General features: G+C 72.6%; 113 protein-coding genes, 2 tRNA genes and 3 pseudogenes (2 of these 118 running past the window's edge). 42 read left to right on the top strand and 76 right to left on the bottom strand.

Annotation, left to right across the window (positions count from 1 at the left end; genetic code table 11):
• The 3 genes from ggt to miaA all read right to left on the bottom strand — a co-directional run.
• Nucleotides 1-180 carry the 5' end (the start) of a gamma-glutamyltransferase gene (ggt, locus tag KG111_RS03170; RefSeq protein ID WP_249666274.1) on the bottom strand. It extends 1,743 nt beyond the left edge of the window, so 180 of the gene's 1,923 nt are visible here — the first part of the coding sequence; it begins with the start codon at nt 178-180; its stop codon lies beyond the left edge, outside the window.
• An 87-nt stretch (nt 181-267) separates the two neighbouring features.
• Nucleotides 268-834, bottom strand: a complete 567-nt coding sequence (locus KG111_RS03165; RefSeq protein ID WP_205292745.1) for a dihydrofolate reductase family protein — start codon at nt 832-834, stop codon at nt 268-270.
• Between the two features lie 163 nt (nt 835-997).
• Complete coding sequence (miaA, locus tag KG111_RS03160) at nt 998-1,936, bottom strand: tRNA (adenosine(37)-N6)-dimethylallyltransferase MiaA (protein WP_205292746.1); 939 nt, start codon at nt 1,934-1,936, stop codon at nt 998-1,000.
• Between the two features lie 81 nt (nt 1,937-2,017).
• On the opposite strand from miaA, the gene KG111_RS03155 reads away from it, so the two are divergent.
• Nucleotides 2,018-2,299: an antitoxin gene (locus tag KG111_RS03155; protein ID WP_205292747.1), complete on the top strand. Its 282-nt coding sequence runs from the start codon at nt 2,018-2,020 to the stop codon at nt 2,297-2,299.
• A 4-nt stretch (nt 2,300-2,303) separates the two neighbouring features.
• A complete protein-coding gene (locus tag KG111_RS03150; protein WP_205292748.1) occupies nt 2,304-2,789 on the top strand; it encodes an NUDIX domain-containing protein in 486 nt (161 codons plus the stop codon).
• A 52-nt stretch (nt 2,790-2,841) separates the two neighbouring features.
• Here the strand turns inward: KG111_RS03150 and KG111_RS03145 are convergent, their stop codons facing one another.
• Both KG111_RS03145 and KG111_RS03140 read right to left on the bottom strand, forming a co-directional pair.
• Nucleotides 2,842-3,816, bottom strand: a complete 975-nt coding sequence (locus tag KG111_RS03145) for a glycoside hydrolase family 6 protein (RefSeq protein ID WP_205292749.1) — start codon at nt 3,814-3,816, stop codon at nt 2,842-2,844.
• Between the two features lie 6 nt (nt 3,817-3,822).
• Nucleotides 3,823-5,328, bottom strand: coding sequence for an MSCRAMM family protein (locus KG111_RS03140; RefSeq protein WP_205292750.1), 1,506 nt, complete (start codon nt 5,326-5,328; stop codon nt 3,823-3,825).
• Nucleotides 5,329-5,494: 166 nt separating this feature from the next.
• On the opposite strand from KG111_RS03140, the gene KG111_RS03135 reads away from it, so the two are divergent.
• Nucleotides 5,495-6,568 carry a glycoside hydrolase family 6 protein gene (locus KG111_RS03135; RefSeq protein WP_205292751.1) on the top strand — a complete coding sequence of 358 codons (1,074 nt, stop codon included), beginning with the start codon at nt 5,495-5,497 and terminating at the stop codon, nt 6,566-6,568.
• Between the two features lie 55 nt (nt 6,569-6,623).
• Nucleotides 6,624-7,778, top strand: a complete 1,155-nt coding sequence (locus KG111_RS03130) for a winged helix-turn-helix transcriptional regulator (protein WP_205292752.1) — start codon at nt 6,624-6,626, stop codon at nt 7,776-7,778.
• Nucleotides 7,779-7,784: 6 nt separating this feature from the next.
• Here the strand turns inward: KG111_RS03130 and KG111_RS03125 are convergent, their stop codons facing one another.
• From KG111_RS03125 to KG111_RS03085, 9 genes are all read right to left on the bottom strand, one after another.
• A complete protein-coding gene (locus tag KG111_RS03125) occupies nt 7,785-8,252 on the bottom strand; it encodes a hypothetical protein (protein ID WP_205292753.1) in 468 nt (155 codons plus the stop codon).
• Nucleotides 8,253-8,284: 32 nt separating this feature from the next.
• Nucleotides 8,285-8,998 carry a hypothetical protein gene (locus KG111_RS03120; protein WP_205292754.1) on the bottom strand — a complete coding sequence of 238 codons (714 nt, stop codon included), beginning with the start codon at nt 8,996-8,998 and terminating at the stop codon, nt 8,285-8,287.
• 62 nt (nt 8,999-9,060) lie between these two features.
• The gene (locus tag KG111_RS03115; protein WP_240196104.1) at nt 9,061-10,557 is read right to left on the bottom strand and encodes a glycosyltransferase family 2 protein; all 1,497 of its coding nucleotides are present in this window, start codon (nt 10,555-10,557) and stop codon (nt 9,061-9,063) included.
• Nucleotides 10,558-10,692: 135 nt separating this feature from the next.
• Nucleotides 10,693-11,832 (bottom strand): diguanylate cyclase domain-containing protein, encoded by a 1,140-nt coding sequence (locus KG111_RS03110; RefSeq protein ID WP_205292755.1) that lies wholly within the window; start codon nt 11,830-11,832, stop codon nt 10,693-10,695.
• A complete protein-coding gene (locus KG111_RS03105; RefSeq protein WP_205292756.1) occupies nt 11,829-13,694 on the bottom strand; it encodes a sensor histidine kinase in 1,866 nt (621 codons plus the stop codon). Before KG111_RS03105 ends, KG111_RS03110 begins: the two co-directional genes overlap by 4 nt.
• Before the next feature lie 82 nt (nt 13,695-13,776).
• Nucleotides 13,777-14,469, bottom strand: a complete 693-nt coding sequence (locus KG111_RS03100; protein WP_205292757.1) for a class I SAM-dependent methyltransferase — start codon at nt 14,467-14,469, stop codon at nt 13,777-13,779.
• 37 nt (nt 14,470-14,506) lie between these two features.
• Nucleotides 14,507-15,994, bottom strand: coding sequence for a winged helix-turn-helix transcriptional regulator (locus KG111_RS03095; RefSeq protein WP_205292758.1), 1,488 nt, complete (start codon nt 15,992-15,994; stop codon nt 14,507-14,509).
• A gap of 69 nt (nt 15,995-16,063) precedes the next feature.
• The gene (locus KG111_RS03090; protein WP_205292759.1) at nt 16,064-17,113 is read right to left on the bottom strand and encodes a glycoside hydrolase family 6 protein; all 1,050 of its coding nucleotides are present in this window, start codon (nt 17,111-17,113) and stop codon (nt 16,064-16,066) included.
• Nucleotides 17,091-18,419, bottom strand: a complete 1,329-nt coding sequence (locus tag KG111_RS03085) for an O-antigen ligase family protein (RefSeq protein WP_205292760.1) — start codon at nt 18,417-18,419, stop codon at nt 17,091-17,093. The genes KG111_RS03090 and KG111_RS03085 overlap by 23 nt, the downstream gene beginning before the upstream one ends.
• A 43-nt stretch (nt 18,420-18,462) precedes the next feature.
• On the opposite strand from KG111_RS03085, the gene KG111_RS03080 reads away from it, so the two are divergent.
• Nucleotides 18,463-19,911, top strand: coding sequence for a lipopolysaccharide biosynthesis protein (locus tag KG111_RS03080; RefSeq protein ID WP_205292761.1), 1,449 nt, complete (start codon nt 18,463-18,465; stop codon nt 19,909-19,911).
• On the top strand, nt 19,908-21,029 hold the full coding sequence (locus tag KG111_RS03075; protein ID WP_205292762.1) for a glycosyltransferase family protein: 1,122 nt from the start codon (nt 19,908-19,910) through the stop codon (nt 21,027-21,029). The genes KG111_RS03080 and KG111_RS03075 overlap by 4 nt, the downstream gene beginning before the upstream one ends.
• Nucleotides 21,030-21,065: 36 nt before the next feature.
• Here KG111_RS03075 and KG111_RS03070 read toward each other — a convergent pair whose 3' ends face one another.
• The 5 genes from KG111_RS03070 to miaB all read right to left on the bottom strand — a co-directional run bounded on the left by KG111_RS03070 (nt 21,066) and on the right by miaB (nt 28,957).
• Nucleotides 21,066-21,929: a glycosyltransferase family 2 protein gene (locus tag KG111_RS03070; RefSeq protein ID WP_205292763.1), complete on the bottom strand. Its 864-nt coding sequence runs from the start codon at nt 21,927-21,929 to the stop codon at nt 21,066-21,068.
• A gap of 1 nt (nt 21,930) precedes the next feature.
• Nucleotides 21,931-23,322, bottom strand: coding sequence for a tyrosine-protein kinase domain-containing protein (locus KG111_RS03065; RefSeq protein ID WP_205292764.1), 1,392 nt, complete (start codon nt 23,320-23,322; stop codon nt 21,931-21,933).
• 82 nt (nt 23,323-23,404) lie between these two features.
• Nucleotides 23,405-24,976: a sugar transferase gene (locus KG111_RS03060; protein WP_205292765.1), complete on the bottom strand. Its 1,572-nt coding sequence runs from the start codon at nt 24,974-24,976 to the stop codon at nt 23,405-23,407.
• On the bottom strand, nt 24,969-27,284 hold the full coding sequence (locus KG111_RS03055; protein WP_205292766.1) for a WecB/TagA/CpsF family glycosyltransferase: 2,316 nt from the start codon (nt 27,282-27,284) through the stop codon (nt 24,969-24,971). Before KG111_RS03055 ends, KG111_RS03060 begins: the two co-directional genes overlap by 8 nt.
• A gap of 182 nt (nt 27,285-27,466) precedes the next feature.
• Nucleotides 27,467-28,957, bottom strand: a complete 1,491-nt coding sequence (miaB, locus tag KG111_RS03050) for a tRNA (N6-isopentenyl adenosine(37)-C2)-methylthiotransferase MiaB (RefSeq protein WP_205292767.1) — start codon at nt 28,955-28,957, stop codon at nt 27,467-27,469.
• Nucleotides 28,958-29,029: 72 nt separating this feature from the next.
• Here miaB and KG111_RS03045 point away from each other — a divergent pair, with 72 nt between their 5' ends.
• The 6 genes from KG111_RS03045 (at nt 29,030) to KG111_RS03020 (ending at nt 33,284) form a co-directional block, all read left to right on the top strand.
• Nucleotides 29,030-29,428, top strand: a complete 399-nt coding sequence (locus KG111_RS03045; protein ID WP_205292768.1) for a hypothetical protein — start codon at nt 29,030-29,032, stop codon at nt 29,426-29,428.
• Nucleotides 29,429-29,549: 121 nt separating this feature from the next.
• Nucleotides 29,550-30,326, top strand: coding sequence for an amino acid ABC transporter ATP-binding protein (locus tag KG111_RS03040; protein WP_275890232.1), 777 nt, complete (start codon nt 29,550-29,552; stop codon nt 30,324-30,326).
• Nucleotides 30,327-30,363: 37 nt separating this feature from the next.
• Nucleotides 30,364-31,248, top strand: coding sequence for a glutamate ABC transporter substrate-binding protein (locus KG111_RS03035; protein ID WP_205292769.1), 885 nt, complete (start codon nt 30,364-30,366; stop codon nt 31,246-31,248).
• Between the two features lie 109 nt (nt 31,249-31,357).
• Nucleotides 31,358-32,011, top strand: coding sequence for an amino acid ABC transporter permease (locus tag KG111_RS03030; RefSeq protein ID WP_205292770.1), 654 nt, complete (start codon nt 31,358-31,360; stop codon nt 32,009-32,011).
• Nucleotides 32,011-32,868 carry an amino acid ABC transporter permease gene (locus KG111_RS03025; protein ID WP_205292771.1) on the top strand — a complete coding sequence of 286 codons (858 nt, stop codon included), beginning with the start codon at nt 32,011-32,013 and terminating at the stop codon, nt 32,866-32,868. The genes KG111_RS03030 and KG111_RS03025 overlap by 1 nt, the downstream gene beginning before the upstream one ends.
• A 98-nt stretch (nt 32,869-32,966) precedes the next feature.
• Nucleotides 32,967-33,284: a hypothetical protein gene (locus KG111_RS03020; protein ID WP_205292772.1), complete on the top strand. Its 318-nt coding sequence runs from the start codon at nt 32,967-32,969 to the stop codon at nt 33,282-33,284.
• Between the two features lie 3 nt (nt 33,285-33,287).
• Here KG111_RS03020 and KG111_RS03015 read toward each other — a convergent pair whose 3' ends face one another.
• Both KG111_RS03015 and KG111_RS03010 read right to left on the bottom strand, forming a co-directional pair.
• The gene (locus KG111_RS03015) at nt 33,288-33,764 is read right to left on the bottom strand and encodes a hotdog fold domain-containing protein (protein WP_205292773.1); all 477 of its coding nucleotides are present in this window, start codon (nt 33,762-33,764) and stop codon (nt 33,288-33,290) included.
• A 17-nt stretch (nt 33,765-33,781) separates the two neighbouring features.
• A complete protein-coding gene (locus tag KG111_RS03010) occupies nt 33,782-34,705 on the bottom strand; it encodes an alpha/beta fold hydrolase (RefSeq protein WP_205292774.1) in 924 nt (307 codons plus the stop codon).
• 68 nt (nt 34,706-34,773) lie between these two features.
• Between KG111_RS03010 and KG111_RS03005 the strand changes: the two genes are divergently transcribed.
• Nucleotides 34,774-35,262: a MarR family winged helix-turn-helix transcriptional regulator gene (locus KG111_RS03005; RefSeq protein WP_205292775.1), complete on the top strand. Its 489-nt coding sequence runs from the start codon at nt 34,774-34,776 to the stop codon at nt 35,260-35,262.
• A 26-nt stretch (nt 35,263-35,288) separates the two neighbouring features.
• On the opposite strand, the gene KG111_RS03000 is transcribed toward KG111_RS03005, so the two are convergent.
• From KG111_RS03000 to rsmI, 7 genes are all read right to left on the bottom strand, one after another.
• The gene (locus KG111_RS03000; protein WP_205292776.1) at nt 35,289-37,118 is read right to left on the bottom strand and encodes an ABC-F family ATP-binding cassette domain-containing protein; all 1,830 of its coding nucleotides are present in this window, start codon (nt 37,116-37,118) and stop codon (nt 35,289-35,291) included.
• Nucleotides 37,111-38,028 (bottom strand): 4-(cytidine 5'-diphospho)-2-C-methyl-D-erythritol kinase, encoded by a 918-nt coding sequence (locus KG111_RS02995; RefSeq protein ID WP_205292777.1) that lies wholly within the window; start codon nt 38,026-38,028, stop codon nt 37,111-37,113. Before KG111_RS02995 ends, KG111_RS03000 begins: the two co-directional genes overlap by 8 nt.
• Complete coding sequence (gene rsmA, locus KG111_RS02990; protein ID WP_205292778.1) at nt 38,029-39,060, bottom strand: 16S rRNA (adenine(1518)-N(6)/adenine(1519)-N(6))-dimethyltransferase RsmA; 1,032 nt, start codon at nt 39,058-39,060, stop codon at nt 38,029-38,031.
• A 17-nt stretch (nt 39,061-39,077) separates the two neighbouring features.
• Entirely contained in the window at nt 39,078-40,208 is a 1,131-nt protein-coding gene (locus tag KG111_RS18435) for a resuscitation-promoting factor (protein ID WP_205292779.1), read from the bottom strand.
• 270 nt (nt 40,209-40,478) lie between these two features.
• Nucleotides 40,479-41,342, bottom strand: coding sequence for a TatD family hydrolase (locus tag KG111_RS02980; protein ID WP_205292780.1), 864 nt, complete (start codon nt 41,340-41,342; stop codon nt 40,479-40,481).
• On the bottom strand, nt 41,339-42,238 hold the full coding sequence (locus KG111_RS02975) for an alpha/beta fold hydrolase (RefSeq protein ID WP_205292781.1): 900 nt from the start codon (nt 42,236-42,238) through the stop codon (nt 41,339-41,341). The genes KG111_RS02980 and KG111_RS02975 overlap by 4 nt, the downstream gene beginning before the upstream one ends.
• A complete protein-coding gene (rsmI, locus tag KG111_RS02970) occupies nt 42,231-43,079 on the bottom strand; it encodes a 16S rRNA (cytidine(1402)-2'-O)-methyltransferase (RefSeq protein ID WP_205292782.1) in 849 nt (282 codons plus the stop codon). The genes KG111_RS02975 and rsmI overlap by 8 nt, the downstream gene beginning before the upstream one ends.
• A 56-nt stretch (nt 43,080-43,135) precedes the next feature.
• On the opposite strand from rsmI, the gene KG111_RS02965 reads away from it, so the two are divergent.
• Nucleotides 43,136-44,917: a dolichyl-phosphate-mannose--protein mannosyltransferase gene (locus KG111_RS02965; protein WP_249666273.1), complete on the top strand. Its 1,782-nt coding sequence runs from the start codon at nt 43,136-43,138 to the stop codon at nt 44,915-44,917.
• Between the two features lie 38 nt (nt 44,918-44,955).
• On the opposite strand, the gene KG111_RS02960 is transcribed toward KG111_RS02965, so the two are convergent.
• The 5 genes from KG111_RS02960 to KG111_RS02940 form a co-directional block, all read right to left on the bottom strand.
• On the bottom strand, nt 44,956-45,225 hold the full coding sequence (locus tag KG111_RS02960) for a DUF7218 family protein (protein WP_205292783.1): 270 nt from the start codon (nt 45,223-45,225) through the stop codon (nt 44,956-44,958).
• A gap of 280 nt (nt 45,226-45,505) precedes the next feature.
• Entirely contained in the window at nt 45,506-45,766 is a 261-nt protein-coding gene (locus tag KG111_RS02955; RefSeq protein ID WP_205292784.1) for a hypothetical protein, read from the bottom strand.
• Complete coding sequence (locus KG111_RS02950) at nt 45,763-46,629, bottom strand: methyltransferase (RefSeq protein WP_205292785.1); 867 nt, start codon at nt 46,627-46,629, stop codon at nt 45,763-45,765. Before KG111_RS02950 ends, KG111_RS02955 begins: the two co-directional genes overlap by 4 nt.
• A 67-nt stretch (nt 46,630-46,696) precedes the next feature.
• Nucleotides 46,697-47,560, bottom strand: coding sequence for an SDR family oxidoreductase (locus KG111_RS02945; protein WP_205292786.1), 864 nt, complete (start codon nt 47,558-47,560; stop codon nt 46,697-46,699).
• Nucleotides 47,561-47,665: 105 nt separating this feature from the next.
• The gene (locus KG111_RS02940) at nt 47,666-48,364 is read right to left on the bottom strand and encodes a PAS and ANTAR domain-containing protein (RefSeq protein ID WP_205292787.1); all 699 of its coding nucleotides are present in this window, start codon (nt 48,362-48,364) and stop codon (nt 47,666-47,668) included.
• Between the two features lie 255 nt (nt 48,365-48,619).
• Between KG111_RS02940 and KG111_RS02935 the strand changes: the two genes are divergently transcribed.
• The gene (locus KG111_RS02935; RefSeq protein WP_205292788.1) at nt 48,620-49,597 is read left to right on the top strand and encodes an iron-containing redox enzyme family protein; all 978 of its coding nucleotides are present in this window, start codon (nt 48,620-48,622) and stop codon (nt 49,595-49,597) included.
• Complete coding sequence (locus KG111_RS02930) at nt 49,594-49,908, top strand: CDGSH iron-sulfur domain-containing protein (RefSeq protein ID WP_205292789.1); 315 nt, start codon at nt 49,594-49,596, stop codon at nt 49,906-49,908. Before KG111_RS02935 ends, KG111_RS02930 begins: the two co-directional genes overlap by 4 nt.
• Nucleotides 49,909-49,926: 18 nt before the next feature.
• Here KG111_RS02930 and KG111_RS02925 read toward each other — a convergent pair whose 3' ends face one another.
• Entirely contained in the window at nt 49,927-50,817 is an 891-nt protein-coding gene (locus KG111_RS02925; RefSeq protein WP_205292790.1) for a sigma-70 family RNA polymerase sigma factor, read from the bottom strand.
• Nucleotides 50,818-51,090: 273 nt separating this feature from the next.
• Here KG111_RS02925 and KG111_RS02920 point away from each other — a divergent pair, with 273 nt between their 5' ends.
• Entirely contained in the window at nt 51,091-51,459 is a 369-nt protein-coding gene (locus KG111_RS02920; protein WP_205292791.1) for a hypothetical protein, read from the top strand.
• A 152-nt stretch (nt 51,460-51,611) separates the two neighbouring features.
• Nucleotides 51,612-52,325, top strand: a complete 714-nt coding sequence (locus KG111_RS02915; protein ID WP_249666272.1) for a response regulator — start codon at nt 51,612-51,614, stop codon at nt 52,323-52,325.
• Nucleotides 52,326-52,414: 89 nt separating this feature from the next.
• Here KG111_RS02915 and KG111_RS02910 read toward each other — a convergent pair whose 3' ends face one another.
• Nucleotides 52,415-53,983, bottom strand: a complete 1,569-nt coding sequence (locus KG111_RS02910; RefSeq protein WP_205292793.1) for a GAF domain-containing sensor histidine kinase — start codon at nt 53,981-53,983, stop codon at nt 52,415-52,417.
• A 143-nt stretch (nt 53,984-54,126) separates the two neighbouring features.
• Nucleotides 54,127-54,567 carry a YiiD C-terminal domain-containing protein gene (locus KG111_RS02905; protein WP_205292794.1) on the bottom strand — a complete coding sequence of 147 codons (441 nt, stop codon included), beginning with the start codon at nt 54,565-54,567 and terminating at the stop codon, nt 54,127-54,129.
• Between the two features lie 80 nt (nt 54,568-54,647).
• Between KG111_RS02905 and KG111_RS02900 the strand changes: the two genes are divergently transcribed.
• Both KG111_RS02900 and KG111_RS02895 read left to right on the top strand, forming a co-directional pair.
• Nucleotides 54,648-55,196: a hemerythrin domain-containing protein gene (locus KG111_RS02900; RefSeq protein WP_205292795.1), complete on the top strand. Its 549-nt coding sequence runs from the start codon at nt 54,648-54,650 to the stop codon at nt 55,194-55,196.
• A 2-nt stretch (nt 55,197-55,198) separates the two neighbouring features.
• The gene (locus KG111_RS02895) at nt 55,199-55,336 is read left to right on the top strand and encodes a hypothetical protein (RefSeq protein WP_205292796.1); all 138 of its coding nucleotides are present in this window, start codon (nt 55,199-55,201) and stop codon (nt 55,334-55,336) included.
• Nucleotides 55,337-55,443: 107 nt separating this feature from the next.
• On the opposite strand, the gene KG111_RS02890 is transcribed toward KG111_RS02895, so the two are convergent.
• Nucleotides 55,444-56,073: a CoA transferase subunit B gene (locus tag KG111_RS02890; protein WP_205292797.1), complete on the bottom strand. Its 630-nt coding sequence runs from the start codon at nt 56,071-56,073 to the stop codon at nt 55,444-55,446.
• Between the two features lies 1 nt (nt 56,074).
• Nucleotides 56,075-56,869 (bottom strand): CoA transferase subunit A, encoded by a 795-nt coding sequence (locus tag KG111_RS02885; protein ID WP_205292798.1) that lies wholly within the window; start codon nt 56,867-56,869, stop codon nt 56,075-56,077.
• A gap of 122 nt (nt 56,870-56,991) precedes the next feature.
• Between KG111_RS02885 and KG111_RS02880 the strand changes: the two genes are divergently transcribed.
• Nucleotides 56,992-57,762 (top strand): IclR family transcriptional regulator, encoded by a 771-nt coding sequence (locus KG111_RS02880; protein ID WP_205292799.1) that lies wholly within the window; start codon nt 56,992-56,994, stop codon nt 57,760-57,762.
• A gap of 27 nt (nt 57,763-57,789) precedes the next feature.
• Here KG111_RS02880 and KG111_RS02875 read toward each other — a convergent pair whose 3' ends face one another.
• The 3 genes from KG111_RS02875 to KG111_RS02870 all read right to left on the bottom strand — a co-directional run bounded on the left by KG111_RS02875 (nt 57,790) and on the right by KG111_RS02870 (nt 58,484).
• Complete coding sequence (locus tag KG111_RS02875) at nt 57,790-57,939, bottom strand: hypothetical protein (protein ID WP_205292800.1); 150 nt, start codon at nt 57,937-57,939, stop codon at nt 57,790-57,792.
• Nucleotides 57,936-58,067 (bottom strand): hypothetical protein, encoded by a 132-nt coding sequence (locus KG111_RS18430; RefSeq protein ID WP_275890233.1) that lies wholly within the window; start codon nt 58,065-58,067, stop codon nt 57,936-57,938. Before KG111_RS18430 ends, KG111_RS02875 begins: the two co-directional genes overlap by 4 nt.
• Before the next feature lie 111 nt (nt 58,068-58,178).
• Nucleotides 58,179-58,484, bottom strand: a complete 306-nt coding sequence (locus KG111_RS02870; protein ID WP_205292801.1) for a DUF1360 domain-containing protein — start codon at nt 58,482-58,484, stop codon at nt 58,179-58,181.
• Between the two features lie 174 nt (nt 58,485-58,658).
• On the opposite strand from KG111_RS02870, the gene KG111_RS02865 reads away from it, so the two are divergent.
• The 5 genes from KG111_RS02865 (at nt 58,659) to KG111_RS02845 (ending at nt 62,614) form a co-directional block, all read left to right on the top strand.
• Nucleotides 58,659-59,795: a zinc-dependent alcohol dehydrogenase gene (locus tag KG111_RS02865; protein ID WP_240196125.1), complete on the top strand. Its 1,137-nt coding sequence runs from the start codon at nt 58,659-58,661 to the stop codon at nt 59,793-59,795.
• Nucleotides 59,796-59,832: 37 nt separating this feature from the next.
• Entirely contained in the window at nt 59,833-60,429 is a 597-nt protein-coding gene (locus tag KG111_RS02860) for a hypothetical protein (RefSeq protein ID WP_205292803.1), read from the top strand.
• A 12-nt stretch (nt 60,430-60,441) separates the two neighbouring features.
• On the top strand, nt 60,442-61,281 hold the full coding sequence (locus tag KG111_RS02855; RefSeq protein WP_205292804.1) for an MBL fold metallo-hydrolase: 840 nt from the start codon (nt 60,442-60,444) through the stop codon (nt 61,279-61,281).
• Nucleotides 61,282-61,371: 90 nt separating this feature from the next.
• A complete protein-coding gene (locus tag KG111_RS02850) occupies nt 61,372-62,088 on the top strand; it encodes a GAF and ANTAR domain-containing protein (RefSeq protein ID WP_205292805.1) in 717 nt (238 codons plus the stop codon).
• Nucleotides 62,089-62,095: 7 nt separating this feature from the next.
• Nucleotides 62,096-62,614, top strand: coding sequence for a metallophosphoesterase family protein (locus KG111_RS02845; RefSeq protein ID WP_205292806.1), 519 nt, complete (start codon nt 62,096-62,098; stop codon nt 62,612-62,614).
• A gap of 51 nt (nt 62,615-62,665) precedes the next feature.
• Here KG111_RS02845 and KG111_RS02840 read toward each other — a convergent pair whose 3' ends face one another.
• Entirely contained in the window at nt 62,666-63,814 is a 1,149-nt protein-coding gene (locus KG111_RS02840) for a hypothetical protein (RefSeq protein WP_205292807.1), read from the bottom strand.
• Nucleotides 63,815-63,978: 164 nt separating this feature from the next.
• Between KG111_RS02840 and KG111_RS02835 the strand changes: the two genes are divergently transcribed.
• Both KG111_RS02835 and KG111_RS02830 read left to right on the top strand, forming a co-directional pair.
• Entirely contained in the window at nt 63,979-66,138 is a 2,160-nt protein-coding gene (locus KG111_RS02835) for an acyltransferase family protein (RefSeq protein WP_205292808.1), read from the top strand.
• A gap of 54 nt (nt 66,139-66,192) precedes the next feature.
• Complete coding sequence (locus KG111_RS02830) at nt 66,193-66,558, top strand: hypothetical protein (protein ID WP_205292809.1); 366 nt, start codon at nt 66,193-66,195, stop codon at nt 66,556-66,558.
• Nucleotides 66,559-66,652: 94 nt separating this feature from the next.
• Here the strand turns inward: KG111_RS02830 and KG111_RS02825 are convergent, their stop codons facing one another.
• Complete coding sequence (locus tag KG111_RS02825; RefSeq protein WP_205292810.1) at nt 66,653-67,849, bottom strand: hypothetical protein; 1,197 nt, start codon at nt 67,847-67,849, stop codon at nt 66,653-66,655.
• A gap of 377 nt (nt 67,850-68,226) precedes the next feature.
• Between KG111_RS02825 and KG111_RS02820 the strand changes: the two genes are divergently transcribed.
• Complete coding sequence (locus KG111_RS02820) at nt 68,227-69,474, top strand: IS256 family transposase (RefSeq protein ID WP_205293124.1); 1,248 nt, start codon at nt 68,227-68,229, stop codon at nt 69,472-69,474.
• Between the two features lie 3 nt (nt 69,475-69,477).
• Nucleotides 69,478-69,699, top strand: coding sequence for a helix-turn-helix domain-containing protein (locus tag KG111_RS18540; RefSeq protein WP_372440182.1), 222 nt, complete (start codon nt 69,478-69,480; stop codon nt 69,697-69,699).
• 677 nt (nt 69,700-70,376) lie between these two features.
• On the opposite strand, the pseudogene KG111_RS18205 reads toward KG111_RS18540, so the two are convergent.
• The 3 genes and pseudogenes from KG111_RS18205 to KG111_RS02795 all read right to left on the bottom strand — a co-directional run.
• Nucleotides 70,377-70,900: pseudogene (locus tag KG111_RS18205) on the bottom strand (IS3 family transposase); the annotation flags it as partial.
• A 504-nt stretch (nt 70,901-71,404) separates the two neighbouring features.
• Nucleotides 71,405-72,271 (bottom strand): hypothetical protein, encoded by an 867-nt coding sequence (locus KG111_RS02800; RefSeq protein WP_205293117.1) that lies wholly within the window; start codon nt 72,269-72,271, stop codon nt 71,405-71,407.
• Between the two features lie 14 nt (nt 72,272-72,285).
• Nucleotides 72,286-72,786: a hypothetical protein gene (locus KG111_RS02795; protein ID WP_205293118.1), complete on the bottom strand. Its 501-nt coding sequence runs from the start codon at nt 72,784-72,786 to the stop codon at nt 72,286-72,288.
• 398 nt (nt 72,787-73,184) lie between these two features.
• Here KG111_RS02795 and KG111_RS02790 point away from each other — a divergent pair.
• Both KG111_RS02790 and KG111_RS18535 read left to right on the top strand, forming a co-directional pair.
• Nucleotides 73,185-74,517: pseudogene (locus tag KG111_RS02790) on the top strand (ISL3 family transposase).
• A gap of 130 nt (nt 74,518-74,647) precedes the next feature.
• Nucleotides 74,648-75,679: pseudogene (locus KG111_RS18535) on the top strand (recombinase family protein); the annotation flags it as partial.
• A 174-nt stretch (nt 75,680-75,853) separates the two neighbouring features.
• Here KG111_RS18535 and KG111_RS02775 read toward each other — a convergent pair.
• From KG111_RS02775 to KG111_RS02735, 9 genes are all read right to left on the bottom strand, one after another.
• On the bottom strand, nt 75,854-76,015 hold the full coding sequence (locus tag KG111_RS02775; RefSeq protein ID WP_205292173.1) for a hypothetical protein: 162 nt from the start codon (nt 76,013-76,015) through the stop codon (nt 75,854-75,856).
• Between the two features lie 328 nt (nt 76,016-76,343).
• Nucleotides 76,344-76,419 (bottom strand) — tRNA-Ala (locus KG111_RS02770).
• A gap of 80 nt (nt 76,420-76,499) precedes the next feature.
• Nucleotides 76,500-76,799 carry a hypothetical protein gene (locus KG111_RS02765; RefSeq protein WP_205292174.1) on the bottom strand — a complete coding sequence of 100 codons (300 nt, stop codon included), beginning with the start codon at nt 76,797-76,799 and terminating at the stop codon, nt 76,500-76,502.
• 161 nt (nt 76,800-76,960) lie between these two features.
• Nucleotides 76,961-77,947 carry a divisome protein SepX/GlpR gene (gene sepX / locus KG111_RS02760; RefSeq protein ID WP_205292175.1) on the bottom strand — a complete coding sequence of 329 codons (987 nt, stop codon included), beginning with the start codon at nt 77,945-77,947 and terminating at the stop codon, nt 76,961-76,963.
• 121 nt (nt 77,948-78,068) lie between these two features.
• Nucleotides 78,069-78,731 (bottom strand): GNAT family N-acetyltransferase, encoded by a 663-nt coding sequence (locus tag KG111_RS02755; protein ID WP_249666271.1) that lies wholly within the window; start codon nt 78,729-78,731, stop codon nt 78,069-78,071.
• Nucleotides 78,732-78,764: 33 nt separating this feature from the next.
• Nucleotides 78,765-79,286, bottom strand: coding sequence for a MogA/MoaB family molybdenum cofactor biosynthesis protein (locus KG111_RS02750; protein WP_372440171.1), 522 nt, complete (start codon nt 79,284-79,286; stop codon nt 78,765-78,767).
• Nucleotides 79,283-79,789 (bottom strand): cyclic pyranopterin monophosphate synthase MoaC, encoded by a 507-nt coding sequence (gene moaC, locus KG111_RS02745; protein WP_205292176.1) that lies wholly within the window; start codon nt 79,787-79,789, stop codon nt 79,283-79,285. Before moaC ends, KG111_RS02750 begins: the two co-directional genes overlap by 4 nt.
• On the bottom strand, nt 79,779-81,041 hold the full coding sequence (locus KG111_RS02740) for a molybdopterin molybdotransferase MoeA (protein ID WP_205292177.1): 1,263 nt from the start codon (nt 81,039-81,041) through the stop codon (nt 79,779-79,781). Before KG111_RS02740 ends, moaC begins: the two co-directional genes overlap by 11 nt.
• Complete coding sequence (locus KG111_RS02735) at nt 81,034-82,425, bottom strand: UTP--glucose-1-phosphate uridylyltransferase (protein WP_205292298.1); 1,392 nt, start codon at nt 82,423-82,425, stop codon at nt 81,034-81,036. Before KG111_RS02735 ends, KG111_RS02740 begins: the two co-directional genes overlap by 8 nt.
• 29 nt (nt 82,426-82,454) lie before the next feature.
• Here KG111_RS02735 and KG111_RS02730 point away from each other — a divergent pair, with 29 nt between their 5' ends.
• Entirely contained in the window at nt 82,455-83,051 is a 597-nt protein-coding gene (locus tag KG111_RS02730; protein ID WP_249666270.1) for a 5-formyltetrahydrofolate cyclo-ligase, read from the top strand.
• Between the two features lie 5 nt (nt 83,052-83,056).
• Here KG111_RS02730 and KG111_RS02725 read toward each other — a convergent pair whose 3' ends face one another.
• A complete protein-coding gene (locus KG111_RS02725) occupies nt 83,057-85,717 on the bottom strand; it encodes a penicillin acylase family protein (protein ID WP_205292178.1) in 2,661 nt (886 codons plus the stop codon).
• 86 nt (nt 85,718-85,803) lie between these two features.
• Here KG111_RS02725 and KG111_RS18530 point away from each other — a divergent pair, with 86 nt between their 5' ends.
• From KG111_RS18530 to KG111_RS02710, 3 genes are all read left to right on the top strand, one after another.
• Nucleotides 85,804-86,145, top strand: coding sequence for an FmdB family zinc ribbon protein (locus tag KG111_RS18530; RefSeq protein WP_205292179.1), 342 nt, complete (start codon nt 85,804-85,806; stop codon nt 86,143-86,145).
• A gap of 93 nt (nt 86,146-86,238) precedes the next feature.
• Nucleotides 86,239-86,889, top strand: a complete 651-nt coding sequence (locus KG111_RS02715) for an SAF domain-containing protein (RefSeq protein ID WP_205292180.1) — start codon at nt 86,239-86,241, stop codon at nt 86,887-86,889.
• Nucleotides 86,890-86,941: 52 nt separating this feature from the next.
• Nucleotides 86,942-87,349, top strand: coding sequence for an MscL family protein (locus KG111_RS02710; protein ID WP_205292181.1), 408 nt, complete (start codon nt 86,942-86,944; stop codon nt 87,347-87,349).
• Between the two features lie 48 nt (nt 87,350-87,397).
• On the opposite strand, the gene KG111_RS02705 is transcribed toward KG111_RS02710, so the two are convergent.
• The 3 genes from KG111_RS02705 to KG111_RS02695 form a co-directional block, all read right to left on the bottom strand.
• Nucleotides 87,398-87,631, bottom strand: coding sequence for a hypothetical protein (locus KG111_RS02705; RefSeq protein WP_205292182.1), 234 nt, complete (start codon nt 87,629-87,631; stop codon nt 87,398-87,400).
• Between the two features lie 13 nt (nt 87,632-87,644).
• A complete protein-coding gene (locus KG111_RS02700) occupies nt 87,645-88,805 on the bottom strand; it encodes an LCP family protein (protein WP_205292183.1) in 1,161 nt (386 codons plus the stop codon).
• A gap of 423 nt (nt 88,806-89,228) precedes the next feature.
• Nucleotides 89,229-89,963 (bottom strand): maleate cis-trans isomerase family protein, encoded by a 735-nt coding sequence (locus tag KG111_RS02695; protein WP_205292184.1) that lies wholly within the window; start codon nt 89,961-89,963, stop codon nt 89,229-89,231.
• Between the two features lie 184 nt (nt 89,964-90,147).
• Here KG111_RS02695 and KG111_RS02690 point away from each other — a divergent pair.
• Nucleotides 90,148-90,220, top strand: a tRNA-Arg gene (locus KG111_RS02690).
• A 31-nt stretch (nt 90,221-90,251) separates the two neighbouring features.
• On the opposite strand, the gene arr is transcribed toward KG111_RS02690, so the two are convergent.
• The 4 genes from arr to KG111_RS02670 form a co-directional block, all read right to left on the bottom strand.
• Nucleotides 90,252-90,662, bottom strand: coding sequence for an NAD(+)--rifampin ADP-ribosyltransferase (gene arr / locus KG111_RS02685; RefSeq protein ID WP_205292185.1), 411 nt, complete (start codon nt 90,660-90,662; stop codon nt 90,252-90,254).
• A 64-nt stretch (nt 90,663-90,726) separates the two neighbouring features.
• A complete protein-coding gene (locus tag KG111_RS02680; RefSeq protein WP_205292186.1) occupies nt 90,727-91,476 on the bottom strand; it encodes a 4'-phosphopantetheinyl transferase family protein in 750 nt (249 codons plus the stop codon).
• Nucleotides 91,477-91,602: 126 nt separating this feature from the next.
• On the bottom strand, nt 91,603-93,807 hold the full coding sequence (locus tag KG111_RS02675) for an acyl-CoA dehydrogenase family protein (protein ID WP_205292187.1): 2,205 nt from the start codon (nt 93,805-93,807) through the stop codon (nt 91,603-91,605).
• Between the two features lie 196 nt (nt 93,808-94,003).
• Nucleotides 94,004-94,330, bottom strand: a complete 327-nt coding sequence (locus KG111_RS02670) for a hypothetical protein (RefSeq protein WP_205292188.1) — start codon at nt 94,328-94,330, stop codon at nt 94,004-94,006.
• Nucleotides 94,331-94,422: 92 nt separating this feature from the next.
• Here KG111_RS02670 and KG111_RS02665 point away from each other — a divergent pair, with 92 nt between their 5' ends.
• On the top strand, nt 94,423-94,893 hold the full coding sequence (locus tag KG111_RS02665) for a tRNA (cytidine(34)-2'-O)-methyltransferase (protein ID WP_205292189.1): 471 nt from the start codon (nt 94,423-94,425) through the stop codon (nt 94,891-94,893).
• A gap of 35 nt (nt 94,894-94,928) precedes the next feature.
• Here the strand turns inward: KG111_RS02665 and KG111_RS02660 are convergent, their stop codons facing one another.
• The 11 genes from KG111_RS02660 to KG111_RS02610 form a co-directional block, all read right to left on the bottom strand.
• Nucleotides 94,929-95,516, bottom strand: a complete 588-nt coding sequence (locus KG111_RS02660) for a GNAT family N-acetyltransferase (RefSeq protein ID WP_205292190.1) — start codon at nt 95,514-95,516, stop codon at nt 94,929-94,931.
• Between the two features lie 59 nt (nt 95,517-95,575).
• A complete protein-coding gene (locus KG111_RS02655; RefSeq protein ID WP_205292191.1) occupies nt 95,576-95,980 on the bottom strand; it encodes a carboxymuconolactone decarboxylase family protein in 405 nt (134 codons plus the stop codon).
• On the bottom strand, nt 95,980-96,888 hold the full coding sequence (locus KG111_RS02650; protein WP_205292192.1) for an NAD(P)-dependent oxidoreductase: 909 nt from the start codon (nt 96,886-96,888) through the stop codon (nt 95,980-95,982). Before KG111_RS02650 ends, KG111_RS02655 begins: the two co-directional genes overlap by 1 nt.
• A gap of 10 nt (nt 96,889-96,898) precedes the next feature.
• Complete coding sequence (locus KG111_RS02645) at nt 96,899-97,648, bottom strand: SDR family oxidoreductase (RefSeq protein WP_205292193.1); 750 nt, start codon at nt 97,646-97,648, stop codon at nt 96,899-96,901.
• A 128-nt stretch (nt 97,649-97,776) separates the two neighbouring features.
• Nucleotides 97,777-99,237: an aldehyde dehydrogenase gene (locus KG111_RS02640; protein ID WP_205292194.1), complete on the bottom strand. Its 1,461-nt coding sequence runs from the start codon at nt 99,235-99,237 to the stop codon at nt 97,777-97,779.
• Nucleotides 99,234-99,905, bottom strand: coding sequence for a nuclear transport factor 2 family protein (locus KG111_RS02635; RefSeq protein ID WP_205292195.1), 672 nt, complete (start codon nt 99,903-99,905; stop codon nt 99,234-99,236). Before KG111_RS02635 ends, KG111_RS02640 begins: the two co-directional genes overlap by 4 nt.
• Nucleotides 99,905-100,123, bottom strand: a complete 219-nt coding sequence (locus tag KG111_RS02630) for a ferredoxin (protein ID WP_205292196.1) — start codon at nt 100,121-100,123, stop codon at nt 99,905-99,907. The genes KG111_RS02635 and KG111_RS02630 overlap by 1 nt, the downstream gene beginning before the upstream one ends.
• Nucleotides 100,120-101,532 carry a cytochrome P450 gene (locus tag KG111_RS02625; RefSeq protein WP_205292197.1) on the bottom strand — a complete coding sequence of 471 codons (1,413 nt, stop codon included), beginning with the start codon at nt 101,530-101,532 and terminating at the stop codon, nt 100,120-100,122. The genes KG111_RS02630 and KG111_RS02625 overlap by 4 nt, the downstream gene beginning before the upstream one ends.
• Complete coding sequence (locus KG111_RS02620; RefSeq protein ID WP_205292198.1) at nt 101,529-102,320, bottom strand: SDR family oxidoreductase; 792 nt, start codon at nt 102,318-102,320, stop codon at nt 101,529-101,531. The genes KG111_RS02625 and KG111_RS02620 overlap by 4 nt, the downstream gene beginning before the upstream one ends.
• A complete protein-coding gene (locus KG111_RS02615) occupies nt 102,320-103,591 on the bottom strand; it encodes a cytochrome P450 (protein ID WP_205292199.1) in 1,272 nt (423 codons plus the stop codon). Before KG111_RS02615 ends, KG111_RS02620 begins: the two co-directional genes overlap by 1 nt.
• On the bottom strand, nt 103,591-104,181 hold the full coding sequence (locus KG111_RS02610) for a TetR/AcrR family transcriptional regulator (protein ID WP_205292200.1): 591 nt from the start codon (nt 104,179-104,181) through the stop codon (nt 103,591-103,593). Before KG111_RS02610 ends, KG111_RS02615 begins: the two co-directional genes overlap by 1 nt.
• A 69-nt stretch (nt 104,182-104,250) precedes the next feature.
• On the opposite strand from KG111_RS02610, the gene KG111_RS02605 reads away from it, so the two are divergent.
• The 3 genes from KG111_RS02605 to KG111_RS02595 all read left to right on the top strand — a co-directional run bounded on the left by KG111_RS02605 (nt 104,251) and on the right by KG111_RS02595 (nt 108,275).
• Nucleotides 104,251-105,099, top strand: coding sequence for an LLM class F420-dependent oxidoreductase (locus KG111_RS02605; protein WP_205292201.1), 849 nt, complete (start codon nt 104,251-104,253; stop codon nt 105,097-105,099).
• Nucleotides 105,100-105,110: 11 nt separating this feature from the next.
• Complete coding sequence (locus tag KG111_RS02600) at nt 105,111-106,388, top strand: hypothetical protein (protein WP_240195944.1); 1,278 nt, start codon at nt 105,111-105,113, stop codon at nt 106,386-106,388.
• A gap of 87 nt (nt 106,389-106,475) precedes the next feature.
• Complete coding sequence (locus tag KG111_RS02595; RefSeq protein ID WP_205292202.1) at nt 106,476-108,275, top strand: N-acyl-D-amino-acid deacylase family protein; 1,800 nt, start codon at nt 106,476-106,478, stop codon at nt 108,273-108,275.
• A gap of 79 nt (nt 108,276-108,354) precedes the next feature.
• Here KG111_RS02595 and KG111_RS02590 read toward each other — a convergent pair whose 3' ends face one another.
• Nucleotides 108,355-110,112 carry a Tad domain-containing protein gene (locus KG111_RS02590; protein WP_205292203.1) on the bottom strand — a complete coding sequence of 586 codons (1,758 nt, stop codon included), beginning with the start codon at nt 110,110-110,112 and terminating at the stop codon, nt 108,355-108,357.
• 173 nt (nt 110,113-110,285) lie between these two features.
• Nucleotides 110,286-111,485: a saccharopine dehydrogenase family protein gene (locus KG111_RS02585; protein WP_205292204.1), complete on the bottom strand. Its 1,200-nt coding sequence runs from the start codon at nt 111,483-111,485 to the stop codon at nt 110,286-110,288.
• Between the two features lie 93 nt (nt 111,486-111,578).
• Here KG111_RS02585 and KG111_RS02580 point away from each other — a divergent pair, with 93 nt between their 5' ends.
• Nucleotides 111,579-111,704 carry the 5' end (the start) of a sigma-70 family RNA polymerase sigma factor gene (locus KG111_RS02580; protein WP_205292205.1) on the top strand. Its footprint extends 453 nt past the window's final position, so the window shows 126 of its 579 coding nt (coding positions 1-126); the start codon lies at nt 111,579-111,581; the stop codon falls past the right edge of the window.

Below are 111,704 nucleotides of genomic sequence, written 5' to 3'. Positions count from 1 at the left end.
CGGTGGCTTGCCGGGCTTCTTCCCTGGCTTTCCGGGCTTGCCGGGCTTCTTGCCGTGGCTCGTGCCGTGCTTGGCCGGCTCCCCGGCCGAGCCGCCGGGCGGCGCGCCGACTGCGGCGGTGCCCGCGAGCGGCAGGGCGAGGCTGAGGGTGCTGACGGCGGCGACGAGGGTACGGCGCACGGCTTCCTCCCGAGATCGAGGTCCGGTCACACCCACCCTCGGTGCCGGTGGCGGGCGACGTCAACACCCTCCCTGCCGCGCCCGGCCTCAGGACCCGGGCTGTGCGCGGTCCTCCAGCAGCGGCCCGAGGACGGCGTAGCGGGCGGTGACGAACACGCCGTTGGCCGCGGTCTCCTCCAGCCTCAGGTCCAACCGGCGCGGCAGCAGCGGCCTGCCGGCGCCGAGGGTCACCGGGGCGATGGAGACGACCACCTCGTCGAGGAGTCCGGCCTCGGCGAGCTGCCCGGCGAGGTCTCCCCCACCGACGACCCACACGTCGAGGTCGCCGGCGGCGGCGAGCAGCTGGGCGTGCACCGCGTCGACGGCGCCGGCGGCGAACCGGACGTCGGCGCCCACGGGCACGGTCAGCTCCCGGGTGGTCATCACCCAGGCCGGCTGCGCGTACGGCCAGGCCTCCCCGGTCACCTCGAGGTGGGCGAGCACCCACTCGTAGGTGGTGGAGCCCATCACGATCGCGCCGACGCCCTGCATGAACCGCGCGTGGTCCTGCGCCCCGCCCTCCTCCAGCGGCTGGCGCAGCAGCCAGTCCAGGGAGTCCTCGGGATCGGCCAGGAAGCCGTCGAGGGTGGTCGCGGTGTGGTACGTCGTGCTCATCGCTCTCCTCCAGGTGCGGCCGGGTGCACGGCCTGGGTCGTGGCCGGGGCCCGGCATCCTGCGGCGGGTCATGGCAGCAGTCTGGCCGCCCCCGGGCCGTCGGCGCCCGACCGATCCTGGGCATCCTTGACGGGCCCCTGTCGGCCCGCTGCAGGGCGTGGCGTCAGCGCAGGGCGCGCACCACGTCGACGGCCTTGGCGAGCAGGTCCGGGTCGTCGTGGTCGAGCCAGGTGATCCGCGGGTCGTTGCGCCACCACGCCATCTGCCGGCGGGCGAACTTGCGGGTGGCGACGATCGTCGACTCGATCGCCTCCTCGCGGGTCATCTCCCCGGCCAGCACGGCCATCGCCTGCCGGTAGCCGATCGCCAGCCCGGCGGTGCGCGAGGTCGCCAGCCCCAGCGACAGCAGCCGCTCGACCTCCTCGACCAGGCCGTCGTCGAACATCCGCCGCACCCGGATCGCGATGCGCTCGTGCAGCAGCTCCTTGTCGATGGCCACACCGAGCTGCACGGTGTGCGGGTCGACGTACTCGGCCTCCGGCAGGCGGGCGCTGAAGGGCGTGCCGGTGATCTCGATGACCTCCAGCGCGCGGACCACCCGGCGCCCGTTCTCGACCTCGATCCGCTCGGCGGCGACCGGGTCCAGCTCGCGCAGCCGTGCGTGCAGCACGGCGCTGCCGACCTCGGCCAGCTCGGCCTCGAGCCGCTCGCGCACGGCCGGGTCGGTGCCGGGGAAGTCGAACCGGTCGAGGATCGCGCGGGTGTACAGCGCCGAGCCCCCGACCAGCACCGGCGTCGCGCCGCGGGCACGCAGCTCGGCGATCGCGGCGCGCGCCCAGCCCTGGAACTCCGCGACCGTCGCCGGCTCGCTCACCTCCAGGGTGTCGAGGAGGTGGTGCGGGATGCCGCGGCGCTCGGCGAGCGGCAGCTTCGCCGTACCGATGTCCATGCCGCGGTAGACCTGCATCGCGTCGGTGTTGACCACCTCGCCGCCGAGCGCCTCGGCGAGGTCCAGCGACAGCGCCGTCTTCCCGCTGGCGGTCGGCCCGACGATGGCGACGATCGGCACCGGGGCGGAGGCGGTGGTCGCGTCGGAGGCCATGTCGCTAGTGTGGCAAGGGCCGGAGCGCGCCCGCCGTGCGGCTGCGCGGAAGGCCGGCCGCACGCTTCGAGGGAGGACGAGATGGGTCTCGCGGACAAGCTCCGGGGCGCCAAGGACAAGGCGACCCACCTGCTGGCGGAGAACAGCGACAAGATCGGGGCCGGCTTGGACAAGGCCGCCGACCTGGCCAACGACAAGACCGGCGGCAAGCACGCCGACAAGATCGCGAACGCCAAGGCGAAGGCGAAGGACGCGCTCGACAAGGTCACCGACGACGGCCGGGGCGACCAGGGCACCGAGGGCGACCAGGGCGACCAGGGCGACGGCACCACCCCGCCGGCCCCGCCGGCCCCGCCGGCCTGATCCGATGACGGTCGTCGACCCCGCCACCGGGCGGTCCCGGTTCGTCATCGTCCCCGCGGCCTACGTGTTCCTGCTGCGCGAGGCGCCCGGCGGTGCCACCGAGGTGCTGCTGCAGCTGCGCCGAGGCACCGGCTTCATGGACGAGCACTGGGCGGCCGCGGCCGCCGGGCACGTGGAGCGCGGCGAGACCGCCGAGGCCGCGGCGCGACGTGAGGCTGCCGAGGAGCTCGACGTGGTCGACCTCGACCTCCGCTTCGCCACCGCGATGCAGCGCACCGCCCACGACCTGCCGATCGACGAGCGGGTGGACTTCTTCTTCACCGCCCGCTCGTGGCGCGGCACGCCGCGGATCGTGGAGCCCACCAAGTGCGCCGACCTGCGCTGGTACGCACTCGACGCGCTGCCCGATCCCGTCGTCCCGCACGAGCGGTCCGTGCTGGAGGGGCTGCGGCGCGGCGACCTGCCCGCGCTGAGCCACTTCGGCTTCTGAGGCACCCGGCTTCTGAGGCAGCTGTCCCCAGCGGGCGAGCAGCCGGGTGGCCTCAGGTGGCCAGGCCGAGCAGCCGCAGCGCGGCGACGGAGGACCACTGCCCGCCCGGCACGTCCCCGGGGGCGCACACGCCGTCGGACTCCCCGGGCGGCTTCACCCACAGCCGCGCGTCCAGGCCGCCGCGTCCGATCACCTTCGGCGCCGGGCCCACGCGGGCGCCGCGCGGGTTGCACCACTCGCCCGGTCGTACGGCGCTCGGGCTGCCGTTGCGTGAGGTGTCGATGACGAAGCGGGCGCGCTTCACCTTCAGCCGGCGCAGCTCCTTGCGCACCGCGACCCCGTAGGCCTGCTCGGCGGAGGTGGCGCGGAAGTTGGCGACGTTGGTGGAGAAGCCGCGCGCGTGCTTGGCACCTGCGCGCACCAGCCGCTTCGCCATGGCGCGCGGGGTGTGCCAGCTGCTGTGCCCGGCGTCGAGGTAGACCCGTGCCCCCGCACGGGCGAGCACCTTGGCCGCGAACCGGAGCGACCCGAGCCGGTCACCCTGCCCGGCACACGCCCCGAGCATGGGCAGCGCGTCCGGCTCGACGATGATCCACGGGGTGGCGCCGCGGGCGGTCCGGACCGCCTTCGCGACCTGTCGCACCCAGGCACGGTAGGTACCGTGGTTGCGCAGCCCGCCGCCGGAGCAGTCGCGCTGCGGCACCGCGTAGAGCACCAGCACGGCGGGGCGGCGCTGGGCGGCGGCGCGCGCCAGGTGGGCGGCCGTCACCGTGCGCACGTTGCGGTACGGGTCCGGGTCGCCCACGACGTACCCGTCGGTGAGCCAGACCGCGGTGGGCTGGGCCGCCAGCATGGCGAAGCGGGGGTCGGTGCGCGCCGCGCTCACCGCGGAGGCGGCAGGGTCTCGGTAGAACGGCGCCGTGCTACGCGGCGCCGCCTCCGCCGGCTCCGCGAGGGAGCCGACCGGGGCGAGGAGGGCGAGCAGCACGGCCAGGACCGCCGCCGGGGCGGCGAGGACGCGGGTCATCGGCAGCTACGGCGCCCCGGTCACCGTGACGGTCACGGTGGCGGTCGGCGGCACACTCGTCGGAGGCGCCGTGGTCGGCGGTGCGGTGGTCGGCGGCGCCGTCGTCGGCGGCACCGTGACGGTCACCGTGACGGTCGGCGTCGACGGCCCCGTCGTGGGCGGCGTGCTGGTCGGCGGCGCGCTCGTGGGAGGTGCCGTCGTGGGTGGCGCAGTCGTCGGGGCGGTGCTGGTCGGGGTGGGCTTCGGCGGCAGGGGCTGCGGGGTGAAGGCGAGGGTGCCCAGGTTCGTGGCGCGGCCGCGGACCACGCTCAGGCCGCTGCGCACGTAGCGCTGCTTGTAGGTGCGTCCTGCGATGGTCGAGTACGCCTCGACCACCACGGTCAGCCCGCCTTGGTCCCAGATCGTGCCCCCGGCGCGGAACACGCCGTTGCGGTCGGTGCGGACCTGGGTGAGCAGCTTGCCGTAGCGGTCGTAGACCGAGACGTGCATGCCGGACAGCGGGCCGCCGCCCTCGCTGCTGACGGCACGGCCCGAGAACCAGCCGCCGAGCGTGGTCAGCCGGATGTTGATGGCCCGGCTGCGCTTGGCCCGCACCGGCACCCGGATGTGGAAGGTGCCTCCCAGGTAGCGGCCGGCGCCGGGCACCTCGATCCGGTAGCTGCCCGGCATCAGGCCGCGCACCGAGAGGTCGCCGTTGCGGATCGGGAACGGCCACCACTGTCCGGTCTTCTTGCTGACCGCCGTGGCCCACACGGTGCCGCGGACCGGGTTCGGCCCCGCGAAGAGGAACCCGTGGTACCCGCCGGCCCGCTTGCGCAGCTTCACCCGTACGTCGCGTCCGGAGCCGTGCTTGACCTTGGCGACGTTGATCGGCCGGTCCACCCACTGCTTCTTGGCGTCCCACGCCCACAGCGTGAAGCTGCCCGAGGGCAGCCCGCCGAGCGCGAACTCGCCGCGGGAGTTGGCCTGGACCTCGTAGCTGCGCCCGTTGCGGTCGGCGACCGCGACCTTGGCGTTGCGCCCGGCCTTCGTGCCGCGCTTGCCCACGGTGACCTTGCCGGTGATGAATGCGCCGCGCCGCATGGTGACGTTCTTGGCCGAGGCACGGCCCGGGTAGACCCGGACGCTGACGTCGGAGCTGGCGAACGACTTCACGTCGTACCGGGGCCGCCGGTCCACCAGCTGCAGCCGGTACAGGCCGGCAGGCAGGTTGCGGAACTCGAACTTCCCGCTGCGGGTCACGCTCCCGGCGCGCAGGTAGGTCCAGGAGCTGTCGAACAGCATCACCTTGATCCGGGACACGCCCATGCCGTCGGAGCCCACGGCCCGGCCCACGATGGTGCCGTTGGCGGCGGCCGCGGCGGCGGCCGGCGCGAGGGTCGGCGAGGAGCCGACCGATCCGATCACCGGCGGCACGAGGAGCACCGCACCGACGAGGAGGGCACAGAGGAGCGTGGTGGCCAGGGAGCGTCGGGCCGAGTGCGTGGACCGGTGCGCGCGGCCTGCAGACATCAGAGGGGACCTTTCGGGGGAGACGGGGCTGAGCGTATCGCTGCCACCGGGGTCTGCGAGGCGGTTCCGCGGACCCGCTCAGAGCCACTCAGGGCGCGCACAGGACCATGTCCTGACCGCGCCTTGGTTTTCGCGGGCCTTGGTCGCGGCTGCCTACGATGCGCGCATGCCTGGCGCCCCCTCCTCCGCTCCGCGGGCGCCCCGCCGGCGACTGCGCTGGACCCTGGTCGGGATCGCCGTCTTCGCGCTGGCGCTGGCCGCCGCGCGGCTCTCCCACACCTTCTACGACGAGCCCGATACCGTCGTCGTGGTGGAGACTCCCGGCCCGGTCGCACCCACCTGGGTCGCCGACGGCTCCGCGCAGCTGAGCAACCCGTTCGCGGGCAAGCAGCTCTACGTCTGGCCGCGCTCGCCGGCCGCCGGAGCCGCCACGTCGGCCACCGCGGTCCCGGGCTCCGCGCGCACCCGCCGGGTCCTGGAACGGCTCGCCTCCGTCCCGACCGGCGTCTGGCTCGTCCCCGAGCGCAACCCCCTGGGCAGCATCGGCACCTTCGTGCAGGAGATCGTCCGGGAGGCCGAGCAGGGCGGGCGGGTGCCGGTGTTCGTGCTGTACGGGATCCCGCAACGCGACTGCACCGGCCTGGAGTCGGCGGGCGGGCTCGACGAGGGGCAGTACCTGGACTGGGTGCGGGAGTTCACCGCCGCCGCCGGCCCCGGTTCCGTCGTCGTCCTCGAGCCCGACGCGATCGCGTCGGCGACGGAGTGCGGCCTGCGCGAGCAGCGCGAGCGGATCCTCTCCGCGGCCCTCGACATCCTCACCCCGGGACCGGCGACCTACGTGGAGGCCGGCCACTCGAACTGGCGCGACCCGCAGGAGATGGCCGACATCCTGCGTGCGATCCGGGTCGACCGGGCGCGCGGCATCGCGGTGAACGTCTCCGCCTACCAGCCCGAGGAGGACGAGCGCAGGTACGCCGAGCAGATCCTCGACTCCCTCGGCGGCGGTGCCTACGTCGTCGACACCGGCCGCAACGGCGCCGGCGCGACGGGCGAGTGGTGCAACCCGGAGGGCCGCGCCTTCGGACCGGAGCCCCAAGCGGTCGACGACGGTTCCCGGCTCGACGCACGCCTGTGGATCAAGCCGCCCGGGGAGAGCGACGGCACCTGCGGCGGCGGGCCGCCGGCGGGTCAGTACTGGGTCGAGCGGGCACTGCAGATGGCCGCGGTCTCCGGCTGGTGAGGTCGGGACCTCCCAAGGCACGGACCTGGGAGGCCCGTCTCGCTAGGATGCGGCCATGGACAGTACCGGCGCTCCTCCGATGCCTCTGGTCGTCATCGTCGATGACGACGCGGACGTGCGTCACCTGCTGAACGCCGTGCTCACCCAGAGCGGGTTCGAGACCGTCCTCACCGCCAACGCCACCGACGGCGTGGAGGCGGTCCGCGAGTTCAACCCGATCGTCACGCTGCTCGACGTCTCGATGCCCGGCATGGACGGGTTCGCCGCCGCGCGGCGCATCCGGGAGTTCAGCGGGACGTACATCATGATGCTCACCGCGCTCGCCGACGAGATCGACGTGATCCAGGGACTCGGCGCCGGCGCCGACGACTACCTGCTCAAGCCGGTCCGCCCCCGCGAGCTGCGCGCACGCATCGAGACCCTGCTCCGGCGCCCCCGCGAGCGCTGGGTCGACGCCCAGCTGCAGGCCCCCGACCATCAGGCGCCGGTCACGAAGGACCTGTGGACCGCCGGCCAGGTGCGCACCCGCGGCACAGCCGTCAGCGGCGCCCCGACCGGCACGCCGGCTCCCCAGGCACCGGCTCCCCAGGCACCCGCACCCCAGGCCCCGGCTCCGCAGGCACCCGCCCCGCAGCAGCAGCCGGTCATCGCGCAGCCGGCTTACGCCCAGGCGCCGTACCAGCCTGCTGCCGCCCAGCCGGCGGCTCCCACGCAGCAGGCTCCCGTGCCGCAGCAGGCTCCCGTGCAGCAGCAGGCGTCGTACCCGGCTCCCCCGCCGGCGCCGACGCAGCCGGGCCAGTCCCGCGCCCCGCAGCCGGGCGCCGAGGAGCCCGACTACGTCGAGCTGCCCGTGCAGCGCAGCCTCAACCAGCCGCAGCGCGTCGACGCGTGGGTCAACCAGAGCGGGTTGGCGCTCAACACCGCCACCGGCGAGGTCACCGTGGACGGCCGCCCCGTCACCCTCAACCCCAGCGAGTTCGCCCTGCTGGCCACGTTGATCGACTCGGGCCGCCGCGTGCGCAGCACCGCGAACCTGGTGCTCACCCTGCGCGGTGAGAGCTATGTGACGACGTACTACGTCAACGACGGCGACAAGCGGGCCGTGAAGGCCCACATGACCAGCCTGCGCCGCAAGATCGGCGACACCGGTCTGACCCCGCGCTGGATCGAGAGCGTGCGCGGGGTCGGCTACCGGATGACCGGCGACTGACGCCGCTCACTGCGGCGGGAACGGCCTCCGCTTGCAGGACGTCAGTGCCGCGAGGTAGCGGGGGTCGCTGGTGATCACGCCGGAGGCGGCCTCGATCTGGCGGCCCGGGATCGCGTAGAACTGGTTGTTGTAGGTGACGACCTCGCACGAGCCGATCCGCACCCCGGCGACCGGGTTGCCCTCCGCGTCGGCGCACCACTCGTAGTCCTGCGGCAGCAACGAGCCGATCCGCCAGATCGAGTCGCAGGCCGGGGCGTTGGAGTCGACGTAGAGCAGGTCGAAGTCGAAGCCCGCGGAGGCCGTGGCGGACGGGGCCGGCGCGGCGGGGGCAGCGGTCGTCGGCGTGGCCGGGTCCGCCTGCACGGTGACGGTCTCGGTGGCCGACGGCTTGCTCAGGCCGAGGTTGCTGCAGGCGCTCAACGCGCCGACGGCGGCTACCGCGGCCGCGGCGCGGACGAACGTCGTGGGCCTCATGGGCTTGGCTCCTGGGGGCTGCGTGGTCACGGTCAGGTGGCGTTGTAGGGCACCGGCTGCGGCCGGGTCGCGAACTCGGACTCGAAGATGGCGATCGGGAGCACCTGGGTGACCTCCCGGGCCGTGTACTTCTTGGAGCGCGCCTGCTCCTGGATGTGCACCGTGGCGCGGAAGGTCAACGTGATGCCCTCCGTGTCGTCGGCCATGTCCTTGATCGCCTGGTTGCGCAGCTCGAACGCGCCCTTCGGCGAGGTGATGAGCATGCCCTTGCCCTTGCGGGTGCGGGCCTCGGGGTCGAAGGTGATGTCGGGGGCGTACTCGTCGATGTTGTACGGCGACTCGCTCCCACCCGACTTCGTCGTGGTCTGCGAGCTGATCTGGACCCGCTCGAGCCACACCCGGCGCTTGGTCCGGAACGGGTCGCGCAGCCGCTGCCGGGTGTCGTAGGCCTGGAAGGTGAACGAGAAGTACTTGTCGCCCTTGGCGTACCACTCCTGCATCCGCGGCGTCGTCTTCGCCGACCAGATCGTGAAGACGAAGTCGACCCCGTCCATCTCGATGTGGGACTGGAAGGTGCCGTCGCGGGAGAACTCCGAGTTGAACTTCACCGGGGCCGGGGCGGGCGCCACGGCACCGGTCTCGGAGGGCGCAGCCCCCGGCTCGGCCTCCTGCGCGGTGCAGGCGGCGAGGCCGAGGGCCAGCACCACAGCGAGGGCGGCGGCGCCGAAGGCGCGTACGACGGTCACAGCGATCTCCTTGGTGGGGGCATAGGTGGGCGGCGGTGCGTGGATGGCTCGCGGGGCGCCGTTCACACCTTGTAGCCGCGGAACCGGCGCAGGCACTTCAAGAGGAGCCAGGCGGTCTGCAGGAGCGTCATGATGGCCAGCGAGGTCCACCCGACGTAGAGCGTGTCGGACTTGAGCTGCTCGGGCAGCTGCTGGAACACCGCGACGGCGGCCCCCCACAGCACGGTGGCCACGACGAACGGGGCGAGGAAGGCGCGGCTTCCGCCGCCGCTCTCGGCGCGCGACTGCAGCGCCCAGTTGTCGGACTCGGTGCGGGAGAAGAACTTCGTCCAGGCGCGCGCGAAGTGACCCATGCGCGTCCAGATGTAGATCTCCGAGGGCAGCCACAGCAACGCGAAGAGGTAGTCCCGGCGGTTGGCGTTCTTCATGGCGCGGACGATGCGGAAGTTCAGCAGCGTCGCGACGAGGGGCGGGATCAGCCACAGCGCGTTGAACACGAAGGCGCTGAAGAGCAACGAGCAGGTCAGCAGCACGAAGAACGAGAAGCGCGTGTAGGCGTTGAGGACCATCGAGCCCATCTCGAACCAGCGCAGCCGCAGGTTCGGGTGGAAGGGCTGGCCCTTGGTGTCGCCCCGCTGCCCCGGCCACATCAGGTCGATGGCACCCGCGAGCCACTTCACCTGCTGGGCGTCGATCGACCTCAAGGTGGTCATGCCGCCCACGTTGGCCCGGGCGTCGGCGCTGATCTTGGTGAGGTAGCCGGCGCTACGGATCTGCAGCGACAGCAGGGAGTCCTCGATCTCGCTGTCCCGGACCCAGGGGAAGTCCTGGTGGTTGTCCTCCACCACGCGGGCCAGGGCCGACATCCGGAAGATGGAGAACTGGCCGCCGAGCACCGCCATCTGGCGTCCGCGCAGCAGGTTCTGCAGGTTGAACGAGGCGAACTGCTGACGCTGGCCGGCGATCAGGAACCGCTCGACCACGCCGTGCATGTCGGTGTCGTCGATGCTGTAGATCGCGGAGATGCCGCCGATGCGCTGGTCGTGCTCGATCTCGCTCAGCAGCCTCTCGACGGCCTGCGGGTCCGCGGTGGTGTCGCCGTCGACGCCGAGGAAGAAGTCCATGCCCTCGACCAGGGAGTACCCGTAGTTGAGGGCGCCGACCTTCTTGTCCTTGTTCTCACCGATGTCGTGGACGAAGATCTCGGTGAACTCGTCCACGCTGTCGCGGTTGACCCTCGTGTGCAGACCGGCGTAGTGGGTCGCGATCTCGATCGTGTTGTCGGTCGAGTTGTTGACCACGACGTGGATCGCGTCGGGCAGCCGCGTCTGGCACAGCAGGGAGTCCAGCACGCCCGCCAGGGTCTCCGCCTCGTTGTAGGCGGGGATGACGCAGCCGACCGTGGAGCGGTAGACGGGGAGGGCGTCGAGCTCGCCGACGGCCTCGTCGACCGTCCCGCCGGCGTCGGCAGCGAGGTTGACGTAGTAGTCCTGGTGCGCCGCGATGTGCTGCGCCGGATTCATCGGGGGCACTGGGCGGGTCTGGTACAGGTCGGCCATGTCGTTCCCCCTCCTCTCGCTCTGGTGTTCCGCGGGATCGATCCCGCATCGTCCGAGCACGAGGGCTTTCGGGCGCGGGCAGAACCGCAGTCATTATCACGGCGGCGCCGCCGTTTCATCGCGAATTGGGGGAAATCAGTCCTCCGGGCCGGCCGTGATAGCCGACACGCCCTCGCTCGTCTCGTCCCCGCTCGCCGAAGGCCCGAGCAGCGACTGCGCCTCGCGCAACAGGTCGACGGCGAGGTCGTCGGGGCTCGAGACGACCTCGACGAAGGAGACCTCGACCCGGGTGGGCAGCGAGTCCGGCACCGGGTCGTGCAGCAGTCCCATGCGCACGGCCGCCTCGATCGAGGTGGGGTCCACCGGGGACAGGACGGCGAAGACGCCGCCACCGAGGTGCCCGAGCAGCGACCAGGGCCGGGTGTGCCGGCGCAGGACGCCGGCGACGTGGGCGAGAGCGGCGTCGCCGGCCTCGCGGCCGAAAGCCAGGTTGATCTCGGCGAGCTCGTCGACCCGCACCAGCGTCAGGGCCGAGTCGACCCCGAGGTGCGCCGAGCGCTCCAGCCGGTCGTCGGCGTCCTGCACGAACGCCTGCCGGCCGAGCACGCCGATCAGGTCGCGCCGCAGCGACTCGTCCCGCATCGACCACCAGTTGGCCCGCCGCTCGACCCGCAGCGCGGTGAGGTTGGGCGTGATCGACACCGCCAGCAGCCCGCAGACGACGAGGGTGGCGAGCAGGACCTCCTCGCCGGCGACGAGCCCGTAGACCGCGCACCCGACGAAGCCGAGCCCGGCGGCTCCCGTGGCGACCTGCAGCACCAGGGCGTTGAGGTTCGGGCCCATCGCCCCCCGGCCGAACAGCACCGCGGCCACCGCACACAGGGCGGCACACAGCAGGGTGGTCAGCGCCCAGGCCGGTGCCTCGAGGCTGCTGCCCTCGGCAAGGCCGGTCAGGAGGCCGGTCGCCACCGCGGCCGCGGCACCCACCGCCGGCACCACCGGACGGAGCCCGTTGAGCAGCGCGGCCCCCCAACCCAGAGTGGCCATCGCGAAGGGCACGGCGAACGCGACCGCCCCCGCGGACACACCCGCGGCCTCCTCCGGCCGGTATGCGGCCACTCCGGCACTCGACAGTGCCAGGACCGAGATCCCCGCCGCCCAGATCCGGTTCGGCCCGTCGTTGTGCCGCAGCACCACCACGATCACGAAGGTCGCAGCCACCGCCGTGACGGCGGCTGCCGCCGCCAGCAGCACCACGTGGTCCGCGTCCGTCACTCGTCCTCGCCCCCGCTCGACACCATGGTGGCCTCCGCCTTCTCCCGGGGGTACGCGCCCCCGTCGTCGTCCAGATCGCCGGTCGTGTCGCCGGTCTCGTGACCAGTCTCGTCGCCGGTCTCGCCGTACCCCCGGGCGGCGGTCCACGTCGGGGCGTAGGCCGAGGCGGAACGGTCCTCCTCGCGCAGCTCGTCCGGCTCGTCTTCCAGGCCCTCGAGCTCGTCCTGCTCGACGGGCAGGACGACCGTCAGCGTGGTGGTGTCGCCGTCCGGGTAGCTCTCGACGTCGATCGATCCGCCGTGCAGCACGACGATCTCCCGGGCGATGCTGAGACCGACCCCGGTGCCGTGCACGGTGGAGCCTCGGGCGGAGTCACCGCGGTAGAACCGTTCGAACAGCCGGGCCTGTTCCTCCGCGCTCAGCGCGTGGCCGGTGTTGGAGACGCTGAGGGTCACGAAGCCGGCCGGCTCGGGGGCCAGCGTGATGTCGATCCATCCGCCCGGCTCGTTGTACTTGACCGCGTTGGAGAGCAGGTTGTCGACGACGTGGCGCAGCCGGAAGGGGTCGCCTTCGATGACCAGCGCCTCGGGTGCGTCCACGGAGACCGCGATCAGGCGGTCCGCCGCCAGGGGCCGCACGCTCTCGAGGCTCTCGTCGAGCATCCGGACCAGGTCGCACGAGGTGACCGTGATCGACAACCCGGCGCTCGCGGAGTCGGAGCGGGCGTGCAGCAGGTCCGAGACCAGGCTGAGCATCCGCTTGGCGTTGCGCAGCGCGATCTCGAGCATCTCGCGGTGCGACGGGTCCAACCGGGTGTCCTCGGTGACCAGGTCGAGGTAGCCCAGGATCGAGCTCAACGGGGTCCGCAGCTCATGGGACAGCGAGGTCACCATGTCGTCGCGGGCCTCGATCGCCCGCCGCTCCCGGGTGATGTCGCGGGCAGCGACGACGACCTGCACACGCCCGGACGCCGGGTCCTTCCGACGCGTGGTGCTGGCCGTGACGCTGAGCGCGACCCGTTTGCCACCGGGGTGGCCGAGCCAGCACTCGACCGCGTCGACGCGGCCGGCACCCAGCTCCTCCCAGGGCTCACGACCGAGCGGGGTGGTGCCGTCCATGGCGTAGACGGGCAGCTGGTCCACCGCGATGTCCGGGGGGAACCCGAGCTGGCTCAGCAGGGAGCGCCCGGTCTCGTTGAGCCGTGCCCCGGCGATGTCGTCACCGTAGGTGACCACGGCGAAGTCGACGGTGTCGAGGATCTCCTGCACCCGCGAGCCGTCGGAGCGAGCCTGCTCCAGCGCAGCCTCCAGCATCACCGCCTGGCGCTGCAGCAGCGTCGCCTGGGCCAGCAGCGTGCGCCGCGAGGAGCCCAGGTGCGCGGAGGCGACGCCACCGACGACGACGGCGGCGATACCCACCGCCGCGATCCGGACCGGGTCGACGTCGAGCGCCAGGTGCGCCCACACGCCGCCGACGGCGATCGCGGCCACGCTCAGCAGAGAGCCGGCGAGCGCGGCCCGTCCGCCGATCCCCCGGGCCAGGCAGATCACCGGGACCGCGGTGGCGAACCATGCGGTGAGTGCCGGGTCGGCGGCGCCGATCGCCACCAGCGCGACGATGTCGACCAGCAGCGGGATCTGGACCGTGCGTGAGGCGAGGAACCACCTCGGTGCGATCGCGGTGCCGACCAGCATCCCGGCCAGCAGCATCCAGCCCAGGATGAAGGGCGGCTGGCGCACCGCGTCGTCGAAGACGGCCGGCACCGCGCAGGTGGCGACCGCGACGGCGGCCACGAGCGCCTGCTGCTGGAACACCTTCGGGGCGTCCGTCCCGTCGCCGCGAGGGGCGGGTGGCGCCGTCATGTCCGGCATCGTAGCCAGTGTCCGCTCTCCTGGTGGTGGGTTGGCGAACCCGCCGCGGAGCCTGGCTCGCAGGTCCCGGAGGTCACCGACGTTGGGCGCGAAGCTGGGCCGCCCGGCGCAGGCGGTCGCGAAGACCCGCGAGGTCGCCCTGGGCGAGACGTCCCAGCCCGTTGGCCGTCTGCCGCGTGGCCCGCGTGATGCGGCTCTTCGCGACCACCGCGGGCTGGTCGCACCACTCACGTGCGACGTAGGGGGCGACCTTCCGGAAGACCGCGGTGCGTCGGGCCAGCCGGCCGCCGTACTCCCACTCCGGCTCCTGCTTCAGCACGGAGACGATCATCGCGCCCGTCCAGATGTCCACGTCGTCGATCAGCAGGTGGCCGCCGACCTTGAGCCGCGGAGCGAGGTACATGAAGTCGACGGCGGGGACCGGGAAGCCGTGCCCGCCGTCGATGAGCGCCAGGTCGACCTCGGCCAGGTCCAGGCCCGGCAGCACATCCTGGGAGTAGCCAAAGAGGAAGCGCACGCTGTCGGTGGGGATCTGGTGCTCGACGCAGTACGCCGTGATCGCGTCGGCCTCCTCCTCTGCGGGCGTCACGCTCGTGTGGTGCGCACCGAGCGCGGCCAGCACGATGGTGGAGTACCCGGCGCCCGTCTCGACCGTCATGTCACCGGCGGACACGTGCGCCTCGAGGAAGGCCAGGACGTCCTCGCTGATCATCCAGTTGCCGGCACCCTCGCGGTGCAGCGTCAGGCCGGAGGTGCTGAGGTTCATCGTGGTTCTCTTTTCGGGAGACGGGCCAGAGAAGGTCTCACCGAGCGGTACGGCGGTAGCCGACCCCGGGGACGGCCTCGATCCACCGAGCGGCGTCCGCGTTCTCGCCGAGCTTGGCAAGCAGGCTCCCCATGACCGCGTCGGCGCGACGCCGGGCGGTGTCGTCGAGGTGCGCACCCCGGTCGCCTCCCCCGATCAGGATGGCGAGCTCGGCGCGGCTGCGGATCCGCCGGCCGGAGGTGAGCATCGAGGCCAACAGGTCGAACTCGGTGTGGGAGAGCTCGACGGGCACACCGTCCACCTGGACCTGGCGCTGCGCCCGGCTCACCGAGAGGCCCTGGAAGTGCTCCCACTCCTCGGGTCGGCCAGCGGCCGCCGGCGCGGGCTGGGAGGTCGGCTGGGAGGTGGGCTGGGGCACCTGCTCCGCCACCTCGTCGACGAGCGGCGGCGCGGACGTCGGCGCCGGCGCCGCGGCAACGAGCGCGACCGGCTCGGGCAGGGGCTCCGGCTGCACGGCTGCGGCATCGGGCTCGGGCTCAGCCGGGAGCGTCGGCCCCGACTCCACGAGCGGCTCCACGAGCGGCTCGACGGGCGACTCCACCGCCGGCGGCGCCTCGTAGCGCCCCGCCTCGACCACGGGATCCACGGGCGGCGCGACCACCGGCGGGGGCTCATACGACACCGGCGCCGGGGCGACGGGCGGCTGGAAGGACGGCTGGAAGGGCGCCTGGGCAGACGGCTCGACAGGCCGCACGTCGTACCGGACCGGCTCGACCACGGGATCGACGGGCGGCGGCACCTCGTAGGGCACCGGCACCGGCACCATCATCGAGTCAAGGGGCGGCTCGACGGGCGGTGCGACCGGTTCGGGCTCGTTGACGGCGGCAGGCTGGGTGCGGGCGCGCTCCGGTGCGGTCCAGACGTCCGGTGCGGCAGCCGGGTGCTGGCGGGGGCGGGTCCGTCGCAGGGTGCTCGACCGCCGGGGCGCCAGGGGACGGTGGCCGCGGCCGGTCGCGTGCGGGTCGTCGAGGCGACCGTCCGCGAGACGCTGGTCGGTGCCGGAGGGCGCCTGCGACGGGGCGTCGAGCTGCGCCGCGTCCAGGGACTCGGCGCGGGCGGCGGCGGCCTGCGCGGCGGACTCCAGGAACGAGGCGTCGGCGCGGCGGAGGATCGCCTCGAGCCGCGCACGGAACTCACGCAGGCCGAACGGACGGGCGATGTAGGCGTCCGCGCCGGCGTTGAGCGCCTGGACCAGGTCCACCTCGTCGTCGGAGTGGGTGACCATCACGATGAAGGTCGGGCTGAACGAGCGGATCCGCTTGACGACCTCGATGCCGTCGATCCCGCCCGCAGCAAGGTCGACGGTCGTCACCAGCGGTGCGTTCTGCCGGACCGCCTCGACGCCGGCGAAACCGTCCGCCACGGCCACGACGTCGAAGCCCGCCTGGGTCAGCAGCTCCTTGAGCTGTGCCCGAGCACCGTCGTCGGCCTCGACGGCGACGGCTACACCCCGGCTCGTGGTCACCGGGTCAGGCTAGCAACGACGCGCCGTGAGCGGAGCAGGTCGTCCGCACTCCATGCAGCGCGACCTGATTCACCCCTTGCGGCGGCTCGCTCGGCGTTCGATCGCATTCGGCTCTCCCATCAGCATCAGGGCGAGCTGGTCGTAGAACCCGGTGCGGGGTCCGCCGTGACAGGTCCCGTCCGACTCGGCAGGACTCTTGATCCACAGCGCGGCGTCCCAGGCACCGTCGAACAGCAGGGCAGGTGCGCGCCCCAGCCGGGCTCCGGGCGGGTTGCACCACTCGTCGTCGCTGACCTCTCCGCCGTTGCGGCCGGTGTCGATCACGAAGCGCTTCTCCTCGATGCCGAGCCGGGTCAGCTCGGCGACCACCTGCTCGCCGTACTCGCGCTCGTCCTCGGTGGCACGGAAGTTGGCGACGTTGGTGGTGAAGCCACGCAGGTGCTCGATGCCGACCTGCTGCAGTCGCTCGGCCATCTCGTCCGGCTCGACCCAGCGGGAGTGGCCGCCGTCGATGTATACCCAGGCGCCGGTGGAGCCGAGGCGGTCGCTGGCGTAGCGGAGCAGCTCGGCGCGGCCGGTGGTGCACTTGTCCAGCTGTCCGACGGCGTCGGGCTCCAGCACCACGATGGCCTGCTGGCCCTCGAGCGCCCGCGCGGCGCCGTCGATCCAGGCGCGGTACTCGTCGTGGTCCGCGGCCCCGCCTGCCGCGTGCGATCCACAGTCCCGTTCCGGGATCCGGTAGAGGACCGCCACCGCGAGCTCCTGGCGGGCGCCGGCCCCGGCGAGGTAGGTGCCGAGCTCGGCCTCGATGGTCTCGGCGGTGGTCCAGTCGGTGAACCACTTCGCCTGCGGCGTCGCCGCCAGGGCGACGAAGCGGTCGTCGTCCATCGCCGCCCGCGCCGTCTGCGAGCTGGGGTCCACGTGCAGCGGCCGGTCGGTGTAGGGATCGTCGGCGACCTCGACGATCGGGGCAGGACGACGGAAGGCACCGCCGACGTCGAGGGTGTCGGTGAGCCCGCTGACGGCGAGCAGCATCGCCGCCACGACGACGAGGGCGAGACTGACCGCGACCGCGATCGGCCGGCGCCGGGTGCGATCAGCCCTGCGATTGCGGTTCACGGCGCTCCGTCGGGTCGGGACGCGCGGGCCGGCCGGCGTCGAAGAGCAGGATGGTCAGCGGGACCAGGCCCACCAGCCAGAACGGCGAGCGGTCCACCTGCCCGAGCGGCACCTCGAGGAAGCCGCCCACGACCAGCGCAGCGGCGAGCAGCCCCGCGGTGACGAACGAGTCGCGACGGGGGTGCACGGTGGCGGCCACCTGGACGCCGAACCACAGCGCGGTGGCGACGACCAGGAGCACCCCACCGGTGACGCCGAGGTGCACGAGCTCGTTGTGGCCGTGGTAGGTCCCGCCGTTGAAGGGTGTGGTCGCGGTGCGCGCCACACGCTCGTACCAGTCGGACCCGAGACCGAGCAGCTCCGCCTGGCCCAGCCACGTGTCCAGGGAGCCGCGCCAGATGCCGCCCCGGGTGGTGAACGCCTCTTCCTTCCATGGCTGCAGCGGCAACCAGGCGCCGACGACGAGCAGGCCCGTCACGGCGCCCAGCAGCACCAGGCTCAGCGCTCGGTCGAGCGCGCGACTGCGCAGCAGCGCGCACACGCCGGCCAGGCCGAGCACCACGCTCAAGGTGAGCAGGCCGCTGCGGCTCGAGGACCACAGCACCGCCAAGCAGAGGGCGACGACGAACGACACCGCCAGCCACCGGGGGCGGACCAGGAACACCATGGCGAGGCCCAGCGTCAGGAACAGGGCGAGGCTGTTCTCCGACCCGAACATCCCTTGCAGCAGACCCGCTGCGGGTACCAGCGCCTTGTCGGCCGCCCGGTACTCCCCCGACGCCTCCCGCACGATGCCGCCCTCGGGCACCAGCAGGCCGAGCACCAACGACCCGACGGCGGTGAGACCGACCATGACCCCGACCCAGCGCAGCACGTCCGCGCTGGGACGAAGGGCGGCCAGGGCGAGCACCAGCAGCGGCAGCATCAACGTCTCGGGCCGGACCAGTCCGTTGGCGGCGTCGCGGACCGCGATCACCGCCCAGGGCGCGAGCACGACGGCGATCCTGCCCAGCCCGGCCCGCGGGATCTCGTTCATCCGGAAGAGCACCGCGGCCGCGCAGGCGGCCAGCAGCAGGAGCAGGAAGACCCGGCCGGCGCCCTCGGCCACCGGATGCACCACGGCGGTCTCCCCGATCGGGACGAACCGCTTGTCACCGAGAAGCGAGTTGAGGACGTAGTTCCCCATCCAGCGCAGCCACAGCAGGGCCAGGATCAACCCGGCGAACCCGTCGGCGCTGAACCGCAGCCAGGCGCGGCGCGCAGGCGCCCCTACGATGGGCCCGGCTCGGACCGTCGCGACCGGCACCGGCACTGAGGCTGCTCCTGTGGGCTGACAGAAAGGCGATCGTGTGAGTTCTCGCTCGGCCGGTTGGCACGCGATGGTCACCCTGGCCGGGCAGTGGACGAAGTACGGCGTGCAGATCCTAGCCCTGGTCGTCTTCTCCCGGCTGCTCGATCCGCAGGACTTCGGGATCGTGGCGATGGTGACCGCGGTGGTCGGCGTCGCCTACGTGCTGGGCGACTTCGGCCTCTCCCTGGCGGCGCTGCAGGCGGGAGAGCTGACCCACGGGCAGCGCTCGAACCTGTTCTGGCTCACCTCCGGCATCGGCGTGCTGACCGGGCTCGTCGTGGTCGCGCTCGCCCCCCTGTTCGTGCACCTGTACGACGAGCCGCAGGTCGGTCAGGTGGCAGCGTGGATCGCGCTGGTGTTCGTCGCGAACGGCTTCGCCGGCCACTTCCGCACCGAGCTGAACCGAGCCCACCGCTTCACCGCCCTGGCCGTCACCGACGTCGTCGGCCAGCTCGGCGGCCTGGTCGCGGGCCTGGTCGTGATCCTGACCGGCGGCGGGCTGTGGGGGCTGGTGGTGCAGCAGGTCTGCGCCGCGGTCCTCGTGCTGGTCCTGGTGGCGGGCGCGAGCAGCTGGCGTCCCGGGCTGCCCCGGCGGGGCGAGCCGATGCGGGGCCTGCTGCGCTTCGGCTCCCTCTCGCTGGCCGCGAGCGTCGTCAACTACCTGAGCACCAACCTGGACCAGCTGGTGGTCGGCCGCACGTGGGGCCCGGCCACCGTCGGTGTCTACAACCGGGCCTTCCAGGTCGCCCGGGTGCCGGCGCAGCAGGTCGGGGCACCGCTGACCCGCGTGGTGCTGCCGCACCTGCGGGCCCGGCTCGACGACCCGGCCTCCTTCTCCCGCGCCGTGCACCGCGCGCAGGCGATGCTCGGCACCGCCCTGGTCGCGCTGTTCGGCTACCTGATCGCGACCGCGCCCAGCCTGGTCGAGGTCGCCCTCGGCGCAGGCTGGGACAGCGCGGTGCCGTTCGTCCGGGTGCTGTGCGTGGCCGGCCTGCTCGAGAGCGCCTCCCGGGTCTACTACTGGATCCTGCTCGCCCACGGCCGACCCGGCCTGATCCTCGGCGCCGAGCTGGGCGCCCGCACGATCATGGTGGTGCTGATGTTCGCGGTGGTCTCCCAGGGCGCCATCTGGGTGGCGTGGGCGGCTGTCGTGGGCCAGGTCCTGCTGCTCGGCACCAACGTGCTGGTGACCGCACCGGCGGTCGGGGTGAGCCCGTGGCCGCTTCTGCGGCTGAGCCTCGCCGGGGTCCTCGCAGTGGCGCCCGCGACCGCGTTGGTCGCGTGGCTGGGTGGGCGACCGGTGCCCGGACCGGTGGCCGTGGAGCTGCTGCTGCTCTCGACGCTCTGGGTCGCCGTCGCCGCGCTGAGCCTGCTCGTGCCCCGTGCTCGGGCGCTGGTCGCCGACGGCGCCGGCTATGTCAGGGCCATGCTCCCGAGGCCGGCATGACGTCCGCGCGCCGGCCGGTCGTGCTGTTCTCCACCGGCCCGCTCAAGGACGCCGACAACCCCTACCTCCACCAGCTCGTCGCCGGGGTCACGGCGGGCCCCGACGGCGTGGACGTGCGTTTCCTGACCCCCGCCGACGCGCTGCGCGGGCGTCTCGACGTGCTCCACGTGCAGTGGCCGCACCAGCTCGCCCACGGCGCCAACCCGTTGCGCACCGCGATCAAGACCCTGCTCACGCTGTGGCTGCTGGGCCGGGTCCGACGTCGCCGGGTGCCGGTGGTGCGCACCTGGCACAACGTGGCCACCCACGAGGGCACCGGCCGGCTCGAGCGCTTCGTGACCCGCCGGCTGGACCGGCTGACCTCGATCCGGGTCTACCTCAACGAGTCGGCCGACAACGACACCGCGCTCGGCGTCGTGGCGCTGCACCCCGACTACACCGACTGGCTGCGCGCGCACGCGCCCGCCCAGGCCGCCCAGACCGCCCAGGCCGCGGACGTGCACGAAGGTGCGCTGCTCTTCGGGTTGCTGCGCCCGTACAAGGAGATCGAGACCCTGGTCGCGGCCGCCGGCGAGGCCGGCGTACCGACCGTGCTGGCCGGCCGGCCGGTGGACGAGGCGTACGGCGCCCGGCTGCGCGCTGCCGTGGACGGCACCACCGCGGTCACCCTGGACGAGCGGCACCTGCCGGACGTCGAGCTGGCCGCGCTCGTGCGCCGCCACCGGCTGGTGGTGCTGCCCTACCGGGCCATGTACAACTCCGGGGCGCTGCTCTACGCGCTCAGCCTCGGCACCCCGGTCCTGGCGCCGTCCAGTGCGGCGAACCTGGCGATCCGTGCGGAGGTCGGCGCCGACTGGCTGCACCTGTACGACGGCCCGCTGACCGCGCAGGTGCTGGCCGCGGCCTACGCCGCGACCGCCTCCCGGCCGACCGCCGGTCCGGACCTGTCCCGCCGTGACTGGGCGACGCACGCGGACCTGCACCGGCGCATCTACCGCACCGTGCGGGCCGCTCCCGCTCCGCCGCGCACGCGGGACCCGCTCGCCGACCAGCGCGCCAACCGCGCCGCTCTGGTCGCCGACCCCGCCTTCGGTCGGCACTCGCCGCGGAACCGCTGAGCGCCGGACCTGCTCAGCCCGGCCGCGTAGGCCGGCTCAGGCCCGGTCCGGCACCTGGTAGGCGCGTCGGTAGAAGTCGACTGGGCGCCCGACGGCGTGACGCAGCTTGGCCCGCTGCATCCGGGCGTGCGCCACCTTCAGGGTCGCCGGGTAGGGACCCGCGCCCGCGCGCAGGTATCCCCAGAGGATGGCGAGGGCGCCGACGAGGTAGGGGCGGCGCAGCGCGTACCGCGCGACGTGGAGGAGGAAGTAGAGCGGGTCGTAGCCGGTCCAGCGGCAGACCCGGCCGTTGCGATAGCGGCCGTGCACCCGTCCCTCGCTGGCCCCGATCTCGCGCGCCAGCTCGAAACGCGCCGCCGGGTCGACCAGGGTGCGCAGCCCGGCCTCGGCGACCGCGACCTCGTCCATCACGTCGTTGCCGATCGCCGCCGGCAGCGTCTCGGCGTGGTGGTAGGCCGCGCGGGTGAACAGCTTGACCGGGCCGGGCACGTGGAACTTCTGCTCGGCCATGCCCGCCGAGACGATGATCCCGCCGGCGATCCCCACGTCCCCGCTCGCCTGCGGCACGATCCGCGCCAGGTAGTCAGGGGCCAGCCGTACATCGGCGTCGAGCTTCATCACGTGCGTGTAGTCGTCCCGCTCGGCCAGCGCGGCGCTGACGCCGTAGCGCCACGAGGTGTAGGCCGAGCCGCCGATCAGGCCGCCGTCGTTGGCCTTGGAGACCAGTCGGGCACGCCCTTCGACGTCGGCGGCGCGCAAGCGCGGCACGGTCTCGTCGGTGGAGCCGTCGTCGACGACGTACCAGTCGAAGTCCTGGAAGGTCTGCGCCCGGAGCATGGCGCACAGCCCGGCGACGTTGTCCTCCTCGTCGTGCATCGGGGTGACGACCAGCAGCCTCATCTCAGTCCTCCCCCGACATCCACGCCGGGTCCGCTTCGCGCTCGGGCCGCGAGGAGCCCCGTGACCGGTCCGCACCGTGGGGCGCGTCGATCCCCCGGGGCGTGCGGGTGAGCACCGCACCCAGCACCCGGGCTCCGGTACGACGCACCGCCGCGGCGGTCTGCTCGAACTCGGCGAGCCGGGTGCGGCCGGCCTGCGCGACGACCACCGCGTTGGGCGCGTGCCGCAGCAGCATGCCGGTGACCGGCGAGTGCAGCATCGGCGGCGTGTCGAAGACGACGACGTCGAAGAGCTCGGAGAGCAGCTCGAGCAGCTGACGCATCTGCTTGCCGCCGAGCATCTCGGCGGCGTTCAGCTGCCCGGAGCCGAGCGGGAGCACGGAGAACCCGCCCTCGTCCCAGTAGAACAGGGCCATGTCGAGGTCCACGCGCCCGGCCATCACGTCCAAGAGCCCTGCGGTGTCGGGGACGCCGACCAGCGGGGCCAGCCGGCTGCCCGAGACGTCGAGGTCGACGTAGAGCACCCGGTTGCCCGCCTCCGACCACGAGGTGGCCAGGTCGGCGGCGACGGTGGTGGCGCCGGACCCGGGGCGGACCCCGGTGACCACGAGGGCCAGCGGCAGCGAGCCGGCGCTGAACAGCACCTCGAGCCCGATGGTGCGGTAGAGCTCGGCCACCTCGACCGGGGTCCGGTTGCCGATCAGCTCCTTGGCGGCCGCGCCGCGCACCCGCGGGATCCCGCCCAGCAGCCGCACCCCGCTGCCGGCGACCTGGTCCCCGCGCCGGAGCCGGGTGTCGAAGGTCTCCACGAGCACGACGACGGCGATGGCGAGGAACAGCCCGACGAGCAGGGCGACGGCGCCGATGAGCTTGCGGTTGGGGGCCACCGGGTCGGCCGGCACGAGCGCCCGCTGCACCGGGCTGAACTGGATGGTGGCGGTGACCGCGCTGGTCTCGCCGTCCATCGCCGCCGCGCTCAGCGGGAGCTGCTTGGCGATGCCGTTGGCGATCGCCGCCGCCTGCTCGGGGTCGGTGGAGCGCACCGTGATCGCGATGATCCTCGAGTCGCTGGCCACCTGGGCCTCGACCGTGCGGCTCAGCGTGGCGTAGTCGCCATCGAGGTCGAGGCGGTCGATGACCGGCCGCAGCACCGACTCGGAGGTCGCCGCCTCCGCATAGCTCTTCAGCCGACCCTGGACGATCTTGTCCCCGGCCTCCCGGTCGGCGACCGTGGGCTCGACGAGCTGGGCGTGCACGTAGACCGACGAGGTGGCCTGGTACGTCGGGTCGATGGCCAGGGAGCCGAGGCCCAGCGCTCCCGCGGCAGCGACGAGGACCGCGGCGAACAGGGGCCAGCGACGCAGCAGCAACAGCAGGTAGTCGCGCAGGTCCACCGTCCCGCCCCCTCTCGGCACGTCCGGTCGGCGATGCCGGCCGCATCCTCCCACAGCCGGGCGGCCCAGGCGGGCGGTCGGTTCAGTACGCGCCGTCGGAACGCAGCACAGCCCGCACGGTGCGCCAGATGATCTGCAGGTCCCGGGTCATCGACCAGTTCTCCACGTAGTCCAGGTCCAGGCGTACGGCGTCCTCCCACTGCAGGTCGGATCGGCCGCTGACCTGCCACAGACCGGTCATCCCCTGACGCACCAGCAGCCGGCGTTCCACGCCGTCGGCCCAGCCGGCGACCTCCGAGGGCAGCGGCGGTCGCGGCCCCACCAGGCTCATGTCCCCGCGCAGCACGTTGAACAGCTGTGGCAGCTCATCGATGCTGTAGCGCCGCAACACCCGGCCGACCCGGGTCACCCGTGGGTCGTCCTTCGCCTTGAACAGGGGTCCCGCGCCGGTGTCGAGGTGGGAGAGGTCGGCGACCAGTCCGTCGGCACCGTCGACCATCGTGCGGAACTTCAGCATCCGGAACTCCCGGCCGCCCACCCCCACCCGGCGCGAGCCGTAGAGCACCGGCCCCGGGCTGGTCGCCCTGACGGCCAGTGCAGTGACGAGCAGCAGCGGGCTGGCCAGGAGCAGCGCGACGGAGGCGACGACCTTGTCGAAGGCGACCTTGCCGATCTGGGCGGCGCCGGCGAACTGCGGCTCGTCGAGGTGGAGCAACGGCAGGTTCGCCACCGCCCGCACGTGCACGCGCGGGCCGGCCACGTCGACCACGTTCGGCGAGAGCAGCAGGTCGATCCCGGATCCTTGGAGCGCCCAGCCGAGCGCCTTGAGGCCCTCGTTGCCCAGCAGCTCGGTGTCGGTCACGATGACCGTGTCGGCACCCACGCCCTCCAGCGCCTCCTCCAGCGTGGCGTCCCAGCCGTAGGAGCGCACCTGGTTCCCGGCCACCTCGATCACCGAGCCGTAGTGGGCCGATCGGGTCGGCCACCACACGCCCTGCACGTGGTAGCCGGCGGCGGGGTGGGCGGCGAAGGAGGCGGCCATCGTCCGCGCGGCACGCGCCCCACCGATGACGAGCACCCGGTTGAGCGAGCGACCGGCCAGCCGGCGTCGTGCCAGCACCGTGCGCAACACCTTGCGCGTCCCCAGGGTGGCGAGCAGGCCGGTGCCGAGGAAGATCGCCAGGTAGAGGCGGGAGAGGCCGAAGGTGACGAGGGTGGCCACGCTGGCGGCGACCGCGAAGGTGAGCACCGCGGCACGGGCGGCGAGACGGTACTCCTCGTCGCCCTCGACCAGGACCTTGCGGTCGTAGACGCCCACCCAGCGCAGCGTGAGCGCCCAGACCGCGACCAGACCCAGGCTGATCAGCGCGTAACGCGCGTCCACCTCGGGCACGCCGACGAGCCCGTCCCGCTGGTAGCGGACCAGGGTCGCCACGGCACCGGCCAGCACCAGACCGGCCACGTCCCCGGTCCGGACGTAGCGGACGTAGCGGTCACGCCAGGTCCCGCTCAGCGGACGGTCCGAGGAGCGCACCATCCGTGCTGCGACCTCTTCGGGGGACGTCCAGTCGCTGCCCACGCCCCGGACCGCGAGGGAGTCGCCCCCTCGGACCGACGGCTCCGACCCCGGCCCGGGGCCGGTCGGCTCAGCCACGGTAGTCCTGCTGGGCTCCGTCGCGGCGCAGCAGGGAGCGACCGATCACCCACAGGAATCTCGGTCCCTTCGCCAGGTAGCGCCCGGCCAGCCGCCGTGGCTCCTGGGCCAGGCGCCACGTCCACTCCAGGCCGAGCCGCTGCAGCACCACCGGCGCCCGGGTCACCTGCTGGGCGGCGAAGTCGACGGCGGCCCCGGCACCGATGTAGAGCGCCGGCGGCAGCAGCTCTCGCCACTGCAGGTACCACAGCTCCTGCTTGGGGGCGCCGAGGCAGACGAACACGATGTCGGGGTCCAGGACACGCAGGTCCTCGATGACCTTCAGCGAGGCAGGGTCCTCCAGCCCGTCGAGCAGCGGGAAGTCGACGGCGTCGATCGTCGTGCCGGGGTGCGCCGTGCGCAGCGCCGCGACGGCGCGCTGCGCCACGTCGTCGGCGCCGCCCATCACCGCGATCCGCCAGCGGCGTGCGACCGACTCCGCGGCCAGCAGCGGCAGCAGGTCGGCTCCGGTGTGCCGGTGCACGTCGTCGGCGCCGAGCATCCGGGCCAGCTGTACGACCGGCATGCCGTCGAGCACGATCACGTCCGCGGCGTCGTACACGTCCACGGTCTTGGCCTGTCGCTCCAGGTCGAGGATCTGGTCCACGTTGGTGGTCACCATCAGGGTCGGCCGGCGCAAGGCGAGCAGGTCCTCGACCTTCTCCAGCAACGCCACCAGGCTGCCGGTGAACAGCGGGTAGTCGTTGAGCCGGACCTCGCCGCGGGCGTCCAGCCTCAGCCGGACCGCGCTGTCGGGCGAGCCCGCGAGCAGGCGTGCCTGCCAGCGCCGGACGACCCGCAGCAGGAAGAACCGGGAGACCAGGCGCCGCGCCAGCAGGAGCCCGATGCCCAGGTCGCTGGTCAGCGACCAGTTGTCGACGTACTCCAGGTCGAGCCTGGTCATCTCCTCGACCGTGGGCACCGTCTCGCCGGTGGTGCGCCACACCCCCATCACGCCAGGACGCACGAGCAGACGCCGCTGTGCGTGCGCCTCGGGGATCGAGGCGTACTGCTCCGGGCTCAGCGGCCGCGGGCCGATGAGGCTCATCTCGCCGCGCAGCACGTTGAACAGCTGGGGCAGCTCGTCGAGGCCGTAGCGGCGCAGGAACGCACCGAACCGCGTCAGCCGCGGGTCGTCGGTGACGTCCAGGGCCTCCGGGCGTCCGGTCGAGGACGCGCCCGGCCGGGTGATGCGGAACTGGTGGAGCGAGTACGGCGTGCCGCCGGCCCCGACACGGCGGTGCCGCTCGAGCACCGGGCCGGGGCCGGACAGCCGGACGCCGAGGGCGATCCCGGCCAGCAGGGGGCTGAGGCCCACCAGGGCGACGGCGCTCAGCACCCGTCCGAGACTGAGCTTGCGCAGGCCCGCCGCGGCCTTGGAGCGCGGGGACTCGATGTGCACGTAGGGCACGTTGGAGATGTCGCGGATGCTGATCCGCGGCGGGGCGACTCCCACGACGTTCGGCGAGACCAGCAGGTCCACCCCGAGGCTCTCCAGCGACCAGGCCAGCGAGCTCAGTCCGTCGGGGCCCAGCTGCTCGCTGTCGGTGACGATGACGGTGTCGGCTGCGGCGACGGCGACGGCCTCCAAGACCTCGTGCGTGCTGCCCAGGACGGGGATCCACGGACGAGGCTCGTCGGTGGGCAACGTGAGCAGCGACTCCTCGTCGGCCGCGCTGTCCGGGGTCCACACGCCGGTGACCTGGTAGCCCTGCACCGGGTCGGTCCGGAAGGTGCGCGCCACACGGCGGGCGGAGCGCAGCGTGCCGATCACCAGCACGCGCGCCTGTGAGCGACCGCGTTGACGTTGCCGCTGCAGGCCGCGGCGCAGCAGGCCGCGGCCGAGCAGCAGGAGCGGCACCCCGAGGCCGAAGACGCCGGCGAGGTAGCCGCGCGAGGGAGTGACCGCGAACAGGAGCGCGGCGCTGCCCAGCAGGCCGACCATGACCGCGGTGGCACGCGCGATGGCACGCAGCTCGTCCAGGCTGCGGCCCACCACGATCAGGTCACGCGACTGGATCCAGGCCAGCACCAGCCACCACAGCAGGGCGATGACGACGGAGAGGACGAGGTGGCTGACGCCGGCGGCGCCCCGCAGGGCGTCGACCTCGCCGCCGAGCCCCGACTCGAACCGCAGCAGCCAGGCCCCGGTGGCCGCCGCCAGCAGCGCGACCAGGTCCACCACCGCGACCTTGCGTCGGTAGCGGGAGCGCCACGGCACCGCGTCCGGCGCCACCGGCCCCGTGCTGGGCGAGATGTCGGGTCCCACGGGCGAGGAGGCTCCCCTCGGTCACTGCGTGTCGCAACCGAAGCGCGCACGCCTGAGCGGTTCCCCCCGTCAGGTCGCGCCGATCCTAGCCAGGTCCCAGGGCGCTACGGCGCAGGACCCCGGGGGCCGAGTCGCCATTCCTCGTGGGCCTCTCGTCCCGGTGCGGTCCGGGACCGGGCCGCTCAACCGCAGACGGGTGCGTCCGGCAGCGGCGCGGGCACGCCGAGCGAGGGCATGCCGAGGCCCACCGGGCGGGGCGCGTCGTCCGCCGGGGCGCCTGCACGACGCTCCCAGGCGTCGCCCGAGCGGGTCCGCCGCAGCGCGCGCACCGGGCCGTCGGCGACGAGGTGGTGCGGCGCGGCGTAGGAGATCTCGACACTGACCATGTCGCCGGGGCGCGGCTCCCCGCCCACGGCCGAGAAGTCGGCCTCGAAGTGCACCAGCCGGTTGTCGGGGGCGCGACCCGACAGCCGCCGCGTCTCGCGGTCCTTGCGGCCCTCGCCCTCGGCGACCATGAGCTCCACCTCGCGGCCGACCAGCAACTTGTTCTCCTCCCAGGCGATCTCGCTGACGAGCGCGGCGAGCCGCTCGTAGCGCTCGCGGACGACCTCGGGCGGGATCTGGTCGGGCAGGGTGGCCGCCGGGGTGCCGGGGCGCTTGGAGTACTGGAAGGTGAAGGCGCTGGCGAACCGGGCCTCCCGGACCACCTTGAGGGTCTCGGCGAAGTCCTCCTCGGTCTCACCGGGGAAGCCGACGATGATGTCGGTGGTGATCGCGGCGTCGGGCATCGCGGCGCGGACGCGCTCGATGATGCCGAGGAACTTCTCCTGCCGGTAGGAGCGGCGCATGTCCTTGAGCACCTTGGAGGAGCCCGACTGCAGGGGCATGTGCAGGCTCGGCATCACGTTCGGCGTCTGCGCCATCGCCTCGATGACGTCGTCGGTGAACTCGGCCGGGTGGGGGCTGGTGAACCGGACCCGCTCCAGGCCCTCGATGTCGCCGCAGGCGCGCAGCAGCTTGGAGAAGGCCTGCCGGTCGCCGAACTCCACGCCGTAGGCGTTGACGTTCTGGCCGAGCAGGGTGATCTCGCTGACGCCCTCGGCGACCAGTGCCTCGACCTCGGCGAGGATCTCACCGGGGCGGCGGTCCTTCTCCTTGCCGCGCAGCGCGGGGACGATGCAGAACGTGCAGGTGTTGTTGCACCCGACGCTGACCGAGACCCAGGCGGCGTAGGCGGACTCGCGCTTGGTGGGCAGCGTGGAGGGGAAGACGTCGAGCGACTCCAGGATCTCGACCTGCGCCTCCGCCTGGACCCGGGCCCGCTCCAGCAGCACCGGCAGCGAGCCGATGTTGTGGGTGCCGAAGACGACGTCGACCCACGGCGCCCGCTCGGTGATGGTGGCGCGGTCCTTCTGGGCCAGGCAGCCGCCGACGGCGATCTGCATGCCGGGCCGCGACGCCTTGACCGGGGCCAGGTGGCCGAGGTTGCCGTAGAGCTTGTTGTCAGCGTTCTCGCGTACCGCGCAGGTGTTGAACACGACGACGTCGGCCTGCTCGCCCTCGGGGGCGGCGGCGTAGCCGGCGTCCTCCAGGAGGCCGGAGAGGCGCTCGGAGTCGTGCACGTTCATCTGGCACCCGTAGGTGCGGACCTGGTACGTGCGCGCGCTGCTCATGACCGCCCAAGAGTACGGCGAGTGCCTGCCCTGGCCCGAATCGCACGCGCTGCCTCCCCTAGGCTCGAAACCATGGCCGGCGAGGACCAGCAGAGCTACCTGGCACGCAACAACGTGCAGGTCGGGCGAGCCCTCGGCCTGCTCGCCCTGGCGGTCTCCATCGCACTCGGGGCGGGCCTGATGCTCGGCACCGGCACCCGCGGCACCTCGGCGATCCTCACCATGGTCACCATCGCCGGAGGCTGCTTCACGTTGCTGCTTCTGAGCATCGGGGCGCTGCTGGAGGCGGCGGTGCCGCCGGAGCAGTGGCGCGCGGAGGAAGACGAGTGGCGTGCGGAGATAGGCCTGGAGCCGCTGCCCGCCGACGGCTCGGCGGCCCCGGGCGTGCGGTCCCCGGGGCGCGCGGCCGCCCTGGCGAGCCTGTCCATCCTGGTCGGTCTCGCACTGAGCGTGGGGCCCTCGATCTTCTGAGCTCGTGCGGCACGGTGCCGCGCCGGTGGTTTCGTCACGGGCTGGCGAGGCCCTGTTACGAATTGGTCTCGTCGGCGTGTGTCCCTAGCCCCCCCGCCACCGGCCCGCTAGGTTCCCGGGAATGACCACCCCCGACGACGCTGCTGTGCGGAGCGGCGCAGGCAGCCCTCTGGTCGAGATGATCGACGTGCAGAAGTGGTACGGCGAGCTGCACGTCCTGGCCGACATCAACCTCACCGTGGACCAGGGCGAGGTCGTCGTGGTGATCGGCCCCTCGGGCTCGGGCAAGTCCACGCTGTGCCGGACGATCAACCGGCTGGAGACCATCGACGCGGGTGAGATCCGGGTGGACGGCGCCCCGCTGCCGGCCGAGGGCAAGGCCCTGGCCCGCCACCGTGCCGACGTGGGCATGGTCTTCCAGAGCTTCAACCTGTTCGCCCACAAGACGATCCTGGAGAACGTCACGCTCGGGCCGGTGAAGGTCCGCCGTCACTCCAAGGCCGACGCCGAGGCACGCGCCCACGAGCTGCTCGACCGGGTCGGGGTCGGCGAGCAGGCGACCAAGTACCCCGCCCAGCTCTCCGGCGGCCAGCAGCAGCGGGTCGCCATCGCCCGCGCACTGGCGATGGAGCCGAAGGTGATGCTCTTCGACGAGCCGACCTCCGCCCTGGACCCGGAGATGATCAGCGAGGTCCTCGAGGTCATGGTCGACCTCGCCGGGCGCGGGATGACGATGATCGTGGTGACCCACGAGATGGGTTTCGCCCGCACCGCCGCCAACCGGGTGGCGTTCATGGCCGACGGACGGATCGTGGAGACCGCCTCCCCGGAGGAGTTCTTCACCAACCCACAGAGCGATCGGGCCAAGGACTTCCTCGGCAAGATCCTCAAGCACTGACCCAGTGGGCACCAGGCCCCGGAGAAGGAGCGAGAAAATGCGACTCAGGAGAACGTTCACGGCCGCAGCCGCGTTGGTGCTGGCCAGCAGCCTCGCCGCCTGCGGCGACGCGGGCAACGACGACGACGAGGGCATCGACGTCGACGTGCGCAAGGACGCCGCCTCCCAGTTCGACGAGGGCACCCGGATGCGGGAGCTCGCCGACGACGGGAAGATCAGGATCGGCGTGAAGTTCGACCAGCCCGGCATCGGGTTCAAGGGCGCCACCGACGACAAGCCCAGCGGCTTCGACCCGGAGATCGGCAAGGTCCTCGCCGCCGACCTCGGCATCGACCCCGACGACATCGAGTGGGTCGAGACCATCTCGGCGAACCGTGAGGCGTTCTTGGAGAAGGGCCAGGTCGACCTGGTCATCGCGTCGTACTCCATCACCGACGAGCGCCGCGAGGTCGTGGGCCAGGCCGGCCCGTACTACGTCACCGGCCAGCAGCTCCTGGTCCGCTCCGACAGCGACATCGACACCATCGACGACGTCAAGGGCACCGAGGTCTGCTCGGTGACCGGCTCGACCTCCCTGGACAACATCGAGGCCAAGGGCGCCACGCCGCGCGGCTTCGACACCTACTCCGAGTGCGTGGACCAGGTGCTCAACGGCACGGTCGACGCGATGACCACCGATGGCGCCATCCTGCTGGGCTACGCCGCCCAGCACCCCGACGACCTCAAGGTCGTCGTGGACCCGTTCTCCGAGGAGCGCTACGGCGTGGGCTACTCCAAGGACTCCCCGGAGATGTGCGAGTGGATCGTCGACACCCTGAGCGCCGCTCAGAAGGACGGCGACTGGGCCAAGGCCTTCGAGGTCACCCTGGGCAAGTCCGGCGTCGAGACGCCGGAGCCGCCCAAGGCAGACGCCTGCGCGTAACAACCACCCCTCTCGTCTCTCGGGCTCGGCGGCTTCGGCCGCCGAGCCCGAGGACGGCGAAGACCAGGAGAGACCCCCGTGAGGCCCGACCCCGACAGGAGGACATGACGTGGACGACGTGTACTCCAACTTCGACCTGGTGCTCAAGGCCTTCTGGCTGACGATCCAGCTGGCCGTCCTGTCCGGGATGGTCTCGATGGTCCTGGGCACCCTGCTGGCCGCGATGCGCGTCGGGCCGGTCCGGGTGCTGCAGATCGCCGCGTCGACGTACGTGACGCTGGTGCGCAACACCCCGCTGCTGCTGGTCTGCGTGTTCATCTTCTTCGCCGCACCGAACCTGGGCTTGTTGGTCGGCACCCCGTTCTTGGTCAAGGGCGTGATCGCGGTCTCCTTCTACACCTCGGCCTTCGTCGCCGAGGCGTTGCGCTCCGGCATCAACGCCGTCTCGCTCGGTCAGGCCGAGGCGGCGCGAGCGATCGGGATGACCTTCGGACAGAACATGCGCTTCGTGGTGCTGCCCCAGGCGTTCCGCGCGGCCGTCCCGCCGCTGGCGAGCACCCTCATCGCGATGACCAAGAACACCTCGGTCGTGGCGGTCTTCGGCCTGCTCGAGGCGACCGCGCGGATGCGCTACTTCGTCAACCGCAACGGTGACGACACGCTCGCGATCTTCGCGGTCTTCGCTATCGGATACATCGTGCTGGTGGAGCTGATCTCGCTGGTCGCGGTGACGTTCGAACGACGCTGGCGGGTGGCACGCTGATGGCCGGCTCCGTCCTGTACGACGCCCCCGGGCCGAAGACCGTCGCGCGGCACCGTCTCTACTCGATCCTGACCGTGGCCGGCCTCCTCGCCGCCGCCGCCGGCATCTACCTCTTCCTCGATTCCGAGGGTGAGCTGACCTACGACAAGTGGGAACAGTTCGTCACCCCGAAGTTCGTCGAGGCGCTCCTTGTCGACGGCCTGTTGAAGACGCTGCAGATGGCGTTCTCGGCGATCATCCTCGCGGTCGTGTTCGGCGTGGTCTTCGGCGTCGGCAAGCTCTCCGACCACCGCCCCGTGCGCTGGGCTGCGAGCCTGGTCGTGGAGTTCTTCCGCGCGGTGCCCGTCCTGCTGCTGATGATCTTCGTGTTCTTCACCTGGGGTGTCGGCGGCGGGTTCGGCGCCTACTGGTCCGTCGTGATCGCGTTGACCCTCTACAACGGCGCGGTGCTGGCCGAGGTCTTCCGGGCCGGCATCCTCGCCGTGCCGAAGGGTCAGGCGGAGGCGGCGTACGCGATCGGGATGCGCAAGACGCAGGTGATGACGCTGGTGCTGTTCCCGCAGGCCGTGAAGATCATGCTGCCCGCGATCATCAGCCAGTGCGTGGTGGCGCTGAAGGACACCAGCCTCGGCTACTACATCACCGCTCCCGGCCTCACCGCCGTCGGCAAGGCGATGTGGACCGAGTTCTCGGGCACCCACTTCCAGACGGCGGTCGTGCTGTCCGTGCTCTACATCGGGGTCAACCTGGTCCTGACCGCGCTGGCCACCTGGATCCAGAAGCGGTTCGTGGGCGAGCGCCGCATCGACGTGGTCACGGCCGCCGCCGGGATGGACGCGCAGACCGGCAGGATCTGACGCGGCCCCGGATGGACGGCTCGGGGACGGTTACCTCCCCCTCAGGTGCTCCGGTGGCACGCGCCACCACCGACCGCGCGTGAGAGAGGAGCTCGACGATGAGTGAGCAGCCCCAGGGCGGAGGGACCAACGAGGTCTCCCCCACCGCCGACCCCAACGACGACACCGGGCAGTCGCTGGCCCCGCGTCCGAAGCCGAAGGCAGAGCCGCAGGAGCCGCCGCCCGGCGGGCCGCACGCGGTGCCCGGGGTGGGCGGCGAGGGTGCCTACAGCGCCGAGCCGCGCGACCTCGACCCGACGCGCAACCCGGCCACGGACGAGATCCCTGCCGCCGCACTGGAGGGCGAGGACACCGAGACCGAGGCGACCCGCGGCGACTCCCCCGACGCCGACACCGCCGACGAGTCCTCCGCCTGAGGCTCAGCGCCGCTTCGGGGTCACCCAGAGGTCGATGACGCCCTCGATGACCACGGTGCCGTCGGCGAGCTCGCCGCGCACCCGGACACCCAGGTCGCCGAGCCCGGCCCACTGCTCGGGGTCGGTCTCGGCGATGCAGGTGACGTCGCCGGTCGCCTTGGCTGCGTAGGAGACCGTCATCCCCTTGGGGATCCAGCGCTTGTCCTGAGGCACCGAGGCCTCGGCGAGGGCGCCCATCGCCATCTCCAGGCCGTTGCACAGCGCGATCGCGTGCACGGTGCCGAGGTGGTTGTGCACGCGACGCCGCTTGCGGATCAGCACCTCGGCGTGGTTCGGCCGCAGCTCGGTGACCTGCGGCCGGATCGAGGCGAAGTACGGCGCCTTCTGCGCGAACGCGAGGGAGAAGAGCCGCTTGCCGAGGGTGGCGCCGACGACCGGGAGCCCGGTGGTCGTCTTCCAGAGGGTATGTACCTGGGACATGGACCCGAGATTACTCGTCAGTAACCACCTGGTGGGGAGGCGCCCGCCGATGCCGCGACGAAGTCCAGGATGCGCTCGTTGACCGCCGCGGGGCGCTCGAGCTGCAGGAAGTGCCCGGCGCCCTCGACCACCTCGACCCGGCTGCCGGGCGGCAGGGCGTCCCCGATCCTGCGGGCCCAGCGCACGTCCAAGCAGCCGTCCTCGGCGCCGTGCAGATAGAGCAGCGGCACCCGGGGCGCGGCGAACACGTCGCCGGCGAGCTCCCGGTAGCCCGCCGGCAGCCGCCAGCGCCGCGGCTGGGCGCGGTAGTAGCCCACCGCAGCCGCCCGGCGGTCGCGGTCGGGCAGCGACTCGGCGAGGAGCGCGAGGTCCTCCGTGGCGTCGTACCCGGGCGACCAGGTGCGCCACAGCCGGGCTACGAGACGCTCGAAGGTGCGCTCGGGCATGGCGGGGAGCTGGTTGAACAGGGTGTACCAGCTCATCGCGGCCTGCCGGGGCAGGATCCGCAGCCACCCGAGCACGTCGTCGCGGCGCGGGTTCATCGCCGTGAACGGCGGCACCGCCAGCGCGACGATCGTGCGGAACGGGTTGGCGGCCGAGGCGGCGATGCCGTTCGCGGTGATCGCACCCCAGTCGTGCCCGACCAGCACGGCCCGCTCGTCGCCCCCGTGGGCGCGGTGCAGGCCGAGGGCGTCGTGCATCAGGGCGGGCACGTGGTAGCTGCCGTCGCCCGGCACACCGCTGGGCGCGTAGCCGCGGGTGAACGGCGCGAGCACCCGGTAGCCGGCCCCGGCCAGCGCGGGCCCGAGGTGGCGCCACGTGTGCGCGGTGTCCGGGAAGCCGTGCAGCAGCACGGCCAGCGGCACCGACCTGTCCTCCATCGGCCCCCAGGAGAGACCGACCAGGGTGACCTCGTCCAGGACCGTCGTACGTCGGCTCACGCGGGAAGCCTACGGCGCACCGGAAGTCTTGAGATCAAGATTCTCGACCGGTTCGCTAGGCTCCACCCATGCAGGACGAGGTCGACGAGCTGATCGAGGCGTGGGCGCGCGAGCGCAGCGACCTCGACCTCGCGCCGATCGCCGTCTTCAGCCGGATCTCCCGCCTCGCCCACCACGTCGACCGGGCGCGGCGCCAGGCGTTCACCGCCCATGCCATCGAGCTGTGGGAGTTCGACGTGCTCGCCGCGCTGCGCCGGGCCGGGTCGCCGTACGAGCTCTCGCCGGGGCGGCTGCTGCGCGAGAACCTGGTCACCAGCGGCACCATGACCAACCGGGTGGACCGGCTGGCCTCGCGCGGCCTGGTCGAGAGGCACCCCGACCCTTCCGACCGCCGCGGCGTGCTGGTCCGGCTCACCCCCGAGGGCAAGGAAGCCGTGGACGGCGCCTTCGCGGCACTGGTCCAGGCCGAACGGGACCTGCTCGCCGGGCTCTCCGACGACGACCGGGCGCAGCTGGCGGACCTGCTGCGCCGGCTGCTGCTGCCCTTCGGCGACTGAGCCGAGCCGGCGCTCCGGGCTGCCGGCTACTCCAGCAGCTCGGCAGCCTCCAGCCACTCCATCTCAGCGGCCTCCTTCTCCTCCGCCAGCGCACCCAGCTCAGCGGACAGCAAGGTCAGCTTCTCGGGGTCCGTGGCGTGCTGGGCCAGCTCCTCGGACAGCTCGGCCTCCCGCTCGGCGAGACGCGCCAGCACCTTGTCGAGCCGGGCCACGGTCTTGCGGGCCGCGCGCTCCTCCGCCGAGCCCGACCGCGCCGGGCCGGGGGCGGCCGAGGTCGTCGTACCGGAGGACGGAAGGTGCGGACTCGACGGACCGGAGCTCCCGACTCGGGGGACGGAAGGTGCCGACTCGGCGTGCTTGCGGCGCTCCAGGTACTCATCCACGCCGCGGGGCAGCATCGAGATCCGGCCGTCGCCGAGCAGCGCCCACACGGAGTCGGTGACGCGCTCGAGGAAGTACCGGTCGTGGGAGACCACCACGAGCGTGCCGGGCCAGCCGTCGAGGAAGTCCTCGAGCACGTTGAGCGTCTCGATGTCCAGGTCGTTGGTGGGCTCGTCGAGGAGCAGCACGTTGGGTTCGCTGAGCAGCAGCCGCAGCAGCTGGAAGCGGCGGCGCTCGCCGCCGGAGAGGTCACCCAGGCGGGCGGTGAGCTTGTCGCCGGTGAAGCCGAACCGCTCCAGCAGCGAGCTGGCGGAGACCTCGCCGTCGAGGGTCTTCGTGACCCGCCGGATCGACTCCACGGTGGCCAGCACCCGGGCCTCGGGATCCTCGAAGGCCACGTCCTGGGTGAGGTGCTCCAGGGCCACGGTCCGACCGCGCTTGACCTTGCCCGTCGTCGGCGCGGTGGCACCGGAGAGCAGGGACAGCACGGAGGTCTTGCCGGCGCCGTTGACGCCGACGAGCCCGACCCGGTCACCGGGGCCCAGCCGCCAGGTCGCGTGGTCCAGCAGCACCTTCTCGCCGCGCACCAGGTCGACGTCCTCGAGGTCGATGACGTCCTTGCCCAGGCGCTGAGTGGCGAAGCGCTGCAGCTCCAGGGAGTCGCGCGGCGGCGGTACGTCGTCGATCAGCGCGTTGGCGGCGTCGATGCGGAACTTCGGCTTCGACGTCCGCGCCGGCGCCCCGCGGCGCAGCCAGGCCAGCTCCTTGCGGACCAGGTTCTGGCGCCGCTGCTCACTGGCCGCGGCCTGGCGCTGACGCTCGGCCTTCGCCAGCACGAACGCGGCGTAGCCGCCCTCGTAGAGGTCCACGACACCGTCGTGCACCTCCCAGGTCTGCTGGCACACCGCGTCGAGGAACCAGCGGTCGTGGGTGACCACGACCAGCGCGGAGGAACGCGCCGCCAGGTGCTCGGCGAGCCAAGCGACCGCCTCCACGTCGAGGTGGTTGGTCGGCTCGTCGAGCACGATCAGGTCGTGGTCGCCGAGCAGCAGCCCGGCCAGCGCGCAGCGACGCCGCTCGCCGCCGGAGAGCCCGCCGACCGCGCGGTCCAGCTCGACATCGGCCAGCAGCACCTCGACGATCTCCCGCGAGCGGGAGTCGGCGGCCCACTCGTGGTCGGCCATGCCGCCGAGCACCACCTCGCGCACGGTGTGGGTGTCGACGAAGTCGTCGCGCTGCGTCAGCACGCCCACCAACAGGCCGCGCTGACGCGAGACGCGGCCGTCGTCGGGCTCCTCGGCGCCGGTCATCACCCGCAGCAGGGTGGTCTTGCCGTCGCCGTTGCGCCCGACGATGCCGATGCGCTGGCCCGGCCCGACGCCCAGCGAGACGTCGGTGAGCAGCGGGCGCACGCCGTAGGACTTCGAGACTCGCTCCAGGTTGACCAGGCTGCGTCCGGATGCGGCCTCAGACATAGGTCACCACGTGGGCGCCGGCCACCGGGCCGGGCGCGATCGTGCAGGTCATCCCCTGCTCGGCGAGCGCGGCGACGGTGGCCCGCGCGTCGTCGACCTCGTCGTGCAGCACCAGCAGGGTGGGCCCCGAGCCCGACAGCAGCACCCCGGACGGCGACAGGCTGCGCAGCGCCACCTCGACGTCGACGAGGTCCGGGCGCAGGTCACGGGCCGCGGGCCACAGGTCGTTGGCCAGCAGGTCGCCGACCTCGTCCACGTCCCCGTCGGCGAGCGCGGCGATCAGCCCCTCGGGCACCGGCGGCTCGGCCGGCGCGTCCGGGCTGAGCTCGTCGAAGTGCCGGTAGACCGCCGGCGTGGACAGACCTTCTCCGGAGAGCACCACCACCCACCACACCGAGGTCGCGTCGGGGACCGGCTCCACCTGCTCACCGTGGCCGGTGCCCAGGGCGGTGCCGCCGAGCAGCGCGAACGGCACGTCGCTGCCCAGGGTGCCCGCGATCCGCAGCAGATCCTCATCGGTGGTCTGCAGGTCCCACAGCCGGTCCAGGGCGAGCAGGGTGGCCGCGGCGTCCGCGGAGCCGCCGGCCATGCCGCCCATCACCGGGATGCCCTTGGCGATGGTGATCGCGGCAGCGAGGTCCAGGTCGTGGTGGGCGACCAGGGCGCGGCCGGCCCGGATCACGATGTTGTCGTCGTCCAGCGGCACGCCCGGCACCTGCTCGGTCAGCTCCACCGACCAGTCGGGGGCGTCGACGACCGTGACGTCGTCGTACAGGCCGACAGCCTGGTAGACGGTGGACAGCGGGTGCAGCCCGTCGGGGCGCGGGCTGCCCACGCCCAGGTGCAGGTTGATCTTGGCGGGGGCCCGCACCGTCACCGGCGGCAGTCCCTCGACGCGTTGGGAGGACATTCAGTCGATCTCTTCCTGGGGCTGAGCGGGTGTCTCGCCGGGGGTGCCCGCCCCGGCCTCGACCGGCTCGGCGGTGTCAGTGGGCTCGGTGGGCTCGGCGGACTCGGTGGACCCGGTGGACCCGGCGGACTCGATGGCCTCGGTGGGTTCTGCGGCCTCGACCGGCTCGGGCAGCTCGGTGAGGGCGATCGCGATCGCGACGAACTCGTCGATGCCCAGCGACTCGCCCCGGGCCAGCGGGTCCACGCCCGCGGCCTCGAGCGCGGCCTCGGCCCGCTCCGCGCCGCCGGCGAGGTTGCGCAGCACGCCCCGCAGCACCTTGCGGCGCTGGGCGAAGGCGGCGTCGATGACGGCGAACACCTGCTGCCGGCTGACGCGGTCGGTCGGCGGCTCCCGGCGGGTCCACGCCACGAGACCGGAGTCGACGTTGGGGGCCGGCCAGAACACGTTGCGCCCGATCGCGCCGGCACGGCGCACGTCGGCGTACCAGGCGGCCTTGGCCGAGGGCACGCCGTACGTCTTCGACCCGGGGGTCGCGGCGAGCCGGTCGGCAACCTCGGCCTGCACCATCACCAGGCCGTGCTCGAGCGAGGGCAGCAGCGCGAGCAGGTGCAGCAGCACCGGCACCGAGACGTTGTACGGCAGGTTCGCCACCAGCGCCTGCGGCGGCGGGCCGGGCACCGTGGTCACGGTCAGCGCGTCGGCGAGCACGACCCGGACCTGGTCGGTGTGGCTGGGGGCGAAGTCGGCGATCGTCGTCGGCAGCTCGCCGGCGAGCAGCGGGTCGACCTCGATCGCGGTCACCTCGCAGCCCGCATCGAGCAGGGCGAGGGTCAGCGAGCCCAGGCCCGGCCCGACCTCGAGCACCACCTCGCCGGGCCGCACGCCGGACTCGCGGACGATCCGGCGCACGGTGTTGGCGTCGATGACGAAGTTCTGGCCGCGCTGCTTGGTGGGCCGCAGGTCGAGGCGCGCGGCGAGCTCCCGAACCTCGACCGGGCCCAGCAGCCGCGGCGCGGAGGTGTCAGGCATGCCCCCAGCCTAGTGACTCACCGAGGCAGGCCGAGCTTCGATGCGCACCCCGGCCACGGGCCGTAGCCGCCGCTGGCGTCGCGGAGCTTGGTCGCGATGGCGATCTGGGTCTCCCGCGAGGCCTGGTGCGGGTAGCCCTTGCCGCCGTAGGCGCGCCAGGTGCCCAGGTTGAACTGCAGCCCGCCGTAGTAACCATTGCCGGTGTTGATCGACCAGTTGCCGCCGGACTCGCACTGGGCGAGGCGGTCCCACACGCCGGAGCCGCCACGCGCCACGGGAGCGGCCGGAGCCGGGGCCGGCTCCTTGGTGCCGACGCGGACCACCTTGGCGACGGGGCGCTTGGTGACGTCGGACTTCACCAGCGTGCGTCGTACGACGTCGCCGTTGCGGCTCACGACGCGGTAGGTGGCGTCCCGCAGGCCGGGGGCGCCGGCCCGCTCGACCTCGGTCTCGCCCTTGAGCAGTGAGTCGTCGTCCACCCGCTTGGTGGGCACTGAGAACTTCTCGCCCTTCACCTTGCGGCGGTCGACCTCGATGTCGGTGTAGGTGATCCGGTCGCCGTCCTCGACCTCGGTGTCGAGCTTCGGCTTCACGCGGTCGTGGCGGTCGACGTCGACGCCGACCTCGTCGAGCGCCTCGGCCACGGTGAGCGCGGCGACCTCGCGGGTCACCGGCTTGGCGCCGGCCAGGGCGAACCGGATCTTCTTGGGGGTGACGACCTCGATCTCGGTGCCGCGGCGGCTGATCTCGGCGCTGCGGCTGGTGGAGAGACGGGCGCCGGCCTCGACGACGCCGAGCTGGTCCAGGGCACTGTCGACGTCGGTGGCGGTGACCCAGCGGGTGCTGGTCTCGCCGTCGATGGTGAGCTCGATGGGGCGGGAGAAGATCACCGCGACCCGGTCGCCGCTGTCGACGTCCTCGTGCACGCCGGGCTGTACCACGTCGCGCTCGCCGACCTCGACGTCGGCGGCCTCCAGCACGTCGCTGACGGTGTCGCCGAAGGTGGTGACGGTGCGCTCCTCGCCGTCGACCGAGAGGGTGACCTCCGTGGTCATCGCGGCATAACCCACCGTGACGGCGCCGGCGACGAGCACGGCACCGGCGATCGTGGCGATCAGGGCACGGCGGCTCGAAGCCAGCCGTCGCACGGGCGCGGACAGGACAGACAGGGCGGGGCGACCAGCAGGCACTGCTCTCCGATGCTCGACGTGTCCGGGCCTCGGGCGAGGGTCCGGGGCCTGGCCACGAGCGTGCGGCCTGGTCCCCGAGGACCCGTCAGGATGGGCGACCGATCCCGGCTTTCTGTCCTCCACTGGAACAGGCTGCGCGGGTCAGATGCAAAATCCGGCGCCGCGCCCACCGCTTTCTGTGACCCGGCTCACCCCACTGGACCTCATCGGTCACAGGAGTCGTGCACGTCACCAGGTCCCGCCGAAGGCCCGCTCGGTGTTGGCGTCGATCGCGGCGCAGAGCTCGCCCAGATCGGTGCCGAGCTCGGCCGCCATGGCACGCACGGTGAGCGGCACGAGATAGGAGGCGTTGGTGCGCCCGCGGTACGGCGCCGGGGTCAGGTACGGCGCGTCGGTCTCCACCAGCACCCGGTCCAGCGGCGTGATCCGCAGTGCCTCGCGCAGCGGCTCGGCGTTCTTGAAGGTGACCGTGCCGGCGAAGGACAGGTGGGCGCCGCGGTCCAGGCACGCCCGGGCGAAGTCGGCGTCCCCGGAGAAGCAGTGCATCACCCAGCGCTCCGGGACGCCCTCGGCGTCGAGCACCTCCAGCACCTCGTCGTGGGTGTCGCGGTCGTGGATGACCAGTGTCTTGTCGAGGCGCTTGGCGAGGTCGATGTGCCGGACGAACGACTCCACCTGCACCGCCCGGCCCTCCTCGCCGGTGCGGAACGCGTCCAGGCCGGTCTCCCCCACCGCCCGGACCCGGTCGTGGGCGCCGGCGAGACGCTCGATCTCCGTCCACGCCTCCTCCAGCGCCGCCCGGCCGCCGGAGGAGAGGATGCGGGGCGCCTCGTTGGGGTGCAGCGCGACGCCCGCGACGAGGGCGTCGTGCTGCTCGGCCGCGGCGACCGCCCACGCCGCTCCACGCAGGTCGCAGCCGATCTGCACGATGCGGGTCACGCCCACCTCGGCGGCCGCGACGATCGCCTCGGCCGCGTCCCACACCTGGCCGTCGCGACCGATGTCGAGGTGGCAGTGGTTGTCGACGACGGGGTGCGGCAGCGGCTCGGGTGCCGGCGGCCGCTCGCCGCCGGCACGAGCCGAGGAGCTCACTGCGCGCCCACCCGCTCCAGGATCACCGAGGCCAGCAGGTCCGGCGCCTGGCTGGGAATCCAGTGCGTGACCCCCGGCAGCTCGACGTAGGTGAACGGCGCGTCGACCCAGCGTCCGCTGTTCGCCGGGCCCCACCGGTCGATCGCGGTGTCGCCGTCGCTCCACACCATCGTGGTGGGCACGCGGACCCGGGCCCGGGCGCTGCGCGGGTCGGTCAGCGGGAGCGCTCGGTACCAGTTCAGCGCCGTGGGCAGCGCGCCGTCCTCGACGACCTCGCGGCGGTAGCGGGCCAGGTCGCCCTCGGTCATGCCGGAGGAGGCGAGCATCGCCTCCACCCGCCCGGTGTGGGCGCCGAGCAGCTCGGGCAGCACGGGCAGCTGGAAGAAGCCCATGTACCACGAGCGCAGCAGCTGCGGTGAGTGCTTGACCGCGGAGACGAACGCCTGGGGGTGCGGCACCGAGACGGCGGTGAGGCTGCGCAGCCGCAGGCCGTGGTGCTGGGCCAGGCTCCAGGCGACGATCGCGCCCCAGTCGTGGCCCACGAGGTGGACGGTGCCGTCCGGGCCCACCGCGGCGTCGATGAGGGCCACGACGTCGCGGGCGAGGTCCCCGGTGCGGTAGTCGCGGCGCCGGGTGGGCCGCGCACCGCGGGAGTAGCCGCGCTGGTCCATCGCGAGGGTGCGGTAGCCGGCGGCGTTCAGCTGCGGCGCGACGTACGTCCAGCAGGTGGCGCGCTCGGGGAAGCCGTGCAGCAGCACGACCACCTCCCCGTCGGCCGGGCCGGAGTCGTGGACGTCGAAGGTGAGTCCGGCGCGGCTCACCGAGGTGATCCGGTGCTCGGAGCCCGTGGGCTCGTCCGGGGCCTGGCTCGGGGCTTCGTTCGGGGGCTCAGTCATCGATGTGCACCACCTGGTAGACCTCACGCTTGGGCAGTCCGGCTCGTACGGCGACCGCGGCGATCGCCTCCTTGCGTCGCATCCCTTCCTCCTCCAGCTCGGCGACGGCGGCGCGCAGGCTCTCTGGGTCGCCCGCGACGTCGGGGCCGCCGCTGGCGCCGGCGACCACGATGGTGACCTCGCCGCGGATGCCGTCCGCGGCCCATGCGACGAGGTCGGCGAGGGGGCCGCGCCGGACCTCCTCGTGCGTCTTGGTCAGCTCACGGCACACCGCCGCGGACCGGTCGGCGCCGAACGCCTCCCGCATCGCCTCCAGCGCGGCGAGCGTGCGGTGCGGCGCCTCGAAGTAGACCAGTGTCCGGGTCTCGGCGGCGACCTCCGCCAGGCGCCGGGCACGCTCACCGGGCTTGCGGGGCAGGAAGCCCTCGAAGCAGAACCGGTCCACGGGCAGGCCGGACACGGCCAGGGCGGTGAGCACGGCGGAGGGCCCCGGCACGGCGGTGACCCGGATCCCCGCCTGCACGGCGGCCGCGACGAGCCGGTAGCCGGGGTCGGAGACGCTGGGCATGCCGGCGTCGGTGACCAGCACCACCCGCTCCCCGGCCTGCAGCGCCTCGAGCAGGCCCGGCGTGCGGGCCACCTCGTTGCCCTCGAAGTAGGAGACGACCCGCCCGGGCACCTCGACGCCGAGGTCGCCGACCAGGCGGCGCAGCCGGCGGGTGTCCTCGGCGGCGACCACGTCGGCGGCGGCGAGCTCGGCCGCCAGCCGGGGCGGCGCGTCAGCGACCTGCCCGATCGGGGTTCCGGCCAGCACGAGGACTCCACTCACACCGTCGATCATTGCAGCCGCTCCACGTCACGCCGCGACCGTGGGCCCGCCGCGTAGGCTTCGCGTCCGTGAGCGTCGTGGACGAGGCCGAGCGGCCCGAGCGGGCCGAGCCTGCCGAGCGGCTCGTCGGGCTGTCCCGCACCGCCTCCGGCGCCCGCGTCCCGCTCGCCGTGCAGCGCGCCCTCGGCCCCCTGCACGGGCTGAGCCGTCGCGAGCGGCTGATCGGCTGGCTGTGCCCGTTGGCGCTGACGCTGCTGGCGCTCGGCTTCCGCCTCGTCGGGCTGGGCAACCCGGCCCGCTTCGCCTTCGACGAGACCTACTACGCCAAGGACGCGTGGTCGCTGCTCAACAACGGCTTCGCGCAGACCTACCGCACCGACGCCGACGGCAACCCCGACAACGAGATCAACGACGACATCCTCGCCGGCTACACCAGCGACGTGTGGACCGGCGAGCCGTCGCTGGCCGTGCACCCCGACGTGGGCAAGTGGCTGATCGCGCTCGGCGAGCAGGCGTTCGGCATGAACCCCTTCGGCTGGCGGATCGCCGCCGCCGTCGCGGGTGCGCTGATGGTGCTGGTGATGTGCCGCCTGGTGCGCCGGATGACCGGATCCACCGCGCTGGGTTGCATCGCGGGCCTGCTGCTGATGCTGGACGGGTTGCACTTCGTGCTCTCCCGCTTGGCGCTGCTCGACATCTTCTTGGCGCTGTTCCTGCTGTTGGCCGTCTCCTGCCTGGTGGCCGACCGGGACTGGCACCGCGCCCGGCTCGCGCGCGGGGTGGGCTCGGGGGCGTCGTACCCGCCGGGGGCGTGGGGCCGGCGGATCCTGTTCCGGCCGTGGCTGCTCGCCGCCGGGGTCTGGTTCGGGTTGGCGGCCGGCACGAAGTGGGCGGCGGTCTACCCGCTGGCCGCGTTCGGCGTGCTGTGCTGGATCTGGAGCTCGGGTGCCCGGCGCTCCCTGGGCGTGCGGTGGCCGCTGGTCAAGGGCGCGATCGCCGACGGGCTGCCCGCCTTCGTGCACCTGGTCGTGGTGGCGGCGATGGTCTACATCGCGACCTGGGGCGGCTGGCTGGCGCACGCGAACGAGTACGAGGAGCAGCTGAGCGCCACGCAGTACCGCCAGTACACCGGGCAGGGTCACTGCGCCGAGGACGACGACTCCTACGTCGCCACCGACCTCGACACCGACCGGCGCTGGCCGACCGCCGACGAGCCGGACGCCAAGGGGCTGGCCGAGGCGTGGCAGTCGCTGCGCTCGCTCTGGTACTACCACCAGGACGTCTACACGTTCCACACCCACTTCCTGAACTGCTCGACGCACTTCTACGCCTCGAAGCCGTCCAGCTGGCTGCTGGTCAACCGGCCGGTGGGGGTCGCGGTCACCAACGACATCCCGCCGTCCGAGCCGGGCTGCGACGCCCCCGCCGGCAGCGACTGCATCAAGCAGGTGCTGCTCATCCCGACCCCGGTGCTGTGGTGGGGCGGTTTCGTCGCGCTGCTGTTCGCGGCGGTGATGTGGATCGGCGCCCGCGACTGGCGCTACGGCGTGGCGGTGGTCGGCACGCTGTCCACGTGGCTGCCGTGGATGATGTACGACGACCGGCCGATCTTCATCTTCTACGCGATCGCCACGCTGCCGTTCCTGGTGCTGGCGCTGGCGTTGTCCATCGGCACCCTGATCGGGGGGTCCCGGCTGCCGTCTTCGAGACGGACCGTCGGGGTGGTCGTCGGCGGGGCGTTCGTGGTGCTGGTGCTGGTGAACTTCGCCTGGTTCTGGCCGATCCTGACCAACCAGATGCTCACCCACAGCGAGTGGCTGGACCGGATCTGGTTCTCCCGCTGGGTGTGAGCCGCGAGAGTCCGACAGGACCCCCAGTGGTTGCCCGGTCAGTGATTGCGCAGGGCGTCGATGAGCCGGTCCTTGCGCATGTAGGAGCGGCCCTCCACGTCCAGCTCGGCGGCGCGCTGGCGGAGCTCGGCGACGGTCCACTCCTCGTAGGCCGGTGACTTCCCGCCGCGCCGCCCGACCTTCGAGGCACCCTCGGACGCCATGGCGTTGGAGATCCGGGCGGCCTTCTCCTTGCTCGCGCCGTCGGAGCGCAGCTCCTCGTAGACGTCGGGGTTCTTGATCCCGGGACCGTGCTTGTCAGCCGGCATGGCTCCTCCTCGAGCGAAGCGTTCGTCTCCTCTTGCCTGCGCTACCCGGCCTTGCGCAGGCAACACGCCAGGTACCCGCGCACGCAGAGAGCCGGGTCGCGGGCCGGGCGGAGGGCCGGGACCGCGACGACGGCCGGGCTGCCTCTCATCGCACGCGGCACCTCATGACGAGGCGACCGCGGCCCACAGGGCGATGGAGGCCACCGCGACCGCCGTCGCGGCGATCAGGGCGAGGTGGAGCACCTCGCACGCGCGCCCGGCGCCACGATCTCGGGCGCCGTCACGGTCGATCCTGCTCGTCGGCCGCACCGGACAGGTCCTCGTCGGGGCCGCCCTCGTCGGGACCGCTCTCGTCCGCGCGCGGGTAGAGCTCGTCGTCACCCGTGCCGGGCACGTCGGCAGGGGCCTCGGGGTCGGCGTCCTCGGGGAGGTACTCCTCCGCTACGGGCACGTCGGCGCCGAGCTCCTTCTGGTCGGGGTCGACCGGCTCGTCCGGGGTGAGCCGCCGGATCGGGTCCTCGCCGTGCTGCCCTTCGCTCACCGCTTGTCCGGGTCCTCGTTCCCGGTGCGGGCGTTCGGGCCGGCGGCGCCCTCCTGCAGGTCGCCCTCCTTCTCGTTGTCCGGCGAGCCGGCGACCGCGTCCGACGGTGAGATCGGCTCGTCGGGGTCGCGCATCGCACTGACCTCGGAGACCTGGCCCTCGCTCTGCTGGCCGTCCTGCTTCTCGTCGTCGTTCTCGTCGCCCTTGCCGGGCCCGGGGTGGGACTGGTCTGTGACCATCACGATCGCTCCTCTTGGGTAGGTGCGCACCGCGGCCACCCGGTGGCGCGGCAACGCTTCTCGGACGTGCTCGGACACCTGCGCGACCTGGTCGGGGCCGACCTGCAGCAGCAGTGCGCCACCCGGGGCGAGGTGGGCGACCCCGACCTCGAGGCACTGCCGGATCAGCCCGAACCCGTCGGCGCCCCCGTCGACGGCCCCGGTGGGGTCCTCGGGGAACTGCGTCAGCTCGTCGCTGCGCAGCCAGGGCGGGTCCGCGACCACGACGCCGAACCGCTCCTCGGGGCGCAGCGCCGCGTCCAGCGACGCACAGCGCACCTCGGCGTCCAGCCCTGCCGCGGCGGCATTGGCCCGGGCGTAGCCCACGGCCACGGGGTCGCGGTCGACCTGCACCAGGACCCTCCCGGAGTCCCGGGCGGCCACCAGGCCGATCTGCCCGGCCCCGGCGCACAGCTCCAGGATCGGGCCGGCCGGGGCGCTCTCGGCCACCTCGGCGGCCCACCGGCCCTGCTCGGCGGTCCACGGACGGGGCCGCAGGACCCGGGGGTCCCAGGCGATCCGGAGGCCGTCGAAGTCGACCGGCTCGGCGGACATCGCCTCACCGGCGGTGGTGGTGCTGGTCATGGGCCTGCGATACCCCTCACCTCACGGCCCATCCGTGGCTTCCGGGCACCGTTCGCGGGGTCGGCGCCTAGAAGACCGGCTTCCCGCCGGTGACCCCGAGCACCGTCCCCGAGATGTACGACGCGTCGGCGTCGGAGGCGAGGAAGACGAACGCCGGCGCAACCTCCGCCGGCTGGCCGGCGCGGCCCAGCGGGGTCTCGGTGCCGAACTTCTCGATCTTCTCCGGCAGCTGGGTGGCCGGCTGCAGGGGCGTCCAGATCGGGCCCGGCGCGACCGCGTTCACCCGGATGCCGTCGCTGCCCAGGGAGGCGGCGAGGTTGACGGTGAGGTTGTTGAGCGCAGCCTTGGTGGCGGCGTAGTCCAGCAGCGTGGTGGACGGCTCGTAGGCCTGGATGGAGGTGTTGTTGATGATGCAGCCGGGCCGCTTGCGCAGGTGCGGGGTGGCGGCGCGTGCCAGCCACAGGGCGGCGTACAGGTTGGTCTTGAAGGTGCGGTCGATGCGCTCGTCGTCGAGGTCGGTGAGCTCGAGCTGGCGCGCCATCTGGAAGCCCGCGTTGTTGACCAGGATGTCGAGGCCGCCGAGGGCGTCGACGGTCTGCTGCACGGCTGAGTCGCAGGCATCGCGGGCGGTCAGGTCGAGCGCCATCGGCACCGCGGTGCGGCCGGCCTCGGTGACCAGCCGGGCGGTCACCTCGGCGTCCGCCTCCTCCTCGGGCAGGTAGGTGAACGCCACGTCGGCGCCCTCGCGGGCGTAGGCGAGGGCGACGGCACGGCCGATGCCGGAGTCGCCACCGGTGACCAGGGCGGCGCGGTCGGTCAACCTGCCGTGACCGGTGTAGCTGTCCTCGCCGTGATCGGGCACGGGGTCCATCTCGCCGGTCAGGCCGGGCGGGGTCTGCTGCTGGGCGGGGAACTGGATGTCGTCGCTCATGGCCGGGCGGTACCCGGACCGGGCGCGGTGACCCCGGTCGCCTGCTGTCCACCAGAGCAGCGGCCGACGGGTGGCGCACAGCAGCCGGCGGCCAGCGAGTGAGGCCTAGGTGACCTGCCGCGAGGTGAGGTCGTCGAGCAGCCCGTCGAGCAGGCGGCGCAGGCCGGGGTGGCTGACGTGTCCCTCGCGCGCGACCTGGATGAGGCGGTCCGCGACCTCGCGCACCTTGACGTTGCGGTTGCGCGACCACCACTTGAGCATCGCGAACGCGGCGTCGGCGTCGAGCCCGTAGCCGAGCATGAGGATGCCCTTGGCCTGTTCGATCGTGTCGCGGGCCTTGGCGGAGGCCGCCACGGCGGCGTCGGCGGCGGCGCTGCTCTCCGCCTCCATCTCGGGGGTGAGGTCGAGGTAGTAGCCGACGAGCCGGTCGGCGCCCCGCGGCTTCGCGTCCGCGCCGGTCGATTCCGGCTGCGGGTCGTCGTACTCGCCCTCACCGACGAGGACGACGCGGCGGATCTCGTCTCCGACGACGATGCGGTAGTAGATGTTGAACGGCTCGCCGGTCGAGCGGGCTCGGCTCAGCGTGACCTCCACGAGCTCGCGGTCCTGCTCGTGCTTGTGGCTCATGATCAGGTCCGAGGTCGGCTCCACCTCGCCGGGGACGTAGCCGTGGATGACGTAGACGTCGTCGTCCCACTCCCAGACGTCCTTGGCGACGTGGAACACGAAGCGTCCGGTCTGTCCGGCGGACGCGGACAGCGGCAGCTGCGCGACCGGCGGCTCAGGTCCCACTGCTTCCTCCACGCCTTTCCCCCCCTTGTCCGCTGTTCTCGACCACCCGCGTATGGCGCCCCCAGGCGCGGGTACCTCGACGCCAGCGCCGGGCCGTAGACCGACGTCTCCCTGATTGTGCCGAACAACTATCTCCACCGCTCCGCGGGGGCACAACACCGGGACGTTCGCCCTGCGCCACCCCCGACGCGGACCCATCGTCGTGCCCCACCCGGAAGGACCCCCATGCGAGTGCCGGAACCCTGTGGCCCCCTCAGCGAAGGCGTCGTGCGTGCGCTGCTGCGGCGCACCGACGGACCGCGCGCCGTGCCGGAGCTCGAGGGTCTCACCCTGGCCGACCCGCTGACCGACCGCGACTTCCAGCTGGCGCTGTGGATGCTCTACGAGCTGCACTACCGCGGCTTCGACGACGTCGACCCCGCTGCGGAGTGGGATCCGCTGCTGCTGCTCTGCAGGGCCGGGATGGAGCGCGTCTTCGAGGAGGCCGTGCGCGCGCTGGTCGCCGAGGAGCACGACCTCGAGGCCGACCAGGAGCGGGGCGAGAGCGCCGCCGAGCGCGTGGTCAACGCGCTGGTCCGGATGACCGCCTCTGAGGAGTCCTCCCTGGCCGAGCACCTCGAGCTGCGCGCGGACCGCGACGAGTTCTGCCACTACCTGGCCCAGCGGGCCGTCTACCACCTGCGTGAGTCCGACCCGCAGAGCTTCGTGCTGCCCCGGATCGGCGGAGCCGCGAAGGTCGCCCTGGCCGAGCTGCAGTACGACGAGTACGGCTCCGGGCGCGCCGACCGGCTGCACCAGGCCCTCTACGCCGATGCCCTGGAGTCCCTGGGCATGCCCACCGACCTCGAGCCGTACCTCGCCCGGGCCACCGGCGCCACGCTGGCGTCGGTGAACCTGATGTCGCTGTTCGCGCTGAACCGGCGGCTGCGCGGCGCCGCGATGGGCCACCTCGCGGCTTTCGAGGCCACCAGCTCGTTGCCGTGCGGGCAGATCCTGCGCGGCGCGCAGCGGCTCGGCCTGCCCGAGGCGGTCGCCGACTACTACGACGAGCACGTGGAGGCGGACGCCGTGCACGAGCAGCTGGCGATCCGCGGCATCTGCGGGCCGATGGTGGCCGAGGACCCGAGCCTGGCCGCCGACGTCGTCCTCGGCGCAGCCGCCTGCCTCAGCGTCGACGGCCTCGCCGGCCGGGCGATGCTGGAGGACTGGGCCGCGCAGCGGCACGAGACGAGGGCCGCGGGATGAGCGAGCGTCGGGTCACCGTCACCGACTGCCCGGGCGGGCCGCTGCTGGTCCGGGGCGCCGACGAGGTCGTCGCGCCGGACGGCACCACGGCACCGACGAACCGGGCCGTGGTCGCGCTGTGCCGGTGCAACCGCTCCGAGCGCATGCCCTGGTGCGACACCAGCCACCGCAAGCGCCGTCGGCCGCGCAGCACGGACGACGGCGCGCCCGACGGCACGCCCGATCAGGCGAGCGACCACACGGACGACGACACCGACGACGACACCGGCGACCGCGCCACCCATCGCGCGGCCGGTAGCGCCGGGCGCTGACGAGCGCCGACCGGAGGGTCAAGCGGCGTGGGGCTCCTCCGGGGCATCGATCCTGCGACGCAGGTCGGCGAAGATGCGCTGCAGGAGCCGGGACACCTGCACCTGGGTGACCCCGAGCTCGACCGCGATCTGCTGCTGGGTGAGCTGTTCGTAGAAGCGCATCCGCAGGATGCGGCGATCCCGGGGCTTGAGGTCGCGGCACGCTGGTCCGAGCATCGCGACCGCCTCGCTCTGCCCGAAGCCCTCCTCCTCGCTGCCCAGCAGCTCGCCGAGCGGACTTCCGGTGGCCGAGACCGGCTCGTCGAGGGACGCGGCCTGGGACAGGTCTCCGCAGGAGACCGCCTCGCTGACCTCGGCGATCGAGCAGCCCAGCTCGTCGGCGAGCTCGTCGGCCGACGGCGTGTGCCCGAGACGCTGGGTGAGGTCGTCGGCCGCCGCGAGGAGCCGGGGACGGATCTCCTGGATGCGCCGGGGCGGGCGCACCGCCCAGCTCGTGGCGCGGAAGTGGCGCTTGAGCTCACCGAGGATGGTGGGCACTGCGAACACCAGCAGGTCATCGCCGCGTTCGGGGTCGAAGCCCTGCACGGCGCGGGTCAGCGCGAGGCAGGCCACCTGCTCGAGCTCGTCCGCGCCCTGCCCGCGGTTGCGGTAGCGGGCGGCCAGCGAGCGGGCCACGGGGATGTTCAGGACGATCACCTCGCCCAGGAGTCGGTCGCGTTCCGCGCCGCGGCAGGAGGCGGCCTCGGCGAGCAGGGCGGCGGTGCGCCGCTTACGGGTGCCCGCGGAGCCCTCGTCCGAGACCCGCCCGGTGAGTGGCCCCAGCGGGATGGTGGGCAGCGGATCGGCCTCGCTTGCCTCGCCGGAGCGGGCGGCGCCAGGGGCGACGGAGACGGGGTGAGCATGGGACACGATGGGACTCCCGAGGGCGAGAGCGGTGTGGCGGTGGGTTGGGCCACGTCGTTCCTGGTGCTTCGACTCCCTAACGTAGCGCGCCCGGGAGATCCAGGCCACCCACAAGGACCAGAGGACATGATCCGAACGGGCCATGCGGAAGAGGACTGCGCACCGCATAACCGCCGGGGCTGCCGCACGGTTGGACCAGGAGCCGGCCGATGTGGCCGCAGCAGCCCGGACGTGTCGGGCGCTGGGAGCCGAGGAGAAGCCGGGAGCCGAGGAGAAGTGGTGCAGCAGGTCGAGACGGAGGTCGGCCCGTTCACCCGGCGCAGCCGCTCCCTGCACGTCCGCGGGGACGCGCGAGGCCTGACCCGGCCCCTGGTCGCCGGCGAACACCTGCTCGTCCACGACCCGGTGTCCGACGAGCACTTCACGGCCCTCGTGGCCGACGCCGCGCCGGCAGGGTCGCCAGAGGGCTACCGCCTCGTCCTCGGCACGCGGATCACGGCGGCCGAGGCGCAGGAGTGGCTGGCTCCGTGGCCGCTGGCACGTCACACCACCCACCTGACCACCCGCGACATCGTCGCTCTGCTCGCCGAGCTGCGGCACACGCAGTCCCGGATGTCGCAGGCCCGCGACGAGGCACTCGCCCAGTAGTCCTCCCCCGCGCACACGAGGGGACCTCCCTCCCCTCGCACGACCCGATCGGGTCACCCGCCTAGTCCGTCCGGGCCATGCCCAGGAGGGCCCTCCGCCCACAGGCCTGCCAAGAAGCGGCGGAGTCGGGACTTTTCGCCCACAATCGAGGCGTGGACAAGAAGACCATTCGCGTGTACCTCGTCGACGACCACGAGATCGTCCGGCGCGGAGTTGCCAACCTGCTGGAGACCGACGACGAGATCCAGGTCGTCGGGCAGGCCGGCAGCGCCTCCGTGGCGCTGCGTGAGATCCTCGAACTGCGGCCCGACGTGGCCATCCTCGACGCCAACCTGGGCGACGGGACGGGCGTCGACATCTGCCGGGAGATGCGCGCGGTCGACCCCACGATCAAGGGCATGATCCTCACGTCGTACGACGACCCGGACGCGATCTCCGCCGCCATCCTCGCCGGCGCCTCCGGCTACGTGCTCAAGCGGATCGAGGGCAACTCCCTGATCAGCGGCATCAAGCTCGTCGCCGGCGGCCACTCCCTGATCGACCCGACCGTGGCCAGCCGCGTGGTCGAGCAGATGGAGCTGCAGCGCAAGTCGCTGGACGTGATCAGCGACCTCACCCCGCAGCAGCGCAAGATCTTCTTCCTCATCGCCGAGGGCATGACGAACCGCCAGATCGCGGAGCGTCTCTACCTGGCCGAGAAGACCGTCAAGAACCACGTCACCGGCCTGCTCTCCCGCCTCGGGCTGCAGCACCGCACGCAGGCCGCCCTGCTCGCGGTCCGGCTGCGCGGCACGGAGAGCAGCACCGCCACCGCACTGCCCTCCACGCCCGGGCCCGGCATCGACGCCGGTCGCCGGGTCGGCTGACCTCCGAGGTCGCAGCACCCTCCACGCCGCACGACCCCGCCTCGGCCCGCCGAGGCGGGGTCGTGCGGCGTCTGGGCGTCCGGCCGCGCTCAGCCGATCGCGGGGATGACCCACTCCAGCGTGGTGCCGGCACCGGGCGCGGAGGTCACCTGGAGGTGCCCTCCCAGCTCGGCCGCGCGGGAGCGCAGGTTCGAGGAACCGTGACCGGAGGGGGCCGTGTGCGGGTCGAAGCCGACCCCGTCGTCGATCACGCGCAGCCGGAACCAGGCCGACGTTGCGGACATCTCCACCACCACCGACCTCGCCTCGGCGTGCCTGGCGACGTTGGACAACGCCTCGCGCAGCGTGGTGAGGGCGTGGGTGTTCGCCTCGGAGGTCAGGGCCCGGTCGACCTGGCCGGAGATCCGCAGCACGGGCTGGAAGCCGAGGACGACGGCGTACTCGCTGAGCAGCGAGCGCACCTCCTCCAGCAGCGGCTTCACCGGGCCCGCACCGAGCTCGAAGATCGCGGCCCGCAGCTCCTTGATCGCGATGTCCAGGTCGCCGATCGCGCCGTCGACCCGGCTGCGCAGCTCGAGCACGTCGAGACCGCGACCACCTTGGAGCTGCATGCCGGTGGCGAACAGCCGCTGGATGACGAGGTCGTGCAGGTCGCGGGCGATCCGGTCGCGGTCCTTGGCGACGAGCAGCTGCGCACGGTCGCGCAGCGCCTGCTCGCGGTCGAGGATCAGCCCGAGCTGCACGCCGCTGACCGCGGCGAGCTCCAGCATCACCCCGCGCAGCGATGGCGTCTCGCGGGCGTGCTCCACGACGATGACGCCCGTCCCGGCGAGCCGGGTGGGCACCGGTACGACGATGGTGGCGACGCCCGGCGAGACCGGGATCCGTCGGGGGGTGCCCGTCTCGGTGACGCCGCGCAGCTCGTCACCGAGGTCGTCCACCATCGCGGTGACGAGGTCATGCTCGCCGGAGGCGGCGCGGACCTCCATCAGCTGGTTCTCCTGCCAGACCGCGGCGACCACCCTCGCGGAGCAGAGCTCGCGCAGCGACTCGACCAGCTCGTCGAGCACCTCGTGCACCCGCGCCGGGCGGGTCGGGTCGTTGCCGATCTCGGCGCTGGTGGCCAGCCATCGCCGTCGCCACTCGACCTGCTCGTAGGTGCGGGCGTTGTCGATCATCACCGCAGCGGCCTGCGCGAGCGCCTCGACCAGTGCCTGATCGGTCGTGGTGAAGGTCGCGCCGCCGCGCTTGTTGCCGAGGTAGAGGTGGCCGAACGCCTCGTCGCGCACCAACACCGGGGCGCCGAGGAAGCTGTCGATCGGCGGGTGCTTGCCGGGCATGCTGTGGCTATGGGCGGGGTGGTCCTCGACGTGGTCCACGCGGATCGTGCGTCGCTCGCGCGGGACGAGGCCGAGCAGGCCGTGGCCCTGCGGCATCTGCTTGATGTGGCGGAACGCCTCCGCGCCGGTCGCGTTCGGCACCAGCTCGGTGAAGCGGCCCTGCTCGTCGACGATGCCCAGGACGCCGTACTCGGCGCCGGTGAGCTCACAGGCGGTCTCGACGATCCGGCTCAGCACGCCCCTCAGGTCGAGGTCGGAGCCGATGGCCACGACCGCGTCCAGGAGCGCGCGCGCCTCCAGCGGCAGCTCGACATCCATCAGGCCTCCCATCGTCGCGCTCAGGCTAACCGCCAGAACAGGACCATGTTCCTTGTCCTGATCGCCTCGGGGGTCCCAATTTCCTTTACCTTCGCGACCGCCAGGGTTCGGCACACCCAGGAGCGGCGCCGGGAACGGCGGGGTCAGAAGCGGCGCAGCTGGTACAGGCCGCGGGTGCGGGCCACCACGGTGCCGGCCTCGTCGGTGACCTCGGCGACCAGCTCGAAGTCGGCCTTGCCGTGCTCGGCGTAGCGGGCCAGCGTGTCCTTCAGCTCGTCGTCGTCCAGGCTCGCCCGGGCCAGCACCGAGGTGGTGGCGGGCCGCAGGAAGTCGATGGTGACGCTCTTGACCAGCGGGACAGCACCCTCGGCGGCCAACCCGGCGTAGGACAGCACCCCGCCGAGCACCTCGGCGACGGTGAACAACGACCCGGCGTACATCGAGCCGAAGTGGTTGACGTTGGGGGCCGCCGGGATCCGGGCCGCCGCGGTGCCACCGTCGGCCTCGACGATCTCGATCCCCATCGAGCCCATCAGCGGGATCAGTCGGTGGATGTCGGCGGTGAGCTGCTGCAGGCTGGTCACGGGGCTCAACCTAGGACACCGGCACTCGTGCAGGGCGCGACGGCGTGAATCGATCCCGGCCCGAGGGGTAATGGCTGGGCATGACCGACCTTGACCTCCAGCTGCCCGACGAGGGCGATGTCGTCGAGCTGATCCTCGCCGACCACCGCCGCTTCGAGGAGCTTCTGCGCGACCTGCGGGACAGCAGCAGCGACCGCGACGCCGTACGACGCACCTTCGCCACGCTGCACGTGGCCCACGCCGAGGCCGAGGAGGCCGAGGTGTACCCGAACCTGCGTCGTGAGGACGCGATCTCCGGCGACGAGGCCGACCACGGCCGCGAGGAGCACGCCGAGGGCAACGAGGCCCTGCTGGCGGTGCTGGAGGCCGAGGAGCTGGAGGGCGAGGAGTTCGAGGAGCTCGTCGAGGAGCTCGCCCGCCTGGTGAACCACCACCTCACCGAGGAGGAGCTGAGCATCCTCAACCCGGCGCGCGACGAGGTCGACGCCGACGAGCGCGCACGGCTCGGCAAGGCGTTCGCCGCCGCGCGCGCGAAGCTGATCACCGACGACTGCGGCCGGGTCGAGAAGGTCCGGGCGCTGGTCGAGGAGGCCCGCGCCGAGGGCCTCCTGGATGAGGACGAGGAGTGAACATGAGTCAGCCCCAGCCCCACGACGACCACCAGTCCGACAACAAGCAGCGCGCCTGGTTCACCACGCTCCGGCTGCCGCTGCTGCTGTTGCTGGTCCTGGCGATCCTGCTGGTGATCGGCATCGCGCTCAACATGTGAGCGCAGCCGCTCGACGCTCTCGACGCCGCCTGACGGCCGGTCCCTGACCGGTCCTCAGGCGGCGTCGCGCTTGCTCAGGCGTGCGTCACGCGTGCGTCACGCGTGCGTCAGGCGAGGACGGGCGGCTCGGTCTTCTCGCGGACCTCGTCCAGCGTCACGTCGGGGGCGAGCTCGACGAGGCGCAGGCCCTCGGGGGTGACGTCGAGGACGCAGTAGTCGGTGATGATGCGCTGCACCACGCCCCGACCGGTGTAGGGCAGGGAGCACTCGTCGACGATCTTGTAGGAGCCGTCGCGGGCGACGTGCTCCATCAGCACGACGACCTTCTTGGCGCCGTGGACCAGGTCCATCGCGCCGCCCATCCCCTTGACCATCTTGCCGGGGATCATCCAGTTGGCGATGTCGCCGGCGGCCGAGACCTGCATGGCGCCGAGGATCGCGGCGTCGATCTTCCCGCCGCGGATCATCCCGAAGCTGGTCGCGGAGTCGAAGAAGCTGGCGCCGCGGCGGACCGTCACGGTCTCCTTGCCGGCGTTGATCAGGTCGGGGTCCACCGCTTCGTCACTCGGGTAGGCGCCGGTGCCGAGGATGCCGTTCTCCGACTGCAGCACGAGCTCGACGTCGTCGGGCACGTAGTTGGGCACCAGCGTCGGCAGGCCGATGCCGAGGTTCACGTAGTCGCCGTCGGAGAGCTCGGCGGCGGCTCGGGCCGCCATCTGCTCGCGTGTCCACACCATCTCAGCTGCCCGCCTTCTGCTCGCCTGCCGCCGCCCGGACGGTGCGCTTCTCGATCCGCTTGTCCGCCGCCTGCTCGGGGGTCAGCGGCACCACCCGGTGCACGTAGACGCCGGGCAGGTGGACCTCGTTGGGGTCGAGGTCGCCGGGCTCGACGAGCTCCTCGACCTCGGCGATGGTGACCCGGCCCGCCATCGCGGCCAGCGGGTTGAAGTTGCGGGCGGAGTCCTTGAAGACGAGGTTGCCGTGCCGGTCACCCTTCCACGCTCGGACGATGCCGAAGTCGGCGACGATCGCCTCCTCGAGCACGAACTCGTGCTCGCCGTCGCGGGTGGCGAAGACCTGGGTCGGCTTGGCCGGCGAGGACTTCACGACGTTGCCCTCGGCGTCGTAGCGCCACGGCATGCCGCCGTCGGCGACCTGGGTGCCGACGCCGGTGCGGGTGTAGAAGGCGGCGATGCCGGAGCCGCCCGCGCGCATCCGCTCGGCGAGGGTGCCCTGGGGGGTCAGCTCGACCTCGAGCTCACCGGAGAGGTACTGCCGGGCGAACTCCTTGTTCTCCCCCACGTAGGAGGCGACGACGCGGCGCAGCCGGCCGGCACCGAGCAGCAGGCCCAGGCCCCAGTCGTCGACGCCGGCGTTGTTCGACACGACCTCGAGGTCGCGCACGCCGGACTCGAGCAGCGCCTTGATGAGCACCGAGGGGATGCCGCACAACCCGAAGCCGCCGACCGTGAGGGTCGCGCCGTCCGGGATGTCCGCCACCGCCTCCGCGGCTGAGGAGATCACCTTGTCCATGGGCGGATTCAATCCTGCGCGAGGGTGGCGGTCAATCAATGAGCACCGATCCCCGCTCGATCTCTCGCGAGCCGAGCATGAGCGCGCCTAGGCGTCCGCTGAGTGGACGCTAGGCTGCGAGGGTGCAGGAGGGGCCCTCGGTCGTCGGACGTGTCGGGGCGCTGCTGCGTGCCCTGGCCGCGGCCGAGCCGGCCGGGGCGCACACGACAGCGTTGGCGCAGCGGGCCGGCATCCCCCGTCCCACCGCCCACCGGCTGCTGGTCTCGCTGCGCGGCGAGGGCCTCACCGACCGCGACGAGGACGACGGCGCCTGGCACCTCGGCCCGGAGTGCTTCCTGCTCGGCGCCGCGGCCACGAGCCGGCACGACGTCACCCCGGTGGCCCGCGAGGTGGTCCAGCGGATCGCCCGCGTGACGCAGGAGAGCGCCTTCTTCTCGGTGCGGCGCGGCGACGAGACCGTGTGCCTGCTGCGGGAGGACGGGAGCTTCCCGATCCGCTCGCACGTGCTGCACGAGGGCGTGCGTTTCCCGCTCGGCGTGGCCTCGGCGGGCCTGGTGGTGCTGGCCTTCCTCGGCGAGCACGAGCGGGAGGCCTACCTGGCGGGGGCGGACCTGGGTGCGTCGTACGGCGAGCAGCACGGCCCGGCTGCGTTGGCCGAGCGGGTCGCCGCCACCCGGGAGCGGGGCTATGCGGTGAACCCCGGCCTGGTGGTGCCCGGCAGCTGGGGCCTGGGGGCGGCGGTCTTCGACGCCCACGACGAGCCGCGGTGGGCGCTGAGCATCACCGGCATCGAGGACCGGCTCGCCCCTCCCCGGCAGGCCGAGCTCGGCGAGCTCCTGCTGCACGAGGCACACGTGCTGTCCGGCAGGATCCGCAGCACCACCACCGGGTGAGCCCGTTCGCGGTGCGCCCCCGGGGGGTCAGTCGGGCGGCTCGACGGCGCCCGGGTCGGCGAGGGCGCCGGCTGCACCGCCGGTGGCCGCGTGCTGGGCGAGCAGCCCCTCGACGTCGACAGCGGCCTCGAGCCGGTCGACGATCGCGCGGGAGTGGTCCGGGACGAGAGCGCTCATGCGGGTGACTCCTGGTCCTGCCGTACCGTGCCGCAGATCAGCAGCGCGAGGTAGCAGCGCACCCTGCCGAGGGTGTGGTGCCAGGACGGCTGGCTGTCAGACGTGCGGAGGTCGTACCGGTCGTTCATCTTCTCGCTGCTCCAGTCTCGGGCCCGATGCCACCGAGGGCGTCGCCGACGGTCGGCGACGAGGGCTCTATTACCCACCGTTCGCGATTCGACACCTGGGCGCCCGCCGCCTCAGTCCAGCCACTGGCTCACGATGCCGGTCAGGGCGGAGAGCGCAAACGCCCGCGCAAAGGCCTCGGTGGCCCGAGGCCACCGCAGCCTGCCCAGCGTCAGAGCGGTGCCGAAGTAGAACGAAAGGCACCAGGGGCAGTCCAGCAGGTAGGTGATGTTGGAGCGCTCGGGCGGGCCCTGGCTCTCCTCGACGGCCTCCCGCATTGGCGCGGTGATCCGGTCGTGACGGACGAGCTTGACCAGGCGGTACGTCGCCAGGCCGTCGACGAGCAGGCCTGCGAACCGGTCTGCGGCGGTAGCGGGCATGGATCCTCCAGTCGTGGCCGGGCGGCTGCCCGATACCCGACGTCGCGGCGGGCATCCCGGGCGGGCGGCCACCTCTGCCGGGTCGGCACCCGGCGCAGCCCCACCATCCCCGGGTGGGACCACGGATGGTGGGTACCGCCGGGCCCCGAGGTGGAGGAGGCCAGCGTGAAGGCGATGGTGTACCGGGCGCCGTACCGGATCCGCGTGGAGGAGAAGGACCGGCCACGCATCGAGCACCCCAACGACGCGATCGTGCGGGTGACGCAGGCCGCGATCTGCGGCTCCGACCTGCACCTCTACCACGGGATGATGCCGGACACCCGGGTCGGCACCACGTTCGGCCACGAGTTCATCGGGGTGGTCGACGAGGTCGGGCCGTCGGTCGAGCACCTCGAGGTCGGCGACCGGGTGATGGTGCCGTTCAACGTGTTCTGCGGGACCTGCTGGTTCTGCTCGCGTGGGCTCTACTCCAACTGCCACAACGTCAACCCGAACGCCACCGCGGTCGGCGGGATCTACGGCTACTCCCACACCACCGGCGGGTACGACGGCGGGCAGGCCGAGTACGTGCGGGTCCCCTTCGCCGACGTGGGGCCCACGATCATCCCGGAGTGGATGGACGACGACGACGCCCTGATGTGCACCGACGCCCTGCCCACCGGCTACTTCGGCGCGCAGCTCGGCGACATCTCCCAGGGCGAGGTGGTGGTGGTCCTCGGCGCCGGTCCGGTCGGCCTGTTCGCCGCGAAGTCGGCGTGGCTGATGGGCGCGGGCCGGGTGATCGTGGTGGACCACCTCGAGGAGCGGCTGCGACTCGCCGAGACGTTCGCCCACGCCGAGACGGTCCACTTCGGGCAGGTCCCCGACGTCGTGGTGCACCTGAAGAAGATGACCGACCACCTCGGCGCCGACGTGGTGATCGACGCCGTGGGAGCGGAGGCGGACGGCAACCTGCTGCAGCACGTCACCGCCGCGAAGCTGAAGCTCCAAGGCGGCTCCCCGATCGCACTGAACTGGGCGATCGACGCGGTCCGCAAGGGCGGGACCATCTCGGTGATGGGCGCCTACGGCCCGATGTTCAGCCTGGTGAAGTTCGGCGACGCGATGAACAAGGGGCTGACCCTGCGGATGAACCAGTGCCCGGTGAAGCGGCAGTGGCCGCGGCTCTTCGAGCACATCCGCAACGGCTACCTCAAGCCCAGCGAGATCATCACCCACCGCATCCCGCTCGAGCACGTCGCCGAGGGCTACCACCTGTTCTCGGCGAAGCTCGACGGCTGCATCAAGCCCGTCCTGGTCCCCGGCGAGTGACCCGGGCCGTGACGCCGCGAGTGGACAGGAGCGCACGATGAGCGACACCCCGTACGTCAACGGCGAGCGGCGCGGCATCCCGTCGCCCGAGGAGCTGCGCGCCCGGATCCCCGGCTGGGGCGCCGACCTCGACCCCGCCGACCGGCCCTCGGTGCCGCGAGAGCTCGCGGACGCCGTACCGGCGCACGCGCACTGGCACTTCCCCGAGGAGCAGCCCGACCCCGCAGACCGGGAGCGCTCGATCGAGCATGCCCGGCTCACCCCGGTCTTCGGCACCTCCGCCCCGCTCCGCGGCGTGCCCGGCGCCATCCGCCGGCTCGCCTACGACCGCTACAGCGAGGCACGCGCCGCGCACTGGCTGCTCCTGCTGGCCGCCGACCGTGTCGAGGTCACCCAGGAGACGCTGCGCTCGTTCGTCAGCGGCCGACCGGACAACCCGCTGACCGAGACCGGGATCGCCGCCGAGCTCAGCGGTCACGGCCTCTTCTCGCGCCTGGGTCGCGACCGGGTCGACGTACGCCACCATCCCGTGGACGCGGTCATCGTCGGCGCCCCCTGGGTGCTCGGCGGGTGGGCGGTCGCGAAGGCGGCGCGCCCCGTGGCCCGCCGCCTGCTGCGCGGACGACCGGACTGAGGGCGGACGCTCATGCGGGGCGAGCCGGCCACCGACAGCCTGACCTTCGTGGGCACGGCCACCACGATCCTGCGCCTGGGCGCCTTCACCCTGCTCACCGACCCCAACTTCCTGCACCGCGGGCAGCGCGCCTACCTCGGCAAGGGGCTGTGGTCGCGCCGCCTCACCGAGCCGGCGCTGGACATCGACGAGCTTCCCGCGCTCGACGCGGTGGTCCTCTCCCACCTGCACGGCGACCACTTCGACCGGGTCGCGCGGCGCGACCTGACGCGCGAGCAGCCGGTGCTGACCACCCCCGAGGCGGCCGACCGGCTCGCCCGGTGGGGTTTCGAGACCCGTGGCCTGCGCAGCTGGGAGCGCACCCGGCTCACCAAGGGCGAGGAGACCCTCGACGTGGAGGCCGTGCCCGGCGTGCACGCGCGTGGGCTGATGGGGCGGCTGCTGCCGCCGGTGATGGGCTCGGTGCTGGAGCACCGGGTGGACGGACGGCTGCGGCACCGGGTCTACCTCAGCGGCGACACCCTCACCGGCGACCATGTCTCGGCGATCGCTGAGCGGCACCCCGACCTGGACACCGCCGTGATGCACCTCGGCGGCACCCGGGTGCTGTTGCACACCGTGACCATGGACGACGAGCAGGGCGTCGACTTCCTGCAGCGGCTGCGGCCCCGGCGCGCCGTACCCGTGCACCACGCGGACTACCGCGTGTTCCGCTCCCCCCTCGGCGACTTCCTGGCCCGCGCCGAGGCCGCCGGCCTGGCCTCGGTCGTGCGGCCCGTCGCGCCCGGCGAGACCATGCCGCTGCCGGCTGCGGACGGCACCGGAGACGCCACCGGGGATGCGGGTGCCTGACCGGTCCGGATTCCCGTATGGCGCGCTGCGCGCCGGAAATGTACGGTCGTGCCCCACCAGCCCGCCCGACGGGCTCACCTGGGGAGCCACATGACCGATCCCGCGTACGACGTCGCCGAAGCCCTGGCCGCAGCAGCCGACGACATGGACCGTCCCACCTCGATCAAGGACACCCTCGACGCCGTCGTCGCCGCCGCCAAGTACTCGGTGCCCGGCTTCGACGAGGTCAGCGTCACGGTCGCCTCCCGCGACCAGCGGACGGAGACCCGGGCCGGCACGGGCGAGCTCGCCTGGCAGCTCGACGCCCTGCAGTACGAGCTGGACGAGGGCCCCTGCCTCGACGCCGCCCGGGGGAAAGGGCTGGCCGTGGCCCACGCCGACGACCTGGGCCAGGGATCGCAGTGGCCCCGTTACGCACCGCAGGCCCGCGACGCCGGCATCCGCTGCCAGCTGGCAGTGCCGCTGCGCGCCGCCGACCGCGTCCTAGGCGGGCTGAACCTCTACTCGACCAGCCAGGACAGCGTCGACGAAGAGGCCGTGCACGTGGCCGGTCTCTTCGCCAGGCATGCCGCCCTGGCACTGGCCCGGGTGAGCCGGGAGTCGCAGCTCAGCGAGGCGTTGGAGTCCCGCACGCTGATCGGCACCGCCACCGGGCTGGTCATGGCGCGCTACGGCCTCACCGAGCAACGCGCCTTCCAGTTCCTGGTGCGTGCCTCGTCGACGAGCAACATCAAGCTCCGCAAGATCGCCGAGGAGATCGTCTGGACGGCCGACGCCGAGCACGGCGGCACGAGCGACGGGCGCTGAGACGGGCGTGACGACACGACTGCTCCTGCTGGCCGACACCCACCTGCCGCGCCGGGCCCGGGCACTGCCCGACCAGGTGTGGCGCGAGGTGGAGGAGGCCGACGTGGTCGTCCACGCCGGCGATTGGGTGGAGGAGCCGTTGCTCGACGCGCTGCAGGAGCGCGCCGCGCGGCTGGTGGGCGTGTGGGGCAACAACGATCCCGCCGCACTCCGGGCGCGGCTGGATGAGGTCGCCCGCTTCGAGACCGACGGCGTCCGCTTCGGCGTCGTGCACGAGACCGGCCCGGCGAAGGACCGCGAGGCCCGGTGCGCGGCGTCGTACCCCGACCTCGACGTGCTCGTCTTCGGCCACAGCCACATCCCCTGGGACACCACCGCCGAGTCCGGGCTGCGGCTGTTGAACCCGGGCTCCCCCACCGACCGGCGCCGGCAGCCGCACTGCACCTACCTGACCCTCACGGTGGCCGACGGAGCGCTGCACGACGTGGTGCTGCACCGGCTGCCGCCGCGCACGGGCACCCGCTGAGGGTGTCGGGACTGGCGGCAGCCTCCGCTGTGCAACCTCGGCTGTTCGGTGTCAGCTGTGCGGCCTCACCCAGAGTCCGTACAGGCCGGAGGTCTCCGGGACGCGCTGGCAGGTCGCGGTGGAGACGCGGCAGCGCACGGTGGCCGGGCCCCCCGGGGTCGGGTAGACGTCGGGGTCGTTCACGCGTTCGTAGGCGTGCACGAGGAACGTGTCGTTGCTCTCCCAACGCGTCCCCGACCCGTACTCGAGGGTGTCGAAGATCCCGGTGAACGTGGCGAGCAACCGACCGGTGCGCGCGTTGCGGACCAGGAGCCGGCGGGCGACGAACTCGTCCGACTCGGACTCGGGGTCGACGGGGAGGGTGTCGGCGAAGGTGAGGGCCTTCTTGCCGTCCCCTGAGAAGGTGACCACCACCTCGGCGGCGGAGGTGGCCCACAGCCGCTTGCCGGTGCGGATGTCGCGCACCACCTGGCGGTTGCGCTTGATCACGCTGAACGCGCGGGCGTCGAGGGAGGACGCCTGGATCCCGTACGCCATGCCCCGCGGGTGGCGGGGCGCCGTGGCGACGACCCTCACCCGGCCGGTGCCGGTGTGCCACCACACGGTGCGCGGCTTGCCGTTGTGCTTGCCGTTGAGCGGGTGGTAGCCCATCAGCACCCGGCTCTTGGTGACCGTGATCGTGGCCGGGTAGCCGGCGATCGTCAGGGAGCGGCCCACCGGCTGGCCGTCGCTGACCCGGTGCCGGCGGAGCACGAGGCCCTGCGTGAAGCGGCCCTTGGAGTCCCGGCGCTCCGCGGCGCCGATGTAGGTCCGGCCGTCGCTCGCCACCTGCAGGGGCTCGTACTTCGACTTCGCGACCACGGTCCGCTTGTTGCCGGCCAGGCTGACGATCTCGACCCGGTGACCGACCAGACGACCGCCCCGGCCCCACCGGGCGGAGCCGACCAGGTAGCCGCCGCGCGCACGATGCAGGCTCTGGGGGTAGTACGTCGCCGTGCCCACCCGCACGGCCTTCTTGCCCGCCCGCACCAGGTCGCGGTCCACCAGCCGGGCCGGTGGCTTCACCGCGGCGCCCACCGGCAGCGCCGAGGGCACGACCGGAACCGTGGGTGGCACGGCGTGAGCGGGCGCCGGCAACGGAGCGAGCAGCGCGAGGACGAGGAGGGCGGGCGCGAGGACGCGGCCCCGGGAGCGAGCCATGGCAGTGACGCTACGTCCGGCCGGCCGCGTTGTCAGCCCCTTCACACCCAGTGCTCCGCGGAGCTTCCCCCTCCCGGGGGCGTGCGGGTCCCGAGCGGTCCGGACAATGGGCGCGGGCTCGTCGGTGGTCGTGCCCGCCTCACGAGCACGGAGGACGAGCAAGCATGACCGACGTGGACGCCACGGCGCCCCGCTCCCGCGGCACCGCCCTGCCACGGCGACTCGACATCCAGGGACTGCGCGCGCTGGCCGTCGCCCTGGTCGTGGCCGACCACCTCACCGGCCGGCCGGTGGGCGGGTTCCTCGGGGTCGACATGTTCTTCGTGGTCTCCGGCTTCCTCATCACCTCACTCCTGCTCAACGAGGCCGAGCACGGCGGTCGGATCCGGCTGGGCGCCTTCTACCTGCGCCGCGCCCGGCGCATCCTGCCCGCGGCGCTGCTGGTCCTCGCCGCGACGCTCCTCGCCTCACGGCTGGTACTGCTGCCGGGCCGCTTCGACGACATCGCCGTCGACGCGGCGTGGGCCCTCGGCTTCGCGCTCAACTGGCACGAGGCGGCGACCGGGACCGACTACTTCGCCAGCGGCCTGCCGCCCTCCCCGCTCCAGCACTACTGGTCGCTGGGCGTGGAGGAGCAGTTCTACCTGGTCTGGCCGCTGCTGCTCATCGCCGGCCTCGCGCTCGCCCGCGCCATCCGCACCAGCCGCGTCACCGGGACCGGCCGGCCCTCGGCACGTCGTACGACGGCGCTGCTGGCCGGCACGGTGCTGCTCGGCTCGCTCGCCTGGTCCTGGGCGGAGGCGGCGGCGTCGCCGGCGACGGCGTACTTCTCCACGCTCTCCCGGGCCTGGGAGCTCGCGGCGGGTGCGCTCCTGGCCTGCCTGGCGCCACGGCTGCGCGGTCTGCCTCGCGCCGGGCGGGAGGCTCTCGCGGCCCTCGGGCTGATGGGCGTCGTGGCCGCGGCGGTGAGCGTGGACGCGGCCGCCGGCCTGCCCGCGCCCGGGGCGCTCGTGGCGGTGGCGGCGACGGTCGCGGTGCTGGTGTCCGGGATCGGCGGCGACGACCTGCGCACGGCGTCGGTGCTGCGGCTGCGCCCGGTGACCTACCTCGGCGAGATCTCCTTCGCGCTCTACCTGTGGCACTTCGCGGTCATCGTGCTCGCCCAGGCCCTGGCGCCGGACTGGGGCCCCGGCACCCGGGCCGCGGCGCTCGGGACCGCCCTCGCGCTCGCCGTGCTCACCCACCACCTGGTGGAGGAGCCGCTGCGACGGCCTGTGAACGCACCCCGGCGGCGCCGCGCCTGGGGTCCGCGGCCGGCCCTGGCGATGATCGGCGTCACCGCGACGGCGCTGCTCGTCGCGGTGCTGGTGCCCGCGCCGGGACCTGTCGCGGGGCCGCCCGTCGCGATCCCGGCGCCGACGGCGGGAGCCGAGGCCGGCCGCGAGCCGCCCACGGCCGCAGAGTCGCTCCGTGCGGAGCTCAGCGCGGCGCTGGCCGCCACGGAGTTCCCCGCGCTGACCCCACCGCTCGACGACGTCGTCGAGCAGGGCATCAACCCGGAGCTGGAGCCCGAGGCGGGTTGCCTCAACCCCGCCGACCTCACCGACGCCTCGCGGTGCCGCCACGGCTCGGGCCGCCGCCAGGCGCTGGTCGTCGGCGACTCGGTGGCGATCGCGTGGCTGCCCGCGCTGCGCGAGGCGCTCGGACCCGACTGGACGGTGCGCGGCTACGCGCTGTCGAACTGTCCCTTCGCCGAGGTGGCGGTCGCCGTGGTCGAGGACCCCGCCGGCTCCCAGCGCTGCAACGAGGCGCGAGACGTGCTGCGCGAGCAGGTCCGGGCCGCGCGCCCCGACCTGCTCGTCGCCTCCGACTCCGAGCTGAACATCAGGCGCATGGCCGACGCCCCTGCCGACCTCGTCGGCGCCTGGCGCGCGGCCGTGGTCCGGACGGTGGACGCCGTCGCGGCGCCCTCGACCGAGGTGGTGCTGCTCGCCCCGCCCCCGGCCGGACACACCCCGGACGGCTGCATCACCCGGTTCGCCGAGCCCGCCGACTGCGCGGGCTCCCTGAGCCCGGCCTGGGCGGAGAAGGCGAGCGCCGAGCGGGCCGCCGCCTCGCAGACCGGCGCGACGTACGTCGACACCAGCGGCTGGTTCTGCGTCGACGGGCGCTGCCCGCTCTTCGCCGGCGGCACGCTGGTGCGCTGGGACATCGTGCACCTCACCCGGCAGTACGCCGCCAAGCTGGCGCCGGTGCTGGCCGAGGCCCTCGCCCCGGTGCTCGACACAGCGCCGGACACGGGTGGGCCGCCGCCGGCCGGGTAACGCTGCGGAGGAGGCCGGGAGCCCCTCCCGGAAACGCGAGCAAGGAGACCGCCGATGGCCGTGACCGCCTTCCAGGACCTGCCGCTCGCCGACCGCGACCACCCGTGGGACGGCGCCGCCGCCGAGAAGCGGGTCCGCGAGTGGGCGGGCGCCACCGAGGAGCCCAACGCGAAGTACCGCGACGCCCACGTCTGGTACGACGCCGACGCGAAGCAGAACTTCACCGCCTACAAGCTGCTCGTCGCCGACGTCGTCGACGGACGGCTGCGCGCAGTCCCCCGCGGCGTGATGGCCGCGGGCAACGTGATGCAGGGCGGGCGCGGCGGGGTCGACCTGCCCGGCAACGACGTCGACCGGGTGAAGAGCCACCTGGCGAAGTACTACCGCAAGATGGGCGAGTCCGCGCCCTGGCAGGACTGAACCTCCTCGGCCGGGGACCATCCAGCCGGTCGGCGGGGCCCGGTCAGCGGGCGGATCAGCCGGGCGGATCAGCTGGGCGGATCAGCTGGGCGGATCAGCTGAGCGGGGTGACCCAGGTGCCGGCGAGCACCCCCGGGTTCGGCACCCGCTCGCACCTCGCGGTCGACACCCGGCATCGGACCCAGGTCCCACCGAGCGGGGTGAAGCCCTCCTCGTGACTCTCCAGCGACTCGTGGGCGTGCATGAGGAACGTGTCCTCGGACTCCCACCGGGTCACTCGGCTCGTCAGGCTCCCACCCGGCTGCGCCCTCGGGCCGAGGCCGTCGACGAGACCGCGGTACACCGCCAGCACCCGGCCCGTGCGGGCGTTGCGCACGGTGAGGCGACCGGCCACGTAGTCGTCGGCCTCGGGGTCCGGGCGCCGGGGCTCGGCGCGGGTGATGACCTTCTTCCCATCCGGCGCGAAGGCGAGCACGCTCTCGTCGGGGGCGGTGCGCCACAACCGCTTGTCCGTGCGGAGGTCGCGCACGACCTGGCGACCGCGCTCGGTCACGCTGTACGCCCGCGCGTCGCGCGAGGCCGCCTGCACGCCGTACGGCGCATGCCGGGGACGGCTCGCCGCGCGGGCGAGGACCCGCACGCGGCCGGTGCTCGTGCTCCACCACTCGGTGCGCGGCCTGCCCTGGTGCCTGCCGGCGAGCGGGACGTAGCTCAGCAGCACCCGCGTGGTGCCGACGAGCACGGTGTCGGGGTAGGCGGCGAGGCGCCGCGCCTTGCCCAGCGTGTGGCCGTCACCGACCCGGATCCGACGCAGCAGCGCGCCCGGCTTCCACCGGCCCTTGCGGTCCCGCAGCGCGGCCGCGCCGAGGAAGGTGCGCCCGTCGGAGGCGACCCGCCACACGTCGTACCGCGTGTGCCTGAGCACGGTACGGCGGCGACCGTCCGGCTTTACCAGGTCGACGCGGTAGCCCTTCAGCCGCCCGGCCGCCCAGCGCTGGGAGGCGACCAGGTAGCCACCACGGACTCGGTGCACGCTGGTCGGCTGCACTCCGTCCCTCCCGATCCGTACGACGCGGCCGCCCGGCAGCACCAGCGCGTCGTCGAGCAGGTGCGCCGGAGCCTTCACCGGTGCGCCCACCGGAAGCGCCGAGGGCGTCACCGGGACGGTCAGCGGTGCCGCGTGCGCGGCGACCGGCCCGGTCAGCGGCACGACGAGGGCGAGCGCGACGGCGACGACGAATACCGGGAGGACGGAGATGACGGGGAGCAGGCGGCTCCTGAGTCGATTCACTGCGCCAACGTAGGCGCATCGCAGGGCCGTCGTCCTCGGCTCCGCGGAACTCGTGCTCGGCGCCGGCGCTGGCGGAAGGATCCGGGAACGGCAGAAGGCCGGACCCGCCGGGTCCGGCCTCCTGTGCTGGTGGAGCTACTGCAGCAGTACTCGAACTCTGAGGCACTCGCCTGGCTAGCTGAAGTCAACGAGCAACTCGCGGGCGCGGACGCCCGGGTGGACGACTATTTCCAGCGCCCTGGCGCGCAGTTGAGTCCCCGATAGTGGTGTAGCGCGGTCGCCGGGATCGTCATCGGCGTGTACGGAAGACGTAGATGCGGCCACCGCGTGATCCTTCGAGTGAACCTCTCACAGCACCCTCGAACGGAGTCATCACGATGACCGCACCACACATTGTCGACCCTGCTGGCCTGCTTGGTGAAGCCCTGGCTGAGGCGAGTCCGGATCTGATGCGCAGCCTGCTGCAGACGATCATCAACGCACTGTTGTCCGCCGACGCCGACGCGGTGGTCGGCGCCGAGTATGGCCGCCCGGATCCGGGTCGGGTCGCGCAGCGCAACGGCTACCGCCGCCGCCCGCTGGACACCAGGGTTGGCACCATCGACGTCGCGATCCCCAAACTCAGGAAGGGCACCTACTTCCCGGAGTGGCTCCTCGAGCGCCGCAAGCGCTCGGAGTCCGCGCTGATCACCGTGGTGGCTGACTGCTACCTCGCCGGCGTAAGCACGCGGCGGATGGACAAGCTGGTCAAGAGCCTGGGCATCGACTCGTTGAGCAAGTCCCAGGTGTCGCGGATGGCCGCCGAGCTCGACGAGCACGTCGAGGAGTTCCGCCACCGACCCCTCGACACCGCCGGCCCGTTCACCTTCGTCGCCGCCGACGCGCTGACGATGAAGGTCCGCGAGGGCGGCCGGGTCATCAACGCCGTGGTGCTGCTCGCGACCGGCGTCAATGGTGATGGGCACCGCGAGGTTCTCGGCATGCGCGTGGCTACCAGTGAGACCGGGGCGGCGTGGAACGAGTTCTTCGCCGACCTCGTCGCCCGCGGCCTGACCGGGGTCCGGCTGGTCACCTCAGACGCCCACCAAGGGCTGGTCGAGGCGGTCGCGGCCAACCTGCCCGGCGCCGCCTGGCAACGCTGCCGCACCCACTACGCCGCCAACCTCATGTCCGCCACCCCGAAAGCGATGTGGCCGGCGGTGAAGGCGATGCTGCACAGCGTCTACGACCAGCCAGATCGGCCGGCGGTACACGCCCAGTTCGACCGGCTCCTGGACTACGTCGACGACAAGCTGCCCGAAGTCCACGACCACCTCGACGTGGCGCGTGCCGACATCCTTGCGTTCACCGAGTTCCCCAAGGACGTGTGGACCCAGATCTGGTCCAACAACCCGGCCGAGCGCCTCAACCGCGAGATCCGACGCCGCACCGACGCCGTGGGGATCTTCCCCACCCGCGAGGCCATCGTGCGCCTGGTCGGTGCTGTCCTGGCCGAGCAGACCGATGAGTGGGCCGAAGGCCGCCGCTACCTCGGACTCGACCTCCTCGCCCGCTGCCGCGTCAACCTCGTTCCCACCACCGAACCCGAGATCGGAGCTGATCAACTGCCCGCCCTGACCGCCTGAACCATCAAGAAGGAGAACGCAGCGCTACACCACTACCGGGGACTTGACCCTGCGCGCCGCCGGCTCAACTCGACGGATCGAGCGCAGATCGTCGTGTTGTACGACCATGGACTCTCAACGGCAGCCATCAGCCGACATCTAGATATCGGCAAGGCGACAGTCAACGCTGCCCTAAGAGCGGCGGGGGTCTCGCTCCGTCCGCGAGGTCGTCCGCAGAGTATGTAATATCCCGATCACTCCGATCGGAATGACCCTCACAAGAGCGCGGCGAAAGGGGCACCCTCAGCGTACGCGCTCATTTTACTGCCGTAGATTCTCCCGGCGTCTTGTGGCCGCCCGATGGCCCTACGTAGTTTCACTAAGCAGCTCACCTCGGAGAGGCTGGGAAACCGCTCGTCTCGCCCCGCGGGTTGCGGTGAGCCCGACGCTCCGGGAGCGACACCCGCGCGAGCAGGTGGTCGCTCGTTCATGCAGGCGCTGAGCAGGCTGGCGGGGCCGCACGGCCGCTGAGTCGACCATCGGGGGCGAGGAGCAACACGGGGCGCCCGCCCGTAGCAGCATCTGCCGCCATACCCAGCGCGCGGCGCACCGCCGGAAAGCACCAGTCCCCCGAACCACGAGACCAGAGCCCGCCAGATCACGACGTTCTTCCGCGCGACTCCTTCGGCGCGACTCGCGGGCGCCCGAACACCACGTCCAATCACCGCGACGTGGGCGGACTCAGCGCAACCCGGCAGATCCGGCGGGCAGTTCCATATGTTTCCGTCCTGCTGGCGCTACCCGCAGACACCGATCATCGCCCCTCGCGTCCCCACTGGTGCTTGCGCTGATCGATCGTCCGACCGCCTTGCATTACCCATGGGGGACTGCCCCCGCTTTGGTGACGCGTAGCGGTCGGGGTGTCAGGCCGCGTCTGCGGCTGCGTAGATCATCTCAAACTCGACGGGCGTGAGCCTGCCAAGTCCTCGCTGTCGTCGGCGGCGGTTGTACTTCGTTTCGATCCAGCGGACCATCTCGAGCCGCAACTCGTCGCGGGTGTCCCAGCGGCGGGTGTTGAGCACGTTCTTCTGCAGGAGTGCGAAGAAGCTCTCCATGCTGGCGTTGTCACCGGCCCCGTAGGAGCGGCCCATCGACCCGACCAGGCCGTTGTTGGTCAGGAGCTGCTGGGTGCGTTTGGCGCGAAACTAACGCCTCTGTCCGAGTGGCACACCGTGCCGACTGGTGAGCGAAGCGCGATCGCGTTCCGCATCGCGGCCTGCGCCAACGACGACTTCATTCGTAAGTCGATGGAGTAGCGGACGATCTTGTTGGAGAAGACGTCCTTAATCGCGCAGATGTAGAGCTTGCCTTCCCGCGTGGGGTGTTCTGAGATGTCCCAGAGCCACACCTTGTTCGGGCCGTCGGCGACGAACTCGTGGCGGATCACGCCGTGCTCATCAACGACCGCGAGCAGGTCGTCGGGTCCGGCCCCGCACTCTCCGCAGTAAGCGCCGCTCCCACACGCACGCCGCCCCGTCCCCACACGCTGGGGGCGGGGCGGCTTGGGGCGTTTCGGGCGGGTCGTGTGTTGAGCGTTACCTCTCGCTGAGCAGCCGCCCCGCAGTCTCCCCGCGCTACGCTCGTGACCCCTTCATGGAGCACCAGCCTCCGTCCCGTCGGGGGACGACGGTGGCGGTGCTCCGGCCCCGAGATCAGCGAACGAGCTACAGCACCATGACCTACACCGTCCTCCCCCTCCCCTGCTGCAGCACGCTCCGCGTCATCTCGTCGCCGAACGGCCCGGAGTCAGCCGCGACCGCCGCCGCGATGTGTACGTGCGGTGCGGCAGCGACCCGCCGACGCTGACCAGCACGCATCACTCCCCTCCCGTCACCTACGCGGTGGCGGGAGTGGGCCCTCTGTTGTGCTAGGTGCCCTCTAGAACGGAGCACTAGCCCCTCTTGATAGTTCCGGTCTCAAGGTCGACGGTGACCCGGATGACGGGTGGCGTCGCCTTCTCTGCCTGCTTGACGAGTGAGGCGACGGTGTCGTGGGCTCCGACGAAGCTCTCGTTCTCTTCGCCAAGAGCTGGGAACCCGATAACGCCCCGAGCATCGATGTCGCCGAGCAGCGCGCCGCCTCGGGCCACTGCGGGGAGATCCTTGGCGATCTTCGGGTAGGACCTCTTGGGGTCCAGCACGACGACGACGTCGCCCAGCGCACGGAGTCCCTTTACGTCATTCCCGGGGTCGGCGCTGTAGATCGGGTACCCGAACTGCGCGGTGCACCCGTCGCTGTCATTGGGGTCACAGCCTCCGGCGGGGGCTGTCGTGAGTGCGTGGTCGACCTTGACGGTCACGACGACTACCCGCCACATCGCGCGTGAGTCGTCGAACGGAACCGGAGTGCCTCCCTCCGCGTCGGGGTCTGGCTTGCCATCGGCATCCAGCAGGGCGTACCCACTGCCTGGGGCGACCGAGACGATCTCACCGACGAGGATGCCACGGGACGCGGGCGCGGGCGGGCCACCGTCGATGGAAAACTGCTGCCTGGGCAGGAACTCTGCAAGCCCGGTTTCGAAGTTGATGGACGAGGCCGAGCTCGAGACGGCCGCTTGGTGGTCGATCAGGTCACGAGCCGGCCCGTCCGCGGGGGGCTTGTAGCGCCCGCTGACCGCGACCCGAGGGACGTCCAGAGTCCTCGTCGAGGCGGGATCCTGAGTGGCTCTGGGGGTTTCAGATGCTGTGCCGCAAGCGGTCACGATGCCAGCCAGTGCGGTAATGGTCGCTGCGCTGAGGAACGTCTTGGTGATGGTCATGATTGGGCCGCTCTCTAGAAGGCGGCCGCGATGTGGCCGCGGTCGTGGGAGGTGTAGTTGACTTCGCCGGTGCCGAAGTTCATGCATCCTTGGCCAAACATCTCAGCGGAGGAGACCGGGTGTTTCAGGCCGATTGCGTGACCGTTCTCGTGGCACGCGAGATGACGCTCAGCCGAGGTTCCAACGTCGAAGGTCCAGTTGTTGTTGTAGCGGACGTCTGCCGACTGGCACTGGTTGCTTGAGTTGATCGAGTTGCATGTCGTTAGACCCATGATTCCGCCTGAGGTCCCGCTGGTCGCCCAGGCCTGATCGCAGAAGGGATCTTCGGCATTTCCGTACTGTCTGTCGATGACGATGACGTCGATGTTGGAGGGCGGCGTCGCGTCGTAGGACGTGGGAAGCCCGGCGGGCTGAATGTCGTTGGCTCGCACCCAGTCGGTCGCGTTGTCCATCGCTTGAATTAGGTCGACGTAGGTGAAGGTAAGCGGAGCGGCATCGCTACGGTTGCCTCCCACGCAAGTCCCATATTTCCCGGTAGGACCAAACCAGTTGGCCTCGGCTGCGGGCATGGGCGACACCGCTAAGAGCGCGGACACCATAATGCCGCACGCCGATCCCAACCGTCCCACAGACCTCCGCCGGATCCTCGTCGTGGCGCACCGTCGGGCGATGATCTCCAGTCGGAATAGCAGTGTGCGGTCGGCCATTACTCCCCCAAATTGCATCGGACTGCAGTTGGGAAAGTGTCCGCCCGTCGCGCTGCCAACCGCAGCAATTCCCCGAAGAACGCCGAAGACTTTACGGGCTCATCACAGTTGAGGGTGTAGCGCGGGTTGGCGTGGCGGTCCCGGGATAGGCGTCGAGGTCTCCCGAAGATGAAGGCTCCTACACGCTCATCTCGAAAGACCTCGACGTGCCCGACGCTACCGTCGGCGACCGCTCGCATGCGTTCGCCCACCCCGATCTGTCCACCTTCTGCCGACTCGATGAGCTCGGCCTCGTCGTCACCGGCCAGCGCCTCGAACCCGGTCGCGCGGTCCTCGCATGCCGGGTCCTTGAGCCCGACCAGTGGTGCCGCCGCTGCGGCTGCGAAGGGGCACCGCGCGACACCGTGACCCGACAGTTGGCCCACGAACCGCTCGGGTGGCGGCCCACGACGCTGATCGTCACGATCCGTCGCTACCGGTGCAGCGGCTGCGGTCACGTGTGGCGCCAAGACACCAGCCGTGCGGCTGAGCCGCGCGCGAAGCTGTCGCGCCGTGGGCTGCGCGTGGGCACTCGAAGGAGTGGTGGTCGCCCACCTCACCGTCGCCCGGGTCGCCGAGGCACTCGGGGTCGCCTGGGGCACCGCGAACGACGCAGTCCTGGCCGAGGGCAAGCGGGCCCTGATCGACGACCCGGCCCGCTTCAACGGCGTGAAGGTTGTCGGCGTCGATGAGCACGTCTGGCGTCACACCAAGAAGGGCGACAAGTACGTCACCGTGATCATCGATCTCACCCCGGTCCGCGACGGCACCGGACCCGCGCGGCTGCTGGACATGGTCGAGGGCCGCTCGAAGCAGGCCTTCAAGACCTGGCTCGCCGCCCGCCCCGACGCCTGGCGCCAGGGCGTGGAGGTCGTCGCGATGGACGGGTTCAGCGGGTTCAAGACCGCCACCACCGAGGAACTCCCCGACGCGGTCGCGGTCATGGATCCCTTCCACGTGGTGCGCCTGGCCGGCGACGCGCTGGATCGGTGCCGACGCCGGGTCCAGCAGGCCATCCACGGCCACCGCGGACACAAGGGCGACCCGCTCTACGGGGCCCGGCGCACCCTGCACACCGGCGCCGGGCTGCTCACCGACAAGCAGACCGCCCGACTCGCCGCGCTCTTCGCCGTCGATGCGCATGTTGAGGTCGAGGCAACCTGGGGCATCTACCAGCAGATGATCGCCGCCTACCGCGACGAGGACCGCGGCCGTGGCCGGGCACAGATGGTCAAGCTCATCGAGGCGGTCAGCGCAGGCGTCCCCAAGGCCCTCAGCGAGGTCGTCACCCTCGGTCGGACGCTGAAGAAGCGTGCCGACGACGTGCTGGCCTACTTCGACCGACCGGGCACCAGCAACGGGCCAACGGAGGCGATCAACGGCAGGCTCGAGCACCTCCGCGGATCCGCGCTCGGGTTCCGCAACCTCACCAACTACATCGCCAGGAGCCTGCTGGAGACCGGTGGCTTCAGGCCGCGCCTACACCCTGGATTCGGATGAGCCTGCATACTCGGCTGACCTACCTCGGCTACATCGCCGACGAGCAGCGCCCGATCGCGAGCTACTTCCGTACTGACACACCCCTCCTCCGCTATCGGACAGCGGTGGCGGCCTAGCGCTAGGAGTATTGGTGGGACAGCAACGAACGTTCGAGGGCACGGGCAGAGGCACCGGGGGTCGTGCGGTGCTGTACCTGCGCGTGTCCTCTGCCGGCCAGGTCAACACCGACTACGACCCCGAGGGCATCTCGATCCCAGCCCAGCGGCGCCGCTGCGTCGAAAAGGCCCGGGAACACGGCATGGAGATCGTCGACGAGTACGTTGAGCCTGGTAAGAGCGCCACCGCTATTGCCACACGACCGGTCTTCCAGAAGATGCTCAAACGCATCCGCAAGGACCGCGACGTCGACTACGTGCTCGTCTACTCCACTTCCAGGATGAACCGGAACTGGATGGAGAACGGCGCCGTGCTGCTGGAACTGCGGCAGCTTGGCGTGACCATGATCTCGGCCACCGAGAACATCGACGACTCCCCGCTCGGCGAAGCCATGACTGGCTTCCTGGCCGTCTTCAACGGCTTCCAGTCGCGCGCCAACGGCGAAGACATCAAGTACAAGATGGGCCAGAAGGCGCGAGCTGGCGGCACCATCTTTCGCGCACCGATCGGCTACCTCAACGCCGCCGAGACTTTCGAGGGCCGGTCTGTTCGGTCGATCGTCGTCGATCCCGTGCGATCGCCTTTCGTCCTCATGGCCTTCGAGCTGTACGCCACTGGCCGCTACAGTCTGCCGGCCCTGCGCGCCCACTTAACCGACGCCGGGCTGACCACCCGTCCGACGGCTCGGTACCCGGCAGGAACGCCGATCTCCATCAACTCGCTGGGCAAGATGCTGCGCGACCGCTACTACTGTGGCGTCATCGTCCACGATGGCGAGGAGCATCCCGGACGCCACGACGCGATCATCACCGAAGAGCTGTTCCAGCGTGTGCAGTCAGTGTTGTTCGCTGAACGTGGAGCAGGCACGCGACACCGCACCCACAATCACTACCTCAAGGGCCTGCTGTGGTGCGGTCGCTGTCGCAAGCGTCTGATCATCTGGCCAGGTCGCAGTAAGTCCGGCGAACAGTACTTCTACTACGTCTGCCGCGGTCGCCAGGATCACGAGTGCGACCTGCCGTACCTCGCCGTCGCACGGGTCGAACAACTGGTCGTCGCCCACTACGCGACGGTGCCGATCCCGGCCGCGCTGAGAGCCCGCATCCGGGCCCGCGCCGACGAGGCCATCGCAGACGCCAACACCCTCAGCGACACCCTGCGTACTGAGACGCAGCGCCGGCTAAAGGAACTCGACGAGAAAGAGGATGCGCACCTTGACCTCATCGGAGATCCGGACTGGCCGCAGGAAAAGCTGCGTGAGCGACTCCGCGAGATACGCCGACAGCAGAGTGTGTTGCGCGGCCAGCTTCGAACTCCAACCGCCAACCTCGATGACGGCCATGCCCACCTAGCCGCAGCACTCGACCTGCTGGAGCGACCGCAGGAGCTATATCGGGTCGCTCCCGACGATGTCCGGCGCGTCCTCAATGCTGCAATCTTCGACAAACTTCACGTCGATCAGAGCGAGGAGGGTCCCTTCGTGGCCGGTGACCAACTCAAGGAGCCGTTCCAGACCGTCGTGACCTACAACAGGCGCCACAGCACCTCTCACGCTCGCTACAACGCAAAGAACGACGCCCAGAGCAATCTGAGCGCCGTTCCTGGCGAACTATCCCTCGAAGGCCTACTCGACGCCGCTCTCTGCGAGCGGAGTTCGAGTAAGACTTCAATGGTGGAGCTGAGGGGATTCGAACCCCTGACCTTCTCATTGCGAACGAGACGCGCTACCAACTGCGCCACAGCCCCAAGCGAGGGGAAACGCTAGCACCCGGTTCGCGCCGGGTCCGAATCGCCGATCCCCTCGGCGTGCCGCGCGGGCAGCGCGGCTAGCGGACGGCCTCGTCCTCGTCGGCGTGGCCCTGCGGCTTGGGCTCGTCCTCGGTGCCGGCGTCGTCGCTGAACACCTTGGACTGTCCACGGGCGGCCTCGCCGTCGAACGGGCTGTCCTCGATGCCCTGCTGCGGGTCGGCGCGCTGGGTGTCGGGCGTGACGGCGGCGGCGGACTCCGGCTCGGCACCCATGTCGCTCCCGGTGCCCGCGGCCTGGCCCGACTCCTCGGGGTACTTCTTGCCCTGCTCACGACTCTGCTGGGCCGCCTGGCGGTCGGCGGCGTTCTCCTCGGTCATCAGACCTCCTGCGGATTCGCTCGGGCCGGGACGCTCCCGGACCGCCGGTTTCGCACCGGACGCAGTCGGTACCCGAACCTCGCCCCTTGACGCAGCAGACCGCCCGGGCGAGGCCCGGGCGGTCTGCTGGGTGGTCGGCTGGGTGGTCGGCTGGGCGTCGGTCAGGAGCCGGCGGCGCGGCGCTGCTCGTCCTCGGCGGTCTCGGCCTGGGCACGCTGGGCGTCGGCCTCGCGGGCCAGCTGCGAGTCCGCCTCGTTGCGTCCCGAGCTCCACACGCCGGTGGAGTCGAGGTCGATGGTGCGCACGGTGCGACCGGCGGGCGCCTTGGCGACGTACGTCGGCAGCGGGACCTCGACCGGCGTCCAGCCGTTCGTCTCGTCGCCGGTCTCCCCGGCGGTCTCGTCCGTGACGGCTGCGATCTCGCCGGTCTCGTCGTCGACGACGTCCTCGTCCTCGAGGGCCGCGGCTGCCTCGGCCGACGGGGCGTCGACGGGCTTCTCGGCCGGCTTCTCCGCGGCCGGCGCCTCCTCGGCCGGGGCTGCCCGACGCGTGCGCACCGTGCTGCTGGTGCGGACCCGGCGCTCGCGCTTGACCATCAGTCGGCACGCCACCAGCCACGCGACGAGCAGCGTCGCGGGGACGGCGGTCCAGGCGGCGTGCACCAGACCCGGCGTGGCGAGCGCGACCAGGACGAGGTTGGCCAGCAGCAGCACCCCCAGCACCCGGCGGCGTCGCTGCGCCGCACGGCGGGCGGCCGCGCGGCGCTTGGCGCGCTGCGCGGGGGGCAGGTCGCGGGCGGTGCGGGCCACCTGGACCTGCTCGACGCGCTCGACCGGGTGCTCACGCGACGCAGGGGTGGGCGTCGCGGGAGCCTTGTCGGCGTCGTCGGCAGTGTCGTCGGCAGAGTCGTCGGCAGAGTTGTCGGCAGGGTCGTCTGCGGCGGCGGCGGTGCGTCGTTCGCCGAGCCGGACCAGCGTGGCCTTGGTGGCCGAGATCGGCTCACGGCGGGCGAGCACGCGCAGCCGGTCGGAGAAGCCGTCCACGGAGCGGCTGACGTCGTCCTCCTCATGCTGCCGGAGCGCCATCGGCACGAGGTAGACGGCCCAAGCCACCGCGAGTGCGACGAAGATGAGTGCGCTCAGGTCCACACGCTGAGGTTAGGAGTGTCACGCCTGCGCGAGGCGCATGTGACCCGGTGTGTCACAGATTGATTCCTGTGACTCCTGTGATCCGGCCCTGAAGCGCTGTCACGACGAGTATCCGACGTGCTCAACGCCCCGGTTCGGCGGTCGGATCGCTGAGCCGGGCGAGCATCCCGTGCGGCGCCTCCTCGCGCGTGACCGCGAAGATCCGGTGGTCGCGCCAGGCACCGTCGATGTGCAGGAAGTACGGCGCGTAGCCGATCTCGCGGATCCCGAGCTTCTCCACCACCCGCAGGGAGTTGGTGTTCTCGGGGCGGATGCAGATCTCGACGCGGTGCAGCCCCGCGGTGAGGAAGCAGTGGTCGATCACCATCGCCACCGCCCGTGGGATGACCCCGCGCCCGGCGAACCGCTGGTCGATCCAGTAGCCCACCGACGCGAACTGCGCCGAGCCGCGCACGATGTTGTTGACACTGACCTGGCCGGCGAACATGCCGTCGACCTCCACCACGAACGGGTACGTCGTCCCCTGCCGCGCCGCCCGCGAGAGCCGCTTCACCAGGGCCGCGAACGTGGTGGGCCGGGTGTCGGCGCCCGGCGGCGCGGTGGCGTCCCAGGGCCCCAGCCACGTCGCGTTGCGCCGTCGCGCCTCGCGCCAGGGCCGGGCGTCGCGGCGATGGATGGGCCGCAGCAGCACCTCGGGGTCGCGCCCGGACGTCAGCCGGTTGGGCCACGCCCGCCCGGGCGTGGCCACGATCATCCGCTCGGGAGCGGGGCCGCCGGGGTGCACGGCGCTAGCCTGCCTGATCCACGCGCGAGGTTCTCAATGATCGCTGCCCGCGACCTGCTCCACGGCGTGCACGAGCACCGGCGCGAGCACCGCCAGCGCGTCCTTGACCCCGCCGCGCGAGCCGGCCAGGTTCACCACCAGCGTCCGCCCCGCGACACCGGCCAGCCCGCGGGAGAGCACCGCGGTGGGCACGCCCTTGGCCACGCCGGCGGCCCGGATGGCCTCGGCGATGCCCGGCACCTCACGGTCCAGCAGCGGCCGGGTCACCTCCGGGGTGCGGTCGGCCGGCGTCAGCCCGGTGCCGCCGGTGGTGAGCACCAGCCGGGCGCCCTCGGCCACCGCCTGCGCGATCGCCTCGCCGACGGGCTCACCGTCGGGGCGCACCACGGGGTCGCCGACAGCGAAACCCAGCTCGCGCAGCGCGGTCACGATGAGCGGGCCGGTGGTGTCGTCGTACACGCCGGCGGCGGCGCGGTTGGACGCCACCACGACCACGGCCGGCAGCGGCTCGCGGCCCGCCTCTGCGTCGGCGGCGGTGCTGGCGTCGGGGCTCACCGCGACCAGTCCCCCGACTTGCCGCCGGTCTTGGTCTCCACCCGCACGTCGGTGATCACCGCCGCCTTGTCGACGGCCTTGACCATGTCGACCACCGTCAGCGCGGCCACCGAGACCGCGGTCAGGGCCTCCATCTCGACGCCGGTGCGGTCGGTGGTGCGCACGGTGGCGGTGATCTCGACGGCGTCGTCGGCGATCGCGAGGTCGACGGTGACCCCCGAGATCGCCAGCGGGTGGCACAGCGGGATCAGCGCCGGGGTCTGCTTGGCGCCCATGATGCCGGCGATCCGCGCGACCGCGAGCGCGTCGCCCTTGGGCACGCCCTCACCGCGCAGCAGCGCGACGACCTCGCCGCTGACCAGCACCCGCCCGCTCGCGCGGGCCTCACGCCGGGTGACGTCCTTGGCGGAGACGTCGACCATCCGCGCGGCGCCGCTGGCGTCGACGTGGGTCAGCCGGGGGCCGGAGGGGCTATCGGTCGGGACGTCGGGCTCATCGGGCATGCAAGTCCTCCTCGGGTCGCAGCGCGAGCACCTCCACGACGGTGCCGGCAGCAACCAGCCTGTCCGTCGGCGGTACGACGAGCAACGCCTCGGCGGCGGCCAGCAGCCGCTGCGAGTGGCCGGCGTGTCCGGGCAGGGGCACGATCCGGCCGGCGTCGTCGTAGGTGGCGGGCAGCAGGACGGTGCGGTCGCTGCCTGCGACGTCGACGCCGAGCTCGGCGGTGCGGGGCTCGCGCGGGGTGCCGGCGAGCGCGGCGATGGCCGGGACGGCGTAGAGCAGGAAGGAGGCGTAGGCGGCGATCGGCGTGCCGGGCAGCGTGATCACCGGGACGCGGCGGCCGTCGACGTCCAGGGAGCCGAACCCTTGGGGCCGACCGGGCTTCATCGCCACGCCGCCGAACCAGAACCCGGGGGCCTCGCGCAGCGCGGCCTTGACCACGTCGCGGTCCCCGGCCGAGACGCCGCCGGTGGTGACGACGAGGTCGGCGGCGCCGGCGGCGACCGCGAGCCGGTCGGCGAACGCGGCGGGCTCGTCGACGACGGGACCGAAGGCGGCGACCTCCGCGCCCGCGGCTCGGCCGGCGGCGAGCAGGGTGGCGGTGTTGCTGTCCGGCACGGCGCCGGTGACCAGCTCCGCGCCGGTGGAGATGACGGCCAGCCGGGGCCGGCGTCGTACGGCGACCCGGTCCACGCCGACCGAGGCGAGCAGGCCGAGCTGGGCCGGTCCGACCCGGGTGCCGGCGGCGATCGCGACCTCGCCGGCGGCGACGTCCTCGCCGCCGCGGCGGATGTGCCGGCCCGGGGCGGCGGTGCGCAGGATCCGGACCGGGTCGGTGTCGGTGGTCCACTCGAACGGCACGACCAGGTCGGCGCCGGCGGGGACCTGCGCCCCGGTCATGATCCGGATCGCGGAGCCGGGCGGCAGCACGGGCGCAGTGTCGCCGGCGGCGACGGTGGCGGCGACCGGCAACGCCACGAACCCCTCGTCGGCGCTCCCAGCATGCTCGGCGAGCGGGGCAGGCTCGGCGAGCGCGGCCAGGTCGACGCTGCGCACGGCGAAGCCGTCCATCGCCGAGCTGTCGAACGGCGGCACGGCGAGCTCGGCGACGACGTCGGCGGCCAGCACCCGGCCGAGCGCATCGGCCACCGCGACCTCCTCGGCACCGAGCGGCGTCAGGCCGGCCAGCACCCGGGCCCGGTGCTCCGCGACGTCGACCCCGCGCGGGTGGGCGAGGTGGGCGGGCTCAGGCATCCGAGCCGGAGAGCACCTCGCCGGGCGAGACGCGCTGGGGGCCCTTGCCGGCCAGCTCCACCGAACCGTGCACGGCGACGCCGGGACCGAAGGTCCAGTCGCCGGCGACCTTGAGCGAGGAGGCGTTCGCCAGGGACGGCGCACCCTCGGGGAAGCGCCGGTCGAACTGCCCGACCAGCTTGTAGTGGTCGGAGTCGAGGTCCACGAACGGCACCTCGGCGGCGACCTGGCGCAGCGCGAAGTCGTCGCCGATCTCGTAGACGTCCGAGCGCAGCACCAGCAGGTCGTTGGTGGTCTTCACCGGGATGAACCGGTCGCGGCCGACCTCGATCAACCGGGCCCCGTCGAACACCTCGATCGCCGCCCCCATCGCGGTCTCGATCTGCACCACCGCCGGGCTGGCGGGGTCGGCAGGGTCGACGGTCTTGTCGTTGCGGATCAGCGGCAGGCCGAGGATGCCGTCGCGCTCGTCGAGCTTCGCCTTCAGCGCGTGCAGGTCGATCCACAGGTTGTTGGTCGAGCAGTACTGGTGCCGGCCCAGGTCGGCCAGGGAGGCCGCGTCCTCCTTCGGCGTCTGCGCGATCTCGCGCAGCACGATCCGGCCGTCGGCCTTGCGCCGGGCGAAGTGACCGCCCTTGCGGTCCGAGGGCGTGCGCCGCGTCGCCTCGATCGCGAACGGCGCCCCCGAGGCGGCGAACCAGCCGGCCAGCCGCGGCTCCGGCACCGCGCCCAGGTTGTCGGAGTTGGAGACGAACAGGTAGCGGAAGCCGAGCTCGATCATGGTCTCGAGCAGCCCGCTGCCGCGCAGCGCGGTGTAGATGTCGCCGTGGCCCGGCGGGCACCACTCCAGGTCCGGGTCGGCGGGCCAGGACACCGGCGTGAGGTCGGCGGCCAGCAGCTTGGGCTCCTTGTTCTGCAGGAACTCCAGCGGCAGGCCGTCGACGGGCAGGTCCTCGTAGCGGGCCAGCGCGTGCCGGGTGTCGGCGGAGGTGCGGAACGAGTTCATGAAGATCAGCGGCACCCGGGCGCCGTACGCCTTGCGCAGGTGCAGCGCCTGGCGGGCGCTGATGTCGAGGAACGACAACCCGCGGCGCACGCACAGCAGCGACTTCGCGCGGTCCAAGCCCATCGACGTGCCGAGGCCGCCGTTGAGCTTGATCGCGACCGTCTTGGAGATCGCATCCGCGGCGACGTCGTCGGGGACCTCGACGTCGTCGAGGCTCTCCACGTCGACGGGGTCGATCGAGGACTCCGGGATCATCCCGGTCTCGCCGTGCTCGAGCAGGCGGTAGTAGTGGGCGAACGTCTCGATCGCCACCGGGTCGACGCCCTCGGCCTCCATCTTGGCCCGTGCCTTGGCGAGGCCACCGCTGCGCTCACTCAGTCCCATGCCGCCGATCGTAGGCTTGCCCTGTGAGCGCAGGTGACCCGATACCGGAATCGGTCGCCAAGGTCGCCCTGCGCGACCAGCTGCTCACCGCCCGGCGACGACGCCCGCTGAGCGAGGTCGGTGCCGCGGCGCGGGCCATCGCCGCCGTGCTCGCGGGCACCGAGGAGGTACGGCGCGCCGCCACCGTCGCCTGCTACGTCTCGGTCGGCTCCGAGCCCGGTACGACGGCCCTGCTGGACCGGCTCGCGGACGCCGGCAAGCGGGTGCTGCTGCCGGTGCTGCGGCGCGACAACGACCTGGACTGGGCGCTCTACGCGGGTCAGTCGTCGCTGGCGCCGGCCGGGCGCGGTCTGCTCGAGCCGGTGGGCCCGACCCTGGGTGTGGACGCCGTCGCCGGCGCGGACGTGGTGCTGGTGCCCGGGCTCGCGGTCTCGCGCGACGGGATGCGGCTGGGCCGCGGCGGCGGCTCCTACGACCGTGCGCTGTCCCGGGTGCCGGTGGGCACCTTCACCTGCGTGCTGCTCTACGACGACGAGGTGCTCGACGCCGTGCCTGCCGAGCCGCACGACCGGCCGGTGAGCGCGGCGGCGACGCCCGGCGGGCTGCTGCGGATGCGCTGAGCCGCTCAGTCGCTCGGCTGCAGGTCCAGCACGTCGGCGCCGGCCTTCTCCACGGCCTCCTGGGTGAACGCCCAGGGCAGGGTCTCGCCGCGCGCCCACAGGTCGGTCTGGTCGGTGTAGTGCGGGTGGAAGGCGTGTCCGGAGACGCCGGTGAGGTTGATCCAGCGGGCGGCGTCGAGGTCGTCGAGCGGCACCACCATCCGCATCGACGGCGCGGTGCGGACCTCGAAGCCGTCGCGGGCGTCCCAGCCGGTGGCGTTGACGATCGAGCTGCCGCCGGCGGCCTCCCAGCCGCCGCGGTTGAACAGCCGCTCGACGATCCCGATGCCGGACTCCCCCAGCGTCTGCGAGCGCAGCTCGAGCTCGTGCAGCGCACCCCAGCGCCACTCCTCGGCGTTCGGTGACTGCCGTGCGGTCAGCTGGTCGCGGGCGGCGATCATCGCCGCGCGCAGGATCGTGTCGCGGTCCTCGACCACGTCGGTCTCCACGTCGTCCCACCAGCCGGTATGGGCGCGGGGCAGCAGGTCGGCGACCACCCGGAACCAGCGGTCGGAGCCGTCCGGCTCGAGCACCTCGGGCAGCTCGTCGCTGAAGGTGGCGTCGAGGACCTCGCGCCACACCGCGTTGAAGTAGGCCGCCGCGGCGCTGTCCGCGTCCTGCTGCAGGTCCCAGTCGGCGAGCAGCTTCTGGCCGTCGGAGTAGTAGCCGCCGGGCAGGTCGATCTCGAGCAGGTAGGGCACCAGCGCCTGCGCGACGGCACTGAAGGAGTCGAGCTGGATCCGGCTCATCGCGGCGACGTCGAGCTTCTCCTCGGCGCGCAGCAGGTCGTTGATCCGCGTGGAGCGGTAGCCCTGGTCCCAGTCGTCGGTGAGGAACGGCGGGTAGCGGCGCGGGTCGATCACGGCCTGGTTGGCGGTGGCGATGATGCCCGAGTCGGGGTCGAGCAGCCGGGGCAGCGCGTCGTACGGCACGGTCGTGCCGGTCCACACGGCGTCCGGGCGCCAGCCGGGCGCCGGGGTGCGTCCGTCGTTCGCGGGGCCGCGGACCGGGACCACGCCGGTGGCCTGGTAGCCGATGTGGCCCTCGGTGTCGGCGTAGAGGATGTTCTGGCCCGGGGCGGCGAAGTCGCGCAGCGCCTCGTGGAACTCGTCGAAGTCCTCGGCGGCGTTGAGGGCGAGCAGGGCGTCGGCGGTCGGGCGCGGTTCCAGCGCGGTCCAGGCCAGGGAGACGCCGGCCCCCTCGGTGCCGGAGGCGGCGGCGACGCCGTCGACCTGGTCCACCAGGCCGTCGGCGCTCAGCTCGACCTCGGAGGAGGTCTGGGCGAGGCGGGACAGGTCGCTGAGCAGCGGGCCGTTGCGGGTGGAGCGGACGGTGAGCTCGACGGGGTCGGCGTCGCGGACCTCGATGGTCTCGGTGCGCAGGGTGAGCGGGATGCGGCGTCCGTCGTACTCGTAGCTGTTGCCCGAGATCCGCTCCACGAACAGGTCGGTGACATCGGGCCCGAGGTTGGTGAAACCCCAGGCGATGTGCGCGTTGTGGCCGATGACGACGCCCGGCACGCCGGAGAACCCGAAGCCGGACACGTCGAGCGGGCAGGCCGAGCTGACGGTCCGGCAGTGCAGGCCGACCTGGGTCCACACGCCCGGCAGCGAGGTGCCCAGGTGCGGGTCGTTGGCCAGGATCGGTGCGCCGGTGGTGGTGTGGGAGCCGTCGACCACCCAGGCGTTGCTGCCGAGGCCGTCGCCCTTGCCCAGCAGCGGCCCCATGCCGTCGAGGACCTCGGCGACTTGCGCCAGCGCCTGGACCGCACCGGCGCCGCCGGGCACCGGACGGCTCAGGGCGCGGCCGTGTGCGTCGGCGCCCTGGTCGAACTTGCCGCGGACGACAGCCCCCTGCTCCACGACCGGCGGGTGCTCGGCGTAGGGGTAGTCGGGGTAGAGCTCGGAGACGGCCTTGTCGCCGACGGTGGCGGCGGTGAGCGCCCGGCCGATCTCCTCGTCGAGGTTGCCGCGCAGGTCCCACGCCATGGCCTTGAGCCAGGCGATGGAGTCCACGGCGCTCCACCGCTCGGGCGTGTAGGCCACCCCGGTCAGGCCGAGCAGCGAGTACTCCAGGGCGAGCTCGGAGGGCGAGCGCTGCTTGAGGTAGGCGTTGACCCCCTCGGCGTAGGCGTCCAGGGCGCCGCGGGTAGCGGGCTGCAGCATGGTGAGCTCGCGGCTGGCCACCTCGCGCCAGCCCAGCGTGCGCACCACGAGGTCGCTCTCCAGCGCGCCGGCGCCGAACAGCTCGGCGAGCCGGCCGGCGGTGGCGTGACGCCGTACGTCCATCTCGAAGAACCGGTCCTGGGCGTGCACGAAGCCCTGGGCCAGCATCAGGTCGTGCATGGAGTCGGCGTAGATGTGCGGCACGCCGGCGCCGTCGCGCACGACCTGCACCGGGCCGTCGAGGCCGGCGACCTGGAGCTCGCCGCTGGTCTGCGGCCACGGCTTGCGCACGACCACCCACGCGGTGGTCGCACCGGCCACCAGGACGATGACCAGGACGACCGCGATGCCGGTCAACCAGCGGCCGCTGCGGGACCAGCCGAGCCGCGCCGGCAGGCGCGCCGGAGCGGGGTGAGACGGCGGGGTCTTCTGGGCGGAGTCGCCAGCGTCCTGCTCATGCATGGTGGCGCCATTGTGCCGCCTGTGCCACGTGTGACATAGCATTGGCACTCGCCAGTCGAGAGTGCCAACACGCGGAGAGTCCATCGATGCCGACCTACCAGTACCTCTGCACCGCCTGCGGCCACGCCTTCGAGCAGGTGCAGAGCTTCAGCGACGACGCGCTGACCGTCTGCCCCGAGTGCGACGGGCGCCTGCGCAAGGTGTTCAACTCCGTCGGAGTCGTGTTCAAGGGCTCGGGCTTCTACAAGACCGACAGCCGCTCCTCCTCCAGCGCCACCACGCCGGCCGCCTCTGCGACCTCCTCCGACTCCGGCTCGTCGAGCTCGTCTGACTCGGCCAGCTCGGCCAGCTCGGCCGGCTCGTCGTCCGCCGGCTCGTCGAGCTCCTCGAGCAGCACCGGCTCGAGCAGCGCCGCGACTCCGGCCTGACCCACCCCTCTCCCGGGCGCCCTTGCCCGGGGCCACCGGCGGCCCTGTGGAGGACGCCGGCAGGGGCGTCGCGACCCGCCTAGCGTCGCGGGCATGGATGCTCGCGACCGCCCGGACCTGCGTCATCGCCTCGCCGACGCCCTCACGGCCGTACGACGACGGGTGCTGCGCCGACGGCGGCTGATCGCGGTCGCGCTGCTGGGCGTGGCCGTGGCGGCCTCGCTGCGGGCGCTGGCGCCGCCGGCACCGGCCACGACCGCCCTGCTCGTCGCGGCGCACGACCTGCCGGCCGGGGCAGTGCTCGGCGAGGGCGACCTCGTCGCGCGCGGTGTGCCGCCGGACGTCGTACCGCAGGGGGCGGTGGCCCACCCGCACGGCCGGGTGCTGGCCGCACCGCTGCGCGCGGGCGAGGCGGTCACCGACGTCCGGCTCCTCGGCGCCGGGCTGGCCCGAGTGGCGCAGGCGGGCACGCGGGCGGTGCCGGTGCGGCTCTCCGACGCCGCGCAGGCCGCCCTGCTGCAGGTCGGGGACCGCATCGACCTGCTCGGCACCGATCCGACGTCGGGCAGCACGCAGGTACTGGCCCGGGCGAGCACCGTGCTCGCGGTGCCACCCCGCGAGACGAGCGGCGACGGAGGGCTGGCCGGGCGGCTCGTGGTCCTCGCCCTGCGTGCGGTCGACGTCGCGGCGGTGACGGCGGCCTCGGTGCGCTCGTACGTGACTTACGCCTGGGCGCGCGACTAGTTTCGATTTTTACCGGTGCGCTCGCGCACGTGTCCCGGATCGAGGAGACCACATGTCCGGATTCAAGAACTTCCTGTTGAAGGGAAACCTGATCGAGCTGGCGGTCGCCTTCATCACCGCCACCGCGTTCGCCGCGGTCGTGACCACCTTCACCGAGACCCTGATGGGGTTCATCGGCAAGATCTTCGACCAGCCCGACTTCGGCGACGCCGAGATCTCCGACGTCAACGTCGGGCACTTCATCAACGCGCTGATCGCGTTCATCATCCTGTCCGCGATCGTCTACTTCCTGATCGTGGTGCCCTACACCGCGGCGAAGGAGCGGTTCTTCCCGGCCGAGGCCAACGGCCCCACCGAGACCGAGCTGCTCATCGAGATCCGCGACGTGCTCGTCGCCCAGAACGGCGGCGCGCCGGGTGCGCCGCAGGGCCCGGGTCCGGCGGTGCCCCCGCCGGTCTGATCCGGCCGAGCTGACGGTCGGCTGATCACAGCGACGCCTGGTGCCGTCTCACCCTCCGTGGTGGGGCGGCACCTGCGACTTCAGCCAGCGCTCGGAGGCGGACTCCTTCGCGCGTGCCGCGCTGCGCTCACCGGGGTCGATCTCGTCGCTGGTGACGCTGGGCTCGACGTCGCCGAAGATCTCCGCGAGGCGCCGGCGACGCTTCCACTCCGGCTCGGGTCGGGCCGCCTCCTGCGGTGCCGCCTGCGGTGCCTGCTGCGACGACTCGTCAGGACCAGTCATCGGTGCGCTCCCCTCAGGTGCAGAGGCCGGCGGCGGCGCGGCCGTCGACGCTCAGGCCCTGGCCGGACTCGTCGGTCGGGCTCGCCCCGTCGCTGGGCGAGACCGGCGAGCTCGGGGTGTCCGTGGGGCTGCCGCTGGGGTCGGCGGGCCCGGTGGCCGGCGGCTTCGAGCCGTCGGGCTTGTCGGCGGCGCTGAGGGCGTCCTTGAGGAACTCCGAGGTCAGCGGCTTGTCCTCGACGACCAGGCTCCACAGCTTCTCGACGTCGGGCGTCCACTCCACGCCACCGGACACCTTGGTGGTACCGCCCCACGGGGTGGTGACGAACCTGATGTTCTCGGCGCCGACGCCGCGGGCGGTGACGGCGAGGTCCGCCATCTCGGCGATGTTCTTGAAGTCGGTCTTCAGCGAGGAGGAGAAGGCGTTCATGAAGCTGACCAGCCGGTCCGGGCGGGCCAGCATGCCGGCGGTGAGCGCCTTGTTGATCATCGACCCGATGAACGCCTGCTGACGCCGCGTGCGCTGGGTGTCGGTGCCGTCGCCGACGCGGTAGCGGACGCGGAAGTACGTCAGCGCCTCGTCGCCCTTGACCTCCCGGGTGCCGGCCTTGAGGTAGATCTTGCGGACCTCGTCGTTGATGTCTTCGGGGATGCAGACCTCGACACCGTCGAGGGCGTTGACCATGTCCTTGAACCCGTTGAAGTCCACGACGACGTACTTGTCGACCCGCACGCCGCTGATCTGCTCGAACTGCTGGACGGTGCACGCCGGTCCGCCGACGGCGAAGGCGACGTTCCACTTGACGTAGGTCTCGCCGCTGCCGGCGATCTCGCTGCCGTCCTTGTGGTAGCAGGTGGGCCGCTGCACGGCGGTGTCGCGCGGGATGGAGATGCCGTAGGCGAACTCGCGGTTCGCGGAGAGGTGGAACAGGATCGTGGTGTCGGACAGGCCGCCGCCGGTCTCGCCGTCGATGCCGTTGCCCTTGCCGGCCCGGCTGTCGGAGCCCATCACCAGGATGTTCATCGGCTCCTGGGGGCCCTCGACGACCTTCTCGGGGCGGTTCTTCACCTGGCCGGCGATGCCGACCTGGTCGAGGTTGCCGTTCCAGTTGTTGTAGACCAGCACCACGCCGACGCCGGTGGCCAGCGCCAGGGCGAGCAGGGTGCTGGTGATCACCCGGAAGACGGTCTTGCCGGGCTGCGGTGCCTTGCGGCGACCGCCCCGGCCTCGGCCCCGGGCGAGGCCCGAACGACGCGCGGCACGCGATGTGGGGACGCGGCGGGCCCTGCCACCGGGGCGGGTCGGTTGACCCGGCGTTCCGGGAGGTACGTCCTGCGTCATGTGATTCACCTGGTCGTGCGGCCGCCGCGGCGGGACTCTGCATGGTCGGAGTGCGCTGCCGAGTCAGCGGCCCTCGGCGCTTCGCTGCGCCACGCCCACCGTAGGTCACCGGCAGTGACTCCGGTGGTCGCCCAACCATTGTCGCCCCGGATCGCGAGCATCCCGAATCGCCCCCGATCCCCCGGCCGCACTGCGGGCCGGGTCACATGCGGCCCCGGACTCCGCCCAGCAGCGGCCCAGGACTCGCCCAGCAGGGGCTCAGTGCTCGCGCAGCAGCACCCCGGAGCCGGTGACGCGGTCGCCGATGCCGTGCTCGCGCAGCGCGTGCCACAGGGTGGCGGCGTTGATCGCCACGACCGGCTTGCCGAGCTCGTTCTCGAGCCGCTCGGCGAGCCCGACGAAGGACAGGTTGGTGCCGACCTGCACGATCGCCTCGACGTCGGGGCCGTCGATCTCGGCCACCACCTCGCGCAGCCGCTGCTCGCCAACCCGGGCGATGTCGAGCGCCGTGGCGCAGCGCAGACCGGTCACGGCGGCGACGTCGAACCCCGCCTCGGTGAAGAAGCGGCCCACCTCGCGGTCCGCGACGGGCTGGTACGGCGAGAAGACCGCGATGCGTCGTACGCCGAGGGCCCTCAGGGCCGCGCGGCACGAGCTCGCGCCGGTGGTGACCGGCAGCCCGGTGCGCTCGACCAGGCGACGTTCGAAGGCGGCGTTGCCCTCCACCCCGCCCCAGAAGGTCTCGGCCGACATGCCCATGACCATCCGGTCCGGCTCGGCGGTGAGCACGTCGCGCACGGCGGTGTCGATCGAGGCGCGGATCTGGCCGAGGAGCTCGACGAACCCGTCGTCGCCGCTCATGTTCGGGTTCGGGATGTGCATGGAGCCGGCCCGGAAGGCGACACCGTCGATGCCGGCACGCCAGTAGTCGTGCTCCACCACCGTGTTGGTGCTGGGCACGATCACCCCGAACACCGCACGGGGTCCCACCACGTTCCTGCCGCTCTCGCTGCGGCTCTGGCTGGTGCTCTGGTTGCTGCCGACTGCGCCCACTGTCCGCTCTCCCTCCCCCGATGCCGTGTCGGCGGCATCGTCGCAGCAGGGCCGAACTGCCCGCCGCGCCGGGTGGCGGCTGGGGCATACTTGCGCCCGGACCGGGCGCCCGCGCCCGTCCGCCGCCCCAGTAGCTCAGTGGATAGAGCAGCCGCCTCCTAAGCGAAAGGTCGCCAGTTCGACTCTGGCCTGGGGCACCCCGCGACACCCTGAGGCACGCCAAGGCGATCAGTTGATGATCTCGCCGCGCTCGGACCGGCTCAGCTCGGCGATCCGCTCCCGCCACGTCTGCAGGGCCTCCGCAGACAGCCGCGGCCAGTCCTGCACCTCCGCGACGACCCGCAGCGGCGCGGTGCTGCGGTAGGAGCGGGTCGGGTTGCCGGGGAACTTCTTGTCGGTGACGTTGGGGTCGTCCTCGAAGTCCCCGGTCGGCTCGACGCGGTAGACGCGCGGCGCCCCGTCGCCGGCGGCGAGCTCGGCAGCCAGGCCCGCGCCGTCGATGACCGCGGTGAAGTAGACGTGGTTCATCACCACCTCCGGCCGGTAGTTCGACCGGTACCCCGCGCTGAGCAGGTCGCCGACCGAGAGGTCGGCCTTCGTGCCGTGGAAGAACGGCCCCTCGTCGAGCACGTGCGCCATGGCCGCAGCCTAGGCCGCCGGTCGGGTCCCTGGGCCGGTTTCTGGCCGGGCTGTCAGGCGGGGCTCAGGCGCGCACGGCGATCGCGGCGCCGTACCCCTCGGGGACGACGACGTCGCGCAGGCGCCACTCCCCCAGCGTGCGGCCGGGGGCGGCGTCGGTGCCGAGGTAGTCCAGGTGCGGGTCGCGGCCCAGCCCGATGCCGATGCCCTTGAGGTAGGCCTCGGTGCGCGACCAGGCGCGGGTGAACCGCACCGAGGCGCGGCCACCGTCGAGCGTGCCCTGCGCGGCGGCCTCGATCTCCTCGGTCTCGCGCGGGTGCAGCAGCTTCGCCAGGCCGGTGGGGTCCTCGGGGTGACGCTCCACGTCCACCCCGACCGGCACGTCCGCCACGGCGACCAGCACCTGGCCGGGCGTGTGGGAGAGCGAGAACTCCACGGCCGCGCCCTCCGCGCGGGGCCGGCCGTGCGGCTCGCCGCACCCGGGGCAGGGGTGACGGCCCCAGACCACCTTCTCCGGCGACGTACCGGTGGCGGCCCCGAGGACCAGGCGGGCGCTGGCGTGCGCGACCTCGTAGGCGCGCCGCAGCTCGGCCCGGACCCGGGAGGAGGCCTGCGCCTGCTCCACCGCGTCGAGCCAGCCGCGGCCGACCTCCAGGTCATCGTCGCTGAGCGCGTCGGTGTCCACCAGCCACACCCCCAGCCCGGCCCCCGCCTCGGCACGGGGGTGCGGCTCCGAGAGGAGCGAATCGAGGACGAACGGGTCGACCGGGACCACGGAATGGTCGGGTACGGCTTCGGATGTGTCGCGGCTCATGTCGCCGTCGAGGTTAACAAGATGCGGAGCGCTCGGGGCGGGGTCCCGAGAACCCGGCACCCGAGTGCCGGGGTGTACAGGAGGTGGGTCCTGCCGCTGCCCTGCCGGTGCCCTCCCGCTGCCTTCTCACCTCACCAGCGGGTCCCTGGGCAGGCCGAGGATCCGTTCGCCGATCTGGTTGCGCTTGATCTCCGAGGTGCCGCCCGCGATCGCCAGCGCCCGGTGCATCAACAGCATGGTGCCGCCGATCAGGCCGTCGTCGGTGAGGAACGCGCCGTCCGGGCCGGTGACCTCGGTGAGGATCGCGGCGGCCTCGTGGCCGAGCTCGGAGAGCATCAGCTTGGTGATCGCACCCTCCGGGCCGGGCTCGCCGCCGGCGACCGCACGGAACGTGCTGCGCACGTTGAGCTGACGCAGCCCCTGGGCGAGCGCGACGTAGCGGCCCAGGCGGGTCTCGCCCCCGACCAGCCGCTCGGGGTGCTTGCGGTGCAGGTCGACCAGCAGCGCCGCGGGCATGGCGAGGGAGTCGATGCCGCCGCCGATGCTGACGCTCTCGTTGCCGAGGGTGGCCCGGGCGACGTTCCAGCCGTCGTGCACCTCCCCGACCACGTCAGCGTGCGGCACGAGCACGTCGTCGAAGAAGACCTCGTTGAAGTCGGCGCCGCCGTTGGCCTGGCGCAGCGGGCGCACCGTCACCCCGGGCGCCTGCATGTCGATCACCATCGTGGTGATGCCGGCGTGCTTGGTGGCCTCGGGGTCGGTGCGCACCGTGGCCAGGCCGTAGCGGGCCTTGTGCGCGCCGGTGGTCCACACCTTCTGCCCGTTGACCACCCAGCCCTCGGCGGTGCGCACACCCCGGGTGCGCACGGCGGCCGCGTCCGACCCGGCGCCGGGCTCGGAGAACAGCTGGCACCAGACGACCTCCTGGCGCAGCGCCGGCGGCACCCACCGCTCGACCTGCTCGGGCGTGCCCTTCTGGATCAGCGTGAGCAGCACCCAGCCGGTGATCGAGTAGTCGGGCCGCTTGATCCCGGCGGCGGCGAGCTCCTCGGCGACGACCAGCTGCTCGATGGCGCCGGCGTCGCGACCGAACGGCGCGGGCCAGTGCGGGACGACGTACCCGGTGCGGATCAGGGCCTCCAGCCGCCCGGCGTCGTCGAGGTCGGCGAGGCCGGCGGCGAAGGCCCGGACCTCCTCGCGGATCGGCTCGGCGCTGGCGGGCAGCTCGACCTTGCCCTGGCGGGTGAGGCCGGCCGCGCTCAGTCCTGCCAGCTCGGCGGCCGCGGCGTCGGGGCGCAGCTGGACGGCGAGCGCACCGGCACGGCGCACGTAGAGGTGGGCGTCGTGCTCCCAGGTGATCGCGATGCCGCCGTGCACCTGCGTGTTGAGGCTGGTGCAGCGCTGGGCGGCGTCCGCGGCGAGCACCGCGGCGGTGGCGGCGGCGAACCCGCGCTCGGCCGGCACGTCGGTCGCGCGGGCGGCGTCCCAGACCGCGGCCGTGGCCAGCTGGGTGAGACTGACCATGTCCGCGCAGTGGTGCTTGACGGCCTGGAACATGCCGATCACCCGGCCGAACTGCTCGCGCTGCTTGGCGTACGACGCCGCGGCGTCGGTCACCGCACCGGCGACGCCGAGCGCCTCGGCGGCGAGCACGGTGCGGGCGAGGTCGACGAGCAGCGCGGCGCCGCCGGGCACCAGCCGGGCCTGCTCGCCGAGCGGGACGTCGACCAGCCGCACCCGCGCGCTGCGCCGGGTGGGGTCCAGGTTCGCCGGCACCGTGACCTCCACCCCGGGCCCGCCCGTGCCGCGCTCGCTGATGCGCAGGACCAGCACGTCGTCGCCGACGGGCAGCAGCAGCACGTCGGCGAGCCCGCCGCCGAGGACCGGGCCGGCGTCGCCGCTCACCGTGCCTTCCGCGCCACCGTCCACGCTGAGCCCATCGGGTGCGGCGATGCCGACCCCCGCGACCAGCGAGCCGTCGAGGAGTCCGGGCAGCAGCACCGTGCGCAGCTCGTCGGCCTCGGCGCCCTCGGCCCGGTCCAGGAACGCGCTGGCCACGACGGTCGGCACGAACGGGCCCGGTGCCAGGACGCGGCCGAGCTGCTCCACGAGGACGACCAGGTCGGCGAGGGTTCCGCCGGCGCCGCCCGCCTCCTCGGCGACGTGCAGGCCGAGGAAGCCGAGGTCGGCGACCTCCTTCCACCACGACGGCAGCTGCTCGGCGTCGGCCTCCAGCAGGTCGCGTGCCTCGGCCAGCGCGCCGCGCCGGTCCAGCAGGTCGGCGGCGGTGCGGGCCAGCTCGCGGTGCTCGTCGGTGATCGCCAGGGTCATTCCGGTCTCCCAGGGGCTCGCCGCGGGCACCGTCGCCCGCGGTCCGGTCCGGCGCGACGAGCGGCACCCGCCGCCGGGTGCGCCCGACCCTGCCACCACGGTGCCCCACCGCGGCGGTGACGCACCGGGGCGCGCCGGGTGAGTCGGCGGTCAGTCGCCTGGTGAGTCGGCGGTCAGTCGCCGGGTGAGTCGGCGTTCAGTCGCCGGGTGAGTCGGCCGGCGGGACGCCGAGGTCGAGGCGGCCGAAGTAGACGGCCAGCCCCGCACCCGAGAGCACCCCGCTGGCCAGCAGCGCCGCGCGTTCGGGGGTCGAGCCGTCGTACCCGCGGAGCAGGGCGGCGCCGAGGGCCGCGTTCGTCGCGCTCCACGCCAGGTTGGTCCCCGGCTGCGAGAGCCCGCGGCCGGGCGGGTCGGCGAACGGGGTCGGGAACGGCCGGCGGATCAGCGCGGCCACCCCGTGCGGGACGGCGTTGGCGAGGAGGGCTCCCGCTGCCGCGCGGGCCAGGGTGCTTCGGACGGGCATGGTGCTCCTCGCGGGCGACGACGGCGACCGTCCCAGCCTCACACATGCACCTCGGGCCCGCCTCTCCTCCGGCCGGGCGGGATGATGGCGGCGTGTTCCACGTGATGTTCCTCGAGCCCCGCATCCCGCCCAACACCGGCAACGCGATCCGGATGGTGGCGGGCACCGGGGCCACGCTGCACCTGGTGGAGCCGTTGGGCTTCGACCTGTCCGAGGCGAAGCTGAAGCGCGCGGGGCTCGACTACCACGACCTGGCCTCCGTCGTCGTGCACCCCGACCTCGACACCGCCCTGGCCAGCGACGACCTCGCCCAGTCGCGGGTGTTCGCCTTCACGGCCCACGCCACGACCTGGCACACGGCGGTCGAGTACGTCGCCGGCGACGTGCTCCTCTTCGGGCCCGAGCCCACCGGGCTGCCCCAGCAGGCGCTGGAGCACCCCCGGGTCGTCGACCGGGTGCGGATCCCGACCGTGCCCGGGCACCGCTCCATGAACCTGTCGAACTCCGCCGCGGTGGCCACCTACGAGGCCTGGCGCCAGCACGGCTTCCCCGGCGGGCGCTGAGCGCCGCGCGGCTACCGAGGCCGCTACCGAGGTAGCTACCGAGGCGGGGCGGGCTCGTCGGTCAGGTCGCGCTCCAGCTCCAGGTGCACGGCGCCGCCCAGGTGGGCCTGCGCACCGGTCTCCACGTAACCGAGCCTGCGGTAGGCGGCCTGGGCCCGCGCGTTGTGCTCGTGCACGTGCAGCCGCACCCGCTCCAGCCCGAGGTCGCGCACCCACTCCTGTGCCGCATCGAGCAGCGCCCCGATCGCCGCACCGCCGCGGTGCTCGGGCGGCACGTAGACCCCCACCATCGCCGCGCTCGGCGACGGACTGGTCTCGCCGACGTAGTCTCGCTCGCCGGCCGAGGTGACCAGGACGGTCACCGTCCCCGCCAGCTCGTCGGCGAGCTCACCGGCCAGCTCGTCGGGCCCGCCGGTCGGCGCGAGGGCGACGAACTGCGCCACCGTCGTGCCGGCGGCACTCGAGCGGGCACGCTCCTGCCAGAACGCCGCCGGGCGCGCCTCGGCCGCCGCCACGGTGTCCAGGAACGCGAGGTGGGCGACCGGGTCGCGCAACGCCGCCAGGCGCAGCTCGCGGAGCGCGGCCCACTCCTCGGCGCGCACCCGGCGTACGTCGTACCTCACCGGGACATCCTCACCCACCGTCCTCGCCCGGCCATCCCCGATGCGGGCGGTCGGCGCGGTCAGGAGCCCGCGTCGCGGGCCTTGCGTGCCGCGTCGCGGGCGGCCTTGGCAACCGTCTCCTCGACGATGGAGTTGAGCCGGGCACCGTTGGGCCAGCCGGCGTAGTGGCTGAGGAAGACCACGATCTCCTTCAGCGCCGCCTCGTCCAGCTCGCCGGCGGCGTACGCGGCCGGGACCTGGATTCCCAGCACGTCGGCGGCGCCCTGCCCGGTGAGCATCCCGATCAGCAGCAGCCGGCGGTCGCGGTCGCTGAGGCCGGGGCGCTGCCAGATGTCGGCGAAGAGGTGGTCGGCGGTGTAGCGGAAGAAGTCGCCGGTGCCATCAGACATGTCGAAGCCGTAGACCTCCTCCATCTTCTCCAGGCCGCGGCGGCGGGCCGCGGGGAGGTCGTCGAACTTGCCCATCACTTCTCTCCTTCCTTCTCTGCTTTGGTGCGTCCGGACGCAGGCGCCGGGACGGATGTCGTGGGCAGGCCCAGCCCTGGGCCCAGCCGTTCGATGGCCAGCTCGGCGAGCGGTACGTCGACCCCGAGCTCGTGGGCGAGGTCGATGGCGAAGCCGAGGTCCTTGACGCCCAGCGAGGTGACGTTGGTGAACACCCCGTGCCAGAAGTCGTCGGGCGCGAGCTCGGCCGTCGTCTCCCGGTGCATGATCGCGCCGGGCCCGCCGGTGACGGCGTCGGTGTGCCGGACCACGTCGCCGAGGTCCTTCAGCGACAGCCCGGCCGCCTCGGCGAGACGCTGCGCCTCGGTCGCGGCGGTGAACGCGATGAAGTGCATCATGTTGCGGGCCAGCTTGAACCGGGTGCCGGCGCCGATCGGTCCGGCGTGGACGACCTTGCTGCCCAGCGCCCGCAGCACGGGCTCGGCGGCAGCGTAGGCGTCCGGCTCGCCGCCCACCATCAGCGCCAGGGTGCCGTCGGCGGCACCCATCGCCCCACCGGAGACCGGGGCGTCGAGCACCCGCACGCCGTGCGCGGCCGCGGCCTCGGCGAGCGCGGGCGGCGTGCCCGGCGCGACGGTGGAGTGGATGACGACGACCGCGCCCGGCCGGGCGACGCCGAGCACCTCGTCCAGCACCGCACGCACCTGGTCGTCGTCGCGCACCATCACGCACACCACGTCGGCGGTCTGCGCGAGCGCGGCGACGCTCGGCGCGACCTGCGCCCCGGCGCGCTGCGCCTCGGCGAGCGGGTCGGGCGCGACGTCGTACACCCACAGCTCGAGGTTCGCGGCCTGTTGCTGCCCGGCCAGGCGCAACGCCATCGGCTTGCCGATGTTGCCCAGCCCCACGAACCCGACGACCGTGCTCATCGCGTCCCCCTCAGGCCCGGAACGTCTGGCCGCCGTCGACGGCCAGGATCTGCCCGGTCACCCAGGACGCCTCGTCGGAGAGCAGGAAGAGGCAGGCGCCGACCATGTCGTCGACCGAGCCCATCCGCTTGATCGCCAGCGAGTTCCGCACGATGTCCTTCGCGGCGTCACCGGCCTGCACGCGGGTGGCCTCGGTGTCGGTGGGGCCGGGCGCGATGGCGTTGACCCGGATCCGCTGGCCACCCAGCTCGTGGGCCAGCTGCTGGGTCAGGCTGTTGATGCCGGCCTTCGCCAGCCCGTAGAAGCCGGAGTACAGGTAGGCCGCGGTGGAGGACTGGTTGACGATCGCGCCGCCGCCACGCTTGGCGATCTCCGGGTAGACCGCACGCGTCATGACCAGCGCGCCGTCCATGTTCACGCTCATGAACTTCCGGTAGTAGTCCCAGTCGACGGAGATCAGCAGGTTGAACTCCATGTCGCCGTAGATCGCGGCGTTGTTGACCAGGTGGTCGATGCCGCCGAGCTCGGCCACGGTGCGCTCGACGAGCGCCTGGGCGGACTCGGCCGAGGAGACGTCGGTGGCGACGAAGATCGCCCGCCCGCCGTCCTCGTTGATCGAGGCGGCGACCTTCGCGCCGGACTCCTCGTTGCGGTCGGCCACGACCACGGCCGCACCCTCCGCGGCCAGGGCGCGCGCGTACGCCTCGCCGATCCCCTGCGCGGCGCCGGTGACGACCGCGACCTTGTTCTCGAAACGCATGTGGACTCCTCGTGGTGGGGCTTGACGGCCTGTCGGAATCCCCGGTCGACCGGGGAAACTGGCGCAGGCGGAGGTTTGCAACGGGGTCGAGCGCAGGAATCCCCGGTCGACCGGGGATTCCTGCACCCCTACGCCGGCTCGGCGATGGTCTTCATCTCCAAGTACTCCTCGAACCCGGCGACACCCATCTCGCGGCCGAGGCCGGAGGACTTGTACCCGCCGAAGGGGGCGTCGGGGCTGAACCAGACGCCGCCGTTGACGGCGAGGGTGCCGGTGCGGATGCGGCGGGCCACGGCGCGGGCGCGCTCGAGGTCGGCGGAGTCCACGGAGCCGGAGAGCCCGTACGCCGAGTCGTTGGCGATGCGGACGGCGTCGTCGTCGCCGTCGTGCGGGATCACCACGAGCACGGGGCCGAAGATCTCCTCCTGCGCCAGGCGCGAGGAGTTGTCGAGCCCGGCGACGACGGTGGGCAGCACCCAGTTGCCGGGTCGGTCGAGGACCTCACCGCCGGTGGCGAAGGTGCCGCCCTCGGCCCGCGCGACGTCGAAGTACGACGCCACCCGGTCACGTTGCGCGCGGTTGATCACCGGCCCGCAGATCGCGCCGTCGTCGGCGGGGTCCTTGACGCCGATGGACTCCATGGTGGCGGCGGCGACCTGCACGGCCTCGTCGTACTTCGCACGCGGCACGACCAGCCGGGTGGTGATCGCGCAGCCCTGGCCGGCGTGGATGCAGGCGGCGAACGCGGTGCCGCCGGCGACCGCGGCGACGTCGGCGTCGTCGAGCGCGATCGCGGCCGACTTGCCGCCGAGCTCGAGGAACACCTTCTTCAGCGTGGGCGCGGCGGCGGCCATGATCGCCCGACCCACGGCGGTGGAGCCGGTGAAGGAGACCATGTCGACGCGCGGGTCGGTGCTCAGCTGCGCGGCGACCTCGTTGGAGCGCGGGGTGACCACGTTGAAGACCCCGGGCGGGATGTCGGTGTGCTCGGCGACCAGCCGGCCGAGCTCCGCACCGACCCACGGGGTGTCCGGGGCCGGCTTGAGCACCACGGTGCAGCCGGCGGCCAGCGCGGGCCCGATCTTGGCGAGGTTGATCTGGGTGGGCACGTTCCACGGCGAGATCGCGGCGACGACGCCGACGGGCTCGCGGCGCACGGTGCGCCGGGTCGGGATGCCCATCGGGGCGGCGACGCCGAGGTCGGTCTCGAGCTCGTAGGTCTCGGCGAGGTCGGTGACCCACTTGAGGCCGTCGACCGGCACGTCGAACCCGGCGGCCATCATCATGAAGCCGGGCATGCCGACCTCGGCGGTGGTCAGCGCCTTGAACGGCTCGGCGTGGGCCAGCAGCGCCTCGTGCAGCTGGCGCAGGCAGCGCACCCGCAGCGCACGGTCGGTGGACCACTCGGACTCGTCGAAGGCGCGCCGGGCCGCGGCGATCGCGGCGTCGACGTCGGCGGCGGTGCCGTCGGGCGCCACCCCGATCTGCTCGTCGTTCGCCGGGTTCAGGATCGGGTACGTCGTACCGTCCGAGGCGCCGACGAGCTTGCCGTCGATGAGCTGCTGGGCCGGTGGCGGCAGCGCGCTCACTCCCCGGCCCTCGCAGCGCCGTCGGAGGTCGAGCCGGCGGAGACCGGCTCCTGGGTGACGTACTCCCCTGCCTCCACGGGTGGCGGCCACACGGTGGAGGGCAGGTCCTTGAGGTGGTAGTGCCCGGGCACGTCGTGGCCGAAGACCTCCATCCGCTTGAGCAGCGTCTGGGGCGCCTTGCCGGACTTCAGGATCTGCATGAACGTGTGCGTGGTCGAGGGCATGTCGAACCAGTCGCGCTGCCAGGCGATCTTGATCTGGCCGGCGTCCGCGCCGGTGGTCTGCCGCTCCACGCCGAACCAGGAGCCGCCGATGCCGAGGATCTCGAACTCCTTGCCGGTGGCGTCGTCGACGATGCCGGAGCGCTGCTTCCAGAAGCCGAGCACCATGTTCTTGGTCTCGTCGATCATCGTGCAGACGTAGTCGTAGTGCCAGCCGTCGAAACCGTCCATCTCGATGCCGATCGCCCAGTCCCGGATCTGGTCGCGGCCCACGGCCATGAAGTGCTCGTCGTGGCTGTACATCCAGCCGTAGTTGGCGTCTTCGGCGTAGTGCTCGGCCATGACCCGCCAGTCGCCGGTGCGCTCGGCCTCGCGGTTGACGGCCAGCCAGGACTCCCAGAACTCCTCGATCTCGGCGCGGGTCAGGTGCTGGTTCTGCTCACTCATCATTGATCCTCTTCGATCGACAGGGCGAAGGCCGGGCAGTACTTGACGGCCGTGGTCACGTCCGGGCGGAGCGACGCGTCGGGGTGGGTCTGGCGCAGTACGACGACGTCGGCGTCGGCGTCGAAGCCGAAGACGTCCGGGGCCTCGCCCTGGCAGAGCTGGTGGCCCTGGCACACGTCGGTGTCGGCCACCACGCGGAAGCCGCCGGGGGTGCTCATCGGGCCCGCCGGCGGTAGCGCACCCGGGCGGGCTGCGCGAGCTGGATGACCATCTTGGAGTAGTCGTCGGCGTAGGAGTCGAGCGGTTGGACCGGCTCGAAGGCGAAGTCGCGCAGGATCACCGAGAAGATCGCCTTCATCTGCATCATCGCGAAGGCGTTGCCCACGCAGCGGTGCTTGCCGGCCCCGAACGGGATCCAGGTCCAGCGGTTCTGCAGGTCCTCCTGGCGGGGGTCGAGGTAGCGGGCCGGCTCGAAGGCGTCGGCGTGCGGGAAGTCCTCCTCGATCCGGTTCGAGACCCGCGGCGAGGACGCCACCAGGGTGCCGGCCGGGATGGTGTGGCCGAGCAGCTCGAAGTCCTCGGCCACCTTGCGCATCAAGATGATCAGCGGCGGGTGCAGGCGCAGCGTCTCCTTGAGCGCCGCCTCCAGCACCGGGATCGAGCGCAGCGCCTGGAAGGAGACCTCCGGTGCGGCGCCGTCGGCGTCCGGGGCGTAGAGCGCGTCGAGCTCGGCGACGACGTCGGCCATCACGTCGGGGTGGCGCAGCAGCTCGATCATCGCCCACGACGCGGTGCCCGAGGAGGTGTGGTGGCCGGCGAACATCATCGAGATGAAGATCCCGGTGACCATCTCGGCGTCGTAGCCCACCGCGATGAGGACGTCGAGCAGGTCGCGCTCGTCCTTGGGGATCGCACCCCCCAGCAACTCCGCCTTGGCGAGGCGGTCGGAGATGATCGCCTGCACCTTCGCGACCAGCTCCTCGCGGGCCGTGTCGCGGGTGCGGAAGCTCTCGATGTCGGCGTACGGGTCGACGTAGGCGATGGCGTCGGTGCCGTGCTCGAGGCGGTGGTAGATCTCGGCGAAGGAGCCGTCGAGGGCGTCGCGGAACGGCTTGCCGATCAGGCACGAGGAGGTGGTGTAGATGGTCAGCTCGGCGAAGAAGTCGAGCAGGTCGATCTCCCCCTCCTCGCCCCAGCCGGCCACCATCCGGCGGATCTCTGCCTCGATGGTCTGCGCGTGCCCGCGCATCATGTCCCCGCGCAGCGCCTGGTTCTTCAGCATCTGCTGCCGCTCCTCCGGGGAGGCGTCGAAGACGACGCCCTTGCCGAAGATCGGGGTCATGAAGGGGTACGCCGCGGCCTGGTCGAGCACGTCGTCGGGGGCCCGGAAGAACGCCTCGTTGCCCTCGGCGCCGGTGACCAGCACGACGTCGGTGTCGGCGAGCCGGAACCGGCCGATGTCGCCGCACTCCTCGCGGACGCGGTGGAAGAGCCGGATCGGGTCGACCCGCATCTCCGGCAGGTGGCCGGTGCCGCGGATGATCTCGGGCACGGAGGCGTCGGTGTCGTCGAGGACGGTGGAGACCTCGGGGATGCCGGCCAGCTTGTCGTTCACCGCGGTGCTCATGGCTGCTCCTTCTCCGGTCGCGCGATGGGCGCCTCGGGGTTCACGTCGACGGGCGAGATGTGTACGCCGCGCGGGGCGCTGACCACGGTGGTGATCGCCTGGGCGATCGCGGTGGGCTTGAGGAAGTGCGGGTGGCGGGCGTGGCCCCACTTGACCCACTCCGTGAGCACCTTGGCGCCGGCGTCGGCGTCCCAGTCCCCGCCCATCTCCGACCACGTCGGCCCAGGGCGGACGATCGAGGCGCGCACGCCGGTTCCTTCGAGCTCCATCTGCAGCGCCTCGACCAGTCCCTCCAGACCGGACTTCGTGGCGCTGTAGCCGCGCATGAAGGGGCGCGCCCGCAGGGCGGTGTCGGAGGAGACGAAGACCAGGTCGCCGCGCTGGCGGCCCAGCATCCCGGGCGCGAACGCGCGGACCAGCCGGTGTGCGCCGAGCACGTTGACGTCGAACTCCGCCGCCAGCTGCTCGGTCGTGGCCTCCACGATCGCGCCGGGGGCGAGCAGGCCGGCGTTGGCGACGACGACCTCGACGTCGCCGAGCGCCTCGGCCGCGGCGGTGGCGAACTTCTCGACCGAGGAGGTGGAGGAGACGTCGAGGGCGTGCACGAACGCCTCCCCGCCCTCGGCGCGGATCGCGTCGGCGAGCTCCTCGAGCCGCTCCACGCGCCGCGCACCGAGCGCGACCGGGAACCCGGCCGCGGCCAGCGTCCGCGCCGTCGCGGCGCCGATGCCCGAGGAGGCGCCGGCGACCACGGCCGGGCGGCGCTCCGGGTGGACGGGCTTGGGCATCAGGAGGTCCTCTCCGTGAACGTGACCGGCAGCGAGGCGAAGCCGCGCACCGACGTGGAGTGCACCCGCACCGCCCGCTCGGCGTGCACCTCGAGGTGCTGCACGCGGCGGACCAGCTCGTTGAGCACGACCTTGGCCTCGAGTCGCGCCAGGTTGGCGCCGAGGCAGAAGTGTCGGCCGGTGCCGAAGCTGAGGCTCTGCGCCAGCTCGGCGCGGTCGCGGTGGATGTCGTAGACGCTCGGGTCGGTGAAGACCCGCTCGTCGCGGTTGGCCGAGCCGAGCAGCACCAGCGCCTTGGCGCCGGCGGGGATGGTGACGCCGCTGAGCTCGGTGTCGGCCACGACGTAGCGGGCCAGCATCTGGCTGGAGGTGTCGTGGCGCAGTGTCTCCTCGATCCACGGCACGACCAGCGTCTCGGGGTCAGCGCCGCGGTCGGGTGCGCCGAGCACCTCGTCGCGTTGCGCGGGGTGGGCGGAGAGGTGGTACAGCGCGTTGCCGAGCAGCTTGGTGGTGGTCTCGTTGCCGGCGACCACCATCAGGAACAGGAACGCCTTGACCTCGCCGTCACGCAGCCGCTCGCCGTCGACCTCCGCGGCCAGCAGCGCGGAGGTCAGGTCCTCGCCGGGCCTGGCGCGGCGCTCCTCGACCATCCCGGCGTAGTAGTCGAAGAGCGCGAAGGAGGCCTCCACGCCGGCGGCGGGGACATCGCGGACGCCGTCCTCACGGTGCACGACGAGGTCGGCGAGGCGTCGTACCTCGTCCCGGTCGGCGACCGGGACGCCCATCATCTGGGAGATGACGTCCATCGGGAGCTTGCCGGCGAAGTCGCGGATCCAGTCCGTCTCCCCCTGCTCCCGGTTCACCGCGAAGGCGCCTGCGAGGTAGTGCTCGGTGAGCCGCTGCACCTCGGGGGTGAGCTCGCGGACCCGACGCGGGGTGAACGCCGCCGAGACCAGCTTGCGCACCCGCGCCTGCTCGGCGCCGTCGAGGGCGAGGAAGCTCATCACCCGGTGCGCCTCGGGGCTCCACGCCGAGGCGTCCAGGGAGACGCCCATCCGGTTGGAGAAGACCTCGTCGTCGCGCAGCGCGGCGAAGACGTCGGCGTGCCGGGAGATCACCCACAGGTCGTCGCCCACAGCGTGGTGCACGGGGTCCTCCTCGCGCAGCCGCGCGTAGGTGGGGTACGGGTCCTTGTGGAAGGCGTAGTCGTAGGGGTCGAAGACCAGCGGCGCGGAGCCGGCCGTACCGGTCGCGGTGGGGGTGGCACTCATCAGCGTCCTCGCATCAGTACGTCGACCGCCGCGGTGAGCCGCTCGGCGATCTCCTCGTAGGTCATCAGGCCCATGCCGGCCTGGAGCAGCGCTCCGGAGAAGGCGAGCACGAACACGTCCAGCACGTCGTCGTGCCGGGGTGCTTCGGGGTCGGCGGGGTCGGCCAGCGCCGCGGCGAAGCGGTGCAGGAAGGCGGTGCCGATCTGCAGCCGCAGCCGGGCGACGTCGGGGTCGGAGCCGAGCAGCGCCGGTGTCACGGCCGCGGCGAGCTTGGGCTCGGCGACGATGCGGTCGGTGAGGTCGCGCACCGCCTGCTTGAGCCGCTCGGCGGGCGTCGCCCCGGCGGGTGGGGCGCTCGCGGTGGCCAGGTGCCGCCAGAAGAGCTCGGCGAAGAGGTGGTTCTTGGACGCCAGGTAGGTGTACGCCGTGGCGGGCGAGACGCCGGCGCGCTGCGCCACGGTGCGCACGGTGAGCGCCTCATGGCCCACGGCGCGCAGCTCGTCGAGGCCGGCGACCAGCAGCCGCTCCACCGTCTCGGCCTGACGCGGGTTCAGCCCTTGCCGCGGCGTCTCGAACACTTGACTGGACATGTGTCCAACATAGGAGACGGTTTCCTCGCCGGGCAACCAATTTCTAGAACTCGTTCTACGTTTGCTGGCATGCGCAACGGCATCGTGCTCTTCACCTCCGACCGCGGCATCACGCCGGCCACGCTCGCCCGGGCCGCCGAGGAGCGGGGCTTCGACACGATCTACGTGCCCGAGCACACCCACATCCCGGTGCGCCGCGACGCGCTGCACCCCACCGGCGGCGCCGACCTGCCCGACGACCGCTACCTGCGCACCCTCGACCCGTGGGTCTCGCTGGCCACCTGCGCCGCGGTCACCACCCGGATCCGGCTCTCCACCGCGGTCTCGCTGCCCGTGGAGTCCGACCCGATCACCCTGGCCAAGACGCTGGCCACCCTGGACCACCTCTCCGGCGGCCGGGTCACCCTCGGCGCCGGCTTCGGCTGGAACACCGACGAGCTCGCCGACCACCACGTGCCCGCGGGCAAGCGCCGCACCGTGCTGCGGGAGTACCTGGAGGCGATGCGGGAGCTGTGGACCGCCGAGGAGGCGTCGTACGACGGGGAGTTCGTCTCCTTCGGCCCGAGCTGGGCCTACCCGAAGCCGCCGCAGGGCCGGATCCCGGTGATCATCGGCGCCGGCGGCGGACCGAAGACCATGCGCTGGATCGCCGCGCACGCCGAGGGCTGGATGACCACCCCGGTCGAGACCGACATCGCCGACAAGGCCGCGCTGCTGCGCAAGGAGTGGGCCGACGCCGGCCGCGACGGCGAGCCCGACGTGCGGGTGCTGGTCGCCAAGAGGCCCACGCCCGAGGACCTCGCGGACTGGACCACGGCCGGTGCCTCCGAGCTGATCTGGGGGGTGCCGGACGCCGAGGAGTCCGCGGTCCTCGGCTACCTCGACAAGCTGGCCGGCAAGCTCGACCTCGCGGGCTGAGGATAGCGGGCATGGAGACGGCGGACATGGAGACGGCGCCGCGGAGCCGGTACGACGACCTGAGCCGCGAGCAGCTGGCGACGCTGGTCCCCGAGCTGCTGCTGATGGGCCAGCTCATCGACCGCTCCGGGATGGCGTGGAGCATCGCCGCGTTCGGCGCCGAGGAGATGGCGCGGATCGCGATCGAGGAGTGGGCGGCGGCGAGCCCGATCTACACCCGCCGCATGCAGCAGGCACTCGGCTACGCGCCGCCCGTGCCGGGCGGCGGTGACGTGGTGACGATCTTCAAGGGCCTGCAGCTCGACATCGGCGCCCCGCCGCAGTTCATGGACTTCCGCTACACGGTGCACGACCGGTGGCACGGCGAGTTCCACCTCGACCACTGCGGCGCCCTGATGGACGTGGAGCCGATGGGCGAGGAGATGGTGACGCTGATGTGTCACGACATCGAGGACCCCACGTTCGACGCCACCGCGATCGCCAGCAACCCGCACGCGCAGATCCGGCCCATCCACCGGCCGCCGCGCCGCCCCGCGGACCGGCACCCGCACTGCGCCTGGACCGTGGTCATCGACGAGTCCTACCCCGAGCCCGAGCCGGTGCCCGCGCTCGCGGTCAACGAGCGCTCGCGGGCGGCCACGCTCACCCTCGCGCCGATCGACACCGGCGACGAGGGTCGCTCCGACTACGCCGGCCCGCTGCTCGCCGACATCGACTTCGCCGCGTTCTCGCGCTCGGCGCTGGTCCGCATCGCCGACGAGGTCGTGCTGCAGATGCACCTGCTCGACCGGGCGTTCGCGCTCGCCGTGGCCGCGCGCGCCGAGACCGAGGAGAGCCTGTTGCGGATCCGCCGCAAGCAGCTGGTCGGCGTCGCCGGCATCGGCGCGGAGCGGATCGCCCGCGCCCTGGGCCTGGACGCCGAACCGGACCCCGTCCGCGCCGCCGTGCGGCTGCTGGCGCTGCACCCCGTGCTCAACCCGGCCGCGTACGTCGCCGCGGACGTCGCCGGCGACACGGTGCTGGTGCGCACCGACTCCCCCGCGCACTCCGACGGCGCCTGGATCGGGCTGTGCGGGCCGGAGTGGACCGCGGCGCTGCAGGCGATCGTGCGCGGCATCGACCCGCACCTCGACGTCGAGGTCCGCGGGGACGCCACCGAGTGGCTGCTGAGCGTGGTGCGCCGCGACGAGCCCGCCCCGGAGGCCGACGAGGTCGCGGTGACCCGGTTCTCCACCGGCGCCGGGTTCGCGTTCGAGCCACGTCGCTCGCTGCCGATCACCCCCCTCTGAGGGTCGCGCCGCCGGATCCTTGCGGTTGCGACGCAAGGATGAAGATGAGTCGCGACAATTATGGCCTGCGTCACTAGGCTGCCAGGCATGGTCGACACCGAAGCACCCTTCGACACCGTCATCCGGGGTGGCACCTACTTCGACGGCACGGGCGCCCCCGGGGTGGTCCGCGACGTGGGCCTGCGCGACGGCAGGGTCGCCGCCGTCTCCGCCGAGCCGCTGGACGCAGCCGGCGCCGAGGTGATCGAGGCCGCCGGGCAGTGGGTGATGCCGGGCATGGTCGACATCCACACCCACTACGACATCGAGGTCCTCGACGGCCCCGGGTTGGCGGAGTCGCTGCGCCACGGCGTCACCACGATCCTCGTGGGCTCCTGCTCGCTGTCCACCGTCCACGTCGACCCCGTCGACGCCGGCGACCTCTTCGGCCGGGTCGAGGCGATCCCGCGGATGGCCGCCATCGGCGCCGTCGAGCGGCACCGCGACTGGTCCAGTGCCGGTGGGTACGTCGCCGCGCTCGAGCGCCGCCCGCTCGGGCCCAACGTCGCCGCGATGATCGGGCACTCCGACATCCGCACCGCGGTGATGGGCCTGGACCGCGCCACCCGCAAGGAGGTCGTGCCCACCCACGCCGAGCAGGCGCAGATGGAGCGGATGCTGCGGCAGGCCCTGGACGCCGGCTTCGTCGGCATGTCGTCGCAGCAGCTGCAGTTCGACAAGCTGGACGGCGACCGCTGCCGCTCGCGGACCCTGCCCTCGACGTACGCCCGGCGGCGCGAGATGGGCAGGCTGGCCTCCCACCTGCGCCGGCGCGGCCGGGTGATGCAGGCCGGCCCGGACGTGAAGAACCCGTTCACGATCGTCGAGCACGCGCTGCGCTCGCTCGGCCTCGGCCGGCCGCGGCTCAAGACCAGCCTGCTCGCCGCTGCGGACCTCAAGGCGATCCCGGCGATCATCCACCTGATGCGGCTGCTCTCGCGCACGGTCAACCCGCTGGGCGCCGACTTCAAGTGGCAGCACCTGCCGGTGCCGTTCGAGGTGTACGCCGACGGCATCGACCTGGTCATCTTCGAGGAGTTCGGCTCCGGTGCCGCGGCGCTGCACCTGGCCGAGCAGGTCGCACGCGACGAGCTGCTGCGCGACGAGGACTACCGCCGCCGCTTCCGCAAGGACTACGAGTTCAAGTGGGGGCCGCGGGTGTGGCACCGCGACTTCTTCGACGCCGAGATCGTCGCCTGCCCCGACCCCGACGTGATCGGCAAGTCGTTCGGCCAGGTCGGCGTGGAGCGCGGCGGCGTGCACCCCGTGGACGCGTTCCTCGACCTGGTCGTCGAGCACGGCACCGCGCTGCGCTGGCGCACCACGATCAGCAACCACCGTCCCGACGTGCTCAAGCGGCTGGCCGCCGACCCGGGCGTGCAGCTGGGCTTCTCCGACGCCGGCGCGCACCTGCGCAACATGGCCTTCTACAACTTCGGGCTGCGCTTCCTGCGCCACGTGCGCGACGCCCAGCTGGCGGGGCGGCCGTTCCTGAGCACCGAGCGGGCGGTGCACCGGATGACCGGCGAGCTCGCCGAGTGGTACGACGTCGACGCCGGCCGGATCCGCCCGGGCGACCGCGCCGACGTGCTGGTGGTGGACCCGACCCGGCTCGACGCGACGCTGGAGGACTACCACGAGGCGCCGGTGCCGGCCTACGGCGGACTCTCGCGGATGGTGAACCGCAACGACGCGACGGTCACCGCGGTGCTGGTCGGCGGTCGCACCGTGGTCCGCCACGGGGTGCCGACCGACCTGGTCGGGGTCGAGCGGACCGGCTCGTTCCTGCGCGCCGGGGTGCGCACCGCGCCGCCGGCCGTCGTACCGCAGGACCGCCAGGTGGGCTGACCCGCGCTCCGCTTCCCAAGAGAATTCGTCGAGATCTCCGCGAATTCCGACAAATCTGCTTGGGAAGCGGAGCGCGGGTTCAGCCGACCAGGCGCGGCAGCCCGCAGTCCACGGTGGGGGCGGCCTGCACCGTGCCCCCGGCGACGTCGACGCCGAGCGTGCGGAGCAGCGGGTCGAGCAGCCAGGTGTCGAGGGTGGCGACGAGCGGGTTCACGAGGCCGTCGAGGATCAGGTTGGTCACCTGCTGCAGCAGGCTGGGGATCCGGAGGAACTCCAGCAGGTCCGAGAGCGGCCCCAGCCCACCGAGCAGGGTGAGGTCGTTCAGGCCGACGTGCAGCCGCGGGATGCCCAGGCCCCCGGTGGCGGCCGGCAGCGTGGCCGAGTAGTCCTCGTCGGCGATCTCGATCGAGGCCTCGCGGGTGGGCCGGCTCGCGCTCTGGCTGCTGGTGAGCGCGATCGTCCCGCTGACCACCTCGATGCCCCGCCAGCCGGGCAGCCCGATGTCCAGCAGGCTGATCCGCATCTTCGGCGACGTGGGGTCGTCCTTGCGCTGCCCGAGCCGCACGTCGACACCGAGCAGGCCGCTGTCGATGGCCACGTCGACCCGTTTCGTGCGGGAGTCGACGCACCGTACGGCGCGCACGAGCGCGCTGGCGTCGGCGAGCGTCACCCGCACCGACACCGGCACGTGCACCTTGATCAGGCCGAGGTCGAGGTTGAGCACGTCGCCGGACAGGTCGACCTCGATCTGGGAGCTCTCCACCTTGCCGGAGCAGGCCACGACCGGCTTCTGCCCGACCTTGACCTTCGCGTTCAGGTCCACGAGCTTGGCTCCGCCCGCACCCAGTGGGAGCGGCAGCCGGACACCGAGCGGCAGCGAGAGCACGTTGGTGCCGTCCGCCAACGCCAGGCTGGCGGTGAGGAGGTCGAGGACGTCGAGGCCGAGGGTCGCGGCGGCGTCCTGAGCGGTGCCGAGGTCGACGAGGTCGCCCAGCTCCACCGACACGGCGGGCAGGTTGGCCTGGACGCCGTTGTAGACGTTGCGCAGGAGGTCGATCTCGGCGAGGCGGCCGCTGCCCTTCTCGAGGGCGCGCACGGTGGCGAGCATCAGCTGCGACAGCCCCACCTTCACCCCGGCCGCCTCGGTGAACGAGGCCGCGGAGATGTCGGCGGAGACCAAGGGGTCCAGCTCGGCGATCAGGTCGAGCAGGTTCAGCTGGACGCCGGCGAGGCCGTGCTCAGGGTCGAGCACCTGCAGCGCGAGGTCGGTGCCGAGCAGGTCGCCGAGCAGCGGCTCCAGCAGCCAGGAGCGCTGGCTGTCCAGCTGCGCGGCGTACGAGCTGACCTTCAGGCAGGCGCTGGTGCGCGCGGCGGCGACGGCCTTGCGGGTCGCGGCGCCGCGGTCGGTGCCGGTGAGGCCGCCGAACGCGAAGCCCACCGAGGAGGACGCGACGACCTCCACGCCCTCAGGCACCGCGGAGGAGCCGGCCGGCTCCCAGGTGCCGTCGGGGCTGCGGGCGACGAAGGCCCAGCGCGCCTGGTCGGCGGACACCTCGCCTCCGATGAGGCTGGCGTTGCGGGCCAGGCTGGCGGCCATGGCGTCGTCGATCGCCTCGCGGTCGGCGTCGGTGTACTCGCCGACGGTCTTGCCCGTGAGCTCGCGGGCCAGGTCGAGGGCAACGACGTCGACGACGGCCTGCAGGTCACGACGCAGCACCCGCTGCATGCCGAGGTCGACCACGAACGCCGCGGACATCACCAGCACCGCGGTGCACAGCGCGACCAGCACCGTGGTGGCGCCGCGCTCGTCGCGGGGGCGCGCAGCGCGCTCGGGCACCCGAGACCACCCCTCCCCTGACTTGCCGCCGCCCGTCGCCTCCCTGCGTCGGGCCGGTCGGCCACGGCGGGCGTCCCCACGCCCGCTCGGAGGGTAGCGGTGGTCCCGGTCGAGACGGGACGCCGTCCCAAAAGTCTTGCCAGGTGGTCACCAAAAAGCGGGTACGGCGGGGCTCAGCGCCGTTCGAAGGCGATGCCGGCGCGCTGGAGGCGGCCGATGAGGGCGTCGCCCATGGCGGCGGCGGTGGTGACCTGCCCCGCGGTCACCGGGTTCTCGTCCAGCGCCAGGCTCAGGGCCGACTCGGCCAGCATCTTCGAGGTCTCGGTGTAGCCGGGGTCGCCCCCGGAGACCCGGGTGCGCACCGTCGTGCCGTCGCTCTCGGCGACCAGATCGACGGTGAACCAGGACTTCTCCCGGCGCTTCTCCGAGGGCCCCTGGCCCTGGGGCACCCGCTTGAGCAGGGCCTCGCGCACCGGCTTGACCTGCGCGGCCAGGGTGAGACCGGTGGCGCCGACGGCGCCGCCCGCCGCGTAGCGCAGCGTCTTGGTGCCGGCGAAGTGGGTGTAGGTGAAGTCGGGGCCGTAGCTGGGCAGCGCCGCCCCGCTGCGCGCGACCACGAACGGGTCGATGGTGGGCAGCGGCAGCAGCCACAGCCCGAGCTCGGGGTCCCGGCCGGGCTTGGCGGCGCTGGCCCGGGAGCGCCGGCCGTCGGGCCGCGGCTCCAGCCGGCGACGCTCGCGGGCCGCCTCCCGCATCTGCCGGGCGCGGGAGAACGCCGTGATCGCGGAGTGGAAGGTGCCGCCCGAGAAGGTGGCGTTGGAGCGCACCACGCCGCGCATCCGCACCGGGCCGGCGATCTGCCCGCCCAGCTCGTCGGCGAGCTCGCCGATGGTGAAGTAGGCGCCCAGATCGTGCGGGATCGAGTCGAAGCCGCAGGCGTGCACCAGCCGGGCGCCGGTGCCCGCGGCGGTGGCGTGGTGCTCGACGTACGCCCGGTCGACGAACTCCGGCTCCCCCGTCAGGTCGACGTAGTCGGTGCCCGCAGCCGCGCACGCGGCCACCAACGGGCCGCCGTGGTGCAGGTAGGGACCGACCGTGGTGGCGACCACCTGGGTGGTGGCCGCTACCTCGGCGAGCGAGTCCGGGTCCGCGGCGTCGGCGAGCAGCAGCGGCAGCTCGGCGAGCTCGGGTCGCCCCGGGTGCGCCGCGGCGAGCCGGTCGCGGACCGCGGCCAGCCGCTCCTCGCTGCGCCCGGCCAGCGCCCAGCGCAGCTCGGCCGGGCCGTGCGCGGCCAGGTAGTCCGCGGTGAGGCCGCCGGTGAAGCCCGTGGCTCCGAACAGGACGACGTCGTACGGGTGATCGGCGGCAACCATGGCCCCACTCTTGCACCCGGCTCAACACGAGGGAACCGATCGCAGCGGCCGGAGCGTCATAGGTTCGAGACACCCAGCCAGGACGGAGCACCTGTGGACCCCGACCCCACGACGGACGCGGCCTCCCTCGAGCACGCCGAGCACGCCGCGTACGCCGAGTACGCCGCGTACGTCGAGCAGAGCTGGCCCACCCTGGTCCGGGCCGCGATGTTCCTCGGC

Source organism: Nocardioides faecalis, assembly GCF_018388425.1.
Lineage (GTDB): Bacteria > Actinomycetota > Actinomycetes > Propionibacteriales > Nocardioidaceae > Nocardioides > Nocardioides faecalis.
This window is presented reverse-complemented; position numbering and strand designations above follow the sequence as displayed.

Bases quoted from the DNA above. Each gene is read 5' to 3' on its own strand.
- KG111_RS02705 (WP_205292182.1), bottom strand. From the start codon at position 87,631: ATGACTGGTCCTGACGAGTCGTCGCAGCAGGCACCGCAGGCGGCACCG.
- KG111_RS18430 (WP_275890233.1), bottom strand. From the start codon at position 58,067: ATGAACGACCGGTACGACCTCCGCACGTCTGACAGCCAGCCGTCCTGG.
- KG111_RS02875 (WP_205292800.1), bottom strand. From the start codon at position 57,939: ATGAGCGCTCTCGTCCCGGACCACTCCCGCGCGATCGTCGACCGGCTC.
- KG111_RS03020 (WP_205292772.1), top strand. From the start codon at position 32,967: ATGAGTGAGCAGCCCCAGGGCGGAGGGACCAACGAGGTCTCCCCCACC.
- KG111_RS02775 (WP_205292173.1), bottom strand. From the start codon at position 76,015: ATGGCCGTCATCGAGGTTGGCGGTTGGAGTTCGAAGCTGGCCGCGCAA.
- KG111_RS02630 (WP_205292196.1), bottom strand. From the start codon at position 100,123: ATGAGCACCCCCGGCGGCTTCCGCGTGGTGGCCGACACCGACGTGTGC.
- KG111_RS03145 (WP_205292749.1), bottom strand. From the start codon at position 3,816: ATGACCCGCGTCCTCGCCGCCCCGGCGGCGGTCCTGGCCGTGCTGCTC.
- KG111_RS02960 (WP_205292783.1), bottom strand. From the start codon at position 45,225: ATGCCGGCTGACAAGCACGGTCCCGGGATCAAGAACCCCGACGTCTAC.
- KG111_RS02870 (WP_205292801.1), bottom strand. From the start codon at position 58,484: ATGCCCGCTACCGCCGCAGACCGGTTCGCAGGCCTGCTCGTCGACGGC.
- KG111_RS02950 (WP_205292785.1), bottom strand. From the start codon at position 46,629: ATGACCAGCACCACCACCGCCGGTGAGGCGATGTCCGCCGAGCCGGTC.
- arr (WP_205292185.1), bottom strand. From the start codon at position 90,662: ATGGCGCACGTGCTCGACGAGGGGCCGTTCTTCCACGGCACGAAGGCC.
- KG111_RS02600 (WP_240195944.1), top strand. From the start codon at position 105,111: ATGGAGACGGCGGACATGGAGACGGCGCCGCGGAGCCGGTACGACGAC.
- KG111_RS02710 (WP_205292181.1), top strand. From the start codon at position 86,942: ATGTCCGGATTCAAGAACTTCCTGTTGAAGGGAAACCTGATCGAGCTG.
- KG111_RS02890 (WP_205292797.1), bottom strand. From the start codon at position 56,073: ATGGTGTGGACACGCGAGCAGATGGCGGCCCGAGCCGCCGCCGAGCTC.
- KG111_RS03140 (WP_205292750.1), bottom strand. From the start codon at position 5,328: ATGTCTGCAGGCCGCGCGCACCGGTCCACGCACTCGGCCCGACGCTCC.
- KG111_RS03150 (WP_205292748.1), top strand. From the start codon at position 2,304: ATGACGGTCGTCGACCCCGCCACCGGGCGGTCCCGGTTCGTCATCGTC.
- KG111_RS02585 (WP_205292204.1), bottom strand. From the start codon at position 111,485: ATGGTTGCCGCCGATCACCCGTACGACGTCGTCCTGTTCGGAGCCACG.
- KG111_RS02830 (WP_205292809.1), top strand. From the start codon at position 66,193: ATGGCCGTGACCGCCTTCCAGGACCTGCCGCTCGCCGACCGCGACCAC.
- rsmI (WP_205292782.1), bottom strand. From the start codon at position 43,079: ATGATCGACGGTGTGAGTGGAGTCCTCGTGCTGGCCGGAACCCCGATC.
- KG111_RS02945 (WP_205292786.1), bottom strand. From the start codon at position 47,560: ATGAGCGACGACATCCAGTTCCCCGCCCAGCAGCAGACCCCGCCCGGC.
- KG111_RS03155 (WP_205292747.1), top strand. From the start codon at position 2,018: ATGGGTCTCGCGGACAAGCTCCGGGGCGCCAAGGACAAGGCGACCCAC.
- KG111_RS02740 (WP_205292177.1), bottom strand. From the start codon at position 81,041: ATGCCTGAGCCCGCCCACCTCGCCCACCCGCGCGGGGTCGACGTCGCG.
- KG111_RS02885 (WP_205292798.1), bottom strand. From the start codon at position 56,869: ATGGACAAGGTGATCTCCTCAGCCGCGGAGGCGGTGGCGGACATCCCG.
- KG111_RS02860 (WP_205292803.1), top strand. From the start codon at position 59,833: ATGAGCGACACCCCGTACGTCAACGGCGAGCGGCGCGGCATCCCGTCG.
- KG111_RS03025 (WP_205292771.1), top strand. From the start codon at position 32,011: ATGGCCGGCTCCGTCCTGTACGACGCCCCCGGGCCGAAGACCGTCGCG.
- KG111_RS02650 (WP_205292192.1), bottom strand. From the start codon at position 96,888: ATGAGCACGGTCGTCGGGTTCGTGGGGCTGGGCAACATCGGCAAGCCG.
- KG111_RS03135 (WP_205292751.1), top strand. From the start codon at position 5,495: ATGCCTGGCGCCCCCTCCTCCGCTCCGCGGGCGCCCCGCCGGCGACTG.
- KG111_RS03105 (WP_205292756.1), bottom strand. From the start codon at position 13,694: ATGACGGCGCCACCCGCCCCTCGCGGCGACGGGACGGACGCCCCGAAG.
- KG111_RS03130 (WP_205292752.1), top strand. From the start codon at position 6,624: ATGGACAGTACCGGCGCTCCTCCGATGCCTCTGGTCGTCATCGTCGAT.
- KG111_RS02680 (WP_205292186.1), bottom strand. From the start codon at position 91,476: ATGAGCCGCGACACATCCGAAGCCGTACCCGACCATTCCGTGGTCCCG.
- KG111_RS02820 (WP_205293124.1), top strand. From the start codon at position 68,227: ATGACCGCACCACACATTGTCGACCCTGCTGGCCTGCTTGGTGAAGCC.
- KG111_RS02620 (WP_205292198.1), bottom strand. From the start codon at position 102,320: ATGCCCAAGCCCGTCCACCCGGAGCGCCGCCCGGCCGTGGTCGCCGGC.
- KG111_RS02995 (WP_205292777.1), bottom strand. From the start codon at position 38,028: ATGTCCTCCCAACGCGTCGAGGGACTGCCGCCGGTGACGGTGCGGGCC.
- KG111_RS02765 (WP_205292174.1), bottom strand. From the start codon at position 76,799: ATGACCGAGGAGAACGCCGCCGACCGCCAGGCGGCCCAGCAGAGTCGT.
- KG111_RS02670 (WP_205292188.1), bottom strand. From the start codon at position 94,330: ATGCCCGTCCGAAGCACCCTGGCCCGCGCGGCAGCGGGAGCCCTCCTC.
- KG111_RS02900 (WP_205292795.1), top strand. From the start codon at position 54,648: ATGACCGACCTTGACCTCCAGCTGCCCGACGAGGGCGATGTCGTCGAG.
- KG111_RS03100 (WP_205292757.1), bottom strand. From the start codon at position 14,469: ATGAACCTCAGCACCTCCGGCCTGACGCTGCACCGCGAGGGTGCCGGC.
- KG111_RS02635 (WP_205292195.1), bottom strand. From the start codon at position 99,905: ATGAGTGAGCAGAACCAGCACCTGACCCGCGCCGAGATCGAGGAGTTC.
- KG111_RS02930 (WP_205292789.1), top strand. From the start codon at position 49,594: ATGAGCGAGCGTCGGGTCACCGTCACCGACTGCCCGGGCGGGCCGCTG.
- KG111_RS03070 (WP_205292763.1), bottom strand. From the start codon at position 21,929: ATGAGGCTGCTGGTCGTCACCCCGATGCACGACGAGGAGGACAACGTC.
- KG111_RS03165 (WP_205292745.1), bottom strand. From the start codon at position 834: ATGAGCACGACGTACCACACCGCGACCACCCTCGACGGCTTCCTGGCC.
- KG111_RS02865 (WP_240196125.1), top strand. From the start codon at position 58,659: ATGGTGTACCGGGCGCCGTACCGGATCCGCGTGGAGGAGAAGGACCGG.
- KG111_RS02895 (WP_205292796.1), top strand. From the start codon at position 55,199: ATGAGTCAGCCCCAGCCCCACGACGACCACCAGTCCGACAACAAGCAG.
- moaC (WP_205292176.1), bottom strand. From the start codon at position 79,789: ATGCCCGATGAGCCCGACGTCCCGACCGATAGCCCCTCCGGCCCCCGG.
- KG111_RS03125 (WP_205292753.1), bottom strand. From the start codon at position 8,252: ATGAGGCCCACGACGTTCGTCCGCGCCGCGGCCGCGGTAGCCGCCGTC.
- KG111_RS02725 (WP_205292178.1), bottom strand. From the start codon at position 85,717: ATGCATGAGCAGGACGCTGGCGACTCCGCCCAGAAGACCCCGCCGTCT.
- KG111_RS02975 (WP_205292781.1), bottom strand. From the start codon at position 42,238: ATGACTGAGCCCCCGAACGAAGCCCCGAGCCAGGCCCCGGACGAGCCC.
- miaB (WP_205292767.1), bottom strand. From the start codon at position 28,957: ATGAGCAGCGCGCGCACGTACCAGGTCCGCACCTACGGGTGCCAGATG.
- KG111_RS03000 (WP_205292776.1), bottom strand. From the start codon at position 37,118: ATGTCTGAGGCCGCATCCGGACGCAGCCTGGTCAACCTGGAGCGAGTC.
- KG111_RS03040 (WP_275890232.1), top strand. From the start codon at position 29,550: ATGACCACCCCCGACGACGCTGCTGTGCGGAGCGGCGCAGGCAGCCCT.
- KG111_RS03005 (WP_205292775.1), top strand. From the start codon at position 34,774: ATGCAGGACGAGGTCGACGAGCTGATCGAGGCGTGGGCGCGCGAGCGC.
- KG111_RS03115 (WP_240196104.1), bottom strand. From the start codon at position 10,557: ATGGCCGACCTGTACCAGACCCGCCCAGTGCCCCCGATGAATCCGGCG.
- KG111_RS18530 (WP_205292179.1), top strand. From the start codon at position 85,804: ATGCCGACCTACCAGTACCTCTGCACCGCCTGCGGCCACGCCTTCGAG.
- KG111_RS02715 (WP_205292180.1), top strand. From the start codon at position 86,239: ATGGATGCTCGCGACCGCCCGGACCTGCGTCATCGCCTCGCCGACGCC.
- KG111_RS03075 (WP_205292762.1), top strand. From the start codon at position 19,908: ATGACGTCCGCGCGCCGGCCGGTCGTGCTGTTCTCCACCGGCCCGCTC.
- KG111_RS03045 (WP_205292768.1), top strand. From the start codon at position 29,030: ATGGCCGGCGAGGACCAGCAGAGCTACCTGGCACGCAACAACGTGCAG.
- KG111_RS02605 (WP_205292201.1), top strand. From the start codon at position 104,251: ATGCGCAACGGCATCGTGCTCTTCACCTCCGACCGCGGCATCACGCCG.
- KG111_RS02850 (WP_205292805.1), top strand. From the start codon at position 61,372: ATGACCGATCCCGCGTACGACGTCGCCGAAGCCCTGGCCGCAGCAGCC.
- KG111_RS02655 (WP_205292191.1), bottom strand. From the start codon at position 95,980: ATGGGCAAGTTCGACGACCTCCCCGCGGCCCGCCGCCGCGGCCTGGAG.
- KG111_RS02595 (WP_205292202.1), top strand. From the start codon at position 106,476: ATGGTCGACACCGAAGCACCCTTCGACACCGTCATCCGGGGTGGCACC.
- KG111_RS02625 (WP_205292197.1), bottom strand. From the start codon at position 101,532: ATGAGCACCGCGGTGAACGACAAGCTGGCCGGCATCCCCGAGGTCTCC.
- KG111_RS02835 (WP_205292808.1), top strand. From the start codon at position 63,979: ATGACCGACGTGGACGCCACGGCGCCCCGCTCCCGCGGCACCGCCCTG.
- KG111_RS02800 (WP_205293117.1), bottom strand. From the start codon at position 72,271: ATGACCATCACCAAGACGTTCCTCAGCGCAGCGACCATTACCGCACTG.
- KG111_RS02645 (WP_205292193.1), bottom strand. From the start codon at position 97,648: ATGCGTTTCGAGAACAAGGTCGCGGTCGTCACCGGCGCCGCGCAGGGG.
- KG111_RS03015 (WP_205292773.1), bottom strand. From the start codon at position 33,764: ATGTCCCAGGTACATACCCTCTGGAAGACGACCACCGGGCTCCCGGTC.
- rsmA (WP_205292778.1), bottom strand. From the start codon at position 39,060: ATGCCTGACACCTCCGCGCCGCGGCTGCTGGGCCCGGTCGAGGTTCGG.
- KG111_RS02840 (WP_205292807.1), bottom strand. From the start codon at position 63,814: ATGGCTCGCTCCCGGGGCCGCGTCCTCGCGCCCGCCCTCCTCGTCCTC.
- KG111_RS02855 (WP_205292804.1), top strand. From the start codon at position 60,442: ATGCGGGGCGAGCCGGCCACCGACAGCCTGACCTTCGTGGGCACGGCC.
- KG111_RS02675 (WP_205292187.1), bottom strand. From the start codon at position 93,807: ATGACCCTGGCGATCACCGACGAGCACCGCGAGCTGGCCCGCACCGCC.
- miaA (WP_205292746.1), bottom strand. From the start codon at position 1,936: ATGGCCTCCGACGCGACCACCGCCTCCGCCCCGGTGCCGATCGTCGCC.
- KG111_RS02610 (WP_205292200.1), bottom strand. From the start codon at position 104,181: ATGTCCAGTCAAGTGTTCGAGACGCCGCGGCAAGGGCTGAACCCGCGT.
- KG111_RS02615 (WP_205292199.1), bottom strand. From the start codon at position 103,591: ATGAGTGCCACCCCCACCGCGACCGGTACGGCCGGCTCCGCGCCGCTG.
- KG111_RS03035 (WP_205292769.1), top strand. From the start codon at position 30,364: ATGCGACTCAGGAGAACGTTCACGGCCGCAGCCGCGTTGGTGCTGGCC.
- KG111_RS02910 (WP_205292793.1), bottom strand. From the start codon at position 53,983: ATGGATGTCGAGCTGCCGCTGGAGGCGCGCGCGCTCCTGGACGCGGTC.